Below are 115,343 nucleotides of genomic sequence, written 5' to 3' on the forward strand. Positions count from 1 at the left end.
GGTTGTTCAAGCGGGGATTTTTGCATTAATTCAAATCTTTATAGCTGGTAACAGAATGATCGAGAAACAGTTAAACAGCCAATTTAAATGTTATTTGCAAGAAGTGGTTCATAAAAAAATGTCAAAAGTTAAAATCTCGCTACTTGAAAGAGCGGATGTACATAATCAAATGATGACTTTATCAAGCACGCTACCTAGTCTGGGCTTTCCTTTATTGATGAATTTATTTAACTTGGCAAAATCAGTTTTATCGATTTCTGTAATGCTTTATGTGATGCGTAACATTCATGGCTCAGTGCTTATCATTATTGCAGCTGTAAGTTTCTTAAATGTATTTATTGTACGTAAATATTATCATAGACAATTGCAAATTTATGTGCAGGCGAGTGAAGATTCTAGGAAGGCTGAGTATTTATCGGGACTATTGACGGATCGCGAACTGGCAAGTGAAGTAAGAATGTTTCAGTTAAATCAATTTATTATATCTAGATGGAAAACACTATTTATAAGCGTGGAAAAATTACAAGTTCAATTCAAAAATAAACAAGAATTGTTATACGGTTCGTTACAAATTTTAACCCAAGTATTACAATTGGTGATGCTTGTCATTTTAGTGCTATTCACTTCGTTTACGATCGGTACCTATTTGTTAGTCACGCAAGGACTCTTGCACTTGCAGAATACGGCTCATGAATTGGTGGAATCTTTTAATCGGCTACAAGAAACATCCATTTACTTACCGTCTTTTTTCAAAGTATTACAATTAGATGAGGAAGCAGAAGAACCACATTTAATTCAGTTCCAAGGCTTGAATCACGAAATAAAAATACAAAATATGTCGTTTAAATATCCCAATTCTGAACGCAATGTGTTGCAACAAATTGACATGACTATACATGTAGGGGAGAAAGTAGCGATTGTTGGACATAATGGTTCGGGGAAAACTACATTGGTGAAATGTTTGCTCGGATTGTATGATCACTATGAAGGAGAAATTGTTATCGACGGTGTGTCGCTGCAAAATTATGATAAAAATTCGCTTCGCGAGCATATAGCTGTGTTGCTGCAAAACTATGGGAAATATCCAATGTCTGTGCAAGAGAACATATGGCTTAGTGAAGAGGGAGATGGCGACAATAATCAACAACTATGGGATGCTATCCGATTAAGTGATTCGCAGGATTTTATCAATGCTCTACCTGATTTCATGGAGACACAGCTCAATCCTACATTTAGTGATGGGGTCGATTTGTCTGGGGGCCAATGGCAGAAAATTGGTTTAGCTCGTGCCTATTATAAGAATGCTGACATCGTCATTTTGGATGAGCCTACGGCTGCGATTGATCCTTTAGCTGAAGATCGACTTTTTCAAGGGATGCTCACTCATCTGCTGAATAAAACGGCCATTATACTGACGCATAGACTTGGAATTTGCCGCTGGGTAGATAAAATCATTGTAATGGATGGAGGAAGGGTTGTTGAAATAGGTTCCCATGATAAATTAATGGAGGAAGGGACCTATTATAAAGAAATGTACGATAGTCAACTAAAATGGTATGTCAATTGTAAAGCTGCAAAATAACATACAATGTATGAGGACCCGCCAACCTTGTTTGTTATTGTGTGCATGACATGAAGAGCTTACTTGCCAGTCCATGTCAAATTCGGCAAATTTCATTCGGGCACAGTTCACAGTGACAAATGTCCTGCAACATGACCAGATCTTTGATTATAATCATTCTGCTCTTATACTCTAGCGCGTCTTTTTTACGAAGGTCACTGAGCATTCGGTTAACACTCTCACGGGTGGTCCGATCATATTAGACATATCTGTATGCGTAAACGCACATTGAAGATGGCCAGATGGCTTTCGGACAATGGACGTAAGATGTGGGTCAGACACGTTTATGTTCCTGGAATTCATGACCAAGAAGAAGATCTGCTTGAGTTGGGGCGATTCATCGGTACCCTGAATGGCGTGGAGAAATTCGAGATTCTTCCATATCATCAGATACACAAGCTCAAACCGTATAAATCTCGGAATTGTGTTATATTTTTGTTTATATCTGTGACTAGGTTAACAGCTAAAAACCTTGCCATATTGGCAAGATTTTTTAGTTGTTATAGAAGATTTTATCCCTTTCAAAGAATAATGTCGATCTTTATCTATTTGAAACCGCTTTCTATAATAAGTGTATAAACAAATAAATTTTTGGGAGGGTCAAAAAATCATGAAGAAGAAAAGCCTTGCACTGATGATGTCGCTGCTTTTAATTACTTCAGCTTTTGTGTCTGGTTGCGGCGGAAATAAGTCCAGTGAAGAACCGGCTAAAGGAACGGATACACCGCCCGCAGCAAGCAATGAACCATTCGAAATGACGATTCGACACACTCAAGTTGGCGATGCTAAGAAATTCAGACTGGCTTTACTTCAGGAAGTCGTGAAGAAGACTGAGGAGGCGGTACCGGGACTCAAGCTTAATCTGGACGCGGTTGACTCCGAAGTAAACCGTAAAGAAAAGCTGAGAGGCGAGATGGCTTCTGGCAAACCACCAGAAATTTTTGACGTGTTTGGTAGCCCTGATGCTGGAGTGTATGCGAAGGAAGGCCTAATGCTGGACATTACACCAATCATTGAGGAACTCGGTATTAAAGATAAATTTACGACCGTTACGACCCTTGATCCATTTACTCGTGAAGGTAAAGTTTATGGTTTGCCAATCGGTGCTTCAATTGAGGGGATCTTCTACAATAAAGAATATTTTGATCAAAAAGGGTTAACGGTTCCTAAATCGCTTGCTGAACTCGAGAGCATCGCAGAAAAGATTAAAGCTGACGGCAAAATCCCTTTTGCACAGTCATCTAAAGATGCTTGGATACCATTAATGACAACCAATAATCTGTGGGCTTATTATGCAGGACCTGAAATTACATATGGCTTTAAGACAGGCGAGAGCAAATGGACAGATCCTAAGGTTGTTGAAGGCGTGAAGAAGCATCAGGAATGGGTTCAGAAAGGGTACTACAAGAAAGGCGAGCTTGGATTTGAATATGCGGACATGAGAAACCAGATTATTTCTGGCGAAGCGATCATGATGATGGATGGTTCTTGGGCAAATAGCGTATTTAGAGACCCGAAACAAGCTGGCGATATGGTGGGTAAGATCGGATTCTTCAACTTGCCTCCAGTGAATGAGGGAGATCCCGTTATTGTTATGCTGGATGCGAACAATGGATATGGCTTCTCTGCTTCAATTCAAGAGGATCCAAGAAAGATGGCAGCAGTTAAAGAATTCATCAAAAATATGTGGACCGATGAAATGCAGCTTCGTGGTTTGAAGGAAGATGGCGTACTGCCGGCCATGAAGATGGATGTTGCAACGATGAACTCCACTTCCGATGATGCGATTATGCAGGATATTTTCAAGGCGGTCAACGAAATCGACAAATCCTTCCCTGCATTTGATGCTTTGGTTCAAGCAAGCGTGAATACAGCACTAAGCCTTGGAATTCAGCAGGTTATCGGTGGAGAGATAGATGCTGAGCAAATGCTTAAGAACGTGCAGGCGGCTCAAGATGCGGCTAATGAGTCCGAAGGAGAATAGATATATCAAAGTTTAGATGATAAGGGCGCCACCCGCTGGAAACATGGGGGTGCCCTTTCTTCTAAGCATTAGACACAGACTACGGAGGTTACCATGAATAAAGCGCTGAGAAACCCTCTGATTTACATCCTGTTTGTTCTGCCGGCATTCATACTGTTCTTAGCTTTTTTTATTTACCCCATCTACACAGCGATTGATAACAGTTTTACGAGTTGGAATGGGATATCCAAGGATGTTAAGTATATCGGTTTTGATAATTATACCAAAGCTTTTGAAGACATTTCATTTTGGAAATCGGTTAAAAACAATCTGTATTTTATTTTGTTTTCATGCTTTATCCAAGTTCCAGTTATTATTTTCTTTTCACTGCTTATCGCCAATGTTAAAAAGCTGAAGGGGCTATACAAAACAGCAGTTTTTGCTCCATCCATCATGTCCACCGCCGTAATCGGCATTCTGTGGGGGTTCATTTACAATCCGGATTTTGGCTTAATGAATGAAATTTTGGGATTGTTTGGTGTAGAACCGATCTACTGGCTGTCCGAGAAGAAATGGGCTATGATCTCGATTTTGATAACTAACGCCTGGCAGTGGACCGGATTTTATATCGTTATGGTGCTTGCCGCGATTATTTCCATACCTAAAGAATTGGATGAGGCTGCTGCGATCGATGGTGCAACCGGATTTCAGCGGGCCCGTAAAATTACGCTTCCGCTCATCATGCCGATTATTTCCGTTGTCATCATGCTCTCGATCGCAGGGGCTATGAAAGCGGCGGATATCGTGCTCGTCATGACCAAAGGCGGTCCTGCGGGTTCTACAGATGTCATGGCAACTTATATGATCCGTTATGCGATTACGAGCTTCCAGCATGGCTTCGGTAATACCATTGCCGTATTGATCTTTATATTTACCATTCTCGTAACCGTCGCTTACCAACTTCTGATAGCAAGACGAAATGAAAGGATTGAATACTGATGAGACCAGTCAAAAAATTGATCCCGCACATTTTTCTAATGGCTTACATGCTCGTCATATTATATCCTTTTCTGTTCGTTCTTTTTTCTTCAGTTAAAACAGATAATCAGGCGATCGCTTCAAATCCGTTCGGATTACCAGAAACATTCATGCTAGACAACTATGTGAATGCATGGGTGAACGCCAAAATAAGCACCTATTTCTTAAACAGCTTGTATATTGGAATACTGTCTGCTTGTTTATCGATTCTGTTTGCAGCAATGCTGGCCTTTGCAGTCACGCGAATGAGATATAACCGCATCAGCGCTATTATTTTTCAGCTCATTCTGATTGGTATGCTCATTCCAAATAATTCACTGCTGCTACCAATTTATGGCATAATGAAAAAATTGGATATTCTGAACACCCATATGGCACTCATTCTGCCTTATATCGCCAATGCCATACCATTCTCTGTCATTATTCTCGCGGCATTCATGCGTTCCATTCCGGGAGAAATTGAAGAAGCAGCTGTGATTGATGGATTGAGGTCAGGAGGTTTGTTTGCTAAAATTATATTACCTCTAACTGTTCCGGCCATCGTTACGGTGTTCATTATTAACTTCCTCGGCAATTGGAACGAGTTCCTATTAGCCAACTACTTTATATCCAACGATGAACTGAGAACATTGCCTGTCGGTATGGTCGGATTCCGGGATGCTTATAACACGAACTACGCGCAGATGTCTGCTGGAATTGTGTTCAGTGTCATGCCGGTCCTGATCATTTATGCTATCCTTCAAGAGAAAATTATTGAGGGCGTTACCGCCGGCAGCGTAAAGGGATAACTTATGATGAAATAGGAGCTTGTGTATGAACCTGAGGAACAAGTTATTCACGGCTTTTTTGGGACTAATAATCATTCCTTTGCTTGTACTGGGTTTGTTCACTTTCTTCGTAACTTATAATTCTATCGAGAAAAAATACAGTCAACAGGCAGAGTATTCCTTAAAGGCAATCAGTTACAGCATACTGAATGTATTTGATGAGATGGAAAACGTGACCGATACGGGGATCGTATCTTCGGTATTTACAACAGCATTAAAAGCTGACGATCCCGCTTCTCAGGACTTTATTACCAATGCAGAGCAGTTGAATCTGAATGCGAGTCAGCGGAATTTCCGTAACATGTTATATAATCACCCGGCGATCAGTTATGCATTTTTGTACAATATGAACAAAAGATCGAGCCATGTTCCGATCTTCACCAAGGAGGACTTTGGTGCGATGCCGTTCATTGATTTCCAAAAAAGCCACTTCTATGAGGAAGTGGTTAAACTGAACGGCGTCCCCAAGTGGATCGCACCGCATGAATACCCGGAGTTAACCGGAGAAGAATCTGTATTTACGCAAATCCGTCTTGTGAAAAACATGGAAACGTTTCGCAAAGAGGGAATTCTCGTTGTTCAGATTAAGCGGCTTGAATTTGAACGGATTTTTCGGAATTTAACGCTGCCGAACAATATTCAGGATACGTCATTTTTACTTGTCAATGATGAAGGGTTGATTCTGTTTGATCCGAAGGAACACAGCGACGGGCAAAATATGAACGCTTTCATGGATAGAGGGATCGATTACGGTTCAGAGTATCAGAGCTTTAAATCCAAGTTTGACGGCGAAGAGAGCGTCATTTCGATTCATAAGCTGGAAGGTTATCCTTGGAGTCTGGTTTCTGTAACGAACTGGGCCTCCCTCTCTCAGGAGGTTACCTCATTCGCCAAGTGGTTTATCGTCATTCTCGGTCTCTGCCTTGTTACCGCAGTTGCGTTCAATAAATTTTTCATGAACCGTATTACCGGCACAATTGCGATTATTGTTCGCTTTATGCGGCGTGTGGAAGACGGAGATTTAAGCGCCAGAGTAGAAGAGAAGGGGGAGGACGAGCTGCTTCTCTTGTCCAGGGGCTTTAATGATCTTATGGATCGGATCAACCGGCTGTTCGATCAGATTCGCGATGAACAGCGCTTGAAGACGGAGGCGCATATGCGGGTACTGCAGGCTCAGATTAAGCCGCACTTCCTATTTAATACACTGGAGTCCATTAATGTCCTTGCTGTCCAGAATGAGGGTCGCAAAGTCAGTGAGATGGTATGCCGTCTAGCCAGTATTTTACGGATCAGCATTCAGGACAGGGAAGAAATTACACTTGAAGAAGAGATCAAGCATCTGAAAAGCTACTTGGAGATTCAGAAGTTCCGTTTCGAAGACGTGTTCGACTACGAAATTGAGATTCCAAAAGAATTGTTATCCTGTCGTATCATGAAGCTGACACTTCAGCCGCTGGTAGAGAACAGCATTCAGCACGGTTTTGAAGGTATTGATTACAGAGGCATGATCGTTATCAAGGCATGGAGTGAGCGCGGCAATCTGATTGTACATGTAGAGGATAACGGGCTTGGTATGACTCCCAAGCAACTCTCATTGTTTGAATATATGGTGCCGGAAGAGAAGGAGTCACCGCAATCAGGAGAGGGAAATTTAAAACTTAATCAGGAGCGGCGCGGACTTGGGTTGCGGAGTGTTGCCGATCGGATTCGAATCCAGTATGGAGACGTCTACGGATTGTTTATATGCTCAAGCCAGCCTGGAGGTACGGTTATACATTGTGTCATACCCAATTACGGTGGGGGGGAAGGACAGCATGCTTAAAGTTCTGCTGGTGGATGATGAAGCACCTATTCTAAACAATCTCAACAAGGTCATACCCTGGAAGGACATAGGTATGGAAGTAATCGGATTGGCCCGAAGCGGTATGGAGGCTATGGCGCTTGCTGAAGAGAATGATCCGGATCTGGTTTTATGTGATATCCGTATGCCGGTGATGGATGGACTAACGTTTATTACGAAATTAAGAGAAAATGGAAGCGACGCTGAAATTTTTTTGTTGACTGGCTATCAGGAGTTTGAGTATGCCCGGGAGGCGATTAAACTCCGTGTGAAAGATTACATCAGCAAGCCGATACATTATTTTGAGTTAGAGGATCGGATCCGGGAGATCGGTGAAGAAATCCGCAAAAAGAGAGTAAAAGAGAAATATTTCAGTACAGTTTCTCTTATCGACAGCGAACCGAATCCCGATTCGGTAAAAAAGGCTCCGGAACAGCTGATGACAGCCGCCTTGGATTATATTAACACCCAATTGGGTGCGGATTTGGGCATTGAAGAATTATCGGACTACCTTGGAATCAGCTCCAGTTATTTTTGTCTGTTGTTCAAAAACCATGTGGGTATTACTTTTGTCGAGTACCTCACCAAACAGCGCATGGAAGCAGCCAAGTTCCTTCTCACCAACAGTGACAAAAATATTGCTCAGATCGGAGCATTTGTCGGGTATCATGAGCGTCGTTATTTTACTAAAGTGTTCCAAAAAGCGACGGGGATGACACCTTCAGAGTTCCGGGAGGTATGCGGCGGTTCCTCGGTGTTGTAAGATGTGTATAGCAAGATCTGCTAAATAATTTAGAAGGTAGGTTTGTATGATATGGACTGGAAAGTATCGGGTTTAACCCTGGAACAAAAGATTGGACAGATGTTTATTTGTGGTTTTGATGCACTCACACCTAATGACCACGCAAAAAAGCTGATTCAAGATTATCATGTAGGCGGGATCGTGTACTTCCGAAGAAACGTACAAAAGTTATCCCAGCTTTCGGAGCTTTCCTCATCACTTCAGGATTTAGCAGCATCCAGTGGTGGGCCTCCACTTATCGTGGCGATTGATCAGGAAGGCGGTATGGTAGCGAGGATAGATCATGAAGGTATTAGCCGGATTCCTGGAAATATGGCACTGGGAGCTACAGGAAGTAAGGAATATACCTACCAGGTTGGAAAAATAGGTGCCAAGGAGCTTCGTGCATTGGGGATCAACATGAACTTTGCTCCGTGTCTTGATGTGAACAACAATCCAATGAACCCTGTTATCGGAGTCCGTTCATTTGGAGAAGATCCTCAGGCCGTAGCTGTTCACGGAGTGGCTGCTATTAAGGGCTATCAGGAAGAAGGAGTCTCAGCAACGGCAAAGCATTTTCCAGGTCATGGGGATACGAGTGTAGATTCCCACTTGGGGTTGGCCTCCGTTCCTCATGAGCGTGCACGGCTGGATCAGGTGGAGCTGTATCCGTTCAAGAAAGCGATAGAAGATGAGGTTGACGCTATTATGACTGCACATGTCAGCTTCCCGGCTATTGAACCGGACGACGGAATCCCGGCAACTCTGTCTCATGCGGTGCTTACTGGTTTGCTTCGGGAAGAGATGCGTTTTCAAGGTCTGATCATTACGGACTGTCTGGAAATGCATGCGATTGCAAAAGAATTTGGCATACCCGAGGGGGCTATCCGCTCTATAGAGGCTGGAGCGGATTGCGTATTGGTCAGTCACACGTTGAAGGATCAGGAAGCCGCTATCCGGGCTGTAGCGGATGCGGTGCGCAGCGGACGGATTTCAGAGGATCGAATTGATGCGTCTGTTGAACGTATATTGACCCTTAAGGCGAGAAACGCTCATACGGTGCGTAACCTGCCGGCCGTAGATTTTGCCTCATTAAGCCAAGAAGCTAAAGGGCTGTTGTCCGAAATCGCAGGTAAAGGGATTACGCTGGTCCGTGATCATGATCAGCTGCCATTAAATCAAGATGAGTCCGTGCTGGTATATTGGCCGGAGCTGCTTCGTGCCACCCAGGTGGATGAAGCTTGGAGCCGTTCCTTCACACTAGGTGACGCACTTAACGGCCGTAGCGGACGGATTGAGGAAATTCGTATCGGAACAGATTTGTCGGATGAAGAAGTTGACGCAGCAGTTCAGGAGGCAGGACGCTTTAAGCAGGTAGTCGTCGCGACCTACACATCAGAGAGTAGGCTTCCCGAAGGACAGCGGAAACTGGTGGAGAAGCTGCTGCAGCTGGATGGGGTAAAACTGATTGTGGCTTCAACCCGTAATCCTTATGATTTGAATGACCTCCCTAATATACCAACCTACTTGTGCTGTTATGAAAATACACCATATTATATGGATGCTTTAGCCGGGGTTTTATATGGGGAAGTGAAGCCGGAAGGCCGTCTTCCAGTCAGTCTTAGTGACAAGTATCTATCCGGTTCGAAGGCATAATATATTTTTTTATTTTTCATACGTTTTCAGAGGTCGGGAGTCCTGCTCAGGCAGGAGAAATACCGGCCTCTTCTTTTTTGCCAGAAAAATAGCAACTTTTGTCGGGACTTGGCGTCTAATAGTATGTCTGTTTAGAAAGAGAGATTCAGAATAACATAGGAGTAAGGAGCAGAGCATGAACTTTAAGAGAATGTCTATCATCACTGTACTCGCAGTGGCACAAGTGTCAACGGTTGTACCTGTGAGTGCTCAGTCTTCTGCTGACATCGTACCCGGTCAAGTTATGGTTCAATCCGAGGCTGCGAACAGCGGAAATGTAGAACAGCAGCAATCTCAAGAATTGTTACAGCAAAGAGCTTTAGCCTCGGAACCTGTAACGAGCCCATCGTTGACGCCAGATAACTCAGTACCCTTAGAAGAATCGTCACCTGAGAAGAGCACCGATACCGATCTTAACGATCCGGATTCTGTTCAATCAAACGGTGATGAAAGCGGGAAGATTGACGATACCCAATCTCCATCAGAATCTATACCGGATGACGAATCAGTAACTGAAGAAGCAGAGAAGAATGAAGAAGATCAAGTGGGAACACAAGACGATCAGTCCCCGAATACGGAAGATAAATCAAAATCTGTAAATTCTTCCGTTAATGAGCTTATATTGCTCATGAACAGTGCCGATATGTACCACAACGGCAAGCATTATAAGGCAGCTCAACCGATGGCTGTGAAAAATGGTGTATCGTACATTTCCATCCGTGCGATGGTTGAACGTGTTGGTCTGAAGCTTTCATATAATAATACCACCAAAGAAACCATCATTATGAAAGACGGAAATGAACTACGTTTTAAAACGAATAGCAGCACTTATAAAGTTAACGGCGAGTCCCGGACGATGAAGGGCCCTTCTTATCAGTACAACAATACGTTTATGGTTCCTCTCACTTCCATCACACAGGCTCTTGGTATTCCATATAAAGTAAACCAGCCTGAGAAGAAAGTCATATTAGATTTGTCCGGCATCAACGGCAATGACAATGGAAGCGGTTCTGGAGGCGGATCTGTAGATCCTAAACCGCCGATTAATAATGAGCCAGGCCTTATTTTGATGATGAACAGTGACAAAATGTATCATAATGGAAAGCTGTATATAGCGGGACAGCCGATGGCTGTGAAGAGCGGTGTATCCTATGTAGCGATTCGTTCCTTGGTTGAGCGCATTGGCCTAAGGCTTACCTATGACAGCAAAACCAAAGAAACGGTCATTATTCGCGGATCCTATGAACTGCGGTTTAAGACAGACAGTAAGTACTATACAGTGAACGGTGTTAAGACCAGCATGAAAGGTGCTGCTTATCAGACCAATAACGTGTTTATGGTTCCGCTGACGTCCATTACACAAGCACTTGATATTCCTTACAAAGTGGATCAAGCTAACAAGCGCATCATTCTTAACTTGGGCACCAAGCCGGTTGCTACGTTTACTGTAGAGAACGATGAGATTTTTGCTGGAAAGACAAAGGTTAAATACAAGACGAATGCTTACTCCCCTAACGGGCTTCAGATCGTTAACGAGAAGTGGGAAGGCCGAGAGGACATATTTGCTGAGCCAGGTACGAGAACAATAACTTATTACGTACAGGATTCAAGCGGAGAATGGAGTGATCCGTATTCGGTGACCATTAAGGTGTTGGCCCCGAACGAACCGCCGGTAGCGATGTTCACTACGGATAAGGAAGAATATAAAATGGGTGAAAAAATCACCTATATTGATCAAAGTACAGACGATGAGAATGCGATTGTGAAGTGGGACTGGGACAATAATGCTTTAGCATTTTTTTCACCGGGACCAGCAACAATCGGATTAACGGTAACAGACAAGCATGGTGCGACGAGCTATTATGAGAAAACGATCATCATTAATGGTGAAACCTTTTACACCCGGGATGAATTCAATCAATTGTTCACCGAGATTGGTGAGAAATATATTTTTAACGGCGCAAATGTACCTTCCATGGATCTAGTTCCGTATACAAGAACTTCTGAGCCAAGAATGCTTATCCGCAGCAACAGCCCGGAGAGGGTTTATACAGAAGGCGTTGTATACCGGGAGACTGGTGTCGGGGCCACACGATTTATGATTCATCACCTGAATGAAACCGGTAAAAATGTAAAAATGTATGTCGTAGCCACAAACATCAATGACACACGAGCATCATTGACAACAGAAAACGTCGGTTTCGGTGGTCCGATTAACATTCCGACGGCTACTGGTAAAGCGTCCGTTCAGAGATATTTCGAATCAATGCAGAGCGGTAAAGATTATCAGACGATTACACTCCAGCCTGGTGAAAGTAAAGTTATATTGAAAGAGTTAAGTGCTCAATCAATGAAAAATGATCAGGTTATATCTATGTTCGCCGATCTTTATACCGATTCACCGATTCGATATAATATTGTCATGATCGAAGAAAACAAAGATCCGATTCAAAAACTGCCTTTCTTGAAGTTGCATCCGAGTGATGGAATCCACAACCGTGGCACGTATCCGGATTCAACTCGTTTGATTGAATCAAACGAGCTAGTTGGCAATACACCTGCACGTATATCGATTGCAGATAAAGTGAATGATCCGAATCTGACCGGATACGATGGCATTACCGGATATGAAACGTCCAATGCAGGTAATTTCGGCGTCGTTTACCGCATCAAAATGAACCGTGTAGCGCCGAATACTTTGATCTCATTTAATCCGCGCGGAGGAAAGTATATGGGCGTGATTATGGTCAATGGCAATATTATAGGTGCGCCAAGTTCTGGCGCCGCATCCGCTCCTAACGAAGCTAGTGTTTTATTTCGTACAGGCCAATATGAGCAGTCGGTAGAGATCTTGTTTACAGCTGCCCCAGGCAGCAGCTTGCCGATTAGTCTTCTGTTCACGCCGTTGCCGGAACTGAAATCGAATTAAGCAGATCCTGCGTTAATGAATAGTGTCCCCCGGGTTTCCGCAGAAGCGGAGGCAAACGGGGGCTATTTATTTTAAGGGATAAGAAAGTGCTCCATGTGATCGGTTTTGGGTACGATGCTGTGCCTGATTCGTTTGACGAGGCGGATTTTTTCATGCATTATTAGAAGAAGATAGTTTATGACATTTACGTTATACAGGAGGCTAACTGCGTATGCTGACGACGGAACAGATCATAGACGGTATGTCCGAGAACGGGCTGCGCATCACCGATCAGCGCAAAACGCTTGCCAAATTGTTTGGAGAGCATCCCGGGTATTTAACGGCCAAGGATGTGTATGAATATATGGGCAAAAAATACAGCGGCCTCAGCTTTGATACGGTGTACCGCAATCTTAGAGTGTTGTATGAACTCGGTGTCCTGGAGCAGGTTGTGTTTGAAGAAGGAATCAAATTTAGAGCACGCTGCAGTGAGGATCACCATCATCATCACGTGATTTGCCTGCAGTGTCAGAAGACCTACCCGATCAAATTCTGCCCTATGCAGGTGACAGATGGGCCGAAGGACTTTCAGGTGGTGCAGCACAAATTTGAAGTATTCGGATACTGTAAAGACTGTGTAAATGACAATACGATAACGAAAAAGCGTCCCTTAACACAAAGCCATGCATCATGCGGTGGCGGGAAGCCGGAATCCACATTATGAGTAAGTTGACGGCCAGACGCGTAGTTCAGGTGCCGATTCATATATACCGCAAATGTATTTCGCCTTTGAAACCGGCTACATGCCGATTCTATCCTACTTGCTCTGCCTACGCTCTGGAAGCCCTCGAAGTGCATGGAGCACTGAAGGGATCATGGCTCGCTGCAAAGCGGATTGCCCGGTGTCATCCATTTAATCTAGGCGGAATTGATCTGGTTCCCCCTCGAAAAGGTTCTCCGAAGGATATGGAAGTCCAGGAGTGATTACAGGCAGCCTTGACACTCTACGGGTTCGTTGATTATATTGAAGTTATATAAAGTATTTCCGAGGAAGAGATAAGTACGAAAGGCATGCCTTGTACAGAGAGCCGGGGTAGCTGCAAACCGGTCTGGGCGTATTTCGGAATATGGTCTTGGAGGAACCGCTTTTGAGCGATCCAGTATTCTCTGGCGTAAAGGAGCGGCGTGATCCAGCGTTAATGGACGGTCGTTCTTTCTTTAGAGATGACCGGTGAGCCTGGAATCCGTAAGGGTACAGGGAAATTGGGTGGTAACACGTGAGAACAACTCTCGTCCCATAGGGGCGGGGGTTTTTTGTTGTATTTTCACGTTCCAAAATCGATCACTAATCAGTGAAAAGGATGGTATGAATCATGACTGAAAAGAAGACGTTTTACATTACAACCCCAATCTATTATCCAAGCGACAAGCTCCATATCGGTCACGCTTACACGACCGTAGCTGGCGATGCTTTGGCTCGCTACAAACGGTTACGTGGATATGATGTCCGCTATCTGACTGGTACAGATGAGCACGGTCAGAAGATCGAGCGCAAAGCGGCGGAAGCCGGAAAGACGCCGCAGCAATTCGTTGATGACATTGTTGCGGGAATTAAGGATTTATGGAAGAAGCTCGACATCTCGAACGAGGATTTTATCCGCACAACGGAAAAGCGCCATACGCAGGTTGTCCAGGATGTGTTCGAACGTCTTCTGGAGCAGGGTGATATTTATAAAGGCGATTATGAGGGATGGTACTGTACACCTTGTGAGTCGTTCTTCCTGGAGCGTCAGCTGGTGAACGGTAACTGCCCGGACTGCGGCAGACCGGTCGAGCTGGTTAAAGAAGAAAGCTATTTCTTCCGGATGAGCAAGTACGTAGACCGTCTACTTCAGTTCTATGATGAGAATCCGGATTTCATTCAGCCGCTCTCCCGTAAGAACGAAATGATCAACAACTTCATCAAGCCGGGCCTCGAGGATCTGGCCGTATCACGTACTACCTATGAGTGGGGAGTTAAGGTGAAGAGCGATCCGAAACATGTGATTTATGTATGGATCGATGCGCTTTTGAATTATATTACCGCGCTAGGATACGGAACTGAGAACAGTTCGTTGTGTGACAAATACTGGCCTGCTGACGTACATTTGATGAGCAAAGAAATCGTCCGGTTCCATACGATCTACTGGCCGATTATTCTGATGGCTCTGGATGTGCCGCTTCCGAAAAAGGTGTTCGCACACGGCTGGCTTCTCATGAAAGATGGAAAAATGTCGAAGTCTAAAGGCAATGTTGTCGATCCGGTCACCATGATTGACCGATATGGGCTTGATGCGCTTCGCTACTACTTGCTGCGCGAAGTTCCATTTGGTGCGGACGGCACTTTTACACCGGAAAGCTTCGTGGAACGCGTTAATTCCGATCTGGCCAACGATCTCGGCAATCTGCTGAATCGTACTGTGGCGATGGTTGATAAATACTTTGACGGAGAAGTACCTGCTTTCAAAGCAGGTGTAACCGCATTTGATGCTGCTATCGAAGAAGCAGCGAAGGCTGTCTATGACAAGGTGGAGGAGTCCATGGAAAACCTGGAATTCTCGGTAGCACTGACAGCGATCGGACAATTCGTGAGCCGCAGCAACAAGTATATTGATGAAACACAGCCGTGGGGACTTGCTAAAGATGACAGCAAACGCGAAGAGCTTGCTTCTGTCATGAGCCACTTGGTCGAGTCTCTCCGGGTTGCTTCGATCATGCTGCAGCCGTTCCTTACCCGCACGCCGCTTAAAATTTGGCAACAGCTTGGAATACAGGAAGGTGAACTGACCACTTGGGAGAGCGGACGTCAGTTGGGAAGTATTCCTGTTGGAACGAAGCTTGTAAAAGGAGAGCCGATCTTCCCACGTCTGGATGTTGAACAGGAGGTTGCTTATATCGTTGAGGCGATGACTGGAGGTGCCAAGGCTTCCGAAGAGGCAGTGAAATCTGAAGTCTCCGTTGATCTGGATGAAGAGATTGAGTATAAAGAAGAGATTGGAATCGAGGATTTTGCAAAGGTCGAACTTCGCGTAGCTCAGGTTCTCTCAGCCGAGCCGGTAAAAAAAGCAGACAAGCTGCTTAAACTCCAGCTCGATCTCGGCTATGAACAACGGCAGGTCGTCTCCGGCATTGCGAAGTTTTATAAACCGGAAGATCTTGTCGGCCGCAAAGTTATCTGTGTAACGAACCTGAAGCCGGTCAAACTTAGAGGAGAGCTTTCTCAGGGAATGATTTTGGCTGCTTCCAAAGGCAGTGAGCTTACGCTGGCAACGGTACCAGACAGCATGCCAAACGGAGCAATCGTAAAATAAAAAAGCTTCATGAATGCTTACTTTCATAACGGTATACCCTGTTAAAGGGTATGCCGTTTTTGTTCTCTTTTAATCTAGCATCCTTATTCTTAATAGTAATTTTTACGATTAGGTTGACAAGATCTTTAATATACTCTTATAATCTTGTTAGTAATTATTACGATTTAATAGCAGATCGGAGTGCATTAAGAGATGAACAATAGAAGAACAATAGGTTACGGAGCACTAATGCTGGCATTTTTGCTGGTTATTTCAGGCTGCGGAAGTAAATCGGGCGGAATCGTTGAGGATAAAATCAATGTGATGACAACGATTTATCCGATTTATGAATTTACGAAAGAGATTGGTGGAGATGAAGTCAATGTCATCAATCTGCTTCCTGCTGGCGTAGAGCCGCATGACTGGACTCCAAAGAGTCAGGATATCGTTAACACCTCAAAGGCACAGTTGTTTCTGTACAATGGCGCAGGTCTTGAAGGATGGGCTCCAGCCTTTCTGAAGGGGCTGGATAAAAACACGAAGGTGAAGCCGGTGGAGGTTAGCAAGGGAGTTAAGCTGATTTCTTCCGAAGGCGATGATGGTCATGGTCATGGAGATGAGGGAGAAGCTGAAGAGCAGCATGATCACCATGTAGATCCACATACATGGGTCAGTCCGAAGTCTGCTTTAATTATGGCTGAGAATATCCGCAACAGCCTTGTAGAGATCGACCCGGATCATGCTGATAGATATGAGCAACGATACGCTGCACTGAAACAAAAGCTGGAGAAGTTGGATGAATCGTTCTCGTCACAACTGTCCGGTTTGCCTAAACAAGAGATCGTTGTCTCCCATCAGGCGTTTGGCTATTTGGCGAGAGATTACAACCTTGAGCAGTACGCCATCATGGGGTTGTCGCCGGATGCTGAGCCCAGAGCACAAGATCTGGTTAAGTTGACAAAGACGGTTAAAGAGAAAGGTATTCGTTACATTTTCTTTGAAGAGTTAGTTTCTGATAAACTGGCCAAAACCTTGGCTTCCGAGACAGGTGTAGAGACGCTTGTACTTAACCCCGTTGAAGGTTTAACCAAAGAGCAGGAGCAAAAGGGAGATAACTACTTTACGCTGATGGAGAAAAATTTGCAAAATCTTACTAAGGCTTTACAATGAATAAGGATGGACTCAAGAAATTTACTAGAAAGGCGGCCAAGGTATGATACCGGCTTCTCAGGATTGCCACCAATCGATTATACAACTGAAAGATATATCATTCTCTTACCGTGAACAGCAGGTTATTAAAGACCTTGATTTTGCCGTCAAAGAACGTGATTTTGTCGGTATAGTAGGCTCCAACGGAGCCGGTAAAACAACACTACTGCGGATGATTGTCGGCCTTCTGCCTGCCGCCCAGGGCAGCATCGAGCTATTCGGACAGCCGATACGTAAATTCCGTGACTGGGAGCGTATTGGATATGTGCCTCAGAAGAATGCGTTTAACCCTTTATTTCCGGCTACCGTGCGGGAAGTTATTATGTCGGGATTATACAACAGAAAAAATATGTTCCGCCGGGTGAGCCGTCAGCAGCAGCAAAAGTGCGACGATGCGCTTGAGGTTATGCGAATTCAAGACATAGCGGATAAGCGCATAGGCCAGCTGTCAGGTGGGCAGCAGCAGCGTGTATTTCTCGCAAGAGCTCTGATTAACCGTCCTGATCTGCTTATTTTGGATGAGCCCACCATTGGCATTGATGCTGAAACTCAGGCAAGCTTTTTTGAACTGATCACACATATGCATGCTCATCACAACATGACCTTTTTAATGGTCACGCATGATATGGATATGGTTAAGGATTATTTGGGAGCTTCTCCGGTCCAGCAAAACGGTAAAATACAGTTTTTCGTTCGGCATTCACACGAAATTGAGGATTGTGCAGAGCAGGATTTGCAGCACACACTCGTGTAATGAATCTATGTAGAGCACGCAAAGGAGTCGTTATCATTGCTTGATATTATACAAAGTGATTTTTTCCAGCGGGCACTCCTAGGCGGCATTTTGATCGGTTTAACAGCACCGCTTATCGGTATCTTTCTGGTGCTGCGGAGATTGTCCATGATTGGAGATACGCTGTCTCACGTTACAATAGCGGGAGTAGCACTTGGTTTTCTGATCGAGGTATATCCGCTGGCAGCCGGACTTGTGTTTGCTGTAGTGGCTTCATTTGCCATCGAGAAGCTCCGAAAGGCATACAAAAGCTACGCCGAGCTGTCCATCGCGATTATAATGTCTGGAGGTATTGCGCTGGCATCACTCTTTTTCACATTAGGAATGGGCTATAATACAGACGTAATGAGTTATCTATTCGGTAGCATATATACACTCAATACGACGGATCTTTTTATGGTCGGTGGTGTAACGTTAGTTGTGGTCGTGGTCGTCGGACTGTTGTTTAAGGAGTTTTTCCTGCTTAGCTTTGAGGAAGATGCAGCAAGCGTGAGCGGTCTTCCCGTCAAAATGATGAACATGCTAATCACGGTACTTACAGCGTTAGTTGTAAGTACAGCAATCAAAATAGTAGGTGCTCTGCTCGTTTCTGCGCTTCTGACCATTCCGGTTGCCATCAGTCTTCTGCTTGCGAAGAGCTTTCGATCTTCTATTGTGCTGTCAGTCATCATATCGGAGATTGCGGTCATTATGGGGCTTATATTAGCTGGGGTGTTCAATTTGGCACCGGGGGCAACCATTGTTTTGTTGCTAATCGCTTTGCTTACCGTTACACTAGTCGGTAAAAAAGGTTTAGCAACATAAGGGGGATAATGTAATGGATGATATTAATATCTGGATCGCGTTCGCGGCAGGTTTTGCTTCTTTCATATCACCGTGCTGTCTGCCTCTATACCCGTCCTACTTGTCTATTATTACGGGAATGTCAGTTAATGAGCTAAAAACGGAACAGAACCGGAAGGAAGTCCGTAGGCGCACACTAACTCATACGCTTGCGTTCATCCTTGGGTTCTCTGCCGTTTATTATACGCTCGGCTGGGGTGCCGGCAAATTCGGAGAAATATTTGTAGAGTACCAGGATCTGATCCGGCAACTTTCAGCACTTCTTATTATTTTGATGGGTCTAATGCTGTTAGGTATTTTTCAGCCGAAATTTCTGATGAGGGACCGGAAGTTTGATTTCAAATCCAAACCGACCGGATACATAGGTACATTTTTATTTGGAATCGGGTTCGCAGCAGGGTGGTCGCCCTGTGTAGGTCCGATTCTGATGGCCATTATTGCGATGGCTGCAACGGATCCAAGCACATGGTTCCCACTGATTACTTCATATTCTCTAGGCTTTGCTGTACCATTTTTCATTCTTGCATCCTTTATAGGGTCGACCAAGTGGATTCTTAAATACTCGGGAACCATAATGAAAGTCGGCGGTGTGCTGATGATTTTGATGGGTATTCTGCTGTTTACAAACCAAATGTTCAGAATTACGATCTGGCTGCAGTCACTGACACCAGAATGGTTAAGATTTTAAGTAAAGTAATCCATCTTAGCCATTGGAAAATGTTCAAAAATCCGCTCTGTGATAAATTCGCGCAGGGCGGTTTGTTGTTCATTGGGATATACATACTTATATTGACCCCAGCGCCCCCATTTCTGCTTTCGTTTCGCGATATCCATTTCAAGACACCCACAACTAACGTTCTTTTAGCAATGGCAGATTTGTAATCCGGTTATAAGAGGTGGTCGTTCGGTATTCAATGCCCCCACGTTGTCACAAAGTCCATAATTTGTTTGCCTTTTGGATATTCTATTGCTCCGGGTTCAAAATAAACAAGAATGTATATTGTGCTCACACAAAGCGGCTTCAACCCGTGCCAATAATGAGCAGGGTTTTGGACCAGGACTTGCCAAGAGCTCTCTGAAACATGTATCATTACATGTGCAGGTAAAAAGGAAATTAGAGTCACGTAATTTTTAGAAAAGAGGGAAAAAGATGCCGACACCTAGCATGGAGGATTATTTGGAGCGCATCTACAAGCTGATTGACGAGAAGGGATATGCGCGCGTTTCGGATATTGCCGAAGGCTTGGAGGTTCACCCCTCATCCGTCACGAAAATGATTCAGAAGCTTGATAAAGATGAATATTTAATTTACGAAAAATATCGTGGTCTTGTACTGACGAGCAAAGGCAAGAAGATGGGTAAACGGTTAATGGCCCGCCATCAACTGCTCGAAGAGTTCCTTGGCCTGATTGGTGTTCAGGAAGAGAACATTTATAGGGATGTTGAAGGGATCGAGCATCATTTAAGCTGGGATTCCATCACTCGTATTGAAACGCTAGTTGAATTTTTCAAACGTGACGAGAATCGTCTCCAGAAGTTGCGTGACATTCACAACGAGCTAGTCAGCGAATCGTAACAGGGCATCTGTCCACTGGTGACAGATGCTTTTTTTTACTTTACCTGCAAATCTATCATTGCTGGAGGATTTATGGAATGAAATTTCGAAGATGGTTGTTGGTGCTGTTATTGTCGTTATTATGTCTCCCGTCGGTCGTTCCTGCTGCGCAGGCAAAGAGTCCGGGCATCAGCATCTTTCTGGATGGACAAAAGCTAGACAGCGATATTTCTCCATACATATTGCCCAAGGTGAACGTCACCATGGTTCCGACCCGCGTGATCAGCGAAGGATTAGGTGCCTCGGTTAACTGGGATCAGAAATCTAAAACGGTAACTGTAAGTAAAGACGGATTACAACTTGTTATGACCTCGGGACGAACTACCGCTCTCGTTAACGGCTCATCCGTTTCGCTGGATGCTTCCGTGCAGATCAAAAACAGTAGAGTGATGGTGCCGATCCGATTTATAAGCGAAAATTTAGGATTGACGGTGAAATGGAATCAAGCGGCTCAGCAAATATCATTAACCAGTACACAGGTAACTCCTCCGGTGGATCCCGGTATTCCTGTGCCAGATAATGAGAAAATACGAGGCGTTTGGATATCAACGGTATTTAACCTAGACTGGCCTTCAACCAAAAATAATATTCTGAAGCAGCAGAACGAATATACGGCGCTTTTGGACACACTTCAGGATACGGGTATAAATGCGGTGTTCGTTCAGGTTCGACCAGCGGGTGATGCGTTGTATCCCTCCGAGATTGTTCCTTGGTCGAAAGTGTTGACAGGTACGCAAGGAGTTGATCCCGGGTATGATCCTTTAGCATTTATGGTAGAGGAAACACATCGCAGGGGAATGGAGTTTCACGCCTGGTTTAATCCTTTTAGGGCTAACTCAGAAACATCAACGGCTGGATTGGCTCCAAACCACGTCGCGCTGACGCATCCTGAATGGATGATTAAAGTGAACAACCAGTTGATGATTAATCCGGGTATACCTGAAGCCCGCCAGCATATCATTGATACGATTATGGAAGTCGTAAATGGGTACGAAATTGATGGAATTCATTTAGACGATTATTTCTATCCTTCCAACGCAACGATTAATGATGCAGCAACGTACAAAACTTACAATGACGGTTCCTACACAGACATTGGAGACTGGCGCCGTGGCAACATTAATACGTTTGTACAGACTCTTGGAGATAGCATTAACCGTGTCAAGCCTTCCGTTGAGTTCGGTATCAGTCCATTTGGGGTGTGGCGAAACAAATCGGCTGACCCAACAGGATCGGATACGTCGGCCGGAGTGACAGCTTATGACAGCATGTATGCAGATTTACGCACCTGGATTCGTAACGGGTGGATTGATTACATTGCTCCACAAATTTACTGGAGTATGAATTTTACGGCCGCCGATTACGATAAGCTGGTAGATTGGTGGGTAAACGAAGTTAAGGGCACAGATGTAGATCTGCTGATCGGACATGCCGCATATAAAGTGGGAGATCTGAAGCAGGAGAAGAGCTGGCACACTGCTTCTGAAATTATTGCCCAATTACAGTACAACGAACAGTTCAACGAAATAGACGGAAGTATCTTTTTCAGAGCAAAGAACCTTATAAGCAATCCGCTCGGACTTCTTGATCAATTGAAATTATATTATCAATCATAACGTGCAAGTCCTATAGGAATGAATAATCCCCCGCTCACATACATAGTCAATAGACCATGTGAGCGGGGGATTTGCTTATGCATATCAATGCCGTATTTGAGGGCGGTGGAGTTAAAGGGATTTCGTTGGCGGGAGCTGTAAAAGCAGCTGAACTTGCTGGATTCCATTTTAGCAGAGTTGCTGGAACATCTTCAGGCTCTATTGTTGCTGCAGTTTTGGCGGCAGGGTACACAGCAGATGAAATGAAGAAAATTATTGAAGCAACACCTTTTCAATCATTACTGAAGCGAGCACCTTTCTTTAACACCCGAATCATAGGTCCTGCACTTAGGGTACTCATCAAAAAAGGGTTGTACTCGGGTGAAGCTCTGGAAAACTGGATTCGACGAATATTGCTGGATAAAGGAATATTTACGTTTTCTGATATTCCTGCCGGGAAGCTGTACATTGTAGCCTCGGATATTACTAATGGTAAACTTATGGTGCTTCCGGATGATTTGCGTCATTACGGAATTAACCCGTCAACCTTTCCGGTAGCCAAGGCTGTCCGCATGAGCTGTAGCATTCCTTATTTTTTTGATCCTGTCATCTTACGGTTGATTGGAGCACCTGCTCGAGGGAAATCTTTCAGCGAGCAATTCGTTTATGTGGTAGATGGCGGCTTGCTGAGTAATTTTCCGCTTTGGCTGTTTGACCGTCAGTCCAAAGGAGGACCGGAACCTCTACCGGTTGTCGGGTTTCAAATGGTTGGTAAGAACCGAAATGATCCCCATCACATTGACGGGCCTGTCAGCATGCTGACAGCCATGTTTGAAACGATGCTCTCTGCACATGATGAACGTTATATCGAGCAGCAAAATCGGGATCGTACCATCAAAATTCCTACGCTTGGTATTAGCACAACTCATTTCAATCTTTCAACAGCAGAAAGCATGAAGTTGTATGAATCAGGTTTAAAGGCTGGGAAGGAATTTTTCTCCTCGTGGAGACCAGTCAATAAGATATAAAAAACCGTCCGGCTATGCGCGATTAACGCTGCCGGACGGTTTTTGTTCTAATGATATTTGGGTGCGTCATCGGGCGGATCATTCTTTCCTTTCTGACCGTCAATGACCTGAAATGGATACTGTTTCCGCTTCGGTGAAGGGCCGCTACTCTTCCGTGATGTGTTACTTCTGGCTGCCATTTTGGCAGCAGTCTTCTTGGAAGGTTTGATCTTGGGCCGTTGAGTCTTACTGAAACGAGATGGTGGAAACTTATAGAGTATATACACAACTCCTACTACAATCAAAGGAATAAAAAACGCAGGTGTAAACAAATTCAACACAATTCCGAGTGCAGCAAGTGCAATCATGATCCAAAAAATAATGAATTGGATATTCAGCCTTTTCATGGATTACTCATCCTTTCGCGGGATCCAGAACACTTCCTGCCATCGGCTGCTGAACTGTGACTTTTTCATATTGGGCATCCAGCTCACGCATCCGGTTAAAGGAGGCAATGGACACTTCCACTTGATCGTCTGCCGGTTCTTTTGTTGTCAACAGTTGAAGCCAGAGTCCGGGATATCCAAGGAAACGGAGAACTGGAACTTCTCTGAGGGAATTTGTGAGTTTCAAAAATTCAAAGGACACTCCAAGCACAAGGGGCAGAAGAGCAATCCGCTGGATGATGCGTTCTGTCATCGTATCCCAAGGCACTACAGAATAAACGACAACGCCCAGCACGATGGTCATCATCATAAAGCTGCTACCACAACGGTAATGAAGCCGGGTGTGCTTTTGAACATTTTTAACGGTCAGTTCTTCTCCAGCTTCAAATGCCGTAATCACTTTATGCTCCGCACCATGATACTGGAACAACCGCTTGATGACGGGAGTAAGCGATATACCCCATAGATAGGCGAGAAGGAGTATGAGTTTAATGACGCCTTCAACCAGATTATGAAGTACATAATGATCAAATGAGTCACCGAACAAAAAATCTTCTACAAATACAGGAACAAGCGTAAACAAGAGTTTACCAACAATAAAGGAAAGTACGCTGACGGCTGCGACACCGATAATCATGCTGAGACTCCAGCCTGATTCTTCCTTTTCTTTTTGCTGTGCACGTTCTTCTGGTTCCAGAGTGTCATCGGCATAAGCATCGGCAGAGAAATTGAGATGTTTGGAGCCCTTGATGCTCGAATCTATAAGACTGATGATGCCTCGAAGAAGCGGAACTTTTCGGAGCTTGCGAATCCAAGTCTTGTCTTCACGAGGCACCTCAAGAAACTTGATCTCGTTGTTTTTTCTCCGAACAGCCGTGACGTTTACATGTTTGCCGCCGAACATTACACCCTCGATGACGGCTTGACCACCGTAGCTAACCGGAGCTGACTTTTGGGACAACCATTTCACCTTCCTGTCTGATATTAAGAACTTTAATACCATTGTAGCGAATTTTTGAAGTAATTTCTAGTTGGATTAGGCTTACAAGAACGGAGCATAATAATTATGTAAAAAAGAAGTTTCAGATTTTAAGCAAAGCTGTTAGTGCTGAAGGGAGCTCTGTAAAGATGAATCAGACACATGATCGGTCCGAAGGGATCCATACCAACCGTTTTTTCTTCGCATTAGAGCTTGGCTTCTATGCAGGTTTTATCTGGGGAGCAATTCGCTGGATTTTCTATGCCTTTCACTTTAGCTCCATACTTCCGGGGTTCATTCTGGAGCCGTTTTTCAAGCATTCTTTCTTAATAAGCACAGCTGGCCAGGTAGCTGGATGGCTGTCATTTATTGTTCTCTCAGTTATCGCATCACTGGTTTACGTTTATCTTTTTCGAAGAGCCAAGGGGCCTTGGCCGGGGATTGCCTACGGGGTTATATGGTGGGTTGTACTGTTTATTGTACTCGAACCATTTCTGCATTTGACATTGCCCATTAAACGTCTGACCTGGGATACAAACATATCTGAAATATGCCTGTTCCTGCTGTGGGGTCTGTTTATCGGATATACAGTAGCACAGGAATATACGGATGAAAAGCAGCGAGAACCCCAGAAGGTGCAGAGCTGAAGTAAAAAAACTTCTCAAGAAGATGTCGCCTATGGTAAAATAGCATTTGGCTATTTGACGAAAAGGTGGGAAACCCTATGAAATCCATATGGGTGATTAACGGACCGAATTTGAACCTGCTGGGAGTCCGTGAACCGGGGATTTATGGTTCACAAGGCTTGCAGAGTATTGAGGATCGTTTGCGTAAACAGGCGGACACCGCCGGAATCGAATTGACCTTCTTTCAATCGAACCATGAGGGTGCAATTATTGACCGGATTCATGAGGCAATGAGACAGGCAGATGGAATTCTGTTGAATCCAGGAGCGCTGACACATTACAGCTATGCTGTTCGCGACGCGATAAGCTCTGTAAAAGTACCTACTGTGGAAGTGCATCTATCCAACATTCATGCCAGAGAATCCTTCCGCCATACCTCAGTCATTGCTCCGGTTTGTGCGGGACAGATTTCCGGTTTTGGTGCTGCCAGTTATGAGCTTGGCTTGATAGCACTGATAGACGTTCTGGAACGCCCGAATTCGTAAAGTAATGTGTTTTTTTCGCGAAGAAACGCCGCCGCCCTTTAACAAGGACGACGAAGGTGTTTCTTCTTGGGGAGAGGAGACGGAAGTAAATGGCTAACAAACGGGTTAAACAATTGCGTGAGAAGCTGCAAAGTCATGGATTGTCTGCAATGCTTGTTGCAAGTCCAATCAATCGTCGTTATTTGACCGGGTTTACCGGATCTGCGGGTTATGTGCTGATTACCCGCGAGCAATCTTATCTGCTGACGGATTTTCGTTACATGACACAGGCTCCTCAACAGGCTGTGGGATTTAAAGTCGTTGAGCATGGCGCCAAAGTGATGGATACGGTAAAAGAGCTACTTGCAACTGAAGGGATTACATCCCTCGGTTTTGAGCAGGAGCATGTTACATATGCAGTTTTTGCTGCTTATACGGAACAGCTGAAGCCAGTTAGTCTAGTTCCGGTATCTGGTCTTGTAGAGGAACTGCGTATATTTAAGGACAGTGAGGAATTGAAGGTTATGCAGCGTGCTGCGGATCTCGCGGATGCCACCTTTAGCCATGTCTTAAGTATTGTGGAGACAGGAAAGACAGAGCGGGAAATTGATCTGCAGATGGAAATGTTCATGCGCAGCCATGGGGCGACGTCTTCATCATTCGACACGATTGTGGCTTCCGGTGAGCGTTCAGCTTTACCGCACGGCGTCGCAAGCGAGCGTGTTATCCAAGGGGATGAATTCATCACGTTTGACTTCGGGGCGCTGCTGGACGGATATTGTTCCGATCTGACAAGAACGATTGCGGTAGGTACACCGGATCCGAAACTGAAAGAAATTTATGATATCGTACTGGAGGCACAGCTTCACGCACTGGATCATATTAAGCCAGGTATGACGGGACGCGAAGCGGATGCTCTTGCCCGTGATATCATAACAAAATATGGTTATGGTGATTATTTCGGTCACAGTACAGGTCATGGTCTTGGCATGGAGGTTCATGAATCTCCACGTCTGTCCAAGCTTAGCGATGATGTATTGAAACCGGGTATGGTTGTAACCGTAGAACCGGGTATTTATTTGCCGGGTCTCGGCGGTGTTCGCATTGAGGATGATATTGTGATCACCGAGACGGGTATTCATATCTTGACAAGCTCAAGCAAAGAGTACACCGTCCTTTAATAAATGCATAAATATTAAGCTAGCGAATCTATGAACTTATCTATAGGAGGGAATCGCATGATTTCAGTCAACGATTTTAAAACAGGATTAACCGTAGAAGTAGATGGGGACATTTTTAGCGTATTGGATTTTCAGCACGTTAAACCAGGTAAAGGTGCAGCTTTTGTTCGCTCCAAGCTGAAAAATCTTCGTAACGGCAACACCGTTGAGAAGACTTTCCGTGCAGGTGAAACGATTGGCCGGGCTATTATCGAGAACCGTGGTGTACAGTATCTGTATGCTAGCGGTCAAGAGCATGTATTTATGGACAACGAAACTTATGATCAGTTCAGCTTGACTAGCGAACAGCTTGAATGGGAACTGAATTTCCTGAAAGAGAACATGAATGTCCATATTATCAGCTACCAGGGTGAAATTTTGGGAATTAACCTGCCAAACAGCGTTGAGCTGAAGGTCGTTGAAACAGAGCCTGGTATTAAAGGCAACACGGCTACAGGCGCTACCAAAAATGCCAAAGTAGAAAGCGGACTGAACGTACAAGTTCCTCTCTTCATTAACGAAGAAGATGTACTGCTCATCGATACCCGTGAAGGCAAGTACATCTCCCGTGCATAATTGACAAGGACATCACTTAGATATAAAGAAATAAGCAGGTTACCCGAGAATTCATCTTTTGGGTGCCTGCTTTTTTTACTAGTCAAAGAATTCCATTCTACTAAAGGGTAGTTTCTCTTGTTTATGTGTTTTAATGGTCATGCACGCAGCAGCGGAGAGGACGAAGCGATTCCGGAAAAGCGGTAGCGGTAAAAGCTTTCCAAAGGAAAGCTCGCATCGAAAGCATACGTTCCTTTGTCCCCGAATTTCTTCCGCTAAGAATCATTTAGGAAATTCGGGGGCAAGAGAGATTGAAGGAACGATTCGTACTCGTAGCGTCTCACAACAGATAAACTCAAGGAGCTGTCCGAAAGTCGAATCTCAACTGCCGGGGCAGCCTTTAAATTTTTGGTTTATTTCCAAGCCAGTATCTCATAAAATATAAAAAACACCTCTCAAAGAAAATATTTGTCGAATTTTCTGAATCTTATCTGAAAATTCTTGACGCAACCAAGCACTTTCGTATTATACTGATTTAAAGCGAGAAACCAACTGATACATATTGAACAAGAGTGGGGAGTGAAGGAAGCGTTGTCACTGTATGTCATGAAATTCGGAGGAAGTTCCGTGGGGGATACGGAACGGATGCAGCGCGTCGCCCGAAGAATCGTTGAGAAGCAAGATGAGGGTCACCAGTGTGTAGTTGTCGTGTCAGCAATGGGGGATACGACGGATGAGTTGATCGACCAATCAAAAATATTGAATCCAAATCCTCCCGCGCGCGAGATGGATATGTTGATGACAACAGGTGAACAGATATCGATGTCCCTGCTGTCGATGGCAATTCACAGCTTGGGGCGTGAGGCGGTGTCTTATACGGGATGGCAGGCTGGTTTCCGTACAGAGCCGGCTCATGGGAAAGCCAGAATTACGGATATCTCACCGATTCGTGTTAAAAAAGCTCTAGACGATGGGAAAATTGTTATCGTCGCAGGTTTTCAGGGCATGTCGGATGATGGAGAAATAACGACACTCGGGCGCGGCGGCTCGGATACAACAGCCGTAGCGCTGGCTGCGGCCATTCATGCTGATGTATGCGAGATCTATACAGATGTAGACGGCATCTATTCGACTGATCCTCGTGTCGTGAAATGTGCACGAAAGCTGAATGAGATTTCCTACGATGAAATGCTGGAACTTGCAAATCTGGGTGCTGCTGTACTGCATCCACGTGCTGTGGAGTATGCGAAGCATAACCGGGTTCAGCTTGTTGTCAGATCCAGCTTTAATTATAACGAGGGAACGGTTGTTAAGGAGGAAGCTAACATGGAACAAGGTGTAGTGGTGAGCGGAATCGCTTACGACAAAAACGTTGCGAGAATCAGCATTTTGGGAGTAGGCGATTTTCCGGGAGTCTTGGCGAAGATGTTCGGAGAACTCGCTAAGGAAGAAATCGACGTCGATATTATCGTACAGAGCGGTGTTCTGAACGGCGAGGCTGACTTCTCCTTTACGGTGTCTCTTGGTGACCGTGAACGTGCACTTTCTGTTATTGAAGGAATTCGAGATGAACTGCCGTTCCGTGGAGTCACTTTCGAAGATAACTTGGTTAAGGTGTCCATCGTCGGAGCCGGCATGGTCAGTCATCCAGGCGTAGCAGCCCAAATGTTCGATGTTATTTCAAGAGAGGGCGTCAGCATTAAGATGGTCAGTACGTCTGAAATTAAGGTTTCGTGTGTTATTGACGGCTCGAACCTGCAAAATGTAGTTCAGGCGCTTCATACCGCTTACGGGCTGGATACGGATCAACAGGCGACTGTTGGAGGCCCGCAGGAGCGCAGATAAACAGCATAAACTATTACTTTTAATCCCGGTCTTTCATAGGCCGGGATTTTTGGCGTTCAATTCTTTTTCTATGAATGTGCAAAAAAGTAGAGATAAATCAAGAGAGTGGAGCATATTTTAAAATATAAAAAAGTGTAAATTTCATATTGCATACTTGGCTTATATTTCTCGCAGAACGCGCCGCCGCCCTTTAAAAAGGACGTCGAAGGCGTTTCTTCTTGTCACATCAAGTAAAAAGGAGGTTCCAGAATGCTGGACAAGTTTGTTACCGGTATGGCATCGCTGAGGATATTCTCAGGCAGCTTGGAGATTGTGGCAGCGCTCATTATGCTCCGATTAAACCAAGTTGATAAAGCGCTGGCAGTCAATTCGGCACTGGCCTTTACGGGACCGCTTATCCTGATCCTGACGACCACCATCGGACTCGTCGGTATGGCTGATAAGTTATCTTGGGGCAAGATCGGCTGGATTTTGTGCGGTGTGGCATTTCTTTTATACGGGATATTAAAAAAATGATAGATTCGCTGGCATAAATATGGAGTACAAGCATACACATGAGGATAAGAAGTACTTCAACAAAAGGACTGCTTGGGGGAAGCCGAAATGACAATGAATTGGTTGGAGCTGTTTCCCGAGAACGTAAAGCAGCTTCTGCTGAACCTGCCGAAAGATGTTCTGGAAGGCTTAGAAGAAGTCCGTATTCGGGAGGGCCGTCCGCTGGAAATTAATACTGGGGGCAAGTTTCACTTCGTAAGCCGAAACGGTGAACTAATTCTGATACCAGACGAAGCGTACAAGCCGACCCGGGAAGATGGGCACAGACTACTGGATCTCATAAGCAACCATTCTCTTTACACGATGGAAGAAGAGCTGAGAAAAGGATTTATCACCATACCAGGGGGGCACCGAATCGGTCTTACCGGCCGAACGGTACTAAGCGGTGGGAAAGTCGAGCACATCCGGGATATTAGCGGTTTCAACGTCCGGATAGCCAAGGAAATAAAAGGAGCCGCAGATGAAATTTTGCCTTACTTGCTGGACACCAAGCGAAAAAGAGTATTGCATACGCTCATTATGTCTCCTCCGCAGCATGGAAAAACTACACTGGTCCGGGATCTTGCAAGACAGATCAGCTCCGGTTTCTGGGGAAGATCTAACATTCACTGGCCAGGAATGAAGGTAGGTATTGTTGACGAGCGCTCTGAAATCGCAGGTTGTCAGCGCGGTGTGCCAGGGTTTGATGTCGGACCGAGAACAGACGTGCTAGACGGCTGTCCCAAGGCTGAGGGGATGATGATGATGCTCCGCTCTATGTCACCGGATGTCTTGATTGTGGACGAGATTGGACGGCCAGAGGATGCCGAGGCCGTCACTGAGGCGCTTCACGCCGGGATCAGTGTTATCGCTACTGCACACGGTTCATCGGTTCAGGATATGAGAGGGCGACCTGGTCTGGCGGGACTTGTGGATAATCGGATGTTCGAGATGTACGTTGTACTTGCCCGAAACGGCGAGGGGAGATCTTTCCGGCTTCAGGATGGCGGACAGCGGACGCTTCAGACTGCTGGGGGCAGAGGTCAGGGCGGTGATGCTCTTGCTTAAATTGTTAGGGGCGGCCATCGTACTGGTGGCCGGAACGTTAGCTGGTTTTTTTCAAGCGAAGCAGTTCGCAACCAGGCCTAGACAAATCCGGGAACTCATATTAGCCTTGCAGCGTCTTGAGACGGAGATCAGCTATGGCTTTACCCCGCTGCCTGAAGCGCTTCAGCGGATCGGACAAGGCTTGCGTGAGCCGCTGAAATCGTTGTTTACGGCTGCAGCCGGATACATGAGTCCACAGTATGGTTTATCTGCTCAGGACAGCATAAGAAAAGCTTTGAATGCGCATTGGAGACGGACCAGCATGAGATCCGCCGAAAGAGAAGCGTTGGAGCAGCTAAGCGGCGTGCTTGGCACCAGCGACAGGCAGGACCAGATGAAGCATATTGCACTGGCCGCCAGCCAGCTCAAACATGAGGAAGCGGCGGCTAGAGAGGACCAAGCCAAGTATGAAAAAATGAGCAAAAGCTTGGGACTGCTTGTTGGAGCATTGGTCGTCATTTTGATCTTTTAGCGAGGTGCCAAGAAATGAACATTGAAGTGAATGCCATTTTCCAGATTGCAGGAATCGGCATTATCATAGCCATGATTCATACAGTGCTGAAACAAATGGGAAAAGAGGATATGGCTCACTGGGTTACGCTCATCGGGTTCGTCGTCGTCCTGTTCATGGTCGTTCGGCTACTGGATGATCTGCTTCAGGAAATTAAAACGATATTCCTCTTCCAGTAGGTGGAACTATGGAAATCATCCAAGTGGTGGGGCTCGGCTTAATAGCTACCATTCTCATTCTTGTCGTCAAGGAACAGAAGCCGATCTTTGCCTTTTTGCTGGCGGTCTCCACCAGTGTCATGATCTTTCTCTTCCTCATTGGTAAAATCGGGAATGTCATTCGGATGTTGGAAGAACTCGCTGAGAGTTCAGGGGTTCAAGTGATCTATCTGAAAACAGTGCTGAAAATTATAGGAATAGCTTATGTAGCCGAAATGGGGGCGCAGGTCGTGAGGGATGCTGGGCAAGAATCGATTGCCTCCAAAATAGAAATGGCGGGAAAAGTACTAATTCTGGTTCTCGCCGTGCCGATCATCAGCATCATTATTGAGACGGTTCTGAAGCTCCTTCCGGCCTGAGAAAGCGGGGGATAGTATGATCCAACGTCGGCATCATCACATAAGGCCCCTGATTAGATTGTTGATGCTCCTGTTGCTGTTATTTATCGGTATGGGCTCCACAGCTTATGCGGACTCACCGGCTGATCAATGGATAGAACAGCAGACGAAAGAGCTTCCCACCGGTCAAGTTGAAGAGTACTGGGACCAGTTGATGAAGGATTACGGTGGTTTTTTTCCAGAAGGCAGGACCCCGTCTCTCATGGATATGCTGCTGCCTGGGGGACAAGGTTTAAGCCTGAAGGGTGTACTTTCTGGAATCGGCAGCTTCATGTGGCATGAAGTTCTGTACAACGGCAAGCTGCTGGCTACGATTGTCATGCTGAGTATTTTGAGTATGATTCTGGAAAATTTACAAACGGCCTTTGAGAAAAGTACGATAAGCCGGGTTGCGTATACGATCTGTTACATGGTTGTGCTAGTTATAGCCGTCAATAGTTTTAATGTTGCAGTCGGTTATGCCAGGGATGCGATCGACCGAATGATTGATTTTATGATGGCCATGCTGCCGCTGCTGTTCGCACTGCTTGCATCGATGGGGAATATCGTCACTGTTTCTGTAGCACATCCTTTGGTCATTTTCATGGTACATACCGTAGGAACGCTAATTAGCACGATCGTGTTTCCGTTATTATTCTTCTCAGCTGTTCTGCATCTTGTTAGCTCCTTGTCCGAGAAGTACAAGCTGACTCAACTTGGAAATCTGCTTCGAGGAATTGGAATGGGTGTTCTGGGGGTTCTGTTGACCGTATTCCTCGGGGTGATTTCAGTTCAGGGAATAACTAGCTCTATTACGGACGGCGTAGCAATACGCACAGCTAAGTATGTTACAGGAAACTTCGTGCCGGTTGTCGGAAAAATGTTCGCTGATGCTACTGACACAGTCATCTCGGCATCCCTACTCGTAAAAAACTCGATCGGACTGGCAGGCGTCATTATCATCTTGTTCCTTTGCGCATTTCCGGCTATTAAGATTCTGATCCTGGCTCTTATATACCACGTTGCTGCAGCAGTTATGCAGCCGCTTGGGGAAACTCCGATCGTCACCTGCTTGCACACCATCGGCAAAACGATGCTGTATGTATTTGCTGCTTTGGCTGCGGTTAGCATGATGTTTTTTCTGGCAATCACGATAATACTGACCACCGCTAACGTCACTGTCATGATGAGGTGAGTAACGAGGAAAGGGGAGGATCGATATGGAATGGCTGAGCGGCTGGCTGAAAAGCGTAATCATGGTCGTTATGTTTGCAGCCTTCGTTGATCTGATCCTACCCAGCAAGACGATGCAGCGGTACGCCAGACTGGTGCTGAGCATGCTGATTCTGCTGGCACTGCTCCGGCCGTTAATCAGCTTTCTGACGGAGTCGCCGGAAAAACAGCTGGCCCTTGATCTCGAACGTGTGGAGAGCAACAAGAGCACTCCAAAGGAAGCTGAGCTGGAGCATATCCTGGCACAGGCGGAGAAATTGAAAAACGTTCAGCAAAAGCAAAGTTTACAGTGGGCTGGAGAAGAGATAGCTCGGCAGATGAAAGATCAAATTACTGCTGAAATAGGGGAACCGGTTGAGGAAGTGAAAGTGGTGCTGGCCGCGCCAAGAGAAGGTTCTGCAGTTAGTGCGGTTATCGCTTCGGTTGAAGTCCGTCTGAGGGATCCGGTTAAACCTGAAGCAGTAAAGAACCCCCCAGTTGAAGGTACGGAACCTGTGAAACCGGTGGATACGATCCGTGTCAATGTGGAGATTAACCGTATCGGTTCCAAAGATGATAAAACCAGGGACGAGGATTCCTTGGAAGCGGATGCCGCCATGGAGGCCAGAGAAGCCCCTGTCAGGGATCTCTTACGCAGCCGCTGGGATCTGAAACCCGATCAAATATCGATATATTCAAGTGGAAGTGAGACTCAAACCAAATTGTGACGGAGGTGAGGATATTGGGAAAATGGCTGAAAAAGGTGGAACAATGGTTGGGGGGTGGAGCCGGAGGGGTCAAAAGAATGCAAACCTTCCGCTGGTTGATCATACTTGGCCTCATCGGGGTTGCCATCATGCTGTTTAACTCCTTTGTTCATGTGAAAAAGCTCGATAATGAGAACATCGGCCGAGAACCGCCGGAACAAGCGGTGACGACATCTGTTCAACCCCCGACTGGAAGCGGAGGCAGCGAGTTTGGAAGCATAGAGCAGGAGTTTGAGGGCAGAACGAAAGTGATGCTCGAGCAGATTGTTGGTGTCGGAGCTGTAGATGTTATGGTGACGGTGGAATCGACGGAAGAAATCATCGTACAGCGGAATGTAAAGGATACCCAAGAGTTGACAGAAGAGACTGATGCTAATGGCGGTAAAAGGCATGCAACAAGTTATACCCGTGACGGACAGATCGTAACCTACGATGCCTCCGGTGACCAGGCACCTATCATAACCAAAAAGGTGAAACCTCATGTCCGCGGAGTATTGGTTGTGGCCAAAGGTGCGGAAAATGAAGTCGTGCGTAGTTTGATCGTGGATGCCGTTCAGAGAGGATTGAATGTGCCTAGTTACAAAATATCGGTTGTCCCACGTAAGCAGGAATAGAAAAAGATAGCAAGGCGATCCTTATTCAAGCAGTTATTTAAAGGAGGAAGTATTCTAAATGAATAACAAAAGACAAACAATCTGGTTAGTTTCAATGTTAAGCCTCATGGTCATTCTTTCCGCATACTATCTTTTTACGGATGACTCCGGTCCATCGGCTCCTAAAGTAGCTGAAAGCACACAGGCGAGCAACCCAAAATCATCAGAGGGAACACCAGCTAAAAGTGATGAACTGGTTCTGAATGAAATAACTCCTGAAGGGATCGTAGGAGACTCTGGTGCCAGTGAGGAAACTGGAAGCGAGGCGAAAGACGAAGGCACTAAAGAAACGGATAAACAAGATCAAGCTGCAGGTGACAAGGCACCGGACAATGCTGCTGATCCAAAAGCGGGAGACGTAAAAGCTGAAGATACCAAAGCGAAAGATACAAAGGTGAAAGCAGACGAATCAGCAGAATCGAAAGACTCTGCCAAAACTGAAGAAGATGTGCTGAATCAGGTTGCTGCTCAAGCAAATTCGGCATCCAGCAAGCTGGAGTCTTATCAACTTGATCGTGCCAACAAAAACATGAAGTTGTATGATGAGTTAATGACGAAGCTGGGCAATCAGAGTAACACAGCAGAAGTGACTGCACAGGTTACCGAGGAATTGAAGCAGCTGGAAGATAAAGAATCCATTCTGTTGAGTATTGAAGAAGAGTTGCAGCAGCAATACGAGAATGCGGTTGTAAAAGAGGAAAATGACAGATATAATGTTGTGGTTTTGAGTGATCAGCTGGATGCCAAGCGGGCTTCTGGTATCGTGGATATGGTAATGAAGGAATTAAGTGTGGGCCAAGACAAAGTGAGCGTTCAATACGTTACTCCATAACATTACAACGCCTAAAAGCGCGAATACTGTCCCCTTCAACCGAAAAAAAGCGAAAGAGTCCGGGGTTTCTCTTGGACTCTTTCCATTTCTTTGGATTGTGATATAATACTCTAAGCTATTGACTGACTGTCCGAAGTAGGGCTTCCAAGAAAGTGAAGGAGTGAGAGTCGAGAATGTTTAAATTAAGCGAGATTAAGGAATTGATCAAGCTTGTGGATCAAACCTCCGTACAGGAGCTGGAAATTGAGAGTGAGGGCACGCGTTTATCCATCAAGAAACCTCGTGCTGCTGAGGTTGTAAACCTCCAGACAGCTCCTCAGGCGTTCATACCCGCGCCTCAAGTACTACCTCAGGCTATTCAGCCGACTGCAGCGGTAAGCCAGCCTGCCACAGCCAGCACGGAATCTTCCGCCCTGGATGTAGCAAGTTCGCTACATAAAATCACGTCGCCGATGGTAGGAACCTTTTACCGTTCCCCTTCCCCTGAAGCTCCGGCGTTTGTTAGCTCAGGCGACAAGGTGGAGGAGAAAACAACCGTTTGTATTATCGAAGCCATGAAGCTCATGAATGAGTTGGATGCTGATATCAAAGGGGAAATTGTAGAAGTTCTGGCCCAGAACGGGCAGCTAGTGGAATTCGGACAGCCTTTATTTCTGGTGAGACCGGATTGAATTCCATACTCGCCGAGAATAAGAGCTACTTGAGTCCGAAGGAGGTTACCTGCATGACATTTCAGAAAGTGCTGATAGCGAACCGTGGTGAAATCGCTGTTCGTATTATCCGGGCCTGTCATGAGCTTGGAATATCCACGGTGGCTGTCTATTCAGAGCCTGACCGTGATTCTCTGCATGTTCGTCTTGCGGATGAAGCTTATTGTATTGGTCCGACCCTTTCCAAAGACAGTTATTTGAACTTTACTAATATTATGAGCGTTGCTACGTTAACTGAATGTGATGCAATTCACCCGGGATATGGATTTCTTGCGGAGAATGCCGATTTCGCTGAGATTTGTGAATCGTGCAACATTACTTTCATAGGTCCGTCTGCAGATGCGATTACCCGTATGGGAGACAAAGCTGTTGCCAAGCAAACGATGAAAGACGCAGGGGTGCCGATTATACCGGGCTCCGACGGTCTGGTCGAGGACTTGAATGAAGCTGTTATACTCGCAAGAGATATCGGTTACCCAGTTATTATTAAAGCTACTGCTGGCGGTGGCGGTAAGGGGATCCGGATCGCTGACGATGAGGAATCACTCATCAAGCAGATTACAACGGCGCAGCAGGAAGCACAGAAAGCTTTTGGCAACGCGGGTGTATACCTCGAGAAATATTTAACCGGAATGAAGCATGTTGAAATCCAGATCATCGCCGATAAATTTGGCAATGCCGTACATCTGGGAGAGCGTGATTGTTCCGTACAACGTCGCCGCCAGAAGCTTGTTGAGGAAGCACCGTGTCCTGTGCTGACCGAGGATGTGCGGACACGTATGGGAGAAGCCGCTGTTCGCGCAGCTAAAGCGGTTAATTATTCGGGAGCCGGTACGCTGGAGTTTTTACTTGGTTCGGATGGGCAGTTTTATTTCATGGAGATGAATACCCGGATTCAGGTTGAACATCCAGTAACGGAAATGGTGACAGGTGTCGACCTGATTAAGGAAATGATATCGGTTGCTGAAGGTCATCCGTTATCTTTTACCCAAGAAGAAGTCGTTATCAACGGCTGGTCGATTGAATGCCGCATTAACGCGGAGAATCCGGACAAAGGATTCATGCCTGCACCGGGAACGATCCAGTTCTATCTGCCTCCAGGAGGACCTGGTGTTCGTGTTGATAGTGCAGCTTATCCTGGATATACGATATCACCTTATTACGACTCCATGATTGCAAAGCTTATCGTTTGGGCACCAACCCGAGAGGAAGCCATTGCAAAAATGAAGCGTGCTCTAATGGAGTTTGAAATAGACGGAATCCATACAACTATTCCATTCCATCAGAAGCTACTGAATCATCCGACCTTTTTGAAGGGTGACTTTGACATTAAATTTTTGGAAGAGAATGAGATTTAATGTGTCTTTTATCGTTTGTCATTAGCAGTGGCAGATGATATAGTATGTGAATAAGAAGCGGATGCCTTGATTCGTCCTATGCATCCGCAAACTTGTTTTTGAAAGGTGTGTTGAGACATGGTAGAGTCATTGCCGACGGAATTTGAACGCACAGAAATTGGTCAGATTCAAATTGCCCCGGAAGTTATTGAAGTGATTGCAGGACTTGCAACAGTTGAGGTGTCAGGTGTTGCGGGAATGAGCGGCGGGTTTGCAGGCGGAATCGTCGAACTGCTTGGACGCAAGAACTTGTCTAAAGGAGTTTCCGTTGAAGTTGGACAGCGTGAAGCAGCTGTGGATGTATCGGTAATCGTGGAATACGGTCATCGTCTTCCTGAAGTAGCCGGAGAAATCCAGCGCAACGTGAAACGTTCTATCGAGAATATGACTGGACTGACTGTAGTAGAAGTCAACGTACATATTCATGACGTTCAATTCGTGAAATCCTCCGAGAAGAGCGAAGATATTGACGTGGTTCAGCGAGTGAAATAATGCTATACCCTAACCCCCGACAGACATGTCGAGGGTTTAATCTAATTTTAAGGAGGCTGTGCTGTTCGTGGCTAAAATTGTGGACAGACTTATGCTGTTTATATACAGCCTGAGTATCGGCGTGATTTCTGTAGTTGCCATCCTCCTCTTGAGCGGCGCTATACCGTATGATCTAACGTATAATCAGGAACGACAGTTCTTCTTGGCAGGAATTATAGTGGCGTCCGTACTGTTTTTGCTAAGCATTCGATTTTTCTACATCTCAATTCGCCGCGACCGCACGGTTACGAATTCAATCGATCAGCGGACGGAATTTGGAGATATTCAAATTTCGGTGGAGACCATCGAAAACTTGTGTCTGAAAGCGGCCTCCAGAGTACGGGGCGTCAAAGATTTGAAGTCACGTATTAAGGTATCCCAGTCCGGATTAGAGATTGCTATTCGTGCTGTCGTGGACGGCGAGGAGTCTATTCCTACGCTAACGACGGATGTTCAGAAGCAAGTACATGATTTTGTAGAAGATACGACGGGAATTCCCGTATCAAATGTATCTGTCTATATAGCAAACGTGGTTCAGGCACCAAGCTTCAAGAGCCGCGTGGAATAGAGGTGAACTTCCCGAATGCCATGGAAACAAGTGTGGGAGAGTCACGGCGGGCGTATATTTGGTATAACCAGCGGAATTATATGCGGCCTGATTTATTTATTATCCGGTTTTTGGGATATGCTGTTCTTTGCATTAGTGGTATTTATCGGCTATACCTTCGGTAAACGAAGGGACTTACGGCAGGGCCCCCTGTTTCATTGGCAGGAGTGGGGGCGCTGGCTGTTTGAGCGTTGGCGGCCGTTTAAATGAAACCCTGTGATATGCTTTCTCCGGAAAAAATAGCCGAGACATGCTGTATCTCGCCCGTTTTTGCGGAGAGAGCCGCTCACAGGTTTTTTTTTGCTGATATTTATCATTCATTGATCATACTAAACACAAAATGGATTACAACAAGGTCCACAGGAGGAACATAATGAAAAGACGTGTACTAAGAGAGATTGCCGTTCAGAGCCTGTATCAGATGGAAATGAACCAAGTAGACAGTGCAGAGGCCGTATCCATGCTGCTCTCCGAAGCTGCAGAGGAGAACGAGACAGAGCGGGTAATTGGTGATGAAGCCAAGGTTAAAGAAATTGTGCTTCAACTTGTTAACGGCTCATGGGCGGCAAAAGAGGAAATTGATGCCGTTTTGACCCAGTACTTGAAAGGCTGGCAGGTCAGCCGTTTGTCCCGTGTGGACCGTCAAATTTTACGTTTGGCGGCATATGAACTTGCCTATCGTGAAGATGTGCCTGGAAAAGTGGCTGTAAACGAAGCCATCGAGCTTGCGAAGCATTTCGGTACTGATGAATCCGGCAAATTCGTTAACGGTGTTCTGGGTCGAATGCTCCAGGAACTCGATGAAGTTAAAGCGAAGATCAAGAAAACTTAGTAAAGAATTTATATTTGAGATTAAGGGGAGAGGTTGAAATGACAGCAGACATCATTAGTGGCAAAGCGATATCGGAGGATATTCGGGGAAATATTGCACAAGAAGTACAAATGCTTACCGGCAGAGGGTTTCGTCCTGGCTTAGCTGTCGTACTCGTCGGAGAAGATCCTGCTTCCCAAGTGTATGTTCGAAACAAAGAAAAGGCATGTCACGATCTAGGCTTCTATTCAGAAGTACATCGTATGTCTGATTCTTCCAGCGAGGAAGATGTTCTGGCATTAGTGGACAAGCTCAACCGTCAGAACAACATCCACGGTATTCTGGTTCAGCTTCCTCTTCCTAAGCATATTGATGAAAAAGCCGTACTTAACGCCATAGCTGTTGAAAAGGACGTGGACGGCTTCCACCCGATAAATGTTGGTAATCTCGTGATTGGAGATGATAGTCTTCTCCCTTGTACGCCAGCAGGCGTTATCGAGTTGATCAAGCGGACAGGTATTGAAATTGCCGGAAAACATGCGGTTGTGATCGGACGTTCCAATATCGTTGGTAAACCTGTGTCCCTGCTTTTGCAGCGTGAGAATGCCACGGTGACCATGTGTCATTCCCGGACAGACAAAATGAATGAAATTGCCCAAATGGCCGACATTCTCGTTGTAGCGATCGGCAGAGCCAAAATGATTGATGCTAGTTATGTAAAACCGGGTGCTGTTGTCATTGATGTGGGAATGAACCGATTGGATAACGGAAAGCTTGCTGGTGACGTAGATTACGACAGTGCCAAGGAAGTCGCAGGATACATTACGCCTGTTCCAGGCGGTGTCGGCCCAATGACAATCACGATGCTGATGCAAAATACGCTGTTCGCCTCCAAACGGCTGAATGGAATAGACTAAGATGAAGTCTGTAGATCAACAACACGTCTTATCCGTGAAGGATCTGAACCGTTACATCCGGATGAAAATGGAGGGCGATTCTCGGTTGTCGGACGTGTGGATTCGGGGTGAGATATCGAACTTCACCCATCACTCCAGCGGCCATATGTACTTTACGCTTAAGGATGAAGGCAGCCGGATCCGCGCCATCATGTTTGCGGCTCACAACCAGAGGTTGCCGTTTATACCGAAAGAAGGTTCCCGTGTCATAGCCCGTGGGAACGTGTCTGTTTATGAGCGTGATGGACAGTATCAATTCTATGCACTGCATATGCAGCCTGACGGTATCGGAAGTCTCTATCTCGCTTATGAACAGCTAAAGAAGAAGTTGGAGGAAGAAGGGTTGTTTGCAGCTGAGCGTAAACGGCCGCTTCCTTTGTTCCCGCGTACTGTTGGGGTGATTACATCACCGACCGGAGCAGCAGTCCGAGATATTATGATTACGATCAAGAGACGTTATCCTCAGGTACGGGTCATCTTGTATCCGGTATTAGTGCAAGGCAAAGGTGCTGCACCTGCGATTGTTAAAGCGATTCGGTCGATGAATGAGATGGGAGAAGCGGATGTGCTTATTGTAGGCCGGGGCGGAGGCTCTCTTGAGGAGCTGTGGGCTTTTAACGAAGAAATCGTGGCTCGGGCTTTATATCAGTCCATGATTCCAGTTATTTCGGCTGTTGGACATGAAACAGACTTTACGATTGCGGATTTTGTTGCTGATCTCCGTGCTGCAACTCCAACGGCCGCTGCCGAACTTGCAGTTCCGAATGCCTCTGAGGTCAAGGCACGCCTTAACCAGCTTGAACGTCAGCTTCAGCAAGGATTGCAGCAGCGCTTGGGCCGGAGCAGGGAACGACTGGCTGCACTACAGCGCTCCCCTGTACTTGTTTATCCACGAAGGTATATGCTGCAGCATGCGGAACGTCTGGATATGCTGAAAATACGCCTTCAAGGGGCGTTGCGAACGAAAATTTCACTGAGCCGTCAGCGGCAAGCATCACTGAAACAAGGTCTGATTCGCTTTAATCCGCAGGTGCAGGTGGAATCAGCTTCCCGTCGGTGGGATGGTGCTCACCGTCAGCTGACAGCTGCCATGCAATCGCTTATGCGCGGGAAAATCCAGCATCTACAGTCAGAGATAAGACATTTGGATGCACTGAGTCCGCTTAAAGTTATGTCACGAGGGTATAGTCTCGTATATGATGAGCAGGAACGCAGATTAATCAAATCATTAAATGATGTACAGCCAGGAGATCTTGTGAATGTGAAAGTTAGTGATGGCCGACTGCAGTGTCAAGTGTGGGGAATGAAGGAGGATGACAATCGTGACGAATGAAACGGAAATGAGCTTTGAAGAAGCAATGACTCAGCTGGAAACGATCGTCGGTCAGCTGGAAGATGGCGACGTACCATTGGAAAAAGCCATTGATTTATATCAAAAAGGAATGCGCTTATCCCAAATGTGCAGTCAAAAATTAGAACAAGTGGAGCAGAAAATTGAAATGATCGTTGAGGAGGGCGGAGAGTTGAAACGTCGTCCTTTTGGCAATGTGCTTGACGAAACGGGTGAGAATGGTGAATAATCGTCGTCCATTGGATTATTATATGAATGAGATTAGTGATATAGTCTCTACGGCACTGTCCGATGTTTTGCCTAAGGAATGGGATGTACCTTCCAGTCTTAAGAAAGCGATGAACTACTCATTAATGGCTGGCGGCAAACGGCTGCGTCCTTTACTGGTCATTGCCGCCTGTGAGGCAGGTGGAGGAACCCGAGAGGCAGCTCTCCCGGTAGCGTGTGCAGTTGAAATGGTACATACGTACTCTTTGGTGCATGATGATCTTCCTGCGATGGACAATGATGATTTTCGGCGCGGGAAACCTACGAATCATAAGGTGTTTGGAGAAGCAGGTGCGATCCTTGCTGGGGATGCTCTGCTAACACATGCGTTTTACAGTGTGGTTCAAGCGAGCCGTAAGCATGGAATTCCTGCAGAGCGTGTGTTGTCGATTGTGGAAGAACTGGCCGTATATGCAGGTCCCCGGGGAATGGTTGGCGGACAGGTCGCTGATATGGAAGGGGAACAGGGCTTAACAAGCTTGGAGCAACTGGAATACATCCATCTCCACAAGACAAGTGATTTAATTATGTTTTCCCTGATCGCTGGAGGAAGGATAGCCGGGGTAACAGACGAGCAATTGGATGCGCTCCGAACTTATGGACATCATATAGGTCTGGCTTTTCAGATTCAGGACGATATTCTTGATCTGACAGGGGATGAAACCAAGCTGGGGAAAAAGACACAGAGTGATGTTAAACAGCAGAAGGTGACTTATCCTTACTTTATCGGTTTGGAGGCATCGAAGGAGGAAGTCGAGCGTCTGACGTCTGAGGCGAAGGCGGTTGTTACAGGCGCTGGGTTTGCTGATCCCCTCCGGCTGATCGAGATTGCGGATTTTCTAAAGTCTCGGGATCACTGATATGAGGATTGCGTGCAAGCAGTTTGTTTATGATATAATGTCTCATGTATGAGCTCAAAGAAATGGTGGGCTGTTTATGAAATGTAAACTTAAACAAGGAAAGCGGGGAGATCTTTTGTGCTGCTTCCGAACATTAAACATCCAGATCAATTAAAAAAACTATCAGTTGGCGAATTAGCTGATCTTGCCGGAGAAATCCGTCAGTTTCTCATTGAGAAGCTATCTGTCACGGGTGGACATCTCGCATCAAATTTGGGAGTGGTTGAGCTCACGCTGGCATTGCACTATTGTTTCGAAAGTCCTCGGGACAAGATGATATATGACGTGGGTCATCAAGCTTATGTTCATAAAATTTTGACTGGTCGGATGGACCAATTCGATACATTGCGGAAACATAAAGGATTGTGCGGTTTTGTTAAACGAACCGAAAGTGAGCACGATGTCTGGGAAGCCGGACACAGTAGCACATCCTTGTCGGCAGCAATGGGAATGGCGCTAGCGCGTGATTTGAAAGGTGAGGACAATCGTGTCATCGCCATGATTGGAGATGGCGCACTGACCGGAGGAATGGCTTTCGAAGCACTCAATCATATCGGCCATGAGAAGAAGAAGCTGATGGTCGTGCTGAACGACAATGAAATGTCGATTGCGCCTAATGTAGGTGCCATGCACAATTATTTGAGCAAAATCCGTTCTGACCGATACTATCTTCGGGCTAAAGATGAGGTCGAGAGCCTGCTTAAGAAAATTCCGGCTATCGGCGACAAACTCGCAAAAACGGCTGAGAGGATGAAAGACAGTCTTAAATACATGATGGTGCCCGGCGTTCTGTTTGAAGAGCTCGGATTTACGTATCTGGGACCTGTTGACGGGCATGATCTCAGCAAACTGATCGACACCTTACGTCAGGCTGACAATGTCGATGGCCCTGTACTGATCCATGCGGTTACAACTAAAGGGAAGGGTTACCGTCCTGCAGAATCCGATTCCCATAAGTGGCACGGTATTTCACCCTACAAGATTGAATCCGGCCAAGTATTAAAGGCAGTCGGCAATCCAATGTATACTGAGATATTCGGTCAGACACTGGTAGAACTCGCGGAGCAGGACAAGCGGATTGTAGCCGTAACCCCGGCAATGCCGGGCGGATCGGGATTGATTCCGTTCAGCGAGAAGTTCCCGGAGCGCATGATCGATGTAGGGATAGCAGAACAACATGCTGCAACCATGTGTGCAGCACTTGCCATGGAAGGAATGAAACCGGTATACGCCGTGTATTCCACGTTCATGCAGCGTGCCTATGACCAGATCGTCCACGACATATGCCGTCATAATGCAAACGTGATGTTTGCGATTGACCGTGCAGGTTTTGTCGGTCCGGATGGAGAAACTCATCAGGGCGTATATGATATTGCATTTATGCGCCATATCCCCAATATTGTACTGATGATGCCGAAAGATGAGAATGAACTGCGTCATATGATGAAGACGGCGCTTGAATACAATGATGGACCAATTGCCTATCGTTATCCGCGGATTAATGTTGAGGGAGTAACCTTAGATACAGAACTCGTGCCTATCCCAATCGGAAAATGGGAGATGGTTCGATCCGGGGAAGGTTGTGCCATTCTGGCAATGGGTCCGATGGTCCAACTAGCTGAAGAAGCGGCAGATATGCTGAAGCGCGAAGGAATCCAGGTCCAGATCGTAAATGCCCGGTTCTTAAAGCCTTTAGATGAAGAAATGCTGAGCAAATTGGCAGCTTCGGGTACCGCTATGGTCGTGCTGGAAGAGGCATCCCAAGCGGGAAGCCTTGGAAGTGCTGTATTAGAATTTTTTGCGGCTCAAGGAACCCATAATGCAGTCGTATCACTTATGGGAATTGAAGACCGCTTTATCGAGCATGGAAGCATCAAGGAACAGCGGGCTGAGGTAGGCTTGACCACTGAGGCGGTATGCGCTGAAATCCGGGGGTTAATCTCTTCCAGCTCAACGTCGGTAGGCAAGAGAAGCTTCTCGTCCTAATGACAGATCAGGAGACAAAGATGGATTCGACACAAAAAGAACGCATTGACGTCCTGCTCGTGGAGCAGGGCTTTTACGAAAGCCGGGAGAAAGCCAAGGCGGCCATCATGGCTGGCCTCGTGTACTCCGGAAGTGAGCGTATTGAAAAGGCTGGTATGAAAATACCTAGATCGTCGGAACTTAGGGTAAAAGGATCGGTTCATCCGTATGTAAGCCGAGGCGGGTTGAAGCTTGAAAAAGCACTGAAGACGTTCGGTATCGATATGACAGGACGGACGATGCTGGACATTGGATCATCAACGGGTGGTTTTACGGATTGTGCGCTGCAGCACGGGGCAGAATACGTGTATGCTATTGATGTTGGTTATAATCAGCTGGACTGGTCACTTCGAAACGATGATCGAGTCTGTGTCATGGAGCGGACTAATTTCCGATATATGACACCCGATGATCTGCTGGGTCCGATTCCGAATTTTTCCAGTATTGACGTATCCTTTATCTCGCTTCGGATTATTCTACCGCCGCTCATGGCGCTGCTACAAAAGCCTGCGGATGTTGCAGCATTAATCAAGCCGCAATTTGAGGCAGGTCGGGAAAAGGTTGGTAAATCCGGAGTTGTAAGAGATCCTAAAGTACACCGTGAAGTTCTTACTCATGTGCTTACTTTTGCTCATCAATTAGGGTTTGAGTTAAAAGGACTTACCTTCTCACCCATAACCGGAGGAGAAGGGAATATAGAATTTCTGGCTCACTGGCGGATTATGCCGGAGAGTCAAGCCCAATCGGAAGAACCGGGGAATGCTTTAGAACAAGTCCCGGATCAGTTGGGCCAATGGATTGACAGTACTGTACAGCAGGCGGCTCATACATTTACGGGAAACTCATCAAAGTGATGAGTTTCTTTTGCTGAAAAAAAGGAGTTGTTCTATTCATCCGCGAATACAAGTTCGAGGTGAAAATGGATGAATGAACGTTATGATGGGCTTCTTATGGTAATGATCGGGGTTGTTGCGATACTGCTGTTGTCATGGCGGCTCAACCGCTGGCTTATGTCGCCGGCATCGAGTCAACTTCCGGGTGTGCCCATCAATGAGAGCATCCAAGATCACCCGGCAATTGAGCTAATGGAGCAGGAAGGCTTCGAAGTGATCGGGGGAAAAGTAAAGATTAACTTGACCTTCGACACAGATGAACTACCGCTTTACAGCCGCCTGTTCATCGATTATGTCGTTACGGACGGCAGAGGTGACTTGTATCTTGTAAAGCTGTCTCGTGAGCGCAAGCATTTGGATTGGACAGGGAGCGGGATTAGGGATCGGCTAATGCCGTTTATGTTGATGTATCCGGAATGTGCCGGAATGCTGTACATTGACATGAATGAAAATGTTATCCGGCGAGTGACCATGGATTGGTCGGACGAGGAATGGATCGGAAACGACGAATAAATCAGCTGAATGAAATTCGGGAGGCTTCTTAAATGAAGGGACAACGACATATTAAAATTCGGGATATTATTACCCATCAGGAAATCGAAACGCAAGATGATCTGGTTGAAGCGCTGAGGACCGAGGGCTTTCAAGTGACACAAGCAACCGTATCAAGAGATATTAAGGAATTGCTGCTTATTAAAGTGCCCATGGACGATGGGCGATACAAATATTCCATGCCGACAGACCAGCGCTATAATCCGGTTCAAAAGTTGAAACGTGCTCTCATTGACAACTTTGTACACATCGATCGGACAGGCAATCTGGTCGTCATGAAGTGTCTGCCCGGAACTGCTAATTCCGTTGCCGTATTGTTGGACAATATGGAATGGTCGCATATTATGGGGACCATATGCGGCGATGATACGATCTTGTTGATCTGCCGTACGGAAGATGATAGTGAGATGGTCGTTTCGCAGATTATGGGATTTATATCGTAATACAGTGGTGATTGATCGGATTGGGATTGGAGGCGCTTGTATATGTTAGTGACATTATCCATTCGAAATTTGGCGGTCGTGGAGGCAGTGGATGTTCACTTTTTTCCCGGGTTTCACGTCCTGACCGGTGAAACCGGTGCTGGTAAATCGATTATTATCGATGCGCTTGGACTTGTAGCGGGAGGACGAGGCTCAGGAGATCTGATCCGGTACGGATGCGACAAGTCGGAGATCGAAGCTCTGTTTGATCTTCCTGCAGGTCATCCGGTTTGGGATACATTAGAGCGGCTCGGAATAGAGGGAAACCCAGAGGAGCATCTGTTAATCCGCAGAGAACTGACTTCACAGGGGAAAAGCACATCACGTATAAATGGGCAGCTGGTCAACCTAACCATGCTGCGTGAAATTGGTGAACAGCTTATTAATATACATGGTCAGCATGAACACCAGAATCTGCTTCGTTCCGACAGGCATTTGAGCTTGCTTGATACTTATGGAGATCAATTGATTAGTCCGATTAAACGAAAGTATCAGGACCAGTATAGCCAATTCATCAAGGTCGAGAAAGAACTAAGTGATTTACTGGAATCCAGTCAAAAAGCATATCAAATGCTGGATATGTATCGATTTCAGCTGGAGGAGATTGCTGCGGCTGAGCTTAAAGCCGGGGAAGATGAGTGGCTTTCCGAAGAGAGATTGAAGCTGTCTCATAGTGAGAAAATGATGGATTCTGTAGGAAGTGCTTATGAGCTGCTGTACGGAACACAGGGTCTTGAAGCGGTCAGCCGTGCATTATCACGCATTGATGATGTTTCAAGTTACGATGAGAAAGGCCTGAAACCTCTGGCAGAGCAGCTTCAATCTGCTTATTATCAGCTTGAGGATGCAGTATTTCAATTACGTGATTACCGGGATCAGATCGAATTCAACCCGAACCGTCTCGATGAGATTGAACAGCGCTTAAATATGATTTCCGGTCTCCGTAGAAAATATGGGGATAATGTGGAGCAAATACTGGAATACTACAAACGCATTCAGCAGGAAACGGATCTGCTTGAGAATAAAGATGAGCATATTGAAGCTTTGAGAAGCCGCAGAGATAAGCTGCTCGGCAGTTTGATGGAGCTGGCCAAAGAACTTAGTGAAGCAAGGAAACAATGCGCCTCTAATCTGGCTAGACAGGTTGAGCAAGAGCTCAAGGATTTGCAAATGGAACGAACTTCTCTCGAAGTCCGATTAAACCAGCAGGATGACCCAAATGGTTATGAACATGAAGGTAGGCGTGTTCGTCTTGGCAAACAAGGGATGGATACAGCGGAATTCCTCATTTCGCCTAATCCAGGTGAGCCGCTTCGACCTTTGGCCAAAATCGCCTCCGGTGGTGAACTTTCGAGGATTATGCTGGCGATGAAGAGCATCTTTGCGAGGCATGATGAAATTCCCGTCCTCATATTTGATGAAGTTGATACGGGTGTCAGCGGCAGAGCAGCACAATCCATTGCCGAGAAGCTGTACATATTGGCTAAAACCTGTCAAGTATTCTCGATTACCCACCTGCCGCAGGTGGCTTGTATGGCTGATCATCAGTATTTGATTGAGAAAAAGCTGGATGACGGAAGAACGATGACGCAGGTTGAATCACTAAGTGATGAGGGTCGTGTAAAGGAACTCGCCCGTATGCTTGGAGGCGTCGAAATTACGGAAAAAACACTTCATCATGCCCAGGAAATGCTCAATCTGGCGGAAGCGCAAAAAGCGTCCAGAAAGGCATCGGGTCAATGATTGACAGTTATAAAAGCCTAGGGGCAGGGTTAACTTAAAGGTACGCAATTGGCGACCAACCTTTTCGTCAAGCGAAAGAAGAAAAAGGGAGCGTGACAGCCATTGAACCCCAACCTCAGGAAAAAACTGCTCGGTTTTATTCTTGCCTTCTTTCTTTGTTTCGTTGGAACTGCTGAACCTGTCCTGTCCTTAGCCGCACTGCCTGATGAAATACGGTTGTTTACAGGACAGCAAGGAAAGCTGAATCTCGCGATGCCGGTTCAGGCACTGGCTTCGGTGGACCGTCCAGATGTGCTTCAATTGAACGGTTCAACCCAATCAGCGCTTAATGTCTCGCTCAGCCGTCCACTAAAGCTTGACCCTCAACAAAGCGGAAAAGCTGAAGTAACCCTGAAATTATTCGGTACTATTCCCCTGAAGACGGTACATGTTAACGTCATGCCAGAACTTAAAGTGTATCCAGGCGGTCAAACAATTGGTGTCAAAGTAAAGTCTGCCGGCATTTTGGTTGTAGGTCATCATCTTGTACATTCCAGCGGAATTAAATCTTCGCCAGGGGAAATCGCAGGACTCAAGCTGGGTGATTTGCTGACTCAGATGGACGGAGTTGTGCTAAATGATGTAACAAAAGTAGCGGAAATCGTTGAAAAAGCGGGTACCGCCAAAAGACCGCTGGATATTACATTCAAGCGTAATGGCAAGGAGATGAAGACCAAGCTTACTCCGGCTTATGACGCAGAAGATCAATCTTGGCGTCTTGGTCTGTTTATTCGGGATTCTGCAGCAGGTGTGGGAACTCTCACGTTTTATGCACCACAACAAAAAGTTTATGGAGCTTTGGGCCATGTCATCACAGATATGAACACTCAGACTCCGATCGAAGTGGGAAGTGGGCAAATTTTGCAGTCCAATGTAACCTCCATTTCACGTAGCGAAGAAGGCGAACCAGGTGAAAAACGTGCTCATTTCTTGAAAGATGGACGAATTTTAGGTAATGTCGAGCGCAACACGCACTTCGGCATATTTGGCAAGATGGATGAAAAACCAAGCCACAGTCTTTATCGTGAACCGATTCCGGTCGCTTTGGCGGGTGAAGTGAAGGCAGGTCCTGCTGAAATATTGACTGTTGTGGAAGGGCAAGAAGTCGAGCGGTTTAAGGTTGAGATCATTCATGTTTCACGCCAGGATGCTCCTGCAACCAAGGGGATGGTTCTACGAATTACGGATCCAAGGCTAATTAAGAAAACCGGCGGTATTGTACAAGGTATGAGTGGTAGTCCAATTGTACAAAATGGCAAGCTTATCGGAGCCGTTACCCATGTCTTCGTGAATGATCCCAAATCCGGTTACGGGTGTTTTATCGAATGGATGCTTCAAGATTCCGGGGTTCTTCCATCGACTCATAACAATGCTCAAAATCTTAAGGCAGGTTAATGCCTTAAGATTTTTTGTCGTATAAAGCCGAAATAAGAAATAATTTGAAACAAAATATTCATTATAAATCAACTTCAAAAAAAAATAAAGAAAAATAATTTTCGACAGAAGGAATTTAAATGACCATGTCGAAAACTTTATCTACAAGAAATTTAACTAAAAGTACTGATCTGATAAAGGAGGAGCACGAATTGCAAAAAATCGAGGTATTATTAGCAGACGACAACCGTGAGTTCACAAACCTGCTCGGAGAATACATTTCGGACCAACAAGACATGGTGGTTACCGGCATTGCCTACAATGGTGAGGAAGTTCTCAATATGATCGAGGAAACCGGTAAGGTTCCGGATGTATTGATTCTTGATATTATTATGCCTCATTTGGATGGCCTGGGCGTTCTGGAACGGCTGCGTGATATGAATTTGTCCCCACAGCCAAAGATCATTATGCTTACGGCGTTCGGTCAAGAGAACATCACTCAGCGTGCCGTGCAGTTAGGTGCTTCTTACTATATTTTGAAACCGTTTGATATGGAAGTGCTGGCCAGCCGCATTCGTCAACTGGTAGGAGTACCTAACAGTATGTCAACGAGTTCTTCGTTTAGCAGTATGAAATCCAATGTTGTTCCAATGGGAAAAGGCAAGAATCTGGATGCGAATATTACATCGATAATTCATGAAATCGGCGTGCCAGCCCACATTAAAGGCTACCAGTATTTACGGGAAGCCATTACAATGGTGTACAACAACATTGAAATACTGGGTGCCATTACTAAGACGCTGTATCCTGCTATTGCTGAAAAATTCAAGACTACTCCTTCAAGAGTGGAGCGTGCGATTCGTCATGCCATTGAGGTGGCCTGGACACGCGGCAATATCGATTCCATCAGCCATCTTTTTGGCTATACCATCAACATCAGCAAATCCAAGCCGACGAACAGTGAGTTCATCGCAATGGTGGCTGATAAGCTGAGAATCGAGCATAAGGTTTCTTGAAAGGGTTAGGGGCTTTGAGCGCTTTTAATATTCAGTGATCAATGCGTCACTTCTTTAGTGGATGATGAACATTCATCGATTCATTAAAGAAGTGACGTATTCATTTTTGATAAGACATCATTTTTCTTATTAAGCGTCGAATTTGAAGGGAAATACAGGTAGCTTGAAGAAAAAGAACACATGGACATCCAAGCCAGAGAATGAGCTAGTATGACGAAAAATTATCAGGGGGTATATCAATGAAAAAAGTATTAGTACTGGGAGGTACACGTTTCTTCGGAAAAAGACTGGTTGCGAACCTGATGGACAGCGGTGCTGAGGTGACCATTTTGACAAGAGGCAACAGTAAGGATGATTTCGGCGGCAATGTAAACAGGCTTGTGGCTGACCGTAAGGATCCTGAGAGTCTGAAGCAGGCGGTCGGTAGCTGTGAATATGATGTTGTCTATGATAATATTTGTTATACACCGGAAGAAGCAGGGGATGCGGCGCAGCTCTTTGCAGGCCGAGTGGGGCAATACATCTTGACATCTACTCTTTCGGTTTATGATTTCGCGGATCATCCGTTAAAGGAAGAAGATTTTGACCCTTACCTTTATCAGGTTATTACTAACAATAACGGGGAGTACAACTATAAGGAAGGAAAACGTCAAGCAGAAGCTGTTCTGTTCAGCCGTCATGATTTAAATGTCACTGCCGTACGTTTCCCCATTGTTCTGGGTACAGACGATTATACCAAAAGGCTCCTATTCCATGTGGAGCACGCTTTGAAGGGCGAAGCTATAGGATTGCCTGCGCCAGATGCACTTATTTCCTTCATTCACGCGGAAGAAGCGGCGGAGTTTTTGAAATGGGCAGGTGAGGTTAAATTTGACGGGCCTGTTAATGCCTGTTCAAATGGATCCGTATCGGTGCGCGAGATTATGGATATGATCAAGCAGGAGACGGGCAAGACAGCACCATTGCACCCATCTGCAGGGATTGATCATATGTCACCGTTCGGGATACCAGGGGATTGGACAATGGATAACAGTCGTGCAGCGGACGCCGGATTTTCGTTCTGGAACTTGAAGGAATGGATGCCACAGCTTATCGCAGAGTACTCGAAGGATATGAATTTGTAGTGTTGCACATCAGGTATAAAGTTTATACAAGAAAGGAAGTCCATCATGAATGACACCGTCGCAGATCTGGCAAATAGAGCTAAATTGCTGAAGGAAACAGGACAATTGAGTCCAGAGGCTGCTTTGCTTGTTGAGCAGCTATTGAAGGAGCTGGAAACAGTTAACCGACAAAATATAAATCTACGGAAAGCAGCTCTGAAATCATCCTCCAAGCAGGCGAGAATGTCCAGTAAATTGAAGGACGCTTTAATGGAATAATATAAATTTATCGGAAGAATAATCCGCTTTCGTAGTGATGCTCAAGCTAACATCATTAGTTCAATTTAGATCAAAACAAAACACCGGAGGAAATATCCCCCGGTGTTTATCTATTAGTGACATATTTATTAGGTGCGTGTAGGCGCGTCCGGATTAGACGGTCGCTTCTTCTTGAATCGTGGTCCTACGTAATTACGCTTGCGGTCTCGGAACAAAATCCAGCCGCCCAGAAAACCGATGCCGAGGACGAACAGGAGAAGGCCTCCACCGAAATGAAGCCATTGGAACGAAGGGTTCGTTATCTGATCGTTACCGTGCACGGCTATATATAAGAAAACGGCATCTTTCATCATTAAAAAGCCTGTCATCGCCATAAAGCCGGGTATTACCAAAATAAGAATAGCGATGAAGCGGGAAATCAGTAATTTCATACGAGATTCCTTCCTCTGTCATGATATGAAAATTCTACTTCTTATAATACCGTTTTCCCCTGGTTATGTCTATTTACGAAGCGGGATCAAATTTGTAATACGTAGAAAAGGGAGTACAATAATAAAGAAATGAAGTACATAATACGGAGGTGCCGTCAGTGGCAATTACATGTGATGTGGCGATTCTCGGTGGAGGTACCGGTGGCTATGTGGCTGCCATTCGGGCTGCCCAGCTTGGGAAAGATGTAGTCATCATTGAGCAGGACAAGCTCGGAGGAACATGTCTTCATCGAGGCTGTATTCCGAGCAAAGCCTTGCTTCGGAGTGCAGAAGTATTTGCGGAGATGAAGGAAAGCGAGAGTTATGGAATTGAAGTCGAAGGCGTTACTTTGTCCTTTGAGAAAGTGCAGAAGAGAAAAGAAAACATAGTGGAAAAACTTCATCAGGGCGTACAGTACTTGATGCGAAAAAATAAAATCCGTGTCATTCACGGTGTTGGCCGGGTTATTGGCCCTTCAATTTTTTCTCCCCGCAGCGGTGCAGTGGCTGTTGAATTAGCGGACGGAGATATGGAGACGGTCGTCCCGACCCATCTTATTATTGCGACAGGTTCGCGTCCTCGTCATTTGCCAGGGCTTGAGCCGGACGGCAAGTATGTGATGACCAGTGACCATGCCCTGTTAATGGAAGAGCTTCCTTCCTCAATCATTATTGTCGGCGGCGGTGTAATCGGTGTGGAATGGGCGTCTATGCTGAATGATTTCGGTGTGGAAGTCACCATTGTGGAGTCTTCTTCTCATCTGCTACCTGCGGAAGACGAAGAGATTGGTAAGGAGATGCGTAAGCTTCTTTCCGGTAGAGGCATCAAGATTATGACCGGAGCTGAGCTGCTGATAGACACCTATGAGATTAGAGACAATCATATTGTGCTTGGTGTCCGGCATGGTGGTAAAGAGCATCTCTTATCATCAGACAAGCTGATGATATCCGTAGGTCGTATGGGCAATGCCGAGAACATCGGACTTGAGAATACAGATGTACGGATCGACAAGGGTCTAATTGTAACCAATGAATTTATGCAGACGACAGAGCCGCATATTTATGCGATCGGGGATGTTATCGGCGGCCTGCAGCTCGCTCATGCGGCAAGTCATGAGGGAATTACAGCTGTCCATCATTTGGCGGGTGAGAAAGAGCTGTCTTACCGTAAGGAATGGATTCCCCGTTGTATATACACTCGCCCGGAAGCAGCCAGTGTTGGACTTACCGAGAAGCAGGCTCTGGAGCACGGGCATGAGATTAAAGTCGGTAAATTTCCTTTTCAGGCTAACGGAAAAGCACTCGTATACGGGATGAATGAGGGATTTGTGAAGGTTATTGCGGATAAGGCTACAAACGATTTATTAGGAGTGCACATGATCGGTCCACATGTGACTGAACTCATTGGTGAAGCAGCCCTTGCACAGGTTTTGGATGCTACTCCTTGGGAAGTTGGATCTTCGGTTCATGCACACCCAACACTGTCTGAAATTATTGGTGAAGCTATGCTGGCTGTTGACGGGAAATCTTCCGGTATTTAAAGCAGATGGTACCACTCTGTGCTATCCCGCATTTCTTTTTATGGGAAAAGGGATTATAATAGCATTAAGCCAAGTCTTAGTACCAGGTTTTAATACTAGATCTGAGAAAGGGATAATACACTGTCATTGTGAAGATTGACGGTGTTATTATTTCAGACTTTTGGTGTGATGACTAAGGAGGGATCTCCATGAAAGAGCAGGAAACGATGACTGAGAAGAACAGGCATGAGCAGCTTGGGTTGACCGACGGACAAGTACTGGACATGTACAAATATATGATACTGGCGCGAAAATTTGATGAGCGAAATATGCTTCTTCAGCGGGCTGGGAAAATCAATTTTCACGTTTCCGGTATCGGGCAGGAAACTTGTCAGGTGGCAGCAGCCTTCGCGCTTGACAGGGAAAAAGACTATTTTCTTCCCTATTATCGGGACTACGGATTTGTTCTTGCCGTAGGAATGACACCGCGAGAGCTGATGCTCTCCGCTTTCGCTAAGGCGGAGGACCCGAACAGCGGCGGCCGGCAAATGCCTGGCCATTTCGGTAGCAAGAGGCTTCGGATCGTAACCGGCTCCAGTCCGGTAACGACTCAGGTTCCTCATGCTGTCGGGTTTGCTTTAGCTGCAAAAATGCAGAAGAAGGATTTTGTTTCTTTTGTTACGTTTGGTGAAGGCTCAAGCAACCAGGGAGATTTTCATGAAGGATGCAATTTTGCCGGGGTAAATAAACTTCCGGTCATTATTATGTGTGAGAATAACCGATATGCGATTTCAGTTCCAGAACACAAGCAGCTCGGCGGGAAGGTCAGCGACCGTGCGCTGGGATACGGGTTTCCAGGCATTCGTGTGGATGGCAATGACGCGCTTGAAGTGTATGCGGCCGTTAAGGAAGCGCGCGAACGGGCGGTGCGCGGAGAAGGTCCGACTCTGATCGAAGCGATGATGTACCGCTTGTCACCACACTCCACTTCAGATAATGATTTGGCATACCGGACGAAAGAAGAAGTTGAAGAGAACTGGAAAAAAGACGGTGTGGCCCGTTTTAAAACGTATTTAGTGAACTTGGGGTTATGGGATGAAAATCAGGATCAGGATTTGATAGCCCAGCTAAACCTGGAGATTAAAGAAGCGACGGAATATGCGGACCGGGCTCCTTTTCCGAAGCCGGAAGATACACTACGACATGTGTACGCCGAGAACGAAGGAGGGGTATAGAGATGGCCGTTATGGAATATATCGATGCAATTCGTCTTGCAATGAAGGAAGAAATGGAGAGAGATGAATCCGTATTTGTGCTTGGGGAGGATGTCGGCGTTAAAGGCGGCGTGTTTACCACAACGAAGGGTCTGATGGAACAATTCGGTGAAATGCGTGTCATGGATACGCCGCTAGCCGAGTCCGCCATAGCCGGTGTAGCTATTGGTGCAGCGATGTACGGCATGAAGCCGATTGCTGAAATGCAGTATTCAGACTTTATGTTGCCTGCGACTAACCAAATCATCAGTGAAGCAGCAAAAATCCGTTATCGTTCTAATAATGACTGGAGCTGTCCCGTCGTTATCCGCGCTCCGATCGGCGGAGGTATTTTCGGAGGGCTCTACCACTCTCAATGTCCGGAATCTATATTCTTTGGGACACCTGGACTTAAAATTGTAGCTCCATTTACAGCGTACGATGCAAAAGGACTACTTAAGGCAGCTGTACGTGACCCGGATCCGGTTCTGTTTTTTGAGAATAAAAAGTGTTACAAGCTCATTAAAGGTGACGTGCCTGAGGATGATTACACCGTGCCAATCGGCAAAGCCAACCTGCTGAGAGCGGGTGCTGACATTACGGTCATCGGATACAGCCAACCATTGCACTTTGTGATGCAGGCGGCGGAGGAACTGGAACGAGAAGAGGGGATTACCGCACACGTTCTGGATCTCAGAACGCTGCAACCGCTCGATCAGGAGGCCATCATGGAGGCTGCCCGTACAACAGGTAAAGTAATGATCGTGCATGAGGATAACAAAACCGGTGGTGTTGGGGCCGAGGTGGCCGCCATTATCGCAGAGAACTGTTTGTACGAACTTGATGCCCCGATTATGCGCTTGTGCGCACCGGATGTACCTGCGATGCCAATCAGTCCGCCAATGGAGAAGTTTTATATGCTGAATAAGGACAAAGTGAAAGAATCCATGCGTCAACTGGCGCTTTATTAAGATATAAGGAGTTGTGAGCATGTCTGAAAACGGGAAAATGACCGATGTGGCGATGCCGCAGCTGGCGGAGTCGCTTGTCTCCGCTACGATCGGTAAATGGCTTAAAAAGCCGGGAGACCGAATTGAGCAGTATGAACCTATCTGTGAAGTGATGACCGATAAGGTAAATGCGGAAATTCCATCGACTATGGATGGGATTATGGGAGAAATTTTGGCAGAGGAAGGTCGGACGGTTGCTGTCGGTGAAATCATCTGTCGTATTTCAGCTGTGGGAAGTATTGAACCCGAAACGGCAGCCCCAGCGCAGTCTCAACCAACATCTGGACAGAACACTCCTGCAGCAGGCGATTCGATGCGAGCACGATACTCTCCTGCTGTGCAAAGTCTGGCCGCAGAACACCGCATAGATCTTAATCAAGTAACAGGAACAGGTATGGGAGGCCGAATTACGCGTAAAGATGTGCTCTCCTACATTGAGCATGGAGGTCCGGCGAAGACGGCGACAGCCGCACCAGTCAATCCTACAGCACCGGATATCCAGAAACCTTCGGCATCTTCAGCTTCGCCGTTTACAGGTATGCTGAATCAACCCCAAGCAGAGCCAAGTCCTCCGCTTGGAACAGTTATTCCGAATGTTCGACATTCTGGTCTCCATTTAACGGAGCTACCGAAAATTCCGACCATTGAGGTCGAAGGAGCGGGAGTCGGAAGAAGCGAATATTTTGTTGATGTGACGCCGATCCGTAGTACGATCGCAAGAAACATGCGCCAAAGTATATCCGAAATTCCACATGCCTGGACGATGATAGAGGTCGACGTTACTAATCTTGTACTAATCCGGAACAAGTTGAAGGATGAGTTTAAGCGTAATGAGGGTGTAAATCTGACCTATCTGGCCTTTTTGCTGAAAGCCGTTGTCAACGCGATCAAGGATTACCCAATCATGAACTCGTTCTGGGCGGTGGACAAAATCGTCGTCAAGCGGGAGATAAATCTTTCCCTCGCGGTCGGAACAGAGGATTCGGTCATGACGCCTGTCATCAAAAGAGCAGACCAGAAAAACATTGCCGGATTGGCTCGTGAAATTGATGAGCTGGCCAGAAAGACCCGTGAAGGTAAACTGACACTCGACGATATGCAGGGCGGTACGTTTACGGTCAATAATACAGGTTCTTTTGGATCGATTTTGTCCTACCCGATAATCAATTACCCTCAGGCGGCCATTTTAACGTTTGAGTCCATTGTCAAAAAACCTGTCGTTATTAATGACATGATCGCAGTACGGTCTATGGCCAATATTTGTCTTTCCTTGGATCATAGAATATTGGATGGCGTTATCTGCGGAAGATTTTTGCAGCGGGTGAAAGATAACTTGGAAGGTTTTACACTGGATACGAAATTGTATTGATTGTTGATTTACTCCCATCTGAGATTTCTTAACAAGGTAAAGTGATTTTTTTTAGGGTACTCTAAGAAAGAAGGCACAGCAGGATGAAGAAAGCATTAGATGTATCTTATACGCCGTTAATGGATTACGGGGCTGCCTGGGACTTGCAAAAGGAGCGGGTCAAGGGAATAGATCTGGGGGAGCGTAGTGAGTGTCTGATGCTCCTCCAGCATCCCCCGACATACACCATGGGATCGCAGCGGCATCCGGAGCATTTGCTTCTCAGCAGAGAGGAGCTTGAAGCCCAGGGAATAGGCTTGTACGAGATAGACCGCGGAGGAGATATTACATATCATGGACCGGGCCAACTGGTCGGATATCCGCTGCTGCTTTTGGATGGTGGGGCAAACCTGGATCTTCACGGATACTTGCGAAACGTGGAACAGGTTATTATCGATTATCTGGCAGATTTCGGAATTGAATCCGGGCGGAAACCAGAGTACACCGGCGTATGGGTCGGCGATCGTAAAATCTGTGCGATTGGGGTAAAGTTTAACAAATGCAAGCATCACAGGGGTTTCGTGACAAGCCATGGCTTTGCACTTAACGTAAAGGCAGGGATTGAGAAGGAAGGCTTCTCGGGCATTGTTCCTTGCGGTATACAGGAGTTCGGCGTAACTTCGTTGGAGGAGTGTACCGGGAAGAATTTCTTGGTAGAGGAAGTCGCCCGGGAGATAATACCATATTTCACCCGGGTCTTTCCCTATGAGATCCAGCTTCAGCAGCGGAATCAAAAAACTATTTAAGGCATTAGCGCAAGAGAAAAGGTTCCAATACAATAAAAAGTGTGGAGCCGATCATAGCAGCCAGCATGAGATAAATGACGATACGAAACCATTTTTTACGTTGCATTGTGTTACTCCTTTGGATTAAGTTTAAATGATGAACATCATGATGCATTCATTTTTTATACATCGTACAAGCAACATTGTAACCCATCTAAGAAAGAGAGGAAAGTCCAATGATTTCACAAGAGCGTATTGTTAATGAGTTTATGGAATTGGTTCGCGTAGACAGCGAGACCAAGCATGAAGAACAGATTTCAGTTGTGCTCAAAGAGAAATTCGGCAGCGTAGGCCTTCAAGTGGTCGAGGATGATACGAAAGAAAAAACCGGTCACGGATCCGGCAACTTGATCATTACATGGGAAGCGGAACAGGCGGACAAAGCTCCTAAACTTCTTTTCACCTGTCACATGGATACAGTAACGCCTGGCAATGGGATTAAACCAGTTCTCGGAGAAGATGGATGGATCCGTAGTGATGGTACCACCATTCTCGGCTCAGACGATAAAGCAGGGATTGCTGCACTTCTTGAAGCTATTCGTGTAATCAAAGATAATAAAATCCCTCATGGTAAAATTCAATTTATCATCACAGCGGGTGAAGAATCCGGTCTCATGGGCGCACGTGCGCTGGATCCTAAGTATCTGGATGCTGATCTCGGTTATGCGCTGGATTCCAATGGTGAAGTAGGAGCTATCGCCGTGGCAGCTCCGACCCAGGCGAAGGTAACTATGATTATTAATGGGAAATCAGCTCATGCTGGAGTAAATCCGGAAGATGGTATCAGCGCCATTCAGGTAGCCGCTAAGTCTATCGCCAAGATGAACCTCGGCCGGATCGATGAAGAAACAACTGCTAATATTGGGAAATTCCAAGGTGGCGGTCCGACGAACATCGTATGCGACTACGTACAGATTGACGCGGAAGCTAGAAGTATCGTTCAGGAAAAAGTAGAGAAGCAGATTGATCTGATGCGCGATGCGCTGGAGACGACTGTACGGGAATACGGTGCAAAATGCGAATTCCGCAGTGAAATTATATACCCTGCTTTCAGCTACAACGAGAACGATAACGTTGTTCAGCTAGCCAAGCGTGCGATTGGTGGACTTGGACTGTCAGGCCGTACGTTCCCATCCGGAGGAGGCAGTGATGCCAATATATTCAACGGATTGGGCGTTCCAACCGTAAATCTTGCTGTTGGTTACGAGGAGATTCATACAACGAATGAACGAATCAAGGCATCCGATCTGGTCAAAGCAGCACAGATTGTTGTTGCGATTGTTCAAGAAGCAGCAAAGGGTTGATCTAATCCCTTTTACTGAGAAATAATAAACAAACAGCAGAGCCCACATCCGGAAGCAAATTTCCGTGTGTGGGCTTTTTTATTCAACAGGCTATTTAATTCAGCGTCGTGGATCTACCAATCCCGTTCTCACGGCGACGTTGAGCCGGTGACCAGATGGTGTGCCAATGGGTGTTCTCCACAATATGAAGTGCGGCGTTAATGCTATGCATGTACTCCATGGCTTGCTCCTTCACTGTATCCGGGCTATCAATACGTGCCATACGAGAAGAAAGGGAAAGAAGAGAAGACTGTAAATAACAGGCGGCTTCTCCGAATCTGGATGCCGTATGCTCCGGTTGGGATAAACGTAGGTTCTCAAATATGACGGAAGCCCTTTCATAATCACCTAGATCATATAGTCGTTCTGCAGTAATAAATTGGAGCTCGTTAAGATACGGATGTGTATGATTAACCTGAATTTCTGGCAGGCAGCTGATGCGCGTTCCAGCTAATGTCGTATAACCCTCAGAATAAAGCATATGTATGAGTGCGTACTCTCCAGCAGTTCCTTCAGTAGAAAGAATAAAATCGGCCTCAGCTAGCATACCGAGGGACACAGCTACTTCGGCAAGTTTATACCGATCATCATCGTAGGCAGGGAGATACGGGAGAGATCCGCTGAGCCGCCATTTGCACAAGAACATAGTGATACTGATTAAGTCACGATGCACATCCTGTGTCGAGTCTTCGAGAGCACATTTATTGTTCAAGGAAACCAGTAAATTCATTGCTTCATCTAATCGATCATCGTTGATCAGACAATGGGCATGAATGATTCCGGTTTGAGTATCGGTATATTCGGTCATATTAAAGCAAAGTGCAGCTTCTGTATAGGCTCCGATTTCTCTCAAGGCACATCCGAGTACTGTTGTGCAAATGGAATGTGAAGATAACTCAAATAAGAGACGATTGAATATGTCTCTATCACATATCCCTTCTTGATGCAGCAATAAGGCCCACTCGTTCAATGACTTTGCGGCGTAAGGCATTCCAAAGCAAAGTGCATGCTTAAACGATTCAGCTGCTTCGTTACATTTATTCAGTTTTGCATTTAAACGCCCGTATTCGATCCAGCTTAAAGCAGAACGTTCCATATCAGTTGGTGTTGTATAGCTGGCAGCCATCGCAGCTTGTTTAAAGCATGTTAGAGCTTCTTCAAAATGTCCGCGATTCTGATGCCACTTGCCAAGTTCATATGCTTGTGTCGGTGGTTCAGTGTTACAATCGGGCTCTCTATTTATTAGATGTCGCATTTCGAAACCTCCCAATAATAGAACACATGTACAGGGGTATTAGTCATGTTTATATAACGAAAAAAACAGAAAAAAGTCGAATTTTGAGTCTTAAGACCTAGTTTAATATTCATTTTTCGTATTTATCTACGTTGGATTGGATTAAAAGTTCAGCAATCGTGACCTCTGGACCCCATTGTTTTTGCCACTGCTTCAGCATGATTTTAATTTGCCAAGCCTGTCCGACCATATGTATGGATTTCGTGCCTTGATAGCTCTTCATTGTCCGTTCCTTCTTTCTTAAGAAGTTTGATATAATACAGCTTATGCATCAGTTTTGGCAGTCATGCCGTTTTTAAACAAAGGAGGCCATACTATGAGCGATCTCGGCAATAAAGACCGCCATTCCAACATGTCTTTGGAAGAAAGTACAGTATCAACAGAACGGATATTTAAAGGGAAAGTTATATCGCTGCAGGTAGACACGGTTGTTCTACCGGACGGCCAACAGGCCACTCGTGAAGTCGTTCGTCATCCGGGCGCAGTTGCTATTCTTGCACTCCGCGACAATAAGATGCTCGTTGTAGATCAATTTAGACAGCCTTTGGGTCGTTGTGAAGTCGAAATACCTGCAGGGAAGCTGGAGCGTGGAGAGGATCCGTTGGAGGCTGCCAAACGCGAGCTGCAGGAAGAGACAGGATATACGTGCGGCACGATCCGCAAGCTTCAATCCTTCTATACTTCGCCAGGCTTTGCGGATGAAATTATCCATTTGTATCTGGCCGAGGACCTTACAAGCGGGAATATGAAGCCGGATGAGGATGAATTTCTTGAAATGTCTGAGATCACATTAGACGAAGCGTACCGCCTGATTCAGGAAGAACGTATCAGTGATGCCAAAACGATCTTGGCTGTGTATGCATGGAACATGTACAAGCTGACGGGTAAAATCTGAAATGCATCATAAGTCACATTTTGATAAATCGGGCGGTTTGCGGGACTTTTACAGCGATCTGCATATACATATTGGACGGACGGGGAACGGACAGGCTGTGAAAATTAGCGGAAGCCGTAACCTTACGTTTGAGAATATTGCGGAGGAAGCTGCCGTGCGTAAAGGAATTGAGATGATCGGCATTATCGACTGCCACTCTCCTTCGGTGCAGGATGATATCCTGACCTGTTTGGACAGCAGTGCAATGAAAGAAATTCATGGCGGGGGTATTGCCTACAAGGATACTGTCATTCTGCTTGGAAGTGAGATTGAGATCAGGGAGAGCGGTAGAGGAGCGGCGCATGTTCTGGCTTATTTTCGTGATCTGGATACGATGCAGGATTTCACACGCTGGATGTCTCGTTATATGAAAAATGTCCAGCTGAGCTCACAGCGCATTTACGTTCAACCTAGAGATCTTCAGCAGGAAATACTGGACCGGGGCGGGATTCTAATACCGGCACATGTGTTTACTCCACATAAAGGTCTTTATGGAAGTATGGCTGACAGGATGTCCGATGTGTTTGATCTTCGGGGTATTTCGGCCATAGAGCTCGGATTAAGTGCCGATTCATCGATGGCGGGACATATTTCGGAGCTGGATGACTATTCATTTTTGACGAACTCCGATGCACATTCACTTGGGAAGATTGGCCGAGAATACAATAAAATCCGGATGTTAACCCCGTCTTTTGATGAATTTCGCTTGGCTCTGGGCCGAAAGGATGGAAGACAGGTGTTGGCGAACTACGGTCTTAATCCTCGTCTTGGCAAGTACCACCGAACATACTGTTCCGGCTGCAGCAGCATTTTGGACGAGGAGAGCATTGTGTCTTCAGTGGACAGATGTCCGTATTGTGGTAGCCTGAAGACGGTTCAAGGGGTGTTTGACCGAATTGTATCCATTGCCGACAGAAATCTGCCGTCCTTGCCCTCCCATAGGCCCCCGTATTACTATCAAGTCCCTCTGGAATTTATTCCGGGTCTAGGAAAGGTAGCCATGTCCAAGCTGCTTACAACATTCGGAACCGAAATGGCGATCCTTCACCGCGCTTCCGAGACTGATATTGCGTGTGTTGTTGGAGAAGATCTTGCACGAAGTATTGTTATGGCCAGAGACGGAATTCTTGAGCTCTCATCCGGCGGAGGTGGAACGTACGGCAAGGTCGTCCGAAAATAAAAGACTATTAAAATTGCAAAGTCATAGACGGCATTAAACACACATAGAGTAGGAATAGAGACAGGAAAGGAGACTCTATTTCATGCAATCATTCCGCCAGAGTTTTAAGGATCAGATGCCTCTATATGTGTTTGTTGCCGTCTTATTTTTAGTAGGGGTGCTGTTTGGAGCCTTGATGGTAAACGCGCTGTCTTTGGAACAGCAGCAGGATCTTGCAGGTTATTTGGACCACTTTTTTCTGACCTTGCACGAAGGCGGTGAAGGGGAAATTCCAGCTTCGTTCGGCAGTATTGCGGCACTCCATTTGAAATGGCTAGGGTTAATCTGGATTTTGGGACTGTCTGTCATCGGCCTTCCGGGCATTCTTATACTGGATTTCTTTAAAGGCGTTCTTATTGGTTTTACGGTAGGTTATCTTGTTGGTCAATATTCCTGGAAAGGTCTGCTGTTTGCACTAGTGTCTGTTGCGCCCCAAAATTTGCTTGTCATCCCGGTGCTGATGATGTGCAGTGTAGCAGCAATAACCTTTTCTCTATATATCATCAAAAACCGTCTTCTAATGCAGCGTAGCGGAAGTGTAACGAAGCCCTTTGCCTCGTATATAGGCCTGACCTGTGTGATGGCTCTGCTAATCCTGGGCATATCATCATTTGAAACCTGGATCACTCCTAGTATGATGCAGTGGGTAGCACCGATGCTTCTTCCGGCTAGTAGTCTTTAGATGTAGCAAAACCGTTTGACTTTATTTGCAAAGTCCCCCTATAATGAAGGAAGTGAACAATTACGTGCAGTGATTTCCAAGGGGGAGGGAAACGATGGAAGCACGGATCGACAAAATTAAACAGCAGTTACAATCCCAAGGCTACAAATTAACGCCCCAAAGGGAAGCCACCGTCAGCGTATTGTTGGAGAATGAGGATGATCATCTCAGCGCAGAAGACGTTTTTATGCTCGTTAAAGAAAAAGCTCCCGAGATCGGTCTGGCAACCGTGTACCGTACCCTCGAGCTTCTGAGCGAGCTGCATGTGGTGGAGAAGATCAACTTTGGCGATGGTGTAGCGCGTTACGATTTGCGGACGGACACGTCTAAACATCATCATCATCATCTGATTTGTACCCAATGCGGAAGCATGGATGAAATACGCGAGGATTGGCTTGGACCATTGGAAGAGCGGCTTGAGAAGGAATTTAATTTCACCGTTCATGATCATCGTCTTGATTTCCACGGCATCTGTTACCGCTGTAAGGATAAGGGAAGACATGATAGCAGTGAGTCATAATGCGATAGCAATAATCTGTGGTGATACGTCACACAGGTAGCCCTCTTACGGAGATGGATGTCCCCGGGAGGGCTTTTTTTGAAGATATTTATATCGTAAGAAATACTACCGGTAAATGTAGTCTGTACATACGTCATATTACATGGAAGATGCTCATAGGCTTGGGTGACAGGGCTTTTCTAAGATATAGGAAAGTATAAACACCTTCGCAAAAGGCGGTCTGTCATCGATAGATGTTTTTCTCATGGAAGAGGGGCGATGTGGTTATGATTATTTCTTTACGAAAAATCGGTTCCTTTATAAGATTTATCGTTTTATTTACCGTTCTTACGTTGTTTTTTTACTATGCGCTGTCCCTGGTTAATCAATGGGTAGCTCCATCTGATCCATACCGGGTACCGGTCGGACATGCCGTAAAGGCTTTTCAGCCTGAAAACTCCATGGAGACATGGGTAACACCACGTGACAGACTTCGCTTATACTATTGGTATGGCGAATAAACGTCTGCTACGTATGGAAGAGCAGTGATAAGGAGCAGAATAAATCATGAAGCAGTATTTGGACGCCTATATATCCTTCTTATCGGAGGAAAGAGGGCTGTCGAGCAGCACTACAGGATCATACCATAAAGATATTGCAGGCTTTATTGATTTCGCGGAGCAGCGCGGAGTGGATGAACCGGCGGATGTAAACCGCACACTGCTTAGTTTGTATTTGGGAAGTTTAAAGCAAAAGGGCAGAGCCCCATCCACGATGATGCGATGCACGGTTTCTCTCCGCTCTTTTTTTCAATATTTGGTGCGTCGTTCCGTTATTGTGCAGGATCCGTCTATCATGCTGGAGACACCGAAGCCAGAACGCAAGATTCCTAAGGCACTTTCTATTGAACAAGTAGACAAGCTGCTTAGTGCACCGGATGGCTCTACTCCTCATGGGGCCCGGGATAAAGCAATGCTGGAGCTGTTGTATGCGGCCGGCATTCGTGTCTCGGAGCTGGTAACACTGGGGGTCCATGATGTAAATACAGATATGAGGTTTGTACGTTGCACTGGAAGCTCCGGGAAGGAACGGATTCTGCCAATAAGTCCGATTGCTGCACGCAGCGTGGAACTGTATCTGGCTGGAATGAGGGAGAAGCTTCTCAAAGCGGGTAGTGAAGAGGAAGGACTGTTTTTGAACGCGCTCGGTACCAGGCTGACACGTCAGGGCTTTTGGAAAATTATTAAAAAACACGGCAAGGAGGCTGGGATTACGGAGGACATTACGCCTCATACACTCCGTCATTCTTTCGCTATTCATATGCTGGATAATGGAGCAGATCTGCGTTCCGTGCAGGAGATGCTTGGCCATTCCGATATATCGACGACACAAATGTACCAAACACCCAAAAAAAGTATGAAAGAAGTTTATGAGACCCATCATCCGCGGGCAGGAAATTAGCCTTTTGTATCTTTTCCACGGATGAGGCCATCACCGCAATTCATGTAGATCGAAGGTAATTCCAATGCCGAACCTACCAATAAACGAGGAGTGATTGAACATGTCAGACAACACCAAATATCGTTTTCAGCGGATATGTTTTATTGTGCTTGACAGCGTGGGGATCGGGGAAGCGCCGGACGCAGCTAAATTCGGGGATATTGGGGCTCATACACTGGGTCATATTTTGGAACATAATCCGGATCTGTCATTACCGAATTTGAAAAATCTGGGACTAGGGAATATAGCTCCATTGCCGAACGTGACACCTTCAGATTCCCCTCATGCTTATTATGGTAAAATGCAAGAGCAATCGGTTGGTAAAGATACGATGACCGGGCACTGGGAACTCATGGGCTTGCGAGTAAAAACGCCGTTTAATACGTACCCTCAGGGTTTTCCTTCGGCGCTCATTGCACAGTTCGAACAGCAGACAGGCCGTAGAGTCATTGGAAATAAACCGGCCTCGGGTACGGAAATTATTGAAGAGTACGGCGAAGAGCAGATGAAGTCCGGGGCTTGGATCGTGTATACATCGGCTGACAGTGTGTTTCAGATAGCGGCACATGAAGAAGTGATACCACTGGAGGAGCTGTATAAAGCTTGTGAAATTGCCCGGCGGCTTACGCTTCAGCCTGAATTTTCGGTAGGAAGAGTTATCGCTCGTCCGTATATTGGACAACCAGGCAGTTTTATTCGTACATCTAACCGACATGACTATGCGGTAAAGCCTCCTGAGCCGACCATTATGAACTCCCTTGAGCATCATGGGTTGGATGTTATTGCTGTCGGTAAGATTAACGACATATTCACCGGGGAAGGTGTCACACAATCATTCCCAACAAAAAGCAACCAACATGGTATTGAAGTATTGATCGAGCAGCTGAGTAAAGATTTCAACGGACTGTTGTTCGCGAATTTGGTCGATTTCGATTCACTTTACGGACACCGCCGCGATCCAAAGGGCTATGGACAAGCCTTGAAGTACTTTGACCAGTCTCTTCCAAATATCATGGGAATGCTGAAGGAGGATGATTTACTGATTATTTCAGCGGATCATGGTAATGATCCGGTTCATGCTGGTACGGACCACACCCGGGAATATGTACCGCTGCTTGTATATAGTCCAGGGTTGACAGCCCCAGGAAGCCTTGGGCTTCGGGATACCTTTTCAGACGTGGGCGCAACCATAGCCGATAATTTCGGGGCAAAGACGTCGGAACATGGCAAGAGCTTTTTATCGCAATTAAAATAATGAATAATGGGGAGAGGTGCTGGAATGAGTAACAACTTAAATCAAGGGATTATTGAAGAAGCAGCTGCGTTTATCCGGAGCAAAGGCGGAGTGCAGCCGGAGGTTGGCCTAATTCTTGGGTCTGGACTCGGAGTTCTCGCTGACTTATTGGAGGATACAGTATCCATACCTTACAGTGACATTCCGCATTTTCCAGTATCGACGGTAGAAGGACATGAAGGCGAACTGCTGCTAGGTAAAATTCAGGATCGGCCTGTCGTTATGATGAAAGGCCGCTTCCATATGTACGAAGGATATGGCCCGGAGCTCACAGCGTTTCCGGTGCGCGTGATGAAACAGCTTGGGGTAAAGAGTCTGCTGGTCACGAACGCGGCAGGAGGAATTAATACTTCCTTTGAGCCGGGTGATCTGATGTTGATTACGGATCATTTAAATATGACAGGACGCAATCCGCTCATCGGACCGAATGACCCAGCACTGGGCGTGCGGTTCCCGGATATGTCCGAGGCGTACAGCCGACGCTTACGGAAGTTGGCTTTAGAGACGGCAGAAAGCCAGGGAATAACGCTGCAGCAAGGGGTTTACGCGGGACTTCTGGGGCCAACCTATGAAACACCAGCTGAAATCGTCATGCTGCGCACTTTGGGCGCTGATGCGGTTGGAATGTCAACGGTATCTGAGGTCATCGTTGCCCGTCATTCGGGTCTGGAGGTGCTCGGCATTTCTTGTATCAGCAATATGGCGGCAGGCATTTTGGATCAACCGTTATCACATGATGAAGTAATGGAGACCGCTGAAAAAGTGCGTGAGAAGTTCCTCGGTCTGGTCATGGCAGTCATTCCGAGCATGTAAGTTACAAGTCTAGTGTTTGGTATTTGTTGTGGGATGTCTCAAAAGGTCATTGACCTGGGACATCCCCTTTATTTGTTTTAAGACGCTACCTGTACGAATCGTTCCTCCAATCGCTGTTGTCCCCGAATTTCTTGAATTTAGGATCCCTCTTCAGATATTTTTTGAGAAATAACAAGTTTTTACACGTAAACCGCCAAAAATCTGGAATAATTTACTTCCAACCTGACGACAATGGAAACAGACCCGTTTCATGAGCGGGATATGCCATTACGATTGTCAGGAGGGGACGGATTTGAAAAAGGTGTTTATTGCCGGGATACTTTCACTTTGTGTTGCGTTTGCACCAGCTGCTGCAAGCTATGCTGATGAGAAGAAACCTGGCGGAGTATCTGACAGTGAACTGGCGCCAAGTGCGCGCTCTGCCATTTTGTTGGATGCGGAAACCGGAACCATTATTTACGAGAAAAACAGCCATGATAAGCTGCCTCCGGCCAGTATCACCAAGATTATGACGATGCTGTTGACGATGGAAGCCATTGATGACGGCAGGTTGAAAATGACGGACATGGTGCGCACGAGCGATCATGCTGCTTCTATGGGAGGTTCACAGATTTTTCTGGAGCCGGGTGAGGAAATGTCCGTTGAAGAGATGCTGAAGGGTATTGCGATGGCATCCGGCAATGATGCATCCGTAGCTATGGCGGAAAAAATCGCAGGATCTGAAGAAGGGTTCGTTAAGATGATGAATGAAAAAGCAGCGGAACTTGGCATGAAGGATACCAACTTTGCGAACTGCAATGGACTTCCGGCAGAGAATCATTACAGCTCAGCGCACGACATTGCTTTAATGAGCCGGGAGCTTCTGAAGTATGAACAGATTACAAAGTACACAGGTGCATACCAGGATTATTTGCGTAAGGATACTCAAAAGCCATTTTGGCTGGTGAATACGAACAAGTTGGTTCGCTTTTATACGGGAGCAGACGGTCTAAAAACCGGTTATACCTCGGAAGCTAAATTTTGTCTCTCGGCAACGGCGAAGCGAGATGGTCTTCGTACTGTAGCTGTCGTGCTCGGGGCACCAAATACGAAAAACCGCAACAATGAAGTTTCTCGTATGTTCGACTATGCATTCTCCCAGTACAGCAAGCATTCGATCTATAAAAAAGGGGAGATGCTCGGGAACATCAAAATTTCCAAAGGTGCCGTACCGGAGCTGCAGCTCCAGGCTGAACAGGACTACAGCGTCCTTGTAAAAAAAGGCGGAAAGACTGCTGATCTCCGTCATGAGGTCACCGTTCCAAAAATGATTAAGGCACCGATAACCGCAGGACAAGTCGTAGGCAAGCTGTCGGTGTATCAAGGAGATCAGCTGGTGAAGGAATTTGAACTCAAGGCACCGGCCGATGTCAAGAAAGCAGGATGGTGGAAGCTGTTTAAGCGTACGACAGGACAGTTGTTTCATGTAGATTGATAGGGGTTTTCTTCTAGTTTTGTCGGGGAGCAGGAAAGTCTTTTGCAGGCGTAGAAATCTTTGTTCATGTAGGGAGGAGAGTGAGCAAACATGAATCTACATGTTGAAATGGAGCACCAGCGGCATGTGCTGATCGTCAGACTTTCAGGGGAACTGGATCATCATACCGCCGATCATGTCCGGATGCAGCTGGATGAAGCCATCCAGCGCCGTCAGACAGAGCATCTAGTGTTCAGCCTGAAGGATCTTGAGTTCATGGACAGCTCGGGACTGGGCGTTATTCTCGGGCGGTACAAGTTCATCAAACAAAAGGGCGGGAAAATGGCTCTGTGTGACGTTAATGCGCCGGTGTATCGTCTGCTTGAAATGTCAGGGTTGTTTAAGATCATGCCCATTTATGAGAACGAGAGTACTGCACTCTCGGGTTTGGAGGTAGTGTCATGAGTGAAGGGAAAACGCAGCATAATTTCATGACTCTGGAGTTTGCCGCAAAATCGGAAAATGAATCCTTTGCCCGAGTGGCTGTGGCTGCGTTTATATCTCAGCTTGATCCGACAATGGATGAACTCAGTGATTTGAAGACAGTCGTGTCAGAAGCGGTTACAAACTGCATTATCCACGGTTATGACAGCAACCCGGAGGGTGTGGTGAAGATTGAAGCCGCGATCGACGGGGATATGATCATTCTTGTCATTGAGGACAATGGGCATGGCATCGATGATCTCGAAATGGCTAAGCAGCCGCTTTACACGTCTAAGCCTGAACTTGAGCGTTCAGGGATGGGCTTTACGATCATGGAGAACTTTATGGACGAATTTGATGTCATCAGTGAGCCGGGGACCGGTACATCGATCAAAATGAAAAAACGGATCGAATCCAAGAAAGCTTTATATAATTAGGGGTTGGACAAATGGATGCCGATGTGAAGAAGACTTCGCAGACTTATTTGGACGACGCGGAGGTTAAGCGTCTGATAGCACTTAGCCAAAGCGGAGACACAGTTGCCCGGGATACGCTTGTAAACTGTAATATTCGTCTTGTCTGGTCGGTTGTGCAGCGGTTCATGAACCGGGGTTACGAGCCGGAGGATTTATTTCAGATCGGTTGTATCGGCCTTCTGAAATCCGTTGACAAATTCGATCTCAGTTATGACGTGAAGTTTTCGACGTATGCCGTACCGATGATTATCGGGGAAATTCAGCGTTTTTTACGTGATGATGGTACGCTCAAGGTAAGCCGTTCGTTAAAAGAAATGGCTAATAAAGTTAGGAAAAAGCGGGACGAGCTCTCCAAACACCTGGACCGCCTGCCAACGATTAAGGAAGTGGCAGAAGAGCTCGGAGTGACACCAGAGGAAGTGGTTTTCGCGCAAGAGGCGAACAAGCCGCCAACTTCCATCCATGAAACGGTATTCGAGAACGACGGAGATCCCATCACTCTGATGGATCAGATTGCGGACGAATCCCAGGAACGCTGGTTTGATAAGCTAGCACTGAATGAAGCGATTGGAGGCTTGTCTGAACGCGAACGGCTGATTGTTTATTTGCGGTATTACCGTGATCAGACTCAGTCTGAAGTGGCCAGCCGTCTTGGCATATCGCAGGTGCAGGTCTCAAGGCTTGAGAAGAAAATATTACAAAGTATCCGTAACCAGATTGCGCAGTAGTGCAGTTACTGAGCCTGAAACGTCGTTCCTTGAGGAGCGGCGTTTTTGTGTTGCCTGCATATGGAAAGGTAAAAAAGAGTAGGATGAGCATTCATTTCCCATACTAACGGTAATTTAGCAGTAAAGGAGTGTTCCGGATGAAAGCCAATCCCACTCCGACGGTGTTTTTGCAATTGCGGAGCCGTATCCGCCTGCCCAGAGATCAGACCGTCAAACTCGGAGATGTTGCTTTTATTATTTGCGACCCGGAATGGGAAGAGAAGCTGTGCGGCTTGCCGCTCGTTCACCCCAAAGATCAGGACGGCAACAGGCTTCTGATGGACTTGATTCAGATCATTCCAAAGATTCGACAACTCATTCCGGAAGTGCATATTGAACCGATGGGAAACCACCATACTTTAGTGGAACTCATCGGCCCTTCTGCCAAGCCATCCCGATTTTGGTTTCCGGTCATTTGGCTGCTTCTGTTTTTTGGCTCTGCTCTGACCATCATGAACTTCCACGCCGACGTAAACATGTTGGAGGTGCATATCCGAATTGTCGAGATGGTAACAGGACAACGGGATGAGCATCCCTATTTGTTTCAAATTGCCTATTCATTAGGGATCGGTTTCGGGATGACGGTGTTCTTCAACCATTTATTCAAAAAGAAATGGAATGAGGAGCCAACACCGCTTGAAGTTGAGATGTATCTATATCAGGAGAACCTTGATCAATTTGTTGTGGCTGAAGAATACAGGAAGATGAGAACGGCAGAGATGGAAAAGACGATGCAAAAGAGAAAGCCAGGGGGAAAACGATGATCACCCTGATGCAGCAGTTGATTTCTATACTTCTCGGGATAGCAGGTGGAATTGCAGTTGGTGGGGGTGTCATTGCGCTCATCATTGTGCTTGATATTGTACCGAGACTATCGCAATTAACATGGACCTATGACCGTGTCCACTGGTATGAAGGAGCTCTGATTACAGGGTCATTAGTCGGAACGATCGCTGATTTCTGGATGTGGAAAACATCCTTGGGGCCTGTGATCAGTACGATCATCGGACTGTTTTGCGGTGTGTTTGTCGGTATGCTGGCAGCGGCTCTGACCGAAGTGTTGAATGTTCTGCCGATCTTAGCCAAGCGTCTGAAGCTGACTGGTTATTTATTGGGTTTGTTAATGGCTATGGTAGCCGGCAAAGTTGCAGGGTCACTATTCGATTGGTTTGTTTACCGACAGTAAGCGACGGCAATAAGGAGGTAAAGTAAATGGATGATAAGACGGGATCAACAGGCTATGGAGAGGAAAACATTCCGGTGATTCCTCCTTCTGTCAAAAAGTCACTTGAAGAGGAGGAGTTAGTCAATAAAAGAAATGCCGAATCCTCTGACAACACTCACGAATCTGTAGTGTATTGGCAGGGTTCCGATGAAATCCCCGGCAATTTGAAAGATCTGAAGGAAATCTTGAAAGAGGTAGTGGGGCTTGGTGTTTCTTTTGACGTCGTCCTGCGTGAAATGAAAATTGCCGGCAGAAATACGGGATTGTTGTTTTTAAATGGGTTTACCAATGATGTGGTATTGACGGAAATTCTAGATCGTTTTACCTATTTGACTCCAGAGGATGTAGGCAATCATATCGTTTCAACGATCAAGAACCAGTATATTCCTTATGTTCAGGTGGAGGAGATTACTGAACTAAGTGAAGCGATTAATAATGTACTCTCGGGATTGTGTGCCGTTTTTTTTGAAGGCGAACATACAGCCATTCTGCTGGATACGAGAAAATATCCTACAAGGTCTCCTGAAGAGCCCGCAATTGAACGGGTCGTGCGCGGCGCTAGGGACGGATTTACTGAATCTATAGTTACGAACATTAATCTGGTCCGGCGCCGTGTACGGGATCCAGGACTCCATTGTGAAGCCATGCAGGTGGGACGACGTACGCAAACCGACGTGTGTATTATTTTCATAGATGATATTGTCGACAGGGATCAGGTAGAGGCCATTCGCCACAAAATTCAAGAGCTCGATCTGGAAGGACTGCCTCTTGGAGACAAACAGTTGGAAGAAGCTATTGTTAATAAAGGCTGGCATCCTTATCCGCTGGTTCGTTATTCAGAGCGGCCTGACGTGGTCGCCTCCCACCTGCTCGAAGGCAGAGTCGTGGTAATGGTAGACACCTCACCAAGCGTGATGATTATGCCGACAACGTTTTTTGACCTGTGTCAGCATGCTGAAGAAAACAGACAGACGCCGTTTATGGGCACTTACCTGCGCTGGATTCGTTTCGGCGGTGTATTCGCATCGATGTTTCTTTTGCCGCTGTGGATGCTACTGGTCATACATCCTGAACTGAAACCGCCTTATCTCGATATATTGGGACCAAAGGAAACGGGTGAAATTCCAATTATTATGCAGTTCTTAATCGTTGAACTCGGGGTGGACTTAATGCGCCTTGCCGCTGTTCATACACCAACTCCTCTGGCATCTGCCATGGGATTGATTGCAGCGATTCTTATCGGGGACGTTGCCGTTAAAACGGGATTGTTTGTTAATGAAGTGATGCTGTATATGGCAGTTGCCGCGGTCGGTATGTTTGCGACACCGAGTTATGAGTTAGGGTTAGCTAACCGGGTCGTTCGTCTTGCACTTCTTATAGCAGTAGCGATGTTTGGGGTAAAAGGGCTTGTGATCGGAACGACGCTGCTTATTCTGATGCTGACCACACATCGGTCATATAACTCCTCATATTTATGGCCTTTTATTCCATTTAGTGCAAAGGCGATGGGGGAGGTATTGTTTCGAAAGCCGCTGCTTTATTCCAGATCACGTCCGGCTCTGAACAAGACCAGGGATAACAGCAAAATGGGGCCTGAAATGAGTCCAAAAAGAAAGCAATAACAAATAACACAAAGGTTATGTTGAAAAATCCATTTTATTTACGTTTCGTTGTCTGCTATACTGTGAACAATTATTCGATAATCTTATTTTGTAAATATTGATCGGAGGAATTGTGGGATGTTTTTACACGGTACTAGCAGAATTAATGAACGGGGACATCTAGAAATTGGCGGGTGCGATACAGCTGATTTAAAAGCACAGTTCGGAACCCCTCTTTATATTGTAGACGAGCAGTCGGTTCGTAACCGCTGCAGGGAATATATCGACGCTTTCAAGGTTTCAGGCTTGAAATATCAGGTGGCTTATGCAAGTAAGGCTTTTTGTGTGATGGCTATGTGCCGTCTGGCGGAAGAAGAGGGGATGTCCCTTGATGTCGTATCGGATGGCGAGCTATACACGGCGCTGGAAGCGGGGTTCCCCGCGGAACGGATACATTTCCACGGCAATAACAAAACACCGGATGAAATCGAAATGGCTTTGGATGCCCATATCGGCTGCTTTGTTGTAGACAATGAGGTAGAACTTCATCTGCTGCAGGCTATTGCGGCTGAGAAGGGCCGTCAAGTTAAGATTCTGCTTCGCGTAACTCCTGGTGTAGAAGCACACACGCATGAATATATCTCCACTGGTCAAACCGATTCCAAATTCGGATTTGACATTGGTAACGGCTCGGCTTATGAAGCGGTGAAGCTTGCAGCGTCTCAACCAAATCTTGAACTTCTCGGATTGCACTCCCATATCGGATCACAGATTTTCGAAGTGGAAGGCTTCCAGATGGCGGTTCAGCGTGTAGCTGAATTTACACGTTCTGTTAAAGAAGGTCTGAACGTGACGTTCAGCGTAGTAAACCTCGGCGGCGGTTTTGGTATCCGTTACGTGGAAGGGGATACTCCACTTCATGTATCGCAGTATGTTAAAGCGATCACAGACGCAGTCAAGACACATTTTGCAGGCATTGCACCTGAACTTCCCGAGATTTGGGTTGAACCGGGCCGCAGTATCGTAGGCGATGCAGGAACAACCCTGTATACGGTGGGAACCAGCAAAGATATTCCGGGCGTGCGTAAATATGTCGCAGTTGACGGAGGTATGACAGATAATCCTCGTCCTGCGCTGTATGAATCCCAATATGAGGCACTTCTCGCTAATCGGGCGAATGATCCGATTGAAGAGAAGGTCTCGATCGCAGGAAAATGCTGCGAAAGCGGCGATATGCTAATTTGGGATGTTGAACTGCCCAAAGTTGAATCCGGCGACTTGCTTGCCGTAGCTTGTACAGGAGCCTACAACTATTCCATGGCGAGCAATTACAACCGGATCCGCAAGCCGGCGGTTGTGTTCGTTAAAGATGGTATTGGCGATCTGGTCGTTCGTCGCGAGAGTCTTGAAGATATTGTCAGACACGACGTGGTTCCAGTACGTATCAACAAGCAGACCGTATTGAGCTAGATATACTGACCTGCCCGCAACAAGGATCACTCCTTTACATCTGTATAGGGGGATCCTTTTTTTCTGAGTACCTGCAACTTTATCTTGCAAGAAAAACTACCAATAAGTGCGATCTGCCTTCTTTAGGGTACGTCGATAGACGCTTTTCTTTTAGCCAACCTGTTTGCAACAGATGTTGCAAATAAGATACAATGGGAACGTAATCAAGACATGGAAATGGAATTGATTAGAACGTCATTGATCGAACAATATACTAAGGGAAGTGAAGAGAAATGAAAAAAGGTACAATCGAGTTAGAAAACGGCGGCACAGTGGAAATTGACTTTTTTCCTGAAGAAGCGCCTAATACTGTAGCCAACTTTGAAAAATTGGCTAACAGCGGTTTTTATAACGGACTTAGCTTTCACCGTGTAATCCCAGGCTTCGTAGCTCAAGGTGGATGCCCGACAGGTAATGGTACAGGTGGTCCTGGCTATACAATCGACTGTGAGACGGCTACTAACACAACCAAGCATGAAACGGGCGTATTGTCCATGGCGCATGCAGGCCTCAACACTGGCGGCAGCCAGTTCTTCATCTGCTACGGTCCTCAGCCTCACCTGGACGGCGTTCACACGGTATTTGGCAAAGTGACAAGCGGTATGGAGTTGGTTAACAGTGTAAAACCAGGCGACAAAATGAAAGAAGTTAAAGTTTGGGAAGAGTAAAAAAAGAGTAAAAAATCCCCCTCTAAAGGATTGATTTCCTTTAAGAGGGGGATTTTGATTTAAACAGGGGTTTCCTTGTTCCGATGGATGAAAAGCAAGCATTGGAACAGTTGTTTGTTGAGCCTGTGAGCGTTGCAAACCCATTTAGCACAGTTTGTGCGGCAATAATGTCCTCCATTGGAATCAGTTCTCCCGGGATGAGCGTTTGCCATGGTTGGAGAGAGAATACGGTTAAAATCATCATCAAAGCTCAAGAAATATTAATGAGTTTGCTTTTCATCTTTACCTCCATAGTAATTTGTGAGTGCTATAACAAATCAATAATCTTTTTGAGCCAATATTGTTGTTTTTCTATTAAGCTATTTTCTTTTTCTAAGCTTGCTAACATTGCTTTGGAACCTGGTTTAAACTTATATCTTTGACTCTCTAATTTTCTTATCTCTGATTCTATTTTATCTATCTGTTTTCGATAATATTTGATCTTATCAGCCTTACTTTGACTCTTTTTTGCAATTGTCGTTGGCGAAACTTTCTGAGCATCAACATGTGTTGGTGCAACTGTGACCGATGAGAGTCCCAGGGCAAAAATGACTGCAACAATAAATTTCTTCATTGATTCTGCCTCCTAATTTTGGAATGTTCTCTCATATAGTAACACAGACACTGGAAAAGGTCTGCGTATTTAGGTAAATAGTCATGCAACAATAGTCTCGAAAAGTTAATTAAATAAAAATATACAAAATAAAGAATGTGATGTAATGAATTTAAATAATAAAGAGGTGATATCAAGTGTTCAATTAGGTTTCCGAAAAGAATTCTCACACTTCAAGGAATGTGTAAGGCGTAGCCCAGTGAGTAAGTGGGAGATGAATTTTCGGTTGGCTAAGCCAAAGCATTCGTAGTTATCTGATAATCGTGTTGTAATCAGTCTATACATAAATAAAGGTTGATAACACAGTGAAATTAGATAGTAATAAACATTTAGTCTTTCTCCTGCATTATCATCTTGTACTAGTAGTAAAATACCGCAGACAAGTATTTGATGATGACCTATCCAATTATGCTAAAGACATTTTTGTGAGAATAGGGCAGTCATACAATATTACGGCTGAGGATTGGAATCACGATAAAGACCATATTCATGTGATGTTCAAAGCACATCCCAATAGTGAATTGTCAAAATTTCTAAATGCGTATAAAAGTGCTAGTTCTCGATTGATAAAACGTGACTTTCCCATTGTTCGCAAAAAGCTTTGGAAGGAAATGTTTTGGTCAAGAAGTTTCTGTTTGATTACAACAGGCGGCGCATCCATAGAAACGATTAAACAGTATATTGAAAAACAAGGCAGAAAGTAGGTGTAGGTAATGTTAAAAGCATACAAGTATCGTATTATCCGAATGCGGAACAGCGGATATTTTTCGCAAAAACATTTGGTTGTGTACGCTTTGTATATAACAAAATGCTTGCTGATAGAATCAGTTCTTATCAAGAATCTCAAAAAAGCATGGATAAGTCCATAAAGTATCCTACACCGGCACAATACAAAACAGAATTTCCATTTCTCAAAGAAGTGGATAGCCTTGCTTTAGCTAATGCACAAATGAATCTAAATAAGGCATACGCTAATTTCTTTCGAGATAAATCTGTGGGATTCCCAAAGTTCAAAAGCAAGAAAGACAACCATAAGAGCTACACGACTAACAACCAAAAGGGAACGGTGAGCATTGGCAGTGGATACTTGAAGATTCCAAAGCTCAAGACGCTAATTAAGATCAATCAACATCGTCAATTCCAAGGGTTGATTAAATCTGTTACCATTTCTCAAACACCGAGCAATAAGTATTTCATCTCTATCTTGGTCGAGGAGAATGAACAATTGTTCCCTAGGCTAGACACTAGTGTAGGGATAGATGTTGGACTCAAGGACTTTGCCATTCTGTCGAACGGAACGAACTATGAGAATCCAAAATGGTTTCGCAAAGCTGAACAGCGTTTAGCCTTCTTGCAACGTTCGCTGTCTCGTAAAAAGAAAGGCTCAGCAAACCGCAAATTATCTAAAGCGATCAGCGAGGTATCTTGGGCAAAGTTCAGAACGATGCTTGAGTACAAAGCTCAATGGAAAGGTCGTGACATCATCGTTGCGCCTAAGAATTACGCGAGTAGTCAGCTTTGTTCAAACTGCGGATACCAAAACAAAGAAGTCAAAAACGTAAACTTGCGTGAATGGGATTGTCCATCTTGTAACGCACATCACGACAGAGACTTCAATGCAAGTCTGAATCTGCTTAAACTAGCCAACTAATTGGCATTGATCTTCGGGGCAGGAACTGCCCTTAGAGCTTAGTGAATTCATTTGGCTAATAGAAGCAAATGTTACCCAAGAAGCTCCCACTTCAACGAGCGTCAGTGAGTAAGTGGTGAGTAGTTCACAGTATCGATAATTGAGAAAAGCCTTGGTGATGTTGTTGTCAATACAAATGCTTTTCCGAAAGAAGAACAATTGAGATTATTTAAGAAAATGTGCGAAGAAGATGGAGATATTGTAATTATTCAGGCAGCAGCATAATTCGATGAAACTATATTTCCATGAGGAGTGACTAAGAGTGAGAAAGTATCCTGAATATATTTATGAAGCATTAAGTCAAAGACTCGAATTAACACACGACGAAACAGGTGAACTTACCGAAAGGGAAGTTTTCAAAAACTTGGTTGCTTGGAAACTTGGTTATACTCAATGGTCTGATACCATTAAGGAATGGGTTAGAGACGTATACGGCATTGAATTAGAATAAAATGATCCTTTCATGAAGAGATATGGCAATGAAAGCCGAAAATATGATATTACGAGTAAAGAATCTGGGTATTGTGGACATTGGGGATTTATAAAACTATACGATGGAAGGTGATTTCATATTGGTTGCGGTTCAATATTTGGTGGAAATGAACAAACGACACCCATTTTTAGCAGAGATCACAGAATTAACAATGAGGGAAGATTCTTCTTAAAAACTAAAACGGCCAAACGATTGAAATAATACGCTTGGCCGTTTTCATCTCTATGCATTTTATTAATAGACTTGATTCAAACTAACAGGCCCTAGACTTCCATAAGATCCTTGGAATTGTCCTTTAAGGACATAAGTTCCTGCACTAAGATAACCTACTGAATACTCGACAGGACTTGAAGAGGTCGGCCCAATATTCACGGTAGTCGAGAATACTTTATTAAGTTGACCGGAGGGCCCTTTGGAATAAAGCGATAACTCAACGGTTTCATTCGTAGAGCTCCAAAGTCCAACACTTAATTTATGTTGAGCTGATTGGCTAACTGTCAAATCATGTGATGTTGCAGTATAGGCAGCAAATGCGCTAGTAGAGAAAGAGAAGCACGCTAGTAATAAGATCAATACTACTTTTTTCATTAAATTCACCTCCCTTCTGGTTATGGAGTATCAGTAGAGAAAAGCTATGTGATCAGATTAAAAAGTAATATTTTAACTATTATATCAAAATAAAGATTATATGCATATGTATTAAATTTCTGAATTTTAAATTCCATCGCGTGATTAGATTGCCAAATAAGCTGGAATATAATGTAAACAACCGTTTTGTTAATACGAAGACTCCAATGGAAATTATCTGTACATTAGTAAACTAACTTGAAATGAACATGAAATGAATATTTCACCAAAAAGGAGAATTGCTATGACAAGAGAAGATTTAATCAATGAACGTATTAATGGCATTGATCGTGAGATGGAGGCGATTGACAAGAAAATTAAGGCGGAAGCTAAAAAGTTAATTGAAGCTGTAACTCCAAAAAGCTTGGAAAAAATTGTTGAGTTTAAATCTCAGAGAGAAAAGCTTGCGCAAACGCAATATGAATTATTTGTAATTATTGGAACAGGAATCAATTGATGAAAGGATTATTTTATGGGAGTTGTATTAAATGAAAAAAGTGTTGGAGTACACAAATGTTACATACCATTACGATACCAGAGAGGAAAGAGATGAGCATGCTAAGTTGATGGAATCGCTAGGATGGGAATGCAGTGGACAAATAAGAGAAACAGCTTCGCTGCACAGTAATGAATCAGCATGATGTGGGAAATTTACTAAATACAATCAATTCAATCAATCCAATCAATCATATGAGGTTGTGTAAGGAGGATAATCCATAGTGTTGAATGAGGAGCAAAAATATTGGTCATTGAATGGAAGTTTCGCGAACTTACATAAAATTGCTGAAGTGATTGATAAAGACACAAAGAGAGATATGCAACAACTAAGAGAATATGTTGTGTCATCTATGACTGATGTTAATAGGTTGATGACTCAGTATGAGGAGAAGTAGGACAAATAATCCTAGTAAAAGGATTATTTTATTGGGAGGTGGAGTGAAATGGCGAAGTGGATAAAGGGAGAAGAAGTGGTTTTTAAAAAGGCACATTCACCAATATTTACAGTTGGAGCATTTGATGACGGGACTTATGAGATATTACTTCAAGGTGGATGATGATAGTTCATCGGTTATTGTCACAAAAGAAGAATTTCAAAAGGTTATTGAGGCTCTTCAAAAAGTTATTTAATGAAAGTAGTATTTCATAATAATATTACATAAAAAATAGGAGAGATATATTATGAATAGTAATAACACGATTTCCTTTAACAACGATAACTATGATAATAGTAATGACCAATATCCGCAATTCAGTGAGTCAATCAAAAGACACTTCTCTACCTTTGATAATCTCCCATACTTTACTACTGACGCAGAAGGATTATTTGAAGCTTTTCTTCAGGGTTTACCACACGAAGCAAGACAACACTATACCTGTAGCTGTTGTAGACATTTTGTGAATCGTTTTGGTGGACTTGTATCTATATCTGAAGATGGTGAAGTCACATCTGTTATGTGGGATAAAGATAACACGCCTGATTTCTTTGTTGAATCTGTTAAAGCGATAAAACAAATTGTACTTAAATCGAGCGTAACAGGAGTATTTGCTTCCAGCAATGGAATTCTTGGACAGCCACACTCAGGTGGATGGAATCATATGTCGGTATCACTTCCAGAACAAAAGGTTCATCGTTCCAGACTGAAAACTGCAGGGCAGGTTATGGCAGAAAAGAAAGAAGACTTTAGAATATTGATTGCCGGATTAACAGAATATCCTCTAGACTCAGTAGAGCAAGCTGTGTCCCTGTTGGAATCCGAATCTTTGTATAGGTCTGATAAAGTTCTTGGTGTTGCTAAATTCCTTCAGGAGCTGCAAATTAAACGTCAAAATACTCTTAACGGTCGATTTAGAGATAATATTACTTGGTTGTCCGTTGCGACTGCTCCTGCTGGTTTCTGTCACGTAAAGAGTAGCATGATTGGAACCTTGCTTGAAGATATTGTTGCTGGGCTTTCGTTCGACTCTATTAGCCGTCGATTTGCGGAGAAAATGAGTCCTTCCAATTATATGAGGGCGCAAGTTGCTCCGTCTCAAGGAAATATCCAACAAGCAGAGAAAATCGTCGAGAAACTTGGCATTGCTAATTCACTACATAGAAGATATGCAGCCATTGAGGAAATACCGCAATTCATATGGAAAAACAAAGAGTCTTCTGTGAAAAAGACTGACACGAAAGCTGGCGGTGTGTTTGGTAATATCACACCAAAGGAAAACAAGTCATCTGTAAATAAAGTGGGATTACCAAATACAGTTATGACATGGGATAAGTTCCAGCGTACCGTCCTCCCTACAGCGGAAAGCATCGAAGCGATGGTCGATAATCCTAACCGTCTGATGGCGTTGGTTACAGCTTCCGACGAAACCGCACCTAATATTTTGCAATGGGAAAATACATTTAGCTGGTATTATCACGGTGGTATTGACGGTGAAATCAAGCGCAGAGTTGAGAGTGCAGGAGGACAATATGAGAACAATGAGATCCGATGCTCTCTTATTTGGGAAGGGTACACAGACCTTGATCTACATTGCATTACACCTAGAGGTCAACATATCTACTATGGAGACAAGCGCAGAAGTAATGGTTGGTTAGACATTGACATGAATGGTGGCGGACATAGAAATCCAACACCAGTAGAGAACATTAGATGGAGTCATGGCGATGCTCCAAGCGGAATCTATAAGTTTTATGTTCACAATTACTGTGAGCGTGGGAGTGGGAGAAAGCCATTTAAGGTTGAACTTGAAGTCAACGGAAAAATATACTCTTACTATGGCGTTGCTGGAGACGAAGGTTATCAACAAGACGTTTTTGACTTCAAATACGCCACAGGACAGCATCCAGAGATCATCAATTCTAACTCGTATTCTTCTGATGACGCATGGAATGTTCCAGTAAATGGCTTGGTTAAGGTAAATGGCATAACAAATTCTCCAAATCAATGGGGAGAAGTAGCGGTTACACATACAGGTCATCATATCTTCTTCTTACTTGACGGATGCAGAGACTTATCTGAGGGTAAAGGAAGAGGATTCTTTGTTGAAACCCTTAAACCTGATCTTCGTGAAATAAGGAAAACTTTAGAGGCATATACGGCAAACACTCCAATTGAAGGTATTGAACAGGCTTCAGCCTGCGGAATAGGTTACTCAAAGGATAACGAATGGAATTTAATTCTGAAAGTAACCTCAAACAATTCCGCAAGACTTATCAAGATCGACAGATGGGATTAACCTATTAAAAAGTGGTTTGGGAAAGTGGGAACAATATATTCTTCTGCTTTCCCTTACCTAAGATTTACTAAGTAAAATAAGTCTTTTATAGAAAGTATCAGTAAATTAATAAAATAAACATATACAAAAATCATAATAATTACTACAAAATAGGGAGATAATCATATGAATACATAACAGGCGGTGTTTATCGTGTTTAATGCAGGAATCAAAAAAGGTAGTAGATTATTTGTTCGCGATCTCGATAGCGAATGGATTGAGTTAGTTGAAGCCGCAAGGTACTATGAAGAAGACATGAGGTATAATAGGAAGAAGATCCCTAATTAGTAGGTTGGATGAAACGTATATTTACGATTTGTAGAAGGAAAATGAGCAAATAAATTTTCACAATAGTTCGGCAGCACGAACATTACATATTCAGGAGGACTATGATATGGCTAAACCAAAAGTTGCAAAGAGACCAACTAGAGATGAGTTTGTATTAGAAGAGCTTGGAAATCAGCTCACAGAAGCTTTCCAAGAAGAATCAGAGATAGTATTAACTGTTTGGGGTTGGGAAGAAACTGTTCGTGGTCAAATTGATACAATGGACTCCAGAACTGGCAAGGTACATATAAAGAAAGACGGAGCGATTACTAAAGTGCCTTTTATGGATATTATGGAAGTGAATTATCCTAGGGACTAATTCGATCAAAGGTTTATTTTATCAAGAAAGGGGTTTTACTATGAAAGAGATCACTGATATTCAAATCCGTTCAGGCGAAATGACTATAACCGTAGAAGGAGAGCACGAAATATTCGGTGGAGTCGATTTGCAGATAGAAGCAATTATAGCAATGATTGAAACTTTAGATTTTAATTTTTGCTAGTGATCATATTGGCCCTGATTACTCTCAGAAGTCTCAAGTTAGGTTAATTAATGCTCTCGGTCAATCGATAAAGAATAGTGATTTTTACCCAGATGAAGCGCCGAACCTTCTGGTGGCGCAAAGCTTCCTAAATTGGTTTATTGATGAGTCTGGACTGATAGAAAATCCAGAATATGAAAAGTTACTGGAGACAGACGAGGAAGACGAATACTAAGAATTACAAAAAAAAGGGGCGGGAACATGTGGAATTATCTGAAGACGCAGTAGAGTTTACAACCAGGCTTATTGTAGACGACATAGAAAATTACATATGCAAAAAAGACACTGTACTATCCAAGGATAGGATATTCATAATAATCTAGCAATATGGATGGAGTATATAGAGGACTGTACAACGCAAGAAAAGGAATGGGTGTTGGAAGCTATATACGATCCCGAAAAACAGCAGGCGATAATTAGCAAAATGGAAGATTGTTTTCTAACAATTATGGGCAAGAGCCACATATTAAAGCATTCGCAGATTTGGTAATGAATTATTATCGACAAGAGCTCTAAGAACAGTTCTTTTGAAATAACTAGTTTATATAGATTAAGACTTACAAAGTTGGTGATTTAAGTGGACACAAGTGGTTTTCTATTGAGAACGTACATTTTTAAAACAAAACGTCTAAGATTTTCAGAATGGACAGCAAAGGATATTGATCTGGCTTTGGATTTATGGGGGGATACGCAGGTATCTCGGTTTATCAGCGCGGATGGCCAATTTTCCGTACAAGCTATCGAAGAAAGATTATTTACAGAACTTGAAAACAACATTAATTTCAAGGTTCAATACTGGCCATTATTTAAAATAGATAGCAATGAACTGGTAGGTTGCTGTGGATTAAGGCCGCACATGAAGGAGCCAAATGTGTATGAACTGGGCTTTCATCTAAAAAGTGAATACTGGGGCGAGGGATATGCTTTCGAAGCTGCATCGGCCGTGCTTCAGTACGCCAAGACTTATCTTAAGGCCAACTACATTGTTGCAGGTCATCATCCGGAGAATGCTGCTTCCGAAAAGCTGCTAAAAAAGCTGGGATTTCGATATTCTCATCATGAACACTACAGTCCTACTGGTCTTGAACATCCTAGTTATTTAATTGAATGGAAGTAGCTTTTGTTTACAGAGTGAATCGTTAACATTGAAGTTTATGATTTAAGTTGTATTTAGAGTATCAAATTGTTTGGATAAAATCACTGTTTTATTAGAAAAAAAGGAGGACCAGATGATTTGGAAGAAAATAATTTTCATAAAGCTATGTTAGTGAAGAAACATGTAATGTTTCTCGGTTGGATTATAAATGATGGGACTCCAGTATTTAAAGGAGAAGACACAGAGCTATTTACCTGTTGCAATGCCGATGCTCTAAAGATAGGTATCTGGGGAGATATTTATTATAAAGCAAACTCTAGAGGTGGGAATAATTACTTTGAACCATATGACCAATGACGATGAAATGGCTAATTCATTCCTTTTTATAGGGAGGATACGTAAATGAATATTAAATTTGATTCTAAACAAATCATTGAGGATTTAAAAAGACAAGAAATCAGTATTTATTTTGCGTCTCCTAATAATATAGATATTATTTTAAATAATAAGAACTTTAACGAATTTAATGAATTAATTAATGATTTAAATGTTAAAGTAATTTTTGTTGAAATAACTAAATTAGAAGTTGAGGAGATAGAGGAAAACATCATTACTGACTTTGATGTTCCTGGTACTTATAAAAGAGATATTTTAAAGGAAGAAGTAGATGGCCATAATAAAAAACTTGAAGAGATGAGACAGTTTGTTGGACAGGAACAGGATATGAGGCTCTTCTTCTCTCATCAGGGGACAATATATTCTTGGATGTTATTTAATGATGATCTTTTCGTTATGGATAAGGTAGTTCTTCTTAATGAATGGTTTGAAGATTATGAGGAAGAGATTAATGAGTCTAAGGAAAAAGCTAGAACAGAGAGAGAAGAGCAGTTATACAAATACTATGAAAAACTAAGGGGATTTTTATTCAACAGTGAAGCATTTAAAAAGTGTAAGAACAAATATTTGCGTAGAGCATTTATTTTTAATGCACTCAGAGAGGAAGAAGAGTTAAAAAAATTAGAACCTCCTTATACTACAGCTGCTTCAGTCATGGATGTAGTTGAGGATGTATGGAGAACAATGAAACTTAAAGAGAACTCTATTATTTGATTACGAATAGGGAACAACGATTGAAAAATAATCCGAGAGCGGATGAAAGGCATGTTTTAAAAAAAGAAGTAACAGACAGTAAGATATACAAAAGGAGTATTTACAATTATGAAAGTACGCACACTTTTAATGGTATTGATTTGTTCCTCAGCATTAGTTTTACAAGCATGTTCAGATAGCGAATCATCTTCAGTTGAAGAAACATCTAAACAAACTGCGGTCGAGACAACGCCAACTGAGGATATGGTTGAAAATGAACCTAAAGCTGAAAACGAATCGGCTGCAGACTCTAAGCCTTCAACCGAAACTACAGAAACAGACAGTGCAACTAAGGTCGAGGATAATACTTCTGATCAAGAACCAAAGATAGATACTGCAGTCTTTGTTTACGCAGACAAGGTTGATATAACAGACTCTAGAGATATTACAGAACATATTGATGTCGTAGTACATATGAAAGAAGAAGTAAAACCGGGATTAGCAACTCAGCATGTTTTTACGCAAACTTACGAGTTCCTTCAGCAGAAAGATATTGAGGGTGCAAATACTATAACCATCGGTGTGATGAGTGGAGACCTAAGAGTTGCACAAATTACTGTGAATCTAAGTGAGTTTAAAGCAGGAGATCATTTTATTAATTCAGTCTTAGAAGCTTCTAAAATCGACAAAATGACTGATGAGGTAAAGGAATATGGAAACACTATGGAGTTATGGTGATTTAAAATTAGTGAAATGCAAGTTTTATATTAACTAAAGGGAATAGGGAAAATGAATAATAAACTTGATGAAATTGATATTGAAGTTATTATAACTGCGTTAGACTTTGCACAAAATAAATTAAGTAAGGCATTTTCAACTGAATCAGAGTGGTTAAACAATAAGATTGAGTCAATAAAAGAAAAGCTTGATGATCAACTAAAAGAACTTGAGCACCACCGATGAAATGTAGATTTCATCTCATTAAAATAAACAAAAAAACCTGCCCTTATCCGGCAGGTTTTTCTTTTGACATCAACTTATCAAACATTCCTAGCTGTTCAGCTCTCCGTATTATCTGTAGTAAATTTTGCATATCTTCTGAAGGAGTACCAATAGGCTGAGATTTTTCCCGAATTTGATTATTTAAGTTTACAATTTGCGATTGCAAAGCATCAATTGTTTGCTTCATTTCTATGTACTCTTGTTTAATCTGTATTAATGATTCTATTATTGGGTCAAAAGGAGTAACCTCAGAAACATGGCTATTTCTCAATGTGATCTCCTTACTATTGTTCTGTAATTGATTATGTTTTTCTTTTGTTTGTGTAGCTCTTTTGATTTTTGCTAATTTTATCTCCTCAGTATATGACTTCCTTACAGTGCTGTTCCATCTAAAACCGCATGCAGCCGCAGTACGATTCAACCTTTCAGCTACCTCTTCAAATGCCTCTAGCTGTGTACTTTTATTCTCTATATGATCGAGAACTGTTTGAGCAAGTAATAAATCATTTTCGTAACTCCATTCATCTTTACGTTTCATATAACGACTACCTCCTAAATATTCTCTCTATAATGTTTATCCAGTTTGTTAACTATTTATTCGTCCGAGAGGTAGTAAATTCATAGGTGTTCAAATTGTCTTGACAATAGAGGAATAGAACGAATGTTCCGATTGAATATTTAAATATATTTATGTATTATACTATATATATATAAAGATAATTATAATTAAAATCAAATATCTATTTGATTGAGGAGAGTGTACATAAAAATGAGTATGGTACTAGAACGAAACAAGGTGAAGAATAGTGATGTAAGACAATTTGATATTTGGTTGGCAAATCTCGGAGAAGGTAAAGGTAGTGTACAGCGGGGAATACGTCCTGTTCTTGTTATCTCGAATGATAGAAGTAATAAATACGCTCCTATCGCAATGGTTTCTCCAATCACTAGCAGTTCTACAAAAACAAAATTGCCCACTCATGTCAATATGAATGCTAATGAAATTGGTTTTCATAGGGATAGTGTAGTACTATTTGAGCAACATATTACAATCGATAAAAGCCAATTAATCCATAAGATCATTGATATGCCTAAGGCGTATGAATTACATTTTGAAAAGGCCCTGAGTGTTAGTACTTCGAGAGTTTTTAGTAGAAATTGAATATAATTGAATAAATAAATCTTTGGAGGATTCAATATGGTTTATTTATTAATCTAGAACCTTAGTTTCTTAATGAGCTAGGGTTCTTTATAATTTTCATTGTGTTTTACAGATTGTGAAAAGTATTGTCAACACAGTGTGAAGGCGTATCTAGAATGTAATTTTCTAATGTGATAATATGTTTTTATTAAAACATTATTGGGAGATAAATATGAAATTAGATAAAGATCTCAAGAAGAGTATTAAAAATATTGCTGAGGTGTGTGGAGGATACTTAACAACAAGTCTTTATGATGAGAATAGAGGCGAGTTACCTTCGTGGGACACTATAAGAACTAAATACAAGATTACTTTTTCTGATTTACTTGTTGAGCTCCAAATTAAGACTAAAGAAGAATATTTAATCCAAAAAAATAAAGTAAAAGTAATCAGTAACATGAAGTTATTAAATTTAGAGCATGGCCATGTATCGAAAAAATTATATGATGATTCTAAAATGCAGCCATCGACGGATTATATCACTAAACATTATGGTTGGAATGATATCGCTAAAGAAGCCAATGTTAAATTAGCTCAAGGGCAATATAAAGATCTTGAAGATATGATCAACCAATTAAAGGTATCTATAAAGAAATTGGGATATGTTCCTTCGTCTTCTGAGTACAAGGACTTACTCTTAAAGCCATCCCAGGATAGTTTATCAACTCAAGGTATTACTTGGACAGAGGCTATGAAAAAAGCGGGATATAAGCCCTATGGAAAGGCTGTTAATGTTAAGGATATAATATGCTCAAATGATGATTGTTATCGTCAGTTCACCCCAAAAGACGTAGATGAAAAATATTGCGATTCTTGTTTCAAGCAATTAAGATCAGTGATAATTAAAGAGTTGAAGCATATGAATAGCGCCAAATTAGAAGAGATTTGTACTAAACTTATTTATTTAGGAAACTCACAGAAAAATATTCTGGATATCTTTCATTCGAAATAATACATATCAGTTACTTATGTATTATTTTTTGTTTATTTTAGTGTATAATTGAAAGGGTTATTGAAATAATATAAATAGAAAGGTGGTTAAATTAATGATAAAAGATCGAGAGATACTCGAAAAACATCTTAGAGTGGCTATTGATGAAGTTAAACATAAAAGAAAAAAAGTTGAGAGTATACACAACGAGTTGAAAAAGTATAATGTTACTTCTGGTACTTTTAGCGGAATCTCTCGCGGAAATAGAGTTTTGAGTTCTTTGGATACACAAATGTTGTGTCTTATAAGTTTAGCTGTACATAATGAGACACAAGATATTAATATTGATCCTTACGACTATTTTACTGATAAAGAAATAAAAAATTCAAAAGAATATATTGAAAGTCAAAATAATAACTTAGAGCTACCAGTAAAAATTGATGATGTTATTATGATTGATTTGGAAAACTACGTAACTAAAGTTAAAATTTCTTTTTTAGTAGAAATGTTCCATTCTCAGCTAATTACTTATGACTATGAAACACAAAGAAGTGCAAAATATAAAAGAGGAAAGGATGGCGTTGTTCCTGTACCTGATGTCAACAAAAAGAGTGTTGAGGATATCTCATCTCACATGCTAAATGAGACATATTTAGCTGATATGATAACCTTAAATATTTATTCAACTGAGATTGAGCCTTTAAGCTATAATCCTAAAACAAAAACTCTAACCATTAATAATGGTGCAACAGTTTCCATATTAGATGGATTTCACAGGCTACAAGCAGGTGTAAGAGCAGTTGCAATAAATCCTTCTTTAGAATTAGAAATGATCTTATCGATCAGGTCTTATGACACTGACACAGCCAAGAAGTATTTTGGTCAGATAAATACAATAAACGTGGTTAAAGCAGAGAGACTAAAAGAATTAAAATCTGAAAAACATTCTGATATAGTCGTTAAGGATCTGCAAATGAAATCTGATATGAAGGGTAAGATTGCTTCAGCTACACACATAAGTGAAATAGCTGGTCAACTTACGACATTTGATGTGTTGTCCTATGCAGTAGATGAAGTGTTTAGTCCCTCGACAACATTGAAAGCTAGAGAGGTTTCAAATTATCTTATTGATTTTTTTAATTATTTGGTTGGATCTTTTGTAGACGAGTTCTTGCTGAACCCTAATCAATACAGAAATACTAATATAAATCATCCTCTAATGTTTGCGGGATATGTACAAGTTGCTTATAATTTTAAACACCAGAATAGATCTTTGAGAGAGATAAAAGATTATATAGAGCAAATTAATTTTAATGACATCAAACTGTTAGAAATACTAGAAGATAGAAGAGGAACTAACAATAAGAGAAACAGAAATAGAATTATTGAATATTTTAGAGTTAGAGGGTGATGACAAATGTCAAATAAAATATATGAACAAGGATTATTCAACGAAGAACAAAAAAACAGGTTCTTAAAAGACCTTACTCAAAACACTTACGCTGCTTATTTGAGAGTTTTAAATCGAGCAAAAAGTCTCGAAGAACAGCTTGAGAAAGACTTATATGACTTCAATATTTATGAAATTGAAAAATTAATTGATTATCTAAATCCCAATACACTAAGCTCAGTGACTACTTCTGTGTCAGTAATACAAAACTATATAAGATGGTCCATAGAGCAAGATTTAAGAGGCAATAATTTAAACCCTCTTGATGCAATAGTGGGTGATGAGTTTTATCGAAAATTTATAGATAAATCAAATAAAGTTATATTCAGTTTGAGTGAAATAGAGGATATAACAGGCGGATTAGTTAACTTTCAAGATTCAGCGATTGTTCAAGCGATCTTTGAGGGTGTGATGGGTAAAAGGTACTCTGAAATTTTGAATTTAACCATCCAGGATATTGATGAAGAAAACAATGAACTATTGTTGAAAAATGAAGTAAATGAGCACGAGATAGTTGAACGGAAACTTAAAGTGTCTCCAGAATTAATAAAAATGCTAATCAAAGCAGCAGAAGAAACTGAGTACTATAAGAATAATGGAAATCCGAGTGTCAAGGTTAAATCTCCAACTGCAAACCTTAGTAAGAGCAACTACGTTTTTAGAAATACACTCTTAAATACCAAAGAGATAGATAGAGCTGATTATTTTTTGGTATTTAGAAGACTAAAGAAAATTGCAGACTGGAATGAGCAGCCATATTTAACGGGTATAAATATTAGAAACTCAGGTATGTTATATATGGCAAATCTTCTCTATAAGAACTCACAAAAATTAGAAAAACCAGAAATAGATTGTATTTGTGAGGCGTTCAATATTTCAAAAATTAAAAATTCAAATGACTATCACACAACTAAATTTAGAAAAGAATTTTTAAATATTGATAAAATAATTGAAGTATATGGAGCTGGAGAATAAGTTATCAAACTTATCACATATTACAATGAATAATTTGTATATATTTATCTAATTGTGGGTAGTCATGAAAGACAATACATTATATATATTGTTTTCAATGATTGAAGGGGTTTCGATTTTATGTTTAATTCTAAGTTTATTCCGTTTACCTCCGAGAGAATACATGAAGGAGATATTAATTGTAAATAGCATTATTTCGATTAGTATATATTTATTTAAAGATAATTTCCTATCTAATGTTGCACCCCTCATAATTTTGGCATTACTGTTTTTGATTCTCCTGATTGTGTTCAAGATTTCTTAACTTTACTCGATTTTTATTGCTGTGTTTGGATATATTATATGTTTTATTGTAAACGCGGAGGTTCAGTCAAAATTGCTTGGGAAGAAAGATTTGATAGAGTCAAATATCCAGATGATACATATCATCAAATTGATCCAGAATGGGATAAAATCGACAAGTTAAAAGAGATTGTAAAGGAGGATGAATGGGTAGATGAGGTCAAACGTTTAAAAGAAAATGGTTATTATGTTCGAAAGTCTGTGGTTAAAGTATTAAGAAAAAAATGAAATGCGTTTTTAATATAAATGTTGAGGGAGCAAAAAAGAGCGACGATTTTCATCGAGTATCGCTCTTATACAAATCTTCTTGTGTAACTTCAATTTCAGTGCCATCCTCGAAAGTGTAAATATATGAATTGTTGATTTTTTTGATTTGTTCGTCTCTTTTATTACGCTCTTCCTGTTCTTTCTCTTTTTCTTTTTTTGTTTTAAGGATAGGAGAGATAATAAAATAAATACACGCTATTAATATACTGAGTATAACAATACTGATTAATAATCCTTCAAATAATCCGCCTCTAAAAAATAATCGGAAATATTGAATTCCTAGCATTGCCATCCATATAGAGACTGTATATAGCAAAGAGGCTATTTTGTAATTTGGTTCTTCAGTAGCAGAATAACCAACAACGCATGCAAAAAAAAGCTGAAATAAAGCAAACATAAACACTGGATTGCCTCTTTCAATGTCAATGCTTATTCCAGAAGTAAAGATAATAAGGATGTTAATTATGCTCACTAAAATTAAAAATAAAAGTACTTTGGTTCTGCGAGACATTAAGATATTCTCCTAGGTAAATAATTTTGAATCACTAACTATCATTATCGGCAAAGTTTGATGTAAGTATGAGATATTCAACGAATAACCTTTTTTGGATCTATATAAAATACATAATTTATGTAATATTGAATCTGTTTTGATAATTTTTATTTATAAGAGAATTTCTATATTCAATAAGCACACCTCTATATAATGGTGTGCTTATTGTGTAAATATATTTGAAGTGTAATAAGTGCTAACCAGAGATAATTTAATTAGATGCAGATATGAATATGAAATAAATGATTATTAGAACAGCAAGAATACCAATGATAGTTAACAAAATGGATTTAAATTTCATAATATTTACCACCTTTGTAAGATAATTTTTAAAAAAATCTTCCATTTCCTAGGATATATGTTAACATAAATGGCAATGACGCGCCAGATTCATAACTTAGTGACTGGGAGGTTAAATTACTATGAGTTTCAAATTAATTAGTAGAGTTAGTTTGGCTGTTATATTATTTTTAGGGTCCCTCGGATTTGTATCATCAAGTTATGCAGATTCTAAGGAGAGTTTAACACCAGAATCATATATTGAGTATTTGCAAGCACTAATTAACACAGGTGACAACGGTGCGAGAGAGACTTTAGAGCAATTCAATAATCTTGAAGAAAGCCAACAGGAAGCATTCGTAACTTTTTTGTCAACAGCAAACTATGAAGAACTATTTAAAGATATTGGTAGCGGAGAAGAAAGCACAGAGAATTACAATGTTAATGGCATAGAGGTTCCAGTAAGTATTGAAAATGAGAATGGTGGCACTTCTGTGGATGGCTTAAATACTCTTGCTGCAGCAGCAGGTATTGCGGCGTCAGCGAGTCATTCAACGAAATTGTCCGTTTTTGGAATTGAAACAACAACTCTAACTTTGACTGTAGTCTGGGAACATGATAATTCAGTTGCTGTTAAACCACTTTCCGTTACTCATGCCCATGTAAACAGAAATCCTGTACTTATAATTTCTGAGCAAGCCAATAATAATCCAGGGTATATTACAGGTGGATATTATTATGGTTCAGGAACATGGAAATCAACGGCTACTGGAGGTCTAGGTTTTATAACTGACACTTTTGGTATTAGTATAAAAGCATCGACACCAAAGCACAGATACTACTCAACTTCTTCAACGCATAGTCAAGTTCCAAGTATACCTTGGACACAATTCTAATTTGGAAATAGATTTTGGCGCGTTATGATCTTGAATACTTAAAGAAAGCAACCTCTCTACAAATTTAGATTCAGTAGAGAGGTTGCTTTCTTCCTTGTGGATTACAAATCCAAATTATTTTTCTAAACACCGATCACACTGTAAAAGGAATCTTTCAACAAAAAAGGATGGGAATTCCCATCCTAAAGATTCTTAATCTCTCCAGTTGTCATATCCATTTTTGAGACGTTTCCTGTGGTTTTATTTACATAATAAAAACCAAAAGTAACGATGTATTCTTCATGATCTTCATATACTCGAAAAGCATATTCATTTCCCCCACCAACTTCAAGCATAATTTTCAACGAATATTTATCTACGTCCTTCTTGATTTTATTGTAAACCAATTCAAAAGCACGATCTTCACTAATCTTCACAACAGGTTGTTTACCGATGTACAGGTTGCTTCCCTGGAGTGAAACTTGTTTACCGATTGAGTCACTGACGGAGCGAGCTGGAACATATGTTGTACCTTTATAAATTAAGGCATTAGTAGTTGTCTTTTTCGAACCATCTACATAAAGATTTACCTTTTTCATTATCGCTTTAACACTCACTCCACTAGCTGCATATGCTGAAACCCCTGTTAGCATTGAACCAATCGTAATGCCAATAAGTAACCCCTTTAGTTTATCCTTCATCTTTATTGTCCCCTTTTAATTGATTAATACATGTTTCGACAAATAACAGCAGTACTCCTCTTCAATAGTAATTAAATACCTCTTGCATAAAGAACGTGTGTTCGGTATATGACATACACAAACAGATGTTCTTATTTTTCGATGAATTATTCGCTGATTTTACTGGGTCGATGCATTTGTTTGCTAATAATCCCATCGATTGGCGAAGCAAATTCAACAGAAAATATTCAACAAGACAGGCGTTTATGCCAGAGCAGGAATTGGCGAGAACAAGGTTATTGCAAAGCTCTGTTGTGTCATGATCGCTAAGAAAGTTGAAGGTGGTGTGTTCCATCTCAAGAAAGAGAAATTGTATAAGCATATTGGACATAAGCCTGTTCGTGACATGTGGGGAATCGGTTCTAGGATAGAAAAACATCTTTGGAAAATGGGAATCAGAACGATTTAAGATCTAGCTAATACACTATTATCTAAATTAAGAAGTAAATGGGGTGTTAATGGAGAAGAAATATGGCGAGTAGCTAATGGTCTAGATAGCTCACCCGTGACCGTTCATACTCATGCCATACAGAAAGATATAGGCAATGGTATGACTTTACCTAGAGACTATGCAGAAGCGTGGGAGATTGAGGTAATTATTCTTGATATCTGCACAGAGGTCTGTAGACGAGCTAGACAAAAGAAATTGATAGGGAGTGTTGTATCAGTTGGAGTTGCTGCGCTGATTTTGATAATCCAATGGGATTTCATCGTCAAATAAAACTACCTGATCCAACTAACATTACGGTTGACGTTTATGAGGTCGCTAAAAAGCTATTCTATACTCATTGAGATGGTCTTCCTGTGAGAAAAGTGGGCATATCGCTTTCGGATCTTTGCAACGATGACACATATCAATTGTCGTTGTTTGACAACAAGGAACAGAAGAGAGCAGTAGATAAAGTTATGGATGAAATTAATGATCGTTTTGGTGATATCGCAATATTAAGAGCTAGCTCATTAAACTGCAGGGCAAGCCGTTGACAGAGCTGCTAAAATTGGAGGTCATTATAAATGAGTAAAAAACTTGAAGACAATGGCTTATGGGAGTCTAGTAGAATGATGCTACCACAGCATAAAGAAAGAATTGTTGAACATAATAAGCATCTTACTAAGAGGGAAAAACCAATCCTACATGATGATGATGAGTGGGAAATGGTTATTCAGAATGTGAACTTGTCATTAAACTACACCAATGCAGTTGTAGTAGAGGTTTTTGGTGAATATGAAAACAGATGTGTAGAAGGGGTAATAACATCAGTAAGCATGTATGCAAAAAAGATGAAGGTTGAAAGTGATCAAGGATTTGAATGGATAGATTTTGATGAGTTAGTTTCTGTGAAATTAGTATGTGGAGGCATTAACAATGAGACAATCAGAAGAAGAGTTGATTCTTATTAAAAGATATCTTGAGTTGCCCTACCTCATGGATGTGATTGAAGTGGACAAGAGTAAAAGTTGAACAAAGTGATATGATGACCAAAAAGGTGGTAGTAAGGTATTTTGATTTCTTACAATCACATGTTAGTCGAAGTTTACACAACCAGAAACAATCTCTTAAGAGCAGAGATATAAAGATAATATAACAAGAAAGGCTAGTAGATAAGTATGTGGTACGGGGCTATCAGCATCAAATGACATTGTTGTGGAGTAAGGTTAAAACAGATGTCATGGTTATGTGGGCTGCTTATATGAATCTTGATATAACTGATACATGAAAGGAGGAATAAATCACTTGACTTATATAGATAAATATAATGAAATAAATACAATATCAAGAAGAGGAAATGCATGGCACGACAGAGAAGAATGGTTATATTGTTCAATACCTACAAGCAGTCTTAGCCACCATGCCCCATATACGGAGAGAGGGCCGTGAAGCAGACATTCTAAACAAAAGTAGAGAGTATTACCAAGGCGAAAATAATACCAATACTTAAAGCTATTGTTCCATGAACTTTTGTTTTAAACAAATCATGCACATCGTCCTCTTCATAATCTTCGGATCTCATTAAATATCTGCTCCATTTTGAATCTGGATTTATTAGAAATATCAAGCCAACTGTAAGAAACGAACCACCAGTTAATATAGCAAACATTAGTGATATATAATAAGACATTTAATCATCTCCTATGTTGATAAATACGCAATTATCAATAAGAAGTTCCAGCAAATGTAAAAGGAGAGTGACAATGAAGACCAAACATAGTAAACCAGATTCACGTGGAATGATGTTTGTAGCATGTTCGGAATGTAAGCGCGGTGGGAATGGGGACGAATCTTGCAGTTCGGGTTGGACGATCAAAAGAGGTGGACCAGAGAAAGGCGCTTGCTTTAGTGGTGAGTTGCTCGGCAAATATAAAAGGATCGGCTTAACTCCCATACTCCATATACAAAGAGATAACTCTTGATATGGACATTAAGGTAATAATTGCACCAAGGATTATGGTCACTATACCTCGAAATTTATTAATTTTTAAATCGAGGTCGTCTTGTACAACATCATCGGGAATTCTTCTTATTATTCTTACCCAATCAGAATCAGGCTTTTTGAAAACATGGAATCCGAACAAGATGATTAGAAGGCCAAACAATATAACAAAAGCGCCAATAAATATCGCAAACATTTAAATCAACCCCTTTAAGGTAAGTACGCAAGAAGCAACAAAAAAGTTCCAACATATGTAAAGGGGGGGCGAGCTATCAAATTGTGTTGGGGCGACCATGAGAATCAAAAAGTTGCAATGATAACGGATGAAGATAGTTCAAAGAAGTACAGTCATCTAACCAAACACCAAGAATATGGACCCTAAGCAAATGGAGATTGTTCCACCAAATTTCACTGAATCAATATAGGCATCGCTTGGTTCAGAGTCTCCTTTGACTTTCCATCCTTCATTCATTTTCCATCCCAATGTCGGATTCTTTCTAGCAAGGACACCAATACCTATGAAAATAAAAGCAAAGAGAAAAAGTGTAAACCAAGACATATCATTTCCTCCCAGTTAAAACAGAGTTGCTTTCCTACTAACATTAAAAAACATATGACCAACCTCTTATAAGACAATACGCAATGATCAATAAGAAGTTCTATCAAAGGATAAGACGATATGGAGTATGCAAAAATCAGTGGAAATAACGTGGTTATCACCATCCCAATCGATGTTTTGGTTATAACTTTCGTTAACTCCCCAGACAAATATGATGATGAAATCAAAGTGAAATATAGAAAACAGTTTGCAAAGGGGTTCGCTGAGCTTATCAATGAACATTTAGCCAATAGTGGTCTGACGGCTTTTTAAGAATGGATTGATTCAGTATTCGAAGAAATGATCGAAAGTGACGCACCTTACATTAAATATCCGAAAGAAGATTGACTTTAACCACAGGGGAGGGAGAACAGTGGCCATATCACTAACTTATTGAGATAACTAATTTTCAATGAAATTCTAGTTTTATCAAATTGAAATAGATGAACCAAAAATAGAATTAGGGCACTCTTATAAGATTGGTCTGAAATAAACGTATCCTTTGTATGTAACTTCGTGGTAGCCAGAGCCATCACTGCGAGTGATGGTGTAAAAAGGGTTATCTATTTGGAGGTTACCTGAGAATCGGCCTGCTGGAAAGTAAGTAATATGAAAATACGTAAATGGGGGAGAAGAGTCGCTCTCCCCTTTGTCAAAATTGATAATTTTTACAATTTCCACATATTTAGGGGATTGATCATAGTAGTCATTTGGTTGTACTTCTGTAGCCGATGCTGGTAGCACTGAAATAAGCGCAATTAAAAAAGCCAATGTAAAAGTTAAAAGTGACTTTCTTTTTAGGGACAGTTAGTAGAGTATTTATAAGGTGCTAATAATAGCCATAGTAAGTAAATGGATTCAGTAAAATACTTGTTTTATATAAATACATAGAGGAGAAATTTGGATGATAGGAACTCATGGATATGAGAAATTAAAAGCAGCAGTAGAAAGTGACTGCAATAAAAGAAATAGTTGTGGGTGTTTCAACCCCAATGGATGTGATAAAAGTAATTCATCAATTGGTGTGTATGGCGAAGAGGGATATAAGAGTTGCTTCCATAAATACTGTGACAAATTTAAATGGACCACAGATAGAGCAGAACACTATTCAATCAAAACAGGGATTCCGGCAGAAGAGATTTTAAGCTCTTATATTTCACATAGAAAACTTGAAAAATGATCAGAATGAACTCCGTGCAGCAAGTAGCAAATTCAGAATGGAAATCGAAAAAAGAGTATACACACCTAAGTCTTTGACTTTGTAAATTGATGATAAAAGATGCATTTGATTAAAAAAATACCTCTCAAACACGAAAGGTATTTTTATGAATTAATATATAGTTTTCAAGTTGGTAGCGCGTTGCTTAAGATCGCTCAAAGATATTGCAATTTGACTGTCTATAGATTCCATCTCTTGTGAGATATCCGTTGAATTCATAAGTCCGAATATATTACCTTCTAAAATTAACGAGTTAGAAGAAATTATTTTTGCACTGTTGGTCTTAAGATAATTTATTTTAGAATCTATATTTTCCTTTTGACTCTTCATTGCTTCAAGCAATCCAGTACTATTACTATCTTTTTTATCTAATGCTTCAACATTAATGATGTGTGTATTGAGGTCTGAGCTTAAAGTTTCAAGAGCTGAGATAGCTTCTTTTACATCTTCATATTCTTGCATCAGTATTACTGGATTGTTGGCTTTTGAGACTAAACTTTCGAGTTCAGGTGCTTGAGTAACTAGTATGTAATCTACAGTTTTCAGTATGGTAAACTTGCTATTTAGTTCACTTGATTTCATTTTGGCATACTCGCTGAGACTTGGGACTTCTTTTTCAATTACAACTAGTTCATCCAGTCCATCAGATAACTCTGAGATGGAATTATATGAATCTGCAGAAAATAGCTTGTTTTCTTTAACTTTCTCAAGATAATTATTTGCTTTTTCATCATTTGCTTTGTTAAGTTTCTCATATAGTTCATTAAAGGCTTGGTAGTTTCTTGAGTTAAAAGCTTCGTCTGCTGAATTGCTTATTTCCTCAGTATTTACAGAACAAGCAGTTAAAAACACTACCATTAAAACTACGAATAAAAAAGCAAGTAGCGGTTTTCTTTCTTTCATTATGAACCCCCGAGTTGTTATATTTTGTAATTAGATATCGTCAACAAAATGATATCATATTTACAAGGGTGAGTATATAGAATCAGAAATAATAATGAATGAGTAGGTATAAAGTCATGTTATCCATAAGATTATATGAAATAATTCATTGAAGAGAGGAGTGTAAAGAATTGAACGGTGCGCAATAACATAAAGATCATCTCTGAAGAGATGTTCTTTGATGAGTTGAAGCTAAGAGGAGAAGAAGTCCTGAAGCAACGAACTATCAGGACTTAATGAAACCTGCCTTTTATTAACTCAAAAACAACTACTAAAACCATATTAAAGTCTAAAGTTAAAGAATTCTCTATTGAAATAAATGCTTTTGTAGAATTGATAAGAGTTTACTATTTCTAAAACTTCTTGGGTTTGCATGTATAAATCTTCATATGACATTACAACATGCTCAAAAAGATTTTCAGTTGAATCTAACTTCGATATGGATGCTTGATTTAATAAATTTGCATACATATTAAACTTCTCCATCCTGGAAACCAAGGTATGCATTTCAGCAATTAATCTGTAATCCCTTCTTGGATCAAATATTTCTGACTGTAAAATGGTCCATATTAAACTGGTGTGAACTGGATTTGCATATACTTGGTTATGATTGAGGAAAGGGTCCCAAAATTAACAAATAAATATATGCAAAATATAAATTTACGTGGAATAATCTTTGTATACTACATTGTGTCTTTTATTAAAAGGAGGCTATAAATGAATAATAAGCTTTTTAAGATGGTAGATGAGCGAATTCCAATGATAGGCAATTTATCAGAAGAAGAGAGAAGGGCTTATACTGCGGGCCTTAAACTTCTAGGAATTACAACATGTGAAAATTTCTTTGATTTACCTGAATTATCAATCGACGAAAAATATAATACTGAAAGTTTGTTTTATGAAATTCCGTACTTCTCATCTGAACAGTTATGGACACAAAATAATCAACGAACAATAGTTGTTGTATATAAGATTGATAATAAATCATCATGGTGTCCATTGCGGATTGATTTTAAATTCAATAACAAAGAAAAAGAAACAGACTATTGGTTATATGTTTATGATCAATCAGGAGAAAGAACGGTTAAATGGGAGTTTGTAGCCCACGAAGGTAAGAGTTTTACGAACAATTCCAGACTATCAGACCATTAAACTATCAGAATTAATTGGATATAAACATAAGGATATTTAAATAAAAACTCCATTTCATAAAGAAGTGGAAATTTGATTTAATATAAAATACATAATAATAGGCTATGATCTAGTAAAACCTCAATGTACAATAAACTAAAGTACATACTGGAGGGAGGCAGTCTTTATGAAAAAACTTAAAATCTTTGGAATGGCTTTCTTTGGAATTGCAGCATGCCGACAGAAAGCCACTGTCGTATAGTAAACTCCAGCAGATTTATCCAACAGACATTGAAAAAGGTATTAAGCATATAGATTTCATTTATAATTTTAGCAAGATGCCAACAGAGTTCGTTGTGGTTGATATTGAAACTACTGGCTTGGATAGTACCTATGACAGGATAATTGAAATAGCCACGTTAAAGTATAAAGACGGAAAAATCATCGAAGAGTTTAATCAACTGATTAATCCTGAAATGCCAATACCGGATTCTGCAACAAGGGTAAATGGAATCACTAATAATATGGTAAACACCAAGTCTAACATTTTTGAAGTTATTGATATAATTTTTAGTATGATCAATGGTGAATTAGTGGTTGGATATAATGTGAAATTTGATATTGGCTTTATCGACAAAGCGCTTGCCAGAGATGGAAGATGCATTGAAAATATTAAAGTAGTAGATGTTTTAGATTTAGTTAAAGGTACATTTTCATCTGAAACTAATGATTATAAATTGGCGACCATGAAAGAATACTTTGGTATTGTAGATGAATCGCATAGAGCATTATCTGACTGCAGAACAACCTTAGAGGTTATGAAAAGATGCATAGCCGCCAAGGATAGCAAAAGATTAGAAACAGTATCTAAATTCAATGAATATGAAAAGGCCTATATTTCGATCCTTGAGCAAAGACTTCATGAAATTGGCTTAACACTAAATACATATTCGATTCATGGTTATTTCCACGGTATGCATTCAAGAATGATTAATCAGATCAACGTTGGTGTAGATAGTCTTTTTACAGAAGAGAAGGTTGGTTTTGGCGGTCTCATTCCTGAAGAAATGTTGCTTGATGAATTGAGATTGAGAAAAGAAGAAGTCCTGAAGCAGCGGGTCTTTAGGACTTGGTGAAACTACCTTTCATAAAGATTGTCGAATACATAGAAATCCTGCGATTACCCGAGAAATAAACATGACCCACTTTGTAAGTGGGCCATCAAGCTTTTTTATGATTTTTGTGTATTTGTAAGTATTGCCATTGCAATCAGAATATCAACTGATAATTGATAATTATCTAAGTAGAGTTCGGACTAAAGATGGTTCGCTATGTGAAACACTAGCGGTGTTCACCTACGACAACAAAAATTATGAATTGAGTATAGAACAACGAACAAACAAATAAAACATGAGTTTGATTAAAGCCCATTTTTAGACATTCCAATCCTCAAAGTCACCTGCTCTAAAATAATTTCCAAATGTATCTCGATTAGGGAAACCGTCTGGATGAGCTGGAAATACAGGCATTTTATGCCTACAACGATGACACCATGTATGTGTAGATTCATGATAAATATAATGCGAACCTTTATTGTAACAAGCGGGACATTTGTAGTGTAGTTTGTAAAGTTGTTTACCACCTTTGATTTTAGTACCAGTATAAATTAAGCTTAATTGCTCATCTTTCTCTTTATAAACGTTGTCCAGTATTCCACTATTCTCAGTATAGCTTTTGATAAGATCCTCTTTTATATCGTTATTGACTTCTTTTTGGGTTGCATTTGGTTCTACTGAGTCAACCACATTAAAAAATGATTTGTAGGCTTCACCTATTTGATCATATGTCTTAGTCATTTCTAGTATATCTGAGTTAACTCCAAAAAGATTAAAGACATTTTGGATAATCATTAACTTGCTAATGTTATCAGAATCAGAAAGCTCGATTTCAGCCTTTTTACCATTTCCATTGTCTATAGAGATTTTAACATTTAACACAAACTCACCTCTTCAATAGATTATCTTATATGAGATGAGATACCCAAACAAGTTTAAATGAATGGGATATATAGGAAAATAAAAATGCTTGGAGACGGATGGTTTCCTTTTGACAAAGAATCAATCGCACAGTGTCATAGTTGTTACAATGGGGTTAGTAATCGTTGTAAGTATTGTAATGAATTAGTTGACAGGATAGGTTGAGCGTCAGTTTGAAAAATCATTAGAAGCTCGTGGTAGAGATAATGAGAAGTCTAATGAGCAAGTTTGATAGATTTGAATCGCCGTATCCAAGAGTAGAACTAACTGGAAGAAAAAAACATATGAGTTGCTTAATAACCCACCTTTTCATGTAATTAGAATCGGCAAATTGATTAGGGTTAGTAAAGAGGTTTTCATCAATTGGCTTGAAGGAAAATAAATACATAAGAACGAGCATGCGTATTTACGCTTGCTTTTTTTGTTTTTGAGTGATAATTTAATAAGCATTAAGATAGTTGACTGAGGGAAAAGTAATTCCTTCCTTTTAGTAAATCGGTAGGAAATCATGCATAACTACGGATAACTAAAGGAAATAAGAGTCATATATCTTATCGTAATCTTATTCTGGAATCCCTTAATGTATCAACGTATAAGGAACGTTAGAGCACTAAAGACAACATTGGGGACCAGCACAACAAAATAGGTTTTTAAGTTAGATCCTTCGGGGCAGGGTGAAATTCCCTACCGGCGGTGATGGACGTGGTGAAGAAGCGTAGAGCCTATGTAAAAGCTTATCACTGCGGACTTAGTCCGTGACCCGGATATACGTAAGTATATGCGGTGGACCTGGTGTAAATCCGGGACCGACAGTATAGTCTGGATGGGAGAAGGAGAGAAGGCGAATTATCGCTTATTTTTGCGGTATAGTCTGATAGGAACAGTAATAATTGATATGTGCAGGTTTTCACAAAGTATGTGCAACCAATGGTATTGCCTTTTGAGCAGTACAGTTGATGCTCTTCTTTGGTTATAACCAGCATGTCTTGTTTATTTCTGTCCATACTATACATTTATTCTCCCAATTAAATCAAAGCCCTGTTTGGATTATATGATCCGGACAGGGCTTTTTTGTGCAGAACGGACAACATCCCGAACAGGAATGTTGAACCCGGTTCGACCTGACTGCTTGTCAGTGCGAAACTTCGATGTGAGGGGAGGCGAATATTGTTGATGGATATGATGAATGATGAATTTTATATGTCACTGGCACTGGAAATGGCAGAGCGGGCTCAAGGACAGACGGGTATCAATCCGGTAGTTGGGTGTGTCATTGTGAAAGATGGCAAGCTTATCGGGATGGGTACTCATCTGGAAAGAGGTGCTCCTCATGCCGAAGTGTATGCACTCCAAATGGCGGGAGCCAAAGCTTCTGGTAGTACGGTTTACGTAACACTAGAGCCATGCAGTCATTTCGGTAAGACGCCTCCATGCAGTGAAAGGTTGATCGCGGAAGGTGTCAAGCGGGTCGTTATTGCGAGTAAAGATCCCAACCCTCTTGTTGCAGGCAAGGGAATTGAAATCCTGCAAGGTGCTGGAATCCAGGTAGATACAGGGATTCTGAGCGAGCGTTCCCGCAAGCTGAACGCGCCGTTTATGAAGTATATAACGACAGGCAGGCCCTATGTCACGCTGAAAACGGCAAGCACATTGGATGGCAAAATCGCTTCCAAAACCGGTGATAGCAAATGGATATCTAATGAAGGAGCCAGAGATAGGGTTCATACTCTCCGGCATCGGCATCAAGCGATTATGGTCGGTGTATCTACCGTCATAACAGATGATCCGGAGCTTACGACTCGTTTGCCGGTTGAGGGACTGAATCCGACTCGAATTGTGGTGGACTCCAAGCTGAGAATTCCGCTCAGGAGCAAAATGCTTCATGACGGGGCAGCTCCAACACTAATTTTAACAACAGGGCAGGGGGATCCAAAGAAACGGGAGGCACTCCAAGAAATAGGAGTTGAAGTGATTTCCTGCGGCGAAGGTCCCCGGGTAGACTTAACGCTTGCAATGGACCTATTAGGTCAGAAGGAGATCGGCTCTATCCTGCTGGAGGGTGGCGGCACTCTGAACGGATCCATGCTTGAAGAAAGGCTTGTGGATAAGGTGGTCCTTTTTATGGCTCCAAAGATTGTCGGCGGCTTGGGTGCCCCATCAAACTTCATGTTTAGTGGGGTGGAGCAGATGAGCGATGCCATCACATTGAACGATGTTGAATTCGAACAACTGGGTGATAATTTGTGCATCACTGGAACACCGGTCTGGTCCGAATCCGTAAATTGAGCTGATACAAAAAAACGGACACAATCCAGAAAGGAGGAGGCTTATGTTCACAGGACTTGTGGAAGAGATCGGTGAAATGCGCCAGATCGGTCGCAAAGGCGAAGCTATGGTGCTTAGCATATCGGCATTACGTATAATGGATGATTTAAAGCTTGGCGACAGTGTCGCGGTCAACGGGGTATGTTTAACCGCAACAACGATCGGTAAGAGCATGTTTACGGTGGACGTTATGCCGGAAACATACCGTAGCACCAATCTCAAGGAGCTTCAAGGAGGAAGCAAGGTGAATCTGGAGCGGGCAATGGCTGCTGGAGCCAGATTCGGAGGCCATATCGTCCAGGGTCATGTTGACGGCACTGGGATGATCCGGAGCGTTCATTCCGATCAAAATGCGGTTGTCTATGAGATTGCTCCTTCGAACTTGGATCTGTTTAAGTACATCTTACCTAAAGGCTCGGTCACTCTGGACGGAATCAGCCTGACGGTCGTTAAAGTTAATGATTCTACCTTCACTGTTTCGATTATTCCTCATACGCTTGCCGAAACGGTGTTGGCATACAAAAAAGCTGGCGATACGGTGAATATAGAAAACGACATCTTAGGCAAATATGTTGACCATCTGCTTCATTACGGCTCTCAAGGGGCTGCCAGCAAAACATCAAGCAGTGGAATCAGTCATGATTACCTGTCAGAGCATGGTTTTGCTTAGTTAAGCCTTACTACATCTCCATGAAAATGAAGGAGGAACAGCAATGGATGACCGATTTGAATTCAGTGCGATAGAAGAAGCGATATACGATTTAATGAGAGGTAAAGTCGTTATTGTTGTAGATGACGAGGACCGGGAGAATGAAGGGGATTTTATCGCACTCGCAGATAAAGCAACACCGGAAGTGATCAATTTTATGATCACGGAAGGCCGGGGGTTAGTGTGTTTGCCCATCACCCAAGCAAGGGCTCAGGAACTCGACCTGAAACCGATGGTATCACAAAATACCGATTATCACGGAACGGCGTTTACCGTCTCCATTGACCATAAAGATACGACCACAGGCATTTCCGCCTTCGAGCGTTCATTAACTGTTCGTGGCATTATGGACCCTAACGCGGTGCCATCCGATTTTCGAAGACCAGGTCATATGTTTCCTCTCGTTGCGAAGGATGGTGGCGTACTACGCCGTGCAGGTCATACGGAGGCTGCGGTTGATCTGGCCCGCTTATGCGGCTCTTATCCTGCAGGTGTCATCTGCGAGATTATTAAGGAAGACGGTACCATGGCCCGTCTGCCGGATCTTGCCCAGATCGCACAGAAAAATGATCTGAAGCTGATCAGCATTAAAGATCTGATTCACTATCGCAATGAAAAGGATAAGCTAGTCAACCGAGAGGTTTCCGTGCGAATGCCAACCGATTTCGGAGAATTTCAGGCCATCGCCTACACGAATGAGGTTGACAGCAAAGAGCATATGGCACTTGTAAAAGGCGATATTAACGGGGATACTCCGGTTCTCGTGCGCGTACACTCCGAATGTTTGACCGGAGATGTATTTCATTCCCACCGCTGTGACTGCGGTCCACAGTTTGAGGCAGCTTTACGGCAGATTAATGAAGCAGGTGAAGGTGTTTTGCTGTACATGCGGCAGGAAGGTCGGGGAATCGGACTTATTAACAAGCTGAAGGCGTATAAGCTCCAGGAAGAGGGGCTGGATACGGTGGATGCCAATCTGAAGCTGGGCTTTCCGGCTGACCTGCGCGATTACGGAATCGGAGCGCAAATTCTGAAGGATCTCGGAATTCGCCAAATCCGGCTACTGACGAATAATCCACGGAAGATTAAAGGGCTTGAAGGCTACGGACTTGAAGTTGTGGAGCGTGTTCCCATCCAAATGCCAGAGAATGAGGATAATACCGGTTATTTGCACACTAAGAAGGCCAAGCTGGGCCACATGCTGAAGTTTGATGATATTGAACAGAACGAACAAAGCAGCAATTAACGAACTACTAAACCAATAAACCAATCCGAAAGGTTGATGACAAGTATGACACATTATTTTGAGGGCAATCTCGTATCCGAAGGGTTAAAGTATGGCATTGTTGTAGGACGATTTAATGAATTTATTACCAGCAAACTGCTGGGAGGAGCGTTAGACGCGTTGAAACGCCACGGTGTTCAAGAAAATGAGGTGGATGTAGCGTGGGTTCCCGGGGCATTTGAAATCCCTCTGATTGCTCAAAAAATGGCGGAAAGCGGTAAATATGACGCGGTCATAACGCTTGGTACAGTGATCCGTGGATCGACTACACATTACGATTATGTGTGTAATGAGGTTGCGAAAGGTGTATCTGCCATCAATCTCAAGACTGGCGTGCCAACCATCTTCGGCGTAGTAACTACGGAGAATATTGAACAGGCGATTGAACGCGCAGGAACCAAGGCTGGAAACAAGGGTTGGGATTCTGCTATGGCTGCGATTGAGATGGCAAACTTGACGAAACAGTTAAAATAGTGCTTATTTAATGTAGTGCCCTTTTTTTCGGGCACTGCATTTTATTTTTCGGCGGGAGGATTCACCGTGACCGTAGTATTGTACAAGCTGGAGACGTTTGAAGGACCGCTGGATCTGTTGCTTCATCTCATAGATAAAGCGGAAATTGACATCCAGGATATTCCCGTCAGTGAGATTACCGAACAGTACATGGCTTATCTACAGAGCATGCAGGAGCTGGAGCTTGAGATTACCAGTGAGTTTTTGGTAATGGCTGCCACACTGCTTTCAATTAAGAGTAAACTTTTGCTTCCAAAACCTCCGGTTATTGAAATGGACGAGTTTGATTTTTTTGAAGAAGACGATGTGGATCCGAGGGCGGAGCTTATACAGAGACTGATCGAATACCGGAAGTATAAAGGAATCGCACAGCATCTTCATGAACGTGAATGGGAGCGAAGCCTGATCTATTCTAAAGAACCGGAAGATCTATCCCCTTTTATGCCTGTGATTGAGGAAAATCCTGTACAGGGTTTACATACCTCAGACCTCATTGCCGCCTTTCAAAAGGCGCTCAGCAAAGCGGTCAAGCGTACGTCGTATGCACGTATTCAAAGGGATGAAATATCGGTTAAAGATCGGATAAGACAGGTGGTACAGACTCTGGAAAGTGTTGGCCCGGGAGGAAGAGTGCTGTTCTCCAGGCTGCTGCACGAAGAGATGGTAAGGCATGAGATTGTTGTTACTTTTTTGGCGATTCTGGAGTTAATGAAAATGAAACAAATATGGTGCTTTCAAGAGAAGTTGTTTGATGACATCGTAATGGAGTGGAGAGGGGAAGTAAGGTTTGATGGATTTTCCGAAGCTGAAATCGATTATTGAGGGACTGCTGTTTTTATCCGGCGAGGAGGGTTTGTCGGTCAAACAAATGGCAGAAATTACTGAGCAGCCGACTGACATGATCACCGATGCGCTGAACGAGATGAAAAAGAGCTGCGAACAGGAGCATAGAGGTATTCAAATCATCCAAATAGCGGGAAGTTATAAGCTGGCTACATTGCCGGATCATGCCCCTTATTTCGAAAGGCTCGCTTATTCTCCTTCACGCTCTTCCCTATCGCAGGCAGCGCTAGAGACATTGTCCATCGTCGCTTATAGGCAGCCGATCACCCGTGTCGAGATCGAGGAAATACGTGGTGTGAAAGCCGAGCGGGCGATTCATACGCTGACCAATAAGGGGTTGATCGAGGAAGTAGGCCGGGCGGAAGCGATCGGAAGACCGATTCTCTACGGAACGACGAAGTCGTTTTTGGACTATTTTGGACTGGCTAATATTAGGGATTTGCCGGAGCCTTCGCAATTCGAAGCTGATGTGGACAGTCTAGAGGAAGAGACTCAGATGCTGTTTGATAAACTGGACGGTAAGCAGCTTACCATTGATGATGTAAATTGAAATCTTGACAATTATAGGCCTGGGGCTTTCTTATCCCGGGTTTTTTGCTTATATTTCTTGAAGAAACGCCGTCGCCCTTTGAAAAGGACGCCGAAGTCGTTTCTACTTGTTTCTGTTCATTTCGAATCATTTTACGGATGTTTTGCCATACTAAGCCAAGAGTGTTTAACAATGTTTGGGGGTTACAGTGTGGGGATATGGCTTATTCTACTAATACTGGTGCTGCTTATATTGGTTGCTCTGCTTATCCTCGTCATGGCGTCCACCGTTACGATTCGAGTGCACCTTATACTTCGAAGTAAAGAATACAGGATGATTGTCAGAATTCGGATGCTATACGGATTGGTGAATGCGCGGATTGAAGTGCCTTTTATGCTAAGTAATAATGGCATTGAGTACACAGTCAAATATTTCTCTAATCAATCCGAAGGGACCAGCCAAGATTTTATTGAAGACTCAAATTTTCAGAAGCTTCGATTCAATGACTACCGGCATTTGTTTCAGGCGACTGACGGTTTTAAAGCTTGGTTTCTAAACACGATGTCCAATGTGAGGTTATCGGAGATCAGCTGGTCTACCTCTCTTGCCCTTGATAATGCGGCCGAAACTGCAGTAGCTGCGGGTACTGTATGGGGAGTGAAACATACGATCTTGGGCTGGTTATCTTTTCATCTTAGGATGAAAAGTACACCTCAGCTGCATGTATTACCTGAGTTTAACGGACCGCCACAATTGTCGACCGATTTCAGCTGTGTAGCCCGCATTTCCTGTGGTAGAGCCATCAGTGCCGGACTGAAACTTGTCATTCGAGTATTGAAAGTCAAAGGCGGAATGAAGATTTGGCAGAACACCTTATTTAAGGCTGACCGGACAACGTGATATGTAAAGACTTCAAGAAGGAGATGTCTCAAAAGGCCACCGGAGGATTTATCCTTGGGTGGCTTCCTACTGGGATCCCCGCATGGAAATGTCGCAGAACGGTGAAGTTGTAAGAACGGAAAGTAGAACGATGCTTCCGCCCGAAGGTGAGGAATTAGTGTACGAAGATATCTATAAGCTAACGGATGAGCAGCTACGTAACGCTGATTTCAGTTTTAAATACCTGGAAGAAACGAAACAGATTAATGAGACATGGAGTTTACAGTTTGAAGTGGACGGGAAAAAGGCCGGAGAAACATTGTACAGTAAAGCTCTGCAGTCCGATAAGAGGTTGCAGGAGCAGACCGGCATGACACTCAGTGAAATCAATATTACACCTTTGAGTATCGAGATTCCGTTCCAGAGAGACGATAAAGGTTCAGAAACATTTGAGCGGGTACGTTTTAACAATGTTGAATTAAGGGCAGGAGAACAGATTCTTTCGGGCAACACCTCGCTTAAAATGGTAAACGGAGAATACAGTGCAACTGATGGGCTGTTTGCCTTTGATTCACCGGAATGGTTTAAAGACTGGTCCAACGTTCCGATGACGCTCATTCTTTCTGGAGCAGAAGTGACAAAGCGAAATATGTCGGATAACTGGATACCACTCCCGAATCCAGGTGTTGATAAACAGGAAGCTACGGTTCAAATGAAAGAAGGGTTCGACATTGTTTACACTTATTACTGGCATGGAGAAGATTTGGTTGTAGAATCGGAATCTCCGTCGCCTTTATTTAAAGGAACAAATCAATCCACATTGAAGATAGCTGGCTCAGATTCACTATTGTGGCCAGAGATGAATCCGTCTGGACCGAATCCGATCGGTAAAAAAATAGAGGTTTACCGGAATATCCCTAAAAACAGTGATATCCAGATCAATCCGGGCGTCTATACGTACAAGGATGAAGCACGGGATATTGAAGTACAGATAGCAGGTGAAAAGTAACCAGGTAACAGCCAAAAAGGTTCTCAAACTAAAGGCGCCCCTAAAAAGTAGGGCGTCTTTTGTGTTATTACATTTTTTGACCAAACGGCAATAAAAACTCATACATATTACATTGATCATCCGAGCAAACTGTTAAAAGTGCAGGGAAGTTCTTATTTTACACCAGCAGAGGAGGAGTCATCATGTCAAATCACCCTATACAAGGGTTAATGCAAACAGCAATGGAAAATATTAAAGCCATGGTTGATGTCAACACCATCGTTGGCGATCCTGTTAATACACCAGATGGAACTGTAATCCTTCCGATTAGTAAAGTGGCATTCGGTTTTGCAGCAGGCGGTAGTGACTACAATACGCAAAATGGCAGCAGCGGCCATACGGGCGGAGACAAGCAGCAACAGAGCTCACTCCCTTTCGGCGGTGGTAGTGGTGGTGGTGTTTCCATTCGACCTATCGCATTTCTCGTTGTTGGCAAGGAAGGCGTTCATATCGTTCCATTGGATAACCAGACGCATCTGTTTGAACGTATGATTGATGCGACCCCTTATCTTCTCGAGCAAATTCAATCGATGTTTCAGAGTGGATCCAATAGTTCTAGTTCTTCCCAAAACGCAGCGCAGACTTCGAACTAATCTGTACGCAGATCCCTTCCGATTAGGCCGGAAGGGATCTTTGTTGTTCTTTCACGACCGAACTTATGGTATAAACGGGATCGGATTCGGCAGATGGACATACCCCCAGCAAATTCTGCATATACTTGTACAAGATTTCTGATCACCGGAGGATAAATTTATGAATCGATATAACCTTTTTTCAGTCAGGTCAATGTTCCTATGGGTAACATCTTTGGTTCTTCTGTTTAGTACGGCGATATCAGTGTATGCGGCACCTCAGAGTGAGGAGCCCGTTCCGCCATCAAACCATGCACAGGCCGCTGCATTGATCGACGTCACGTCAGGGAGGATACTGTACAGCAAGAAGGGAGACGAACGTCTTAGAATTGCTAGTTTGACCAAAATCATGACGGCAATTGTAGCTATTGAGCGGGGAAATTTAAAAGATCCGGTCAAGGTAACCAAGAATTCGTTTGCCAAGGAAGGCTCATCTTTGTTTTTGAAACTTGGAGAGGAAATGTCACTGGAAAATCTACTCTACGGTTTGATGCTGCGCTCTGGAAATGATGCGGCTTCGGCTATCGCAGAGCATGTTGGAGGATCCGAAGAAGGTTTTGTGCTTATGATGAATGAGAAAGCAACTGCGCTTGGACTCAGCAACTCTCATTTTATGAATCCTCATGGGCTTGATCACGACGAGCACTATTCATCTGCCAATGATTTAGCCAAGTTAACCGCTTATGCATTGAAAAATCCGAAATTCCGTGAAATTGTAAAAACACCCGTAAAGCGGGCGCCAAATCCGAATGAGAAATGGGATTACAAGTGGGACAATAAAAATAAAATGCTCCGTTTTTACGAAGGGGCGGATGGCGTAAAGACGGGATATACGAAAAAGGCTTTTCGCTGCCTGGTCAGCTCGGCCACTCGTAACGGCCAGCAGATTGCGGCAGTGACACTGAATGACGGTAACGATTGGAATGATCATTCCAAGATGCTGGATTACGGTTTTGCCCAATATCCTATAACGCAGTTAACTGTTAAAGGGCAGAAGCTTCAGGGGTATTCCCTTGTAACGGGGACTGGCTTTTCATACGCCCTTGCAAAGGGCGAAGAGGAACGAATAATCAAAAAGCTTGTGCTGGATAAACGAAGCAACCCTGATTTGAGCTTTGGGCTTCGGGGATTTGTAGAGTTTACATTGGATGGAAATATGATTGGCCGGGTGCCTGTATTTGTGGAAGGAAGCAGACTACCTGAGGAGTACATCACCAATCAGAGGGAAAAGACGGCTCTGGCACGCGACAATAGTAAAGGTTCACTGTGGCAGACGGCGGGTCAAATTCTGAGATTGATGTTTAGAGGAGCTAACTAGCAGTTTCGAGCTTCAGGGAGAGGAGCTTGGGAGCAGGAAAGAAACGGGGGAGAGAGAAATGATCAATGTGATATGGATGGGTATGATCCTCATCGGATTTATTTTCGCCGCGGTCAACGGAAATATCGATAGTGTCACAAAAGCCGCTTTTGATGGAGCTCAGACGGGTGTGACGGTCTCGTTTGGATTGATCAGTGTTCTTGTCTTCTGGCTCGGGATGATGCGGCTGGCTGAAGACTCTGGCATGCTGGCCAAGGTGGCTAAGCTCATGGGTCCACTCGTTCGCTTTTTATTTCCCGACGTACCTAAGAATCACCCCGCAATGGGGTACATATTGTCTAATATGAGCGCTAATCTGTTCGGTCTTGGCAACGCAGCCACACCTATGGGAATTAAGGCTATGCAGGAACTTCAAAAGCTGAACCCGGATAAAGATACGGCGACTCCAGCGATGTGCACCTTGCTGGCGCTAAACACGGCAAGCATTACAATTATTCCGACAACATTGATTGCCATAAGGATGAACTATCAATCTGCCAATCCCGCGGAGATTGTAGGTACCACACTACTTGCTACGGCGGTAGCAACCTTGGCGGCCATTGCTGCCGACCGTTGGTTTAGAGCACTCACGATCCGGCGAACAAAGCCGCCCGGTGCCGGAAATGGTCTCAGTGCAAATGTTAGCGGGAAAGGGTGAGGACAGGTGCTGGCGTGGATCAATTCAATATCCGCATGGGCAATCCCGGTCATTATCGCGTTTATCCCGTTATACGCCTATACGAAAAAGGTACCGGTATACGAATCATTCGTTGATGGAGCTAAGGACGGTTTCTCAACCGCAATATCGATCATTCCGCATCTGGTTGGCATGATGGTTGCCATTAGCGTTTTCCGCTCCTCTGGAGCTTTGGAATTTATGGTTGGTTGGACAGCCCCCTTTTTGCAGTGGCTCGGTGTTCCCAGTGAAATACTACCTTTAGGCATTTTGCGTCCGCTTACAGGCACAGGATCCTTGGCCTATACGACAGAGCTGATTCGGGCATATGGCCCCGACTCCATGATTGGCAGGATTGCTTCCACAATCCAGGGAAGTACGGATACAACCCTGTATGTGTTGACCGTGTATTTTGGAGCGGTAGGTATCCGTAATGGGCGTTATGCTCTAAAGGTTGGATTATTTTCAGATGTGGTCGGATTTATAGCTGCTATCGCTGTTTGCCTGTTTGTCTTCGGATAAACGGGCTTTTTAAAATTTAAGAAAGTATAAATTTCTTTCGCGAAACGTAAGCTTTGCCGTTAAAAACGGCGAAGCCGTTTACGCTTGTGTTGTTATAGGGATGAATGTCCATATCCTCAGCTCGGATGCCATCATATACTGATACATTCAGAAAGGCATAATGAGGTGATGATATGGAATTTGAAGGTTTTGTCATACACCACTCTGCTTGTGAACAGGATCATAATAAAGAGAGATGGGATTTTACTGTTCAAAGAGATGGGTCTGTCTCCGTTTCGCCTGTGCTTAAACATTCTGAGCAAATACACATTTGCCTGGAAGGTGATTTCAACCGAGATTATGATGCCATGAATATCGAGCAAAAGATGCAGCTTTTTACTGCCTGCAAGATCATTTCGGATTTGTCACGGCTCTATTCGATTTCCCCGCTATACTTGTTTCCGCACTCTGAAACTTGCCCCGGAGCATATTTTCCTTGGAATGCGCTTGTGATTTATCCTGTCGATGGGTATCATT

Annotated in this window: 128 protein-coding genes, 4 pseudogenes and 1 riboswitch (2 of these 133 only partly in view); of the genes and pseudogenes, 115 read left to right on the forward strand and 17 right to left on the reverse strand. The window is 43.3% G+C overall.

What is annotated here, in order from left to right:
* Positions 1-1,582, forward strand: partial view of an ABC transporter ATP-binding protein gene (locus MNQ98_RS10245; protein ID WP_241933079.1) — the 3' portion only. 200 nt of this gene lie to the left of the window's left edge; the window shows 1,582 of its 1,782 coding nt (coding positions 201-1,782); its start codon lies off the left edge, out of view; the stop codon is at positions 1,580-1,582.
* A 76-nt stretch (positions 1,583-1,658) separates the two neighbouring features.
* On the opposite strand, the pseudogene MNQ98_RS10250 reads toward MNQ98_RS10245, so the two are convergent.
* Positions 1,659-1,840: pseudogene (locus tag MNQ98_RS10250) on the reverse strand (helix-turn-helix domain-containing protein); the annotation flags it as partial.
* A gap of 9 nt (positions 1,841-1,849) precedes the next feature.
* On the opposite strand from MNQ98_RS10250, the pseudogene MNQ98_RS10255 reads away from it, so the two are divergent.
* The 15 genes and pseudogenes from MNQ98_RS10255 to MNQ98_RS10325 all read left to right on the forward strand — a co-directional run.
* Positions 1,850-2,014, forward strand: a pseudogene (locus tag MNQ98_RS10255) (pyruvate formate-lyase-activating protein); the annotation flags it as partial.
* A gap of 217 nt (positions 2,015-2,231) precedes the next feature.
* A complete protein-coding gene (locus MNQ98_RS10260) occupies positions 2,232-3,605 on the forward strand; it encodes an extracellular solute-binding protein (protein WP_241933080.1) in 1,374 nt (457 codons plus the stop codon).
* A 93-nt stretch (positions 3,606-3,698) separates the two neighbouring features.
* Positions 3,699-4,583 (forward strand): carbohydrate ABC transporter permease, encoded by an 885-nt coding sequence (locus MNQ98_RS10265; protein WP_208914668.1) that lies wholly within the window; start codon positions 3,699-3,701, stop codon positions 4,581-4,583.
* A complete protein-coding gene (locus MNQ98_RS10270; RefSeq protein ID WP_241933081.1) occupies positions 4,583-5,410 on the forward strand; it encodes a carbohydrate ABC transporter permease in 828 nt (275 codons plus the stop codon). Before MNQ98_RS10265 ends, MNQ98_RS10270 begins: the two co-directional genes overlap by 1 nt.
* 25 nt (positions 5,411-5,435) lie before the next feature.
* A complete protein-coding gene (locus tag MNQ98_RS10275; protein WP_241933082.1) occupies positions 5,436-7,271 on the forward strand; it encodes a cache domain-containing sensor histidine kinase in 1,836 nt (611 codons plus the stop codon).
* Complete coding sequence (locus tag MNQ98_RS10280; protein WP_208914665.1) at positions 7,264-8,052, forward strand: response regulator transcription factor; 789 nt, start codon at positions 7,264-7,266, stop codon at positions 8,050-8,052. Before MNQ98_RS10275 ends, MNQ98_RS10280 begins: the two co-directional genes overlap by 8 nt.
* A 51-nt stretch (positions 8,053-8,103) precedes the next feature.
* Positions 8,104-9,726 (forward strand): beta-N-acetylhexosaminidase, encoded by a 1,623-nt coding sequence (gene nagZ, locus MNQ98_RS10285; RefSeq protein ID WP_241933083.1) that lies wholly within the window; start codon positions 8,104-8,106, stop codon positions 9,724-9,726.
* Positions 9,727-9,901: 175 nt separating this feature from the next.
* Entirely contained in the window at positions 9,902-12,694 is a 2,793-nt protein-coding gene (locus MNQ98_RS10290; RefSeq protein WP_241933084.1) for a stalk domain-containing protein, read from the forward strand.
* A 211-nt stretch (positions 12,695-12,905) separates the two neighbouring features.
* Complete coding sequence (locus MNQ98_RS10295; RefSeq protein WP_241933085.1) at positions 12,906-13,397, forward strand: Fur family transcriptional regulator; 492 nt, start codon at positions 12,906-12,908, stop codon at positions 13,395-13,397.
* Entirely contained in the window at positions 13,394-13,657 is a 264-nt protein-coding gene (gene yidD, locus MNQ98_RS10300; protein ID WP_241933086.1) for a membrane protein insertion efficiency factor YidD, read from the forward strand. The genes MNQ98_RS10295 and yidD overlap by 4 nt, the downstream gene beginning before the upstream one ends.
* A 389-nt stretch (positions 13,658-14,046) precedes the next feature.
* Positions 14,047-16,023: a methionine--tRNA ligase gene (metG, locus tag MNQ98_RS10305; protein ID WP_241933087.1), complete on the forward strand. Its 1,977-nt coding sequence runs from the start codon at positions 14,047-14,049 to the stop codon at positions 16,021-16,023.
* Between the two features lie 192 nt (positions 16,024-16,215).
* Complete coding sequence (locus MNQ98_RS10310) at positions 16,216-17,172, forward strand: metal ABC transporter substrate-binding protein (protein ID WP_241933088.1); 957 nt, start codon at positions 16,216-16,218, stop codon at positions 17,170-17,172.
* Positions 17,173-17,215: 43 nt separating this feature from the next.
* Positions 17,216-17,965 (forward strand): metal ABC transporter ATP-binding protein, encoded by a 750-nt coding sequence (locus MNQ98_RS10315; RefSeq protein ID WP_241933089.1) that lies wholly within the window; start codon positions 17,216-17,218, stop codon positions 17,963-17,965.
* A gap of 36 nt (positions 17,966-18,001) precedes the next feature.
* A complete protein-coding gene (locus MNQ98_RS10320; protein ID WP_241933090.1) occupies positions 18,002-18,808 on the forward strand; it encodes a metal ABC transporter permease in 807 nt (268 codons plus the stop codon).
* A gap of 13 nt (positions 18,809-18,821) precedes the next feature.
* The gene (locus MNQ98_RS10325; protein ID WP_241933091.1) at positions 18,822-19,535 is read left to right on the forward strand and encodes a cytochrome c biogenesis CcdA family protein; all 714 of its coding nucleotides are present in this window, start codon (positions 18,822-18,824) and stop codon (positions 19,533-19,535) included.
* Here the strand turns inward: MNQ98_RS10325 and MNQ98_RS10330 are convergent.
* Positions 19,532-19,687 (reverse strand): annotated as a pseudogene (locus MNQ98_RS10330) (spore photoproduct lyase family protein); the annotation flags it as partial. The gene MNQ98_RS10325 and the pseudogene MNQ98_RS10330 overlap by 4 nt on opposite strands.
* Before the next feature lie 310 nt (positions 19,688-19,997).
* Here MNQ98_RS10330 and mntR point away from each other — a divergent pair.
* From mntR to MNQ98_RS10345, 3 genes are all read left to right on the forward strand, one after another.
* On the forward strand, positions 19,998-20,423 hold the full coding sequence (gene mntR, locus MNQ98_RS10335; protein WP_208914656.1) for a transcriptional regulator MntR: 426 nt from the start codon (positions 19,998-20,000) through the stop codon (positions 20,421-20,423).
* A 77-nt stretch (positions 20,424-20,500) separates the two neighbouring features.
* Positions 20,501-22,078 carry a family 10 glycosylhydrolase gene (locus MNQ98_RS10340; RefSeq protein WP_241933092.1) on the forward strand — a complete coding sequence of 526 codons (1,578 nt, stop codon included), beginning with the start codon at positions 20,501-20,503 and terminating at the stop codon, positions 22,076-22,078.
* Positions 22,079-22,155: 77 nt separating this feature from the next.
* Entirely contained in the window at positions 22,156-23,085 is a 930-nt protein-coding gene (locus MNQ98_RS10345; RefSeq protein ID WP_241933093.1) for a patatin-like phospholipase family protein, read from the forward strand.
* Between the two features lie 47 nt (positions 23,086-23,132).
* Here MNQ98_RS10345 and MNQ98_RS10350 read toward each other — a convergent pair whose 3' ends face one another.
* Both MNQ98_RS10350 and MNQ98_RS10355 read right to left on the reverse strand, forming a co-directional pair.
* Entirely contained in the window at positions 23,133-23,471 is a 339-nt protein-coding gene (locus MNQ98_RS10350) for a 6TM ABC transporter family protein (RefSeq protein WP_241933094.1), read from the reverse strand.
* Between the two features lie 7 nt (positions 23,472-23,478).
* Positions 23,479-24,471: a DUF1385 domain-containing protein gene (locus MNQ98_RS10355; RefSeq protein WP_241933095.1), complete on the reverse strand. Its 993-nt coding sequence runs from the start codon at positions 24,469-24,471 to the stop codon at positions 23,479-23,481.
* A 167-nt stretch (positions 24,472-24,638) separates the two neighbouring features.
* On the opposite strand from MNQ98_RS10355, the gene MNQ98_RS10360 reads away from it, so the two are divergent.
* The 33 genes from MNQ98_RS10360 to MNQ98_RS10520 all read left to right on the forward strand — a co-directional run bounded on the left by MNQ98_RS10360 (position 24,639) and on the right by MNQ98_RS10520 (position 52,505).
* Entirely contained in the window at positions 24,639-25,136 is a 498-nt protein-coding gene (locus MNQ98_RS10360) for a YqhR family membrane protein (RefSeq protein WP_241933096.1), read from the forward strand.
* Positions 25,137-25,213: 77 nt separating this feature from the next.
* A complete protein-coding gene (gene aroQ / locus MNQ98_RS10365; protein ID WP_241933097.1) occupies positions 25,214-25,660 on the forward strand; it encodes a type II 3-dehydroquinate dehydratase in 447 nt (148 codons plus the stop codon).
* An 89-nt stretch (positions 25,661-25,749) separates the two neighbouring features.
* Entirely contained in the window at positions 25,750-26,820 is a 1,071-nt protein-coding gene (locus MNQ98_RS10370; protein ID WP_241933098.1) for a M24 family metallopeptidase, read from the forward strand.
* 57 nt (positions 26,821-26,877) lie between these two features.
* The gene (efp, locus tag MNQ98_RS10375; RefSeq protein WP_241933099.1) at positions 26,878-27,435 is read left to right on the forward strand and encodes an elongation factor P; all 558 of its coding nucleotides are present in this window, start codon (positions 26,878-26,880) and stop codon (positions 27,433-27,435) included.
* A gap of 570 nt (positions 27,436-28,005) precedes the next feature.
* A complete protein-coding gene (locus MNQ98_RS10380; protein WP_241933892.1) occupies positions 28,006-29,259 on the forward strand; it encodes an aspartate kinase in 1,254 nt (417 codons plus the stop codon).
* Positions 29,260-29,508: 249 nt separating this feature from the next.
* A complete protein-coding gene (locus tag MNQ98_RS10385; protein ID WP_241933100.1) occupies positions 29,509-29,775 on the forward strand; it encodes a YqhV family protein in 267 nt (88 codons plus the stop codon).
* A gap of 87 nt (positions 29,776-29,862) precedes the next feature.
* Positions 29,863-30,861 (forward strand): stage III sporulation protein AA, encoded by a 999-nt coding sequence (spoIIIAA, locus tag MNQ98_RS10390; RefSeq protein WP_241933101.1) that lies wholly within the window; start codon positions 29,863-29,865, stop codon positions 30,859-30,861.
* Positions 30,854-31,372, forward strand: a complete 519-nt coding sequence (spoIIIAB, locus tag MNQ98_RS10395) for a stage III sporulation protein SpoIIIAB (RefSeq protein WP_241933102.1) — start codon at positions 30,854-30,856, stop codon at positions 31,370-31,372. Before spoIIIAA ends, spoIIIAB begins: the two co-directional genes overlap by 8 nt.
* 14 nt (positions 31,373-31,386) lie before the next feature.
* Positions 31,387-31,590, forward strand: a complete 204-nt coding sequence (gene spoIIIAC, locus MNQ98_RS10400; protein WP_046680216.1) for a stage III sporulation protein AC — start codon at positions 31,387-31,389, stop codon at positions 31,588-31,590.
* A gap of 8 nt (positions 31,591-31,598) precedes the next feature.
* Positions 31,599-31,988: a stage III sporulation protein AD gene (spoIIIAD, locus tag MNQ98_RS10405; RefSeq protein WP_241933103.1), complete on the forward strand. Its 390-nt coding sequence runs from the start codon at positions 31,599-31,601 to the stop codon at positions 31,986-31,988.
* A 16-nt stretch (positions 31,989-32,004) separates the two neighbouring features.
* Positions 32,005-33,201 carry a stage III sporulation protein AE gene (gene spoIIIAE / locus MNQ98_RS10410; RefSeq protein ID WP_208914643.1) on the forward strand — a complete coding sequence of 399 codons (1,197 nt, stop codon included), beginning with the start codon at positions 32,005-32,007 and terminating at the stop codon, positions 33,199-33,201.
* Between the two features lie 25 nt (positions 33,202-33,226).
* A complete protein-coding gene (gene spoIIIAF, locus MNQ98_RS10415; protein WP_241933104.1) occupies positions 33,227-33,946 on the forward strand; it encodes a stage III sporulation protein AF in 720 nt (239 codons plus the stop codon).
* 14 nt (positions 33,947-33,960) lie between these two features.
* On the forward strand, positions 33,961-34,599 hold the full coding sequence (gene spoIIIAG / locus MNQ98_RS10420; protein WP_241933105.1) for a stage III sporulation protein AG: 639 nt from the start codon (positions 33,961-33,963) through the stop codon (positions 34,597-34,599).
* Between the two features lie 58 nt (positions 34,600-34,657).
* Positions 34,658-35,470 carry a SpoIIIAH-like family protein gene (locus tag MNQ98_RS10425; protein ID WP_241933106.1) on the forward strand — a complete coding sequence of 271 codons (813 nt, stop codon included), beginning with the start codon at positions 34,658-34,660 and terminating at the stop codon, positions 35,468-35,470.
* A gap of 173 nt (positions 35,471-35,643) precedes the next feature.
* Entirely contained in the window at positions 35,644-36,141 is a 498-nt protein-coding gene (gene accB, locus MNQ98_RS10430) for an acetyl-CoA carboxylase biotin carboxyl carrier protein (RefSeq protein ID WP_241933107.1), read from the forward strand.
* Between the two features lie 53 nt (positions 36,142-36,194).
* Complete coding sequence (accC, locus tag MNQ98_RS10435; protein ID WP_241933108.1) at positions 36,195-37,538, forward strand: acetyl-CoA carboxylase biotin carboxylase subunit; 1,344 nt, start codon at positions 36,195-36,197, stop codon at positions 37,536-37,538.
* A 117-nt stretch (positions 37,539-37,655) separates the two neighbouring features.
* Entirely contained in the window at positions 37,656-38,069 is a 414-nt protein-coding gene (locus MNQ98_RS10440; RefSeq protein WP_208914637.1) for an Asp23/Gls24 family envelope stress response protein, read from the forward strand.
* Positions 38,070-38,136: 67 nt separating this feature from the next.
* Complete coding sequence (gene amaP, locus MNQ98_RS10445; protein WP_241933109.1) at positions 38,137-38,676, forward strand: alkaline shock response membrane anchor protein AmaP; 540 nt, start codon at positions 38,137-38,139, stop codon at positions 38,674-38,676.
* A 15-nt stretch (positions 38,677-38,691) separates the two neighbouring features.
* A complete protein-coding gene (locus MNQ98_RS10450) occupies positions 38,692-38,925 on the forward strand; it encodes a DUF2273 domain-containing protein (RefSeq protein ID WP_208914635.1) in 234 nt (77 codons plus the stop codon).
* A 163-nt stretch (positions 38,926-39,088) separates the two neighbouring features.
* Positions 39,089-39,547, forward strand: coding sequence for a transcription antitermination factor NusB (gene nusB / locus MNQ98_RS10455; protein ID WP_241933110.1), 459 nt, complete (start codon positions 39,089-39,091; stop codon positions 39,545-39,547).
* 38 nt (positions 39,548-39,585) lie between these two features.
* Entirely contained in the window at positions 39,586-40,443 is an 858-nt protein-coding gene (folD, locus tag MNQ98_RS10460) for a bifunctional methylenetetrahydrofolate dehydrogenase/methenyltetrahydrofolate cyclohydrolase FolD (protein ID WP_241933111.1), read from the forward strand.
* 1 nt (position 40,444) lies between these two features.
* Positions 40,445-41,815: an exodeoxyribonuclease VII large subunit gene (gene xseA / locus MNQ98_RS10465; RefSeq protein ID WP_241933112.1), complete on the forward strand. Its 1,371-nt coding sequence runs from the start codon at positions 40,445-40,447 to the stop codon at positions 41,813-41,815.
* Entirely contained in the window at positions 41,805-42,062 is a 258-nt protein-coding gene (xseB, locus tag MNQ98_RS10470; RefSeq protein WP_241933113.1) for an exodeoxyribonuclease VII small subunit, read from the forward strand. Before xseA ends, xseB begins: the two co-directional genes overlap by 11 nt.
* Positions 42,052-42,960: a polyprenyl synthetase family protein gene (locus MNQ98_RS10475; RefSeq protein ID WP_241933114.1), complete on the forward strand. Its 909-nt coding sequence runs from the start codon at positions 42,052-42,054 to the stop codon at positions 42,958-42,960. The genes xseB and MNQ98_RS10475 overlap by 11 nt, the downstream gene beginning before the upstream one ends.
* 117 nt (positions 42,961-43,077) lie before the next feature.
* Positions 43,078-44,985 (forward strand): 1-deoxy-D-xylulose-5-phosphate synthase, encoded by a 1,908-nt coding sequence (dxs, locus tag MNQ98_RS10480; RefSeq protein WP_241933115.1) that lies wholly within the window; start codon positions 43,078-43,080, stop codon positions 44,983-44,985.
* Positions 44,986-45,005: 20 nt separating this feature from the next.
* Complete coding sequence (locus MNQ98_RS10485; protein ID WP_241933116.1) at positions 45,006-45,878, forward strand: TlyA family RNA methyltransferase; 873 nt, start codon at positions 45,006-45,008, stop codon at positions 45,876-45,878.
* Between the two features lie 69 nt (positions 45,879-45,947).
* A complete protein-coding gene (locus MNQ98_RS10490; protein ID WP_241933117.1) occupies positions 45,948-46,430 on the forward strand; it encodes a hypothetical protein in 483 nt (160 codons plus the stop codon).
* A gap of 32 nt (positions 46,431-46,462) precedes the next feature.
* Positions 46,463-46,912, forward strand: coding sequence for a transcriptional regulator AhrC/ArgR (gene ahrC / locus MNQ98_RS10495; protein ID WP_208914626.1), 450 nt, complete (start codon positions 46,463-46,465; stop codon positions 46,910-46,912).
* A gap of 42 nt (positions 46,913-46,954) precedes the next feature.
* Positions 46,955-48,694, forward strand: a complete 1,740-nt coding sequence (gene recN, locus MNQ98_RS10500; RefSeq protein ID WP_241933118.1) for a DNA repair protein RecN — start codon at positions 46,955-46,957, stop codon at positions 48,692-48,694.
* A 102-nt stretch (positions 48,695-48,796) separates the two neighbouring features.
* On the forward strand, positions 48,797-50,128 hold the full coding sequence (gene spoIVB, locus MNQ98_RS10505) for a SpoIVB peptidase (RefSeq protein WP_241933119.1): 1,332 nt from the start codon (positions 48,797-48,799) through the stop codon (positions 50,126-50,128).
* Positions 50,129-50,319: 191 nt separating this feature from the next.
* Positions 50,320-51,123, forward strand: a complete 804-nt coding sequence (spo0A, locus tag MNQ98_RS10510; RefSeq protein ID WP_241933120.1) for a sporulation transcription factor Spo0A — start codon at positions 50,320-50,322, stop codon at positions 51,121-51,123.
* Between the two features lie 239 nt (positions 51,124-51,362).
* Positions 51,363-52,247, forward strand: a complete 885-nt coding sequence (locus MNQ98_RS10515; protein ID WP_241933121.1) for an NAD-dependent epimerase/dehydratase family protein — start codon at positions 51,363-51,365, stop codon at positions 52,245-52,247.
* Between the two features lie 45 nt (positions 52,248-52,292).
* Positions 52,293-52,505, forward strand: a complete 213-nt coding sequence (locus MNQ98_RS10520) for a hypothetical protein (protein ID WP_208914621.1) — start codon at positions 52,293-52,295, stop codon at positions 52,503-52,505.
* A 128-nt stretch (positions 52,506-52,633) separates the two neighbouring features.
* Here MNQ98_RS10520 and MNQ98_RS10525 read toward each other — a convergent pair whose 3' ends face one another.
* Positions 52,634-52,936, reverse strand: a complete 303-nt coding sequence (locus tag MNQ98_RS10525; protein WP_241933122.1) for a DUF2627 domain-containing protein — start codon at positions 52,934-52,936, stop codon at positions 52,634-52,636.
* Between the two features lie 158 nt (positions 52,937-53,094).
* On the opposite strand from MNQ98_RS10525, the gene lpdA reads away from it, so the two are divergent.
* From lpdA to lipB, 5 genes are all read left to right on the forward strand, one after another.
* Complete coding sequence (gene lpdA, locus MNQ98_RS10530; protein ID WP_241933123.1) at positions 53,095-54,516, forward strand: dihydrolipoyl dehydrogenase; 1,422 nt, start codon at positions 53,095-53,097, stop codon at positions 54,514-54,516.
* Between the two features lie 188 nt (positions 54,517-54,704).
* Positions 54,705-55,730 carry a thiamine pyrophosphate-dependent dehydrogenase E1 component subunit alpha gene (locus tag MNQ98_RS10535; protein WP_277883738.1) on the forward strand — a complete coding sequence of 342 codons (1,026 nt, stop codon included), beginning with the start codon at positions 54,705-54,707 and terminating at the stop codon, positions 55,728-55,730.
* Positions 55,731-55,732: 2 nt separating this feature from the next.
* Positions 55,733-56,719, forward strand: a complete 987-nt coding sequence (locus MNQ98_RS10540) for an alpha-ketoacid dehydrogenase subunit beta (RefSeq protein ID WP_241933124.1) — start codon at positions 55,733-55,735, stop codon at positions 56,717-56,719.
* Positions 56,720-56,738: 19 nt separating this feature from the next.
* Positions 56,739-58,127 carry a dihydrolipoamide acetyltransferase family protein gene (locus MNQ98_RS10545; RefSeq protein WP_241933125.1) on the forward strand — a complete coding sequence of 463 codons (1,389 nt, stop codon included), beginning with the start codon at positions 56,739-56,741 and terminating at the stop codon, positions 58,125-58,127.
* 83 nt (positions 58,128-58,210) lie between these two features.
* Positions 58,211-58,912, forward strand: coding sequence for a lipoyl(octanoyl) transferase LipB (gene lipB / locus MNQ98_RS10550; RefSeq protein ID WP_241933126.1), 702 nt, complete (start codon positions 58,211-58,213; stop codon positions 58,910-58,912).
* A gap of 4 nt (positions 58,913-58,916) precedes the next feature.
* On the opposite strand, the gene prli42 is transcribed toward lipB, so the two are convergent.
* Positions 58,917-59,018 carry a stressosome-associated protein Prli42 gene (gene prli42, locus MNQ98_RS10555; protein ID WP_208914615.1) on the reverse strand — a complete coding sequence of 34 codons (102 nt, stop codon included), beginning with the start codon at positions 59,016-59,018 and terminating at the stop codon, positions 58,917-58,919.
* Between the two features lie 109 nt (positions 59,019-59,127).
* Here prli42 and MNQ98_RS10560 point away from each other — a divergent pair, with 109 nt between their 5' ends.
* Positions 59,128-60,255 carry a tripeptidase T gene (locus MNQ98_RS10560; RefSeq protein WP_241933127.1) on the forward strand — a complete coding sequence of 376 codons (1,128 nt, stop codon included), beginning with the start codon at positions 59,128-59,130 and terminating at the stop codon, positions 60,253-60,255.
* Between the two features lie 94 nt (positions 60,256-60,349).
* Here the strand turns inward: MNQ98_RS10560 and MNQ98_RS10565 are convergent, their stop codons facing one another.
* The gene (locus MNQ98_RS10565) at positions 60,350-61,549 is read right to left on the reverse strand and encodes a hypothetical protein (RefSeq protein WP_241933128.1); all 1,200 of its coding nucleotides are present in this window, start codon (positions 61,547-61,549) and stop codon (positions 60,350-60,352) included.
* A gap of 109 nt (positions 61,550-61,658) precedes the next feature.
* A complete protein-coding gene (mciZ, locus tag MNQ98_RS10570; protein ID WP_241933129.1) occupies positions 61,659-61,811 on the reverse strand; it encodes a Z-ring formation inhibitor MciZ in 153 nt (50 codons plus the stop codon).
* Between the two features lie 93 nt (positions 61,812-61,904).
* Between mciZ and MNQ98_RS10575 the strand changes: the two genes are divergently transcribed.
* The 17 genes from MNQ98_RS10575 to MNQ98_RS10655 all read left to right on the forward strand — a co-directional run bounded on the left by MNQ98_RS10575 (position 61,905) and on the right by MNQ98_RS10655 (position 76,750).
* Positions 61,905-62,483, forward strand: a complete 579-nt coding sequence (locus MNQ98_RS10575; protein WP_241933130.1) for an NUDIX domain-containing protein — start codon at positions 61,905-61,907, stop codon at positions 62,481-62,483.
* A gap of 1 nt (position 62,484) precedes the next feature.
* Positions 62,485-63,702: an endonuclease Q family protein gene (locus MNQ98_RS10580; RefSeq protein ID WP_241933131.1), complete on the forward strand. Its 1,218-nt coding sequence runs from the start codon at positions 62,485-62,487 to the stop codon at positions 63,700-63,702.
* 82 nt (positions 63,703-63,784) lie between these two features.
* Positions 63,785-64,423 carry a stage II sporulation protein M gene (gene spoIIM, locus MNQ98_RS10585; protein WP_241933132.1) on the forward strand — a complete coding sequence of 213 codons (639 nt, stop codon included), beginning with the start codon at positions 63,785-63,787 and terminating at the stop codon, positions 64,421-64,423.
* A gap of 94 nt (positions 64,424-64,517) precedes the next feature.
* The gene (fur, locus tag MNQ98_RS10590; RefSeq protein WP_208914608.1) at positions 64,518-64,982 is read left to right on the forward strand and encodes a ferric iron uptake transcriptional regulator; all 465 of its coding nucleotides are present in this window, start codon (positions 64,518-64,520) and stop codon (positions 64,980-64,982) included.
* Positions 64,983-65,248: 266 nt separating this feature from the next.
* Positions 65,249-65,482: a YqzK family protein gene (locus MNQ98_RS10595; RefSeq protein ID WP_208914607.1), complete on the forward strand. Its 234-nt coding sequence runs from the start codon at positions 65,249-65,251 to the stop codon at positions 65,480-65,482.
* A gap of 46 nt (positions 65,483-65,528) precedes the next feature.
* The gene (gene xerD, locus MNQ98_RS10600; RefSeq protein ID WP_241933133.1) at positions 65,529-66,422 is read left to right on the forward strand and encodes a site-specific tyrosine recombinase XerD; all 894 of its coding nucleotides are present in this window, start codon (positions 65,529-65,531) and stop codon (positions 66,420-66,422) included.
* Between the two features lie 100 nt (positions 66,423-66,522).
* Complete coding sequence (deoB, locus tag MNQ98_RS10605) at positions 66,523-67,716, forward strand: phosphopentomutase (protein WP_241933134.1); 1,194 nt, start codon at positions 66,523-66,525, stop codon at positions 67,714-67,716.
* Between the two features lie 24 nt (positions 67,717-67,740).
* Positions 67,741-68,568 carry a purine-nucleoside phosphorylase gene (locus tag MNQ98_RS10610; RefSeq protein ID WP_241933135.1) on the forward strand — a complete coding sequence of 276 codons (828 nt, stop codon included), beginning with the start codon at positions 67,741-67,743 and terminating at the stop codon, positions 68,566-68,568.
* Between the two features lie 292 nt (positions 68,569-68,860).
* On the forward strand, positions 68,861-70,042 hold the full coding sequence (locus MNQ98_RS10615) for a D-alanyl-D-alanine carboxypeptidase family protein (RefSeq protein ID WP_241933136.1): 1,182 nt from the start codon (positions 68,861-68,863) through the stop codon (positions 70,040-70,042).
* Positions 70,043-70,132: 90 nt separating this feature from the next.
* Positions 70,133-70,486 carry an anti-sigma F factor antagonist gene (spoIIAA, locus tag MNQ98_RS10620; protein ID WP_208914602.1) on the forward strand — a complete coding sequence of 118 codons (354 nt, stop codon included), beginning with the start codon at positions 70,133-70,135 and terminating at the stop codon, positions 70,484-70,486.
* On the forward strand, positions 70,483-70,941 hold the full coding sequence (gene spoIIAB, locus MNQ98_RS10625; protein ID WP_208914601.1) for an anti-sigma F factor: 459 nt from the start codon (positions 70,483-70,485) through the stop codon (positions 70,939-70,941). The genes spoIIAA and spoIIAB overlap by 4 nt, the downstream gene beginning before the upstream one ends.
* Positions 70,942-70,952: 11 nt before the next feature.
* Entirely contained in the window at positions 70,953-71,708 is a 756-nt protein-coding gene (sigF, locus tag MNQ98_RS10630; protein ID WP_208914600.1) for an RNA polymerase sporulation sigma factor SigF, read from the forward strand.
* A gap of 137 nt (positions 71,709-71,845) precedes the next feature.
* On the forward strand, positions 71,846-72,511 hold the full coding sequence (locus MNQ98_RS10635) for a stage V sporulation protein AA (RefSeq protein ID WP_241933137.1): 666 nt from the start codon (positions 71,846-71,848) through the stop codon (positions 72,509-72,511).
* Positions 72,508-72,933 carry a stage V sporulation protein AB gene (locus MNQ98_RS10640; protein WP_241933138.1) on the forward strand — a complete coding sequence of 142 codons (426 nt, stop codon included), beginning with the start codon at positions 72,508-72,510 and terminating at the stop codon, positions 72,931-72,933. Before MNQ98_RS10635 ends, MNQ98_RS10640 begins: the two co-directional genes overlap by 4 nt.
* A 26-nt stretch (positions 72,934-72,959) precedes the next feature.
* Positions 72,960-74,594 (forward strand): spore germination protein, encoded by a 1,635-nt coding sequence (locus MNQ98_RS10645; RefSeq protein WP_241933139.1) that lies wholly within the window; start codon positions 72,960-72,962, stop codon positions 74,592-74,594.
* A gap of 117 nt (positions 74,595-74,711) precedes the next feature.
* Positions 74,712-76,043, forward strand: coding sequence for a diaminopimelate decarboxylase (gene lysA, locus MNQ98_RS10650; protein ID WP_241933140.1), 1,332 nt, complete (start codon positions 74,712-74,714; stop codon positions 76,041-76,043).
* A gap of 272 nt (positions 76,044-76,315) precedes the next feature.
* The gene (locus MNQ98_RS10655; RefSeq protein WP_241933141.1) at positions 76,316-76,750 is read left to right on the forward strand and encodes a peptidylprolyl isomerase; all 435 of its coding nucleotides are present in this window, start codon (positions 76,316-76,318) and stop codon (positions 76,748-76,750) included.
* A 307-nt stretch (positions 76,751-77,057) separates the two neighbouring features.
* On the opposite strand, the gene MNQ98_RS10665 is transcribed toward MNQ98_RS10655, so the two are convergent.
* Entirely contained in the window at positions 77,058-77,363 is a 306-nt protein-coding gene (locus tag MNQ98_RS10665) for a hypothetical protein (RefSeq protein ID WP_241933142.1), read from the reverse strand.
* A 344-nt stretch (positions 77,364-77,707) separates the two neighbouring features.
* Between MNQ98_RS10665 and tnpA the strand changes: the two genes are divergently transcribed.
* The 3 genes and pseudogenes from tnpA to MNQ98_RS10680 all read left to right on the forward strand — a co-directional run bounded on the left by tnpA (position 77,708) and on the right by MNQ98_RS10680 (position 79,543).
* Complete coding sequence (gene tnpA / locus MNQ98_RS10670; protein ID WP_241933143.1) at positions 77,708-78,106, forward strand: IS200/IS605 family transposase; 399 nt, start codon at positions 77,708-77,710, stop codon at positions 78,104-78,106.
* Between the two features lie 9 nt (positions 78,107-78,115).
* Positions 78,116-79,053: pseudogene (locus MNQ98_RS10675) on the forward strand (RNA-guided endonuclease TnpB family protein).
* 301 nt (positions 79,054-79,354) lie between these two features.
* On the forward strand, positions 79,355-79,543 hold the full coding sequence (locus tag MNQ98_RS10680; RefSeq protein ID WP_241933144.1) for a hypothetical protein: 189 nt from the start codon (positions 79,355-79,357) through the stop codon (positions 79,541-79,543).
* A 276-nt stretch (positions 79,544-79,819) separates the two neighbouring features.
* On the opposite strand, the gene MNQ98_RS10685 is transcribed toward MNQ98_RS10680, so the two are convergent.
* On the reverse strand, positions 79,820-80,173 hold the full coding sequence (locus MNQ98_RS10685; protein ID WP_241933145.1) for a hypothetical protein: 354 nt from the start codon (positions 80,171-80,173) through the stop codon (positions 79,820-79,822).
* Between the two features lie 283 nt (positions 80,174-80,456).
* Between MNQ98_RS10685 and MNQ98_RS10690 the strand changes: the two genes are divergently transcribed.
* The 11 genes from MNQ98_RS10690 to MNQ98_RS10740 all read left to right on the forward strand — a co-directional run bounded on the left by MNQ98_RS10690 (position 80,457) and on the right by MNQ98_RS10740 (position 87,499).
* Positions 80,457-80,669 (forward strand): hypothetical protein, encoded by a 213-nt coding sequence (locus tag MNQ98_RS10690; protein WP_241933146.1) that lies wholly within the window; start codon positions 80,457-80,459, stop codon positions 80,667-80,669.
* Positions 80,670-80,700: 31 nt separating this feature from the next.
* Positions 80,701-80,853 (forward strand): hypothetical protein, encoded by a 153-nt coding sequence (locus MNQ98_RS10695; RefSeq protein WP_241933147.1) that lies wholly within the window; start codon positions 80,701-80,703, stop codon positions 80,851-80,853.
* Between the two features lie 81 nt (positions 80,854-80,934).
* Positions 80,935-81,105, forward strand: coding sequence for a hypothetical protein (locus MNQ98_RS10700; protein WP_241933148.1), 171 nt, complete (start codon positions 80,935-80,937; stop codon positions 81,103-81,105).
* 286 nt (positions 81,106-81,391) lie between these two features.
* Positions 81,392-83,443: a hypothetical protein gene (locus MNQ98_RS10705; RefSeq protein WP_241933149.1), complete on the forward strand. Its 2,052-nt coding sequence runs from the start codon at positions 81,392-81,394 to the stop codon at positions 83,441-83,443.
* Between the two features lie 433 nt (positions 83,444-83,876).
* Positions 83,877-84,128 carry a YolD-like family protein gene (locus MNQ98_RS10710; protein ID WP_241933150.1) on the forward strand — a complete coding sequence of 84 codons (252 nt, stop codon included), beginning with the start codon at positions 83,877-83,879 and terminating at the stop codon, positions 84,126-84,128.
* A gap of 40 nt (positions 84,129-84,168) precedes the next feature.
* Positions 84,169-84,312, forward strand: coding sequence for a hypothetical protein (locus tag MNQ98_RS10715; protein ID WP_241933151.1), 144 nt, complete (start codon positions 84,169-84,171; stop codon positions 84,310-84,312).
* A gap of 637 nt (positions 84,313-84,949) precedes the next feature.
* The gene (locus MNQ98_RS10720) at positions 84,950-85,468 is read left to right on the forward strand and encodes a GNAT family N-acetyltransferase (RefSeq protein WP_241933152.1); all 519 of its coding nucleotides are present in this window, start codon (positions 84,950-84,952) and stop codon (positions 85,466-85,468) included.
* Between the two features lie 117 nt (positions 85,469-85,585).
* Positions 85,586-85,804, forward strand: a complete 219-nt coding sequence (locus tag MNQ98_RS10725; protein ID WP_241933153.1) for a hypothetical protein — start codon at positions 85,586-85,588, stop codon at positions 85,802-85,804.
* Between the two features lie 45 nt (positions 85,805-85,849).
* Positions 85,850-86,557 (forward strand): hypothetical protein, encoded by a 708-nt coding sequence (locus MNQ98_RS10730; protein ID WP_241933154.1) that lies wholly within the window; start codon positions 85,850-85,852, stop codon positions 86,555-86,557.
* A gap of 108 nt (positions 86,558-86,665) precedes the next feature.
* Positions 86,666-87,274: a hypothetical protein gene (locus MNQ98_RS10735; protein WP_241933155.1), complete on the forward strand. Its 609-nt coding sequence runs from the start codon at positions 86,666-86,668 to the stop codon at positions 87,272-87,274.
* Positions 87,275-87,325: 51 nt separating this feature from the next.
* Positions 87,326-87,499, forward strand: coding sequence for a hypothetical protein (locus MNQ98_RS10740; protein ID WP_241933156.1), 174 nt, complete (start codon positions 87,326-87,328; stop codon positions 87,497-87,499).
* A gap of 43 nt (positions 87,500-87,542) precedes the next feature.
* On the opposite strand, the gene MNQ98_RS10745 is transcribed toward MNQ98_RS10740, so the two are convergent.
* Positions 87,543-88,076 carry an RsfA family transcriptional regulator gene (locus tag MNQ98_RS10745; protein WP_241933157.1) on the reverse strand — a complete coding sequence of 178 codons (534 nt, stop codon included), beginning with the start codon at positions 88,074-88,076 and terminating at the stop codon, positions 87,543-87,545.
* Positions 88,077-88,307: 231 nt separating this feature from the next.
* Here MNQ98_RS10745 and MNQ98_RS10750 point away from each other — a divergent pair, with 231 nt between their 5' ends.
* The 5 genes from MNQ98_RS10750 to MNQ98_RS10770 all read left to right on the forward strand — a co-directional run bounded on the left by MNQ98_RS10750 (position 88,308) and on the right by MNQ98_RS10770 (position 92,665).
* The gene (locus tag MNQ98_RS10750) at positions 88,308-88,700 is read left to right on the forward strand and encodes a type II toxin-antitoxin system PemK/MazF family toxin (RefSeq protein WP_241933158.1); all 393 of its coding nucleotides are present in this window, start codon (positions 88,308-88,310) and stop codon (positions 88,698-88,700) included.
* Between the two features lie 211 nt (positions 88,701-88,911).
* Positions 88,912-89,691, forward strand: a complete 780-nt coding sequence (locus MNQ98_RS10755; protein WP_241933159.1) for a hypothetical protein — start codon at positions 88,912-88,914, stop codon at positions 89,689-89,691.
* 94 nt (positions 89,692-89,785) lie between these two features.
* Complete coding sequence (locus MNQ98_RS10760; protein ID WP_241933160.1) at positions 89,786-91,081, forward strand: DNA sulfur modification protein DndB; 1,296 nt, start codon at positions 89,786-89,788, stop codon at positions 91,079-91,081.
* Positions 91,082-91,087: 6 nt separating this feature from the next.
* Positions 91,088-92,095 (forward strand): tyrosine-type recombinase/integrase, encoded by a 1,008-nt coding sequence (locus MNQ98_RS10765; protein ID WP_241933161.1) that lies wholly within the window; start codon positions 91,088-91,090, stop codon positions 92,093-92,095.
* A gap of 342 nt (positions 92,096-92,437) precedes the next feature.
* The gene (locus MNQ98_RS10770; RefSeq protein ID WP_241933162.1) at positions 92,438-92,665 is read left to right on the forward strand and encodes a hypothetical protein; all 228 of its coding nucleotides are present in this window, start codon (positions 92,438-92,440) and stop codon (positions 92,663-92,665) included.
* A 49-nt stretch (positions 92,666-92,714) separates the two neighbouring features.
* Here MNQ98_RS10770 and MNQ98_RS10775 read toward each other — a convergent pair whose 3' ends face one another.
* A complete protein-coding gene (locus tag MNQ98_RS10775; protein ID WP_241933163.1) occupies positions 92,715-93,215 on the reverse strand; it encodes a hypothetical protein in 501 nt (166 codons plus the stop codon).
* A gap of 464 nt (positions 93,216-93,679) precedes the next feature.
* Between MNQ98_RS10775 and MNQ98_RS10780 the strand changes: the two genes are divergently transcribed.
* On the forward strand, positions 93,680-94,432 hold the full coding sequence (locus MNQ98_RS10780; protein ID WP_241933164.1) for a hypothetical protein: 753 nt from the start codon (positions 93,680-93,682) through the stop codon (positions 94,430-94,432).
* A 182-nt stretch (positions 94,433-94,614) separates the two neighbouring features.
* Here MNQ98_RS10780 and MNQ98_RS10785 read toward each other — a convergent pair whose 3' ends face one another.
* Positions 94,615-95,112 carry a stalk domain-containing protein gene (locus tag MNQ98_RS10785; RefSeq protein ID WP_241933165.1) on the reverse strand — a complete coding sequence of 166 codons (498 nt, stop codon included), beginning with the start codon at positions 95,110-95,112 and terminating at the stop codon, positions 94,615-94,617.
* A gap of 199 nt (positions 95,113-95,311) precedes the next feature.
* On the opposite strand from MNQ98_RS10785, the gene MNQ98_RS10790 reads away from it, so the two are divergent.
* The 3 genes from MNQ98_RS10790 (at position 95,312) to MNQ98_RS10800 (ending at position 96,552) form a co-directional block, all read left to right on the forward strand.
* Positions 95,312-95,560 (forward strand): Y-family DNA polymerase, encoded by a 249-nt coding sequence (locus MNQ98_RS10790; RefSeq protein WP_241933166.1) that lies wholly within the window; start codon positions 95,312-95,314, stop codon positions 95,558-95,560.
* Positions 95,561-95,701: 141 nt separating this feature from the next.
* Complete coding sequence (locus tag MNQ98_RS10795; RefSeq protein ID WP_241933895.1) at positions 95,702-95,872, forward strand: DinB/UmuC family translesion DNA polymerase; 171 nt, start codon at positions 95,702-95,704, stop codon at positions 95,870-95,872.
* 293 nt (positions 95,873-96,165) lie between these two features.
* Entirely contained in the window at positions 96,166-96,552 is a 387-nt protein-coding gene (locus MNQ98_RS10800) for a YolD-like family protein (RefSeq protein ID WP_241933167.1), read from the forward strand.
* A gap of 488 nt (positions 96,553-97,040) precedes the next feature.
* On the opposite strand, the gene MNQ98_RS10805 is transcribed toward MNQ98_RS10800, so the two are convergent.
* Positions 97,041-97,271: a hypothetical protein gene (locus MNQ98_RS10805; protein ID WP_241933168.1), complete on the reverse strand. Its 231-nt coding sequence runs from the start codon at positions 97,269-97,271 to the stop codon at positions 97,041-97,043.
* Positions 97,272-97,935: 664 nt separating this feature from the next.
* Positions 97,936-98,142, reverse strand: coding sequence for a DUF6199 family natural product biosynthesis protein (locus MNQ98_RS10810; RefSeq protein ID WP_241933169.1), 207 nt, complete (start codon positions 98,140-98,142; stop codon positions 97,936-97,938).
* Positions 98,143-98,262: 120 nt separating this feature from the next.
* Between MNQ98_RS10810 and MNQ98_RS10815 the strand changes: the two genes are divergently transcribed.
* Entirely contained in the window at positions 98,263-98,454 is a 192-nt protein-coding gene (locus MNQ98_RS10815; protein ID WP_241933170.1) for a hypothetical protein, read from the forward strand.
* Between the two features lie 631 nt (positions 98,455-99,085).
* Positions 99,086-99,361 carry a hypothetical protein gene (locus MNQ98_RS10820; protein ID WP_241933171.1) on the forward strand — a complete coding sequence of 92 codons (276 nt, stop codon included), beginning with the start codon at positions 99,086-99,088 and terminating at the stop codon, positions 99,359-99,361.
* Positions 99,362-99,511: 150 nt separating this feature from the next.
* Here the strand turns inward: MNQ98_RS10820 and MNQ98_RS10825 are convergent, their stop codons facing one another.
* Positions 99,512-100,303: a hypothetical protein gene (locus tag MNQ98_RS10825; RefSeq protein WP_241933172.1), complete on the reverse strand. Its 792-nt coding sequence runs from the start codon at positions 100,301-100,303 to the stop codon at positions 99,512-99,514.
* Positions 100,304-101,059: 756 nt separating this feature from the next.
* Between MNQ98_RS10825 and MNQ98_RS10830 the strand changes: the two genes are divergently transcribed.
* Entirely contained in the window at positions 101,060-101,494 is a 435-nt protein-coding gene (locus tag MNQ98_RS10830; protein WP_241933173.1) for a hypothetical protein, read from the forward strand.
* 200 nt (positions 101,495-101,694) lie between these two features.
* Positions 101,695-102,609 (forward strand): 3'-5' exonuclease, encoded by a 915-nt coding sequence (locus MNQ98_RS10835; protein WP_241933174.1) that lies wholly within the window; start codon positions 101,695-101,697, stop codon positions 102,607-102,609.
* A 297-nt stretch (positions 102,610-102,906) separates the two neighbouring features.
* Here the strand turns inward: MNQ98_RS10835 and MNQ98_RS10840 are convergent, their stop codons facing one another.
* Positions 102,907-103,470: a hypothetical protein gene (locus MNQ98_RS10840; RefSeq protein WP_241933175.1), complete on the reverse strand. Its 564-nt coding sequence runs from the start codon at positions 103,468-103,470 to the stop codon at positions 102,907-102,909.
* Positions 103,471-104,165: 695 nt separating this feature from the next.
* A riboswitch (FMN riboswitch) is annotated at positions 104,166-104,348 on the forward strand.
* Between the two features lie 334 nt (positions 104,349-104,682).
* Here MNQ98_RS10840 and ribD point away from each other — a divergent pair.
* The 13 genes from ribD to MNQ98_RS10905 form a co-directional block, all read left to right on the forward strand.
* Positions 104,683-105,795: a bifunctional diaminohydroxyphosphoribosylaminopyrimidine deaminase/5-amino-6-(5-phosphoribosylamino)uracil reductase RibD gene (gene ribD, locus MNQ98_RS10845; protein WP_241933176.1), complete on the forward strand. Its 1,113-nt coding sequence runs from the start codon at positions 104,683-104,685 to the stop codon at positions 105,793-105,795.
* A gap of 43 nt (positions 105,796-105,838) precedes the next feature.
* Positions 105,839-106,504 carry a riboflavin synthase gene (ribE, locus tag MNQ98_RS10850; protein WP_241933177.1) on the forward strand — a complete coding sequence of 222 codons (666 nt, stop codon included), beginning with the start codon at positions 105,839-105,841 and terminating at the stop codon, positions 106,502-106,504.
* A 43-nt stretch (positions 106,505-106,547) separates the two neighbouring features.
* Entirely contained in the window at positions 106,548-107,789 is a 1,242-nt protein-coding gene (locus MNQ98_RS10855) for a bifunctional 3,4-dihydroxy-2-butanone-4-phosphate synthase/GTP cyclohydrolase II (protein ID WP_241933178.1), read from the forward strand.
* 45 nt (positions 107,790-107,834) lie between these two features.
* A complete protein-coding gene (gene ribH, locus MNQ98_RS10860) occupies positions 107,835-108,302 on the forward strand; it encodes a 6,7-dimethyl-8-ribityllumazine synthase (protein ID WP_241933179.1) in 468 nt (155 codons plus the stop codon).
* Positions 108,303-108,368: 66 nt separating this feature from the next.
* Positions 108,369-109,163 carry a segregation and condensation protein A gene (locus tag MNQ98_RS10865; protein ID WP_241933180.1) on the forward strand — a complete coding sequence of 265 codons (795 nt, stop codon included), beginning with the start codon at positions 108,369-108,371 and terminating at the stop codon, positions 109,161-109,163.
* A complete protein-coding gene (gene scpB / locus MNQ98_RS10870) occupies positions 109,132-109,734 on the forward strand; it encodes an SMC-Scp complex subunit ScpB (protein WP_241933896.1) in 603 nt (200 codons plus the stop codon). Before MNQ98_RS10865 ends, scpB begins: the two co-directional genes overlap by 32 nt.
* A 189-nt stretch (positions 109,735-109,923) precedes the next feature.
* Positions 109,924-110,613, forward strand: a complete 690-nt coding sequence (locus tag MNQ98_RS10875) for a DUF2953 domain-containing protein (RefSeq protein WP_241933181.1) — start codon at positions 109,924-109,926, stop codon at positions 110,611-110,613.
* A 58-nt stretch (positions 110,614-110,671) separates the two neighbouring features.
* Positions 110,672-111,601 carry a hypothetical protein gene (locus MNQ98_RS10880; RefSeq protein WP_241933182.1) on the forward strand — a complete coding sequence of 310 codons (930 nt, stop codon included), beginning with the start codon at positions 110,672-110,674 and terminating at the stop codon, positions 111,599-111,601.
* Between the two features lie 182 nt (positions 111,602-111,783).
* On the forward strand, positions 111,784-112,233 hold the full coding sequence (ytfJ, locus tag MNQ98_RS10885) for a GerW family sporulation protein (protein ID WP_241933183.1): 450 nt from the start codon (positions 111,784-111,786) through the stop codon (positions 112,231-112,233).
* Positions 112,234-112,393: 160 nt separating this feature from the next.
* Positions 112,394-113,590 carry a D-alanyl-D-alanine carboxypeptidase family protein gene (locus tag MNQ98_RS10890; RefSeq protein WP_241933184.1) on the forward strand — a complete coding sequence of 399 codons (1,197 nt, stop codon included), beginning with the start codon at positions 112,394-112,396 and terminating at the stop codon, positions 113,588-113,590.
* Positions 113,591-113,648: 58 nt separating this feature from the next.
* Positions 113,649-114,287 (forward strand): nucleoside recognition domain-containing protein, encoded by a 639-nt coding sequence (locus MNQ98_RS10895; protein ID WP_241933185.1) that lies wholly within the window; start codon positions 113,649-113,651, stop codon positions 114,285-114,287.
* 6 nt (positions 114,288-114,293) lie between these two features.
* The gene (locus tag MNQ98_RS10900; RefSeq protein ID WP_277883739.1) at positions 114,294-114,827 is read left to right on the forward strand and encodes a spore maturation protein; all 534 of its coding nucleotides are present in this window, start codon (positions 114,294-114,296) and stop codon (positions 114,825-114,827) included.
* A 173-nt stretch (positions 114,828-115,000) separates the two neighbouring features.
* Positions 115,001-115,343 carry the 5' portion of an N-acetylmuramoyl-L-alanine amidase gene (locus MNQ98_RS10905; RefSeq protein ID WP_241933186.1) on the forward strand. Its footprint extends 2 nt past the window's final position, so 343 of the gene's 345 nt are visible here — the first part of the coding sequence; it begins with the start codon at positions 115,001-115,003; its stop codon straddles the right edge of the window (only 1 of its three bases is visible, at position 115,343).

Origin of the sequence: Paenibacillus sp. N3/727 (genome assembly GCF_022637315.1) — a bacterium.
Taxonomy (GTDB): Bacteria; Bacillota; Bacilli; order Paenibacillales; family Paenibacillaceae; genus Paenibacillus_AQ; species Paenibacillus_AQ uliginis.

Coding starts and splice junctions, on each gene's coding strand:
- MNQ98_RS10260 (WP_241933080.1), top strand. CDS start 2,232: ATGAAGAAGAAAAGCCTTGCACTGATGATGTCGCTGCTTTTAATTACT.
- MNQ98_RS10265 (WP_208914668.1), top strand. CDS start 3,699: ATGAATAAAGCGCTGAGAAACCCTCTGATTTACATCCTGTTTGTTCTG.
- MNQ98_RS10270 (WP_241933081.1), top strand. CDS start 4,583: ATGAGACCAGTCAAAAAATTGATCCCGCACATTTTTCTAATGGCTTAC.
- MNQ98_RS10275 (WP_241933082.1), top strand. CDS start 5,436: ATGAACCTGAGGAACAAGTTATTCACGGCTTTTTTGGGACTAATAATC.
- MNQ98_RS10280 (WP_208914665.1), top strand. CDS start 7,264: ATGCTTAAAGTTCTGCTGGTGGATGATGAAGCACCTATTCTAAACAAT.
- nagZ (WP_241933083.1), top strand. CDS start 8,104: ATGGACTGGAAAGTATCGGGTTTAACCCTGGAACAAAAGATTGGACAG.
- MNQ98_RS10290 (WP_241933084.1), top strand. CDS start 9,902: ATGAACTTTAAGAGAATGTCTATCATCACTGTACTCGCAGTGGCACAA.
- MNQ98_RS10295 (WP_241933085.1), top strand. CDS start 12,906: ATGCTGACGACGGAACAGATCATAGACGGTATGTCCGAGAACGGGCTG.
- yidD (WP_241933086.1), top strand. CDS start 13,394: ATGAGTAAGTTGACGGCCAGACGCGTAGTTCAGGTGCCGATTCATATA.
- metG (WP_241933087.1), top strand. CDS start 14,047: ATGACTGAAAAGAAGACGTTTTACATTACAACCCCAATCTATTATCCA.
- MNQ98_RS10310 (WP_241933088.1), top strand. CDS start 16,216: ATGAACAATAGAAGAACAATAGGTTACGGAGCACTAATGCTGGCATTT.
- MNQ98_RS10315 (WP_241933089.1), top strand. CDS start 17,216: ATGATACCGGCTTCTCAGGATTGCCACCAATCGATTATACAACTGAAA.
- MNQ98_RS10325 (WP_241933091.1), top strand. CDS start 18,822: ATGGATGATATTAATATCTGGATCGCGTTCGCGGCAGGTTTTGCTTCT.
- mntR (WP_208914656.1), top strand. CDS start 19,998: ATGCCGACACCTAGCATGGAGGATTATTTGGAGCGCATCTACAAGCTG.
- MNQ98_RS10340 (WP_241933092.1), top strand. CDS start 20,501: ATGAAATTTCGAAGATGGTTGTTGGTGCTGTTATTGTCGTTATTATGT.
- MNQ98_RS10345 (WP_241933093.1), top strand. CDS start 22,156: ATGCATATCAATGCCGTATTTGAGGGCGGTGGAGTTAAAGGGATTTCG.
- MNQ98_RS10350 (WP_241933094.1), bottom strand. CDS start 23,471: ATGAAAAGGCTGAATATCCAATTCATTATTTTTTGGATCATGATTGCA.
- MNQ98_RS10360 (WP_241933096.1), top strand. CDS start 24,639: ATGAATCAGACACATGATCGGTCCGAAGGGATCCATACCAACCGTTTT.
- aroQ (WP_241933097.1), top strand. CDS start 25,214: ATGAAATCCATATGGGTGATTAACGGACCGAATTTGAACCTGCTGGGA.
- MNQ98_RS10370 (WP_241933098.1), top strand. CDS start 25,750: ATGGCTAACAAACGGGTTAAACAATTGCGTGAGAAGCTGCAAAGTCAT.
- efp (WP_241933099.1), top strand. CDS start 26,878: ATGATTTCAGTCAACGATTTTAAAACAGGATTAACCGTAGAAGTAGAT.
- MNQ98_RS10385 (WP_241933100.1), top strand. CDS start 29,509: ATGCTGGACAAGTTTGTTACCGGTATGGCATCGCTGAGGATATTCTCA.
- spoIIIAA (WP_241933101.1), top strand. CDS start 29,863: ATGACAATGAATTGGTTGGAGCTGTTTCCCGAGAACGTAAAGCAGCTT.
- spoIIIAC (WP_046680216.1), top strand. CDS start 31,387: ATGAACATTGAAGTGAATGCCATTTTCCAGATTGCAGGAATCGGCATT.
- spoIIIAD (WP_241933103.1), top strand. CDS start 31,599: ATGGAAATCATCCAAGTGGTGGGGCTCGGCTTAATAGCTACCATTCTC.
- spoIIIAE (WP_208914643.1), top strand. CDS start 32,005: ATGATCCAACGTCGGCATCATCACATAAGGCCCCTGATTAGATTGTTG.
- spoIIIAF (WP_241933104.1), top strand. CDS start 33,227: ATGGAATGGCTGAGCGGCTGGCTGAAAAGCGTAATCATGGTCGTTATG.
- MNQ98_RS10425 (WP_241933106.1), top strand. CDS start 34,658: ATGAATAACAAAAGACAAACAATCTGGTTAGTTTCAATGTTAAGCCTC.
- accB (WP_241933107.1), top strand. CDS start 35,644: ATGTTTAAATTAAGCGAGATTAAGGAATTGATCAAGCTTGTGGATCAA.
- accC (WP_241933108.1), top strand. CDS start 36,195: ATGACATTTCAGAAAGTGCTGATAGCGAACCGTGGTGAAATCGCTGTT.
- MNQ98_RS10440 (WP_208914637.1), top strand. CDS start 37,656: ATGGTAGAGTCATTGCCGACGGAATTTGAACGCACAGAAATTGGTCAG.
- MNQ98_RS10450 (WP_208914635.1), top strand. CDS start 38,692: ATGCCATGGAAACAAGTGTGGGAGAGTCACGGCGGGCGTATATTTGGT.
- nusB (WP_241933110.1), top strand. CDS start 39,089: ATGAAAAGACGTGTACTAAGAGAGATTGCCGTTCAGAGCCTGTATCAG.
- folD (WP_241933111.1), top strand. CDS start 39,586: ATGACAGCAGACATCATTAGTGGCAAAGCGATATCGGAGGATATTCGG.
- xseA (WP_241933112.1), top strand. CDS start 40,445: ATGAAGTCTGTAGATCAACAACACGTCTTATCCGTGAAGGATCTGAAC.
- MNQ98_RS10475 (WP_241933114.1), top strand. CDS start 42,052: ATGGTGAATAATCGTCGTCCATTGGATTATTATATGAATGAGATTAGT.
- MNQ98_RS10485 (WP_241933116.1), top strand. CDS start 45,006: ATGGATTCGACACAAAAAGAACGCATTGACGTCCTGCTCGTGGAGCAG.
- MNQ98_RS10490 (WP_241933117.1), top strand. CDS start 45,948: ATGAATGAACGTTATGATGGGCTTCTTATGGTAATGATCGGGGTTGTT.
- ahrC (WP_208914626.1), top strand. CDS start 46,463: ATGAAGGGACAACGACATATTAAAATTCGGGATATTATTACCCATCAG.
- recN (WP_241933118.1), top strand. CDS start 46,955: ATGTTAGTGACATTATCCATTCGAAATTTGGCGGTCGTGGAGGCAGTG.
- MNQ98_RS10515 (WP_241933121.1), top strand. CDS start 51,363: ATGAAAAAAGTATTAGTACTGGGAGGTACACGTTTCTTCGGAAAAAGA.
- MNQ98_RS10520 (WP_208914621.1), top strand. CDS start 52,293: ATGAATGACACCGTCGCAGATCTGGCAAATAGAGCTAAATTGCTGAAG.
- MNQ98_RS10525 (WP_241933122.1), bottom strand. CDS start 52,936: ATGAAATTACTGATTTCCCGCTTCATCGCTATTCTTATTTTGGTAATA.
- MNQ98_RS10535 (WP_277883738.1), top strand. CDS start 54,705: ATGAAAGAGCAGGAAACGATGACTGAGAAGAACAGGCATGAGCAGCTT.
- MNQ98_RS10540 (WP_241933124.1), top strand. CDS start 55,733: ATGGCCGTTATGGAATATATCGATGCAATTCGTCTTGCAATGAAGGAA.
- MNQ98_RS10545 (WP_241933125.1), top strand. CDS start 56,739: ATGTCTGAAAACGGGAAAATGACCGATGTGGCGATGCCGCAGCTGGCG.
- lipB (WP_241933126.1), top strand. CDS start 58,211: ATGAAGAAAGCATTAGATGTATCTTATACGCCGTTAATGGATTACGGG.
- prli42 (WP_208914615.1), bottom strand. CDS start 59,018: ATGCAACGTAAAAAATGGTTTCGTATCGTCATTTATCTCATGCTGGCT.
- MNQ98_RS10560 (WP_241933127.1), top strand. CDS start 59,128: ATGATTTCACAAGAGCGTATTGTTAATGAGTTTATGGAATTGGTTCGC.
- MNQ98_RS10565 (WP_241933128.1), bottom strand. CDS start 61,549: ATGCGACATCTAATAAATAGAGAGCCCGATTGTAACACTGAACCACCG.
- mciZ (WP_241933129.1), bottom strand. CDS start 61,811: ATGAAGAGCTATCAAGGCACGAAATCCATACATATGGTCGGACAGGCT.
- MNQ98_RS10575 (WP_241933130.1), top strand. CDS start 61,905: ATGAGCGATCTCGGCAATAAAGACCGCCATTCCAACATGTCTTTGGAA.
- MNQ98_RS10580 (WP_241933131.1), top strand. CDS start 62,485: ATGCATCATAAGTCACATTTTGATAAATCGGGCGGTTTGCGGGACTTT.
- spoIIM (WP_241933132.1), top strand. CDS start 63,785: ATGCAATCATTCCGCCAGAGTTTTAAGGATCAGATGCCTCTATATGTG.
- fur (WP_208914608.1), top strand. CDS start 64,518: ATGGAAGCACGGATCGACAAAATTAAACAGCAGTTACAATCCCAAGGC.
- MNQ98_RS10595 (WP_208914607.1), top strand. CDS start 65,249: ATGATTATTTCTTTACGAAAAATCGGTTCCTTTATAAGATTTATCGTT.
- xerD (WP_241933133.1), top strand. CDS start 65,529: ATGAAGCAGTATTTGGACGCCTATATATCCTTCTTATCGGAGGAAAGA.
- deoB (WP_241933134.1), top strand. CDS start 66,523: ATGTCAGACAACACCAAATATCGTTTTCAGCGGATATGTTTTATTGTG.
- MNQ98_RS10610 (WP_241933135.1), top strand. CDS start 67,741: ATGAGTAACAACTTAAATCAAGGGATTATTGAAGAAGCAGCTGCGTTT.
- spoIIAA (WP_208914602.1), top strand. CDS start 70,133: ATGAATCTACATGTTGAAATGGAGCACCAGCGGCATGTGCTGATCGTC.
- spoIIAB (WP_208914601.1), top strand. CDS start 70,483: ATGAGTGAAGGGAAAACGCAGCATAATTTCATGACTCTGGAGTTTGCC.
- sigF (WP_208914600.1), top strand. CDS start 70,953: ATGGATGCCGATGTGAAGAAGACTTCGCAGACTTATTTGGACGACGCG.
- MNQ98_RS10635 (WP_241933137.1), top strand. CDS start 71,846: ATGAAAGCCAATCCCACTCCGACGGTGTTTTTGCAATTGCGGAGCCGT.
- MNQ98_RS10640 (WP_241933138.1), top strand. CDS start 72,508: ATGATCACCCTGATGCAGCAGTTGATTTCTATACTTCTCGGGATAGCA.
- MNQ98_RS10645 (WP_241933139.1), top strand. CDS start 72,960: ATGGATGATAAGACGGGATCAACAGGCTATGGAGAGGAAAACATTCCG.
- lysA (WP_241933140.1), top strand. CDS start 74,712: ATGTTTTTACACGGTACTAGCAGAATTAATGAACGGGGACATCTAGAA.
- MNQ98_RS10655 (WP_241933141.1), top strand. CDS start 76,316: ATGAAAAAAGGTACAATCGAGTTAGAAAACGGCGGCACAGTGGAAATT.
- MNQ98_RS10665 (WP_241933142.1), bottom strand. CDS start 77,363: ATGAAGAAATTTATTGTTGCAGTCATTTTTGCCCTGGGACTCTCATCG.
- MNQ98_RS10685 (WP_241933145.1), bottom strand. CDS start 80,173: ATGAAAAAAGTAGTATTGATCTTATTACTAGCGTGCTTCTCTTTCTCT.
- MNQ98_RS10690 (WP_241933146.1), top strand. CDS start 80,457: ATGACAAGAGAAGATTTAATCAATGAACGTATTAATGGCATTGATCGT.
- MNQ98_RS10695 (WP_241933147.1), top strand. CDS start 80,701: ATGAAAAAAGTGTTGGAGTACACAAATGTTACATACCATTACGATACC.
- MNQ98_RS10705 (WP_241933149.1), top strand. CDS start 81,392: ATGAATAGTAATAACACGATTTCCTTTAACAACGATAACTATGATAAT.
- MNQ98_RS10710 (WP_241933150.1), top strand. CDS start 83,877: ATGGCTAAACCAAAAGTTGCAAAGAGACCAACTAGAGATGAGTTTGTA.
- MNQ98_RS10715 (WP_241933151.1), top strand. CDS start 84,169: ATGAAAGAGATCACTGATATTCAAATCCGTTCAGGCGAAATGACTATA.
- MNQ98_RS10730 (WP_241933154.1), top strand. CDS start 85,850: ATGAATATTAAATTTGATTCTAAACAAATCATTGAGGATTTAAAAAGA.
- MNQ98_RS10735 (WP_241933155.1), top strand. CDS start 86,666: ATGAAAGTACGCACACTTTTAATGGTATTGATTTGTTCCTCAGCATTA.
- MNQ98_RS10740 (WP_241933156.1), top strand. CDS start 87,326: ATGAATAATAAACTTGATGAAATTGATATTGAAGTTATTATAACTGCG.
- MNQ98_RS10745 (WP_241933157.1), bottom strand. CDS start 88,076: ATGAAACGTAAAGATGAATGGAGTTACGAAAATGATTTATTACTTGCT.
- MNQ98_RS10750 (WP_241933158.1), top strand. CDS start 88,308: ATGAGTATGGTACTAGAACGAAACAAGGTGAAGAATAGTGATGTAAGA.
- MNQ98_RS10755 (WP_241933159.1), top strand. CDS start 88,912: ATGAAATTAGATAAAGATCTCAAGAAGAGTATTAAAAATATTGCTGAG.
- MNQ98_RS10760 (WP_241933160.1), top strand. CDS start 89,786: ATGATAAAAGATCGAGAGATACTCGAAAAACATCTTAGAGTGGCTATT.
- MNQ98_RS10765 (WP_241933161.1), top strand. CDS start 91,088: ATGTCAAATAAAATATATGAACAAGGATTATTCAACGAAGAACAAAAA.
- MNQ98_RS10770 (WP_241933162.1), top strand. CDS start 92,438: ATGTTTTATTGTAAACGCGGAGGTTCAGTCAAAATTGCTTGGGAAGAA.
- MNQ98_RS10775 (WP_241933163.1), bottom strand. CDS start 93,215: ATGTCTCGCAGAACCAAAGTACTTTTATTTTTAATTTTAGTGAGCATA.
- MNQ98_RS10780 (WP_241933164.1), top strand. CDS start 93,680: ATGAGTTTCAAATTAATTAGTAGAGTTAGTTTGGCTGTTATATTATTT.
- MNQ98_RS10785 (WP_241933165.1), bottom strand. CDS start 95,112: ATGAAGGATAAACTAAAGGGGTTACTTATTGGCATTACGATTGGTTCA.
- MNQ98_RS10795 (WP_241933895.1), top strand. CDS start 95,702: ATGACTTTACCTAGAGACTATGCAGAAGCGTGGGAGATTGAGGTAATT.
- MNQ98_RS10800 (WP_241933167.1), top strand. CDS start 96,166: ATGAGTAAAAAACTTGAAGACAATGGCTTATGGGAGTCTAGTAGAATG.
- MNQ98_RS10805 (WP_241933168.1), bottom strand. CDS start 97,271: ATGTCTTATTATATATCACTAATGTTTGCTATATTAACTGGTGGTTCG.
- MNQ98_RS10810 (WP_241933169.1), bottom strand. CDS start 98,142: ATGTCTTGGTTTACACTTTTTCTCTTTGCTTTTATTTTCATAGGTATT.
- MNQ98_RS10815 (WP_241933170.1), top strand. CDS start 98,263: ATGGAGTATGCAAAAATCAGTGGAAATAACGTGGTTATCACCATCCCA.
- MNQ98_RS10820 (WP_241933171.1), top strand. CDS start 99,086: ATGATAGGAACTCATGGATATGAGAAATTAAAAGCAGCAGTAGAAAGT.
- MNQ98_RS10825 (WP_241933172.1), bottom strand. CDS start 100,303: ATGAAAGAAAGAAAACCGCTACTTGCTTTTTTATTCGTAGTTTTAATG.
- MNQ98_RS10830 (WP_241933173.1), top strand. CDS start 101,060: ATGAATAATAAGCTTTTTAAGATGGTAGATGAGCGAATTCCAATGATA.
- ribD (WP_241933176.1), top strand. CDS start 104,683: ATGGATATGATGAATGATGAATTTTATATGTCACTGGCACTGGAAATG.
- ribE (WP_241933177.1), top strand. CDS start 105,839: ATGTTCACAGGACTTGTGGAAGAGATCGGTGAAATGCGCCAGATCGGT.
- MNQ98_RS10855 (WP_241933178.1), top strand. CDS start 106,548: ATGGATGACCGATTTGAATTCAGTGCGATAGAAGAAGCGATATACGAT.
- ribH (WP_241933179.1), top strand. CDS start 107,835: ATGACACATTATTTTGAGGGCAATCTCGTATCCGAAGGGTTAAAGTAT.
- scpB (WP_241933896.1), top strand. CDS start 109,132: ATGGATTTTCCGAAGCTGAAATCGATTATTGAGGGACTGCTGTTTTTA.
- ytfJ (WP_241933183.1), top strand. CDS start 111,784: ATGTCAAATCACCCTATACAAGGGTTAATGCAAACAGCAATGGAAAAT.
- MNQ98_RS10890 (WP_241933184.1), top strand. CDS start 112,394: ATGAATCGATATAACCTTTTTTCAGTCAGGTCAATGTTCCTATGGGTA.
- MNQ98_RS10895 (WP_241933185.1), top strand. CDS start 113,649: ATGATCAATGTGATATGGATGGGTATGATCCTCATCGGATTTATTTTC.